Source organism: Streptomyces sp. NPDC039430, from assembly GCF_055639435.1.
In genome coordinates, this window is sequence record NZ_JBVKAK010000011.1 from 56,017 (window position 1) to 171,359 (window position 115,343).

The 115,343-nt window shown below is 71.3% G+C and carries 93 protein-coding genes; 47 read left to right on the forward strand and 46 right to left on the reverse strand.

Annotated elements, in window-relative coordinates:
- Positions 1-166 precede the first annotated feature (166 nt).
- The 7 genes from ACZ7LS_RS25945 to ACZ7LS_RS25975 form a co-directional block, all read right to left on the reverse strand.
- On the reverse strand, positions 167-952 hold the full coding sequence (locus ACZ7LS_RS25945) for an ABC transporter ATP-binding protein (protein ID WP_030355206.1): 786 nt from the start codon (positions 950-952) through the stop codon (positions 167-169).
- On the reverse strand, positions 945-1,874 hold the full coding sequence (locus ACZ7LS_RS25950) for an ABC transporter permease (protein ID WP_382527688.1): 930 nt from the start codon (positions 1,872-1,874) through the stop codon (positions 945-947). The genes ACZ7LS_RS25945 and ACZ7LS_RS25950 overlap by 8 nt, the downstream gene beginning before the upstream one ends.
- A 118-nt stretch (positions 1,875-1,992) precedes the next feature.
- Complete coding sequence (locus ACZ7LS_RS25955; protein ID WP_382527795.1) at positions 1,993-2,865, reverse strand: glycosyltransferase family 2 protein; 873 nt, start codon at positions 2,863-2,865, stop codon at positions 1,993-1,995.
- Positions 2,866-2,870: 5 nt separating this feature from the next.
- Positions 2,871-3,650 (reverse strand): CDP-alcohol phosphatidyltransferase family protein, encoded by a 780-nt coding sequence (locus ACZ7LS_RS25960; protein WP_382527691.1) that lies wholly within the window; start codon positions 3,648-3,650, stop codon positions 2,871-2,873.
- Entirely contained in the window at positions 3,628-4,689 is a 1,062-nt protein-coding gene (locus ACZ7LS_RS25965) for an iron-containing alcohol dehydrogenase family protein (protein WP_382527693.1), read from the reverse strand. The genes ACZ7LS_RS25960 and ACZ7LS_RS25965 overlap by 23 nt, the downstream gene beginning before the upstream one ends.
- A complete protein-coding gene (locus ACZ7LS_RS25970; protein WP_382527696.1) occupies positions 4,677-5,426 on the reverse strand; it encodes a phosphocholine cytidylyltransferase family protein in 750 nt (249 codons plus the stop codon). The genes ACZ7LS_RS25965 and ACZ7LS_RS25970 overlap by 13 nt, the downstream gene beginning before the upstream one ends.
- Entirely contained in the window at positions 5,423-7,333 is a 1,911-nt protein-coding gene (locus ACZ7LS_RS25975; protein WP_382970554.1) for a DUF5941 domain-containing protein, read from the reverse strand. Before ACZ7LS_RS25975 ends, ACZ7LS_RS25970 begins: the two co-directional genes overlap by 4 nt.
- A gap of 358 nt (positions 7,334-7,691) precedes the next feature.
- Between ACZ7LS_RS25975 and galE the strand changes: the two genes are divergently transcribed.
- From galE to idi, 3 genes are all read left to right on the forward strand, one after another.
- On the forward strand, positions 7,692-8,675 hold the full coding sequence (gene galE / locus ACZ7LS_RS25980; RefSeq protein ID WP_385134656.1) for a UDP-glucose 4-epimerase GalE: 984 nt from the start codon (positions 7,692-7,694) through the stop codon (positions 8,673-8,675).
- A gap of 141 nt (positions 8,676-8,816) precedes the next feature.
- Positions 8,817-9,755, forward strand: a complete 939-nt coding sequence (locus tag ACZ7LS_RS25985) for a cation diffusion facilitator family transporter (RefSeq protein WP_382527701.1) — start codon at positions 8,817-8,819, stop codon at positions 9,753-9,755.
- A 100-nt stretch (positions 9,756-9,855) separates the two neighbouring features.
- Positions 9,856-10,449 carry an isopentenyl-diphosphate Delta-isomerase gene (gene idi / locus ACZ7LS_RS25990; RefSeq protein WP_382527704.1) on the forward strand — a complete coding sequence of 198 codons (594 nt, stop codon included), beginning with the start codon at positions 9,856-9,858 and terminating at the stop codon, positions 10,447-10,449.
- Here idi and ACZ7LS_RS25995 read toward each other — a convergent pair.
- Entirely contained in the window at positions 10,424-10,930 is a 507-nt protein-coding gene (locus ACZ7LS_RS25995; protein WP_382527707.1) for an ATP-binding protein, read from the reverse strand. The two genes, idi and ACZ7LS_RS25995, sit on opposite strands and share 26 nt — an antisense overlap.
- Positions 10,931-11,149: 219 nt before the next feature.
- Here ACZ7LS_RS25995 and ACZ7LS_RS26000 point away from each other — a divergent pair, with 219 nt between their 5' ends.
- Entirely contained in the window at positions 11,150-11,929 is a 780-nt protein-coding gene (locus ACZ7LS_RS26000) for an enoyl-CoA hydratase/isomerase family protein (RefSeq protein WP_382527710.1), read from the forward strand.
- Here the strand turns inward: ACZ7LS_RS26000 and ACZ7LS_RS26005 are convergent.
- Together ACZ7LS_RS26005 and ACZ7LS_RS26010 are read right to left on the reverse strand one after the other, a co-directional pair.
- The gene (locus tag ACZ7LS_RS26005) at positions 11,916-12,551 is read right to left on the reverse strand and encodes a DJ-1/PfpI family protein (RefSeq protein ID WP_382527712.1); all 636 of its coding nucleotides are present in this window, start codon (positions 12,549-12,551) and stop codon (positions 11,916-11,918) included. The genes ACZ7LS_RS26000 and ACZ7LS_RS26005 overlap by 14 nt on opposite strands.
- Positions 12,552-12,609: 58 nt before the next feature.
- Positions 12,610-13,590 (reverse strand): GlxA family transcriptional regulator, encoded by a 981-nt coding sequence (locus ACZ7LS_RS26010; protein ID WP_382670799.1) that lies wholly within the window; start codon positions 13,588-13,590, stop codon positions 12,610-12,612.
- Positions 13,591-13,732: 142 nt separating this feature from the next.
- Between ACZ7LS_RS26010 and ACZ7LS_RS26015 the strand changes: the two genes are divergently transcribed.
- From ACZ7LS_RS26015 to ACZ7LS_RS26025, 3 genes are all read left to right on the forward strand, one after another.
- Positions 13,733-14,596, forward strand: coding sequence for an SCO6745 family protein (locus tag ACZ7LS_RS26015; RefSeq protein ID WP_382527718.1), 864 nt, complete (start codon positions 13,733-13,735; stop codon positions 14,594-14,596).
- 223 nt (positions 14,597-14,819) lie between these two features.
- Complete coding sequence (locus tag ACZ7LS_RS26020; protein WP_275670243.1) at positions 14,820-14,933, forward strand: LPFR motif small protein; 114 nt, start codon at positions 14,820-14,822, stop codon at positions 14,931-14,933.
- Between the two features lie 220 nt (positions 14,934-15,153).
- On the forward strand, positions 15,154-17,532 hold the full coding sequence (locus ACZ7LS_RS26025) for a Tex family protein (RefSeq protein WP_385134653.1): 2,379 nt from the start codon (positions 15,154-15,156) through the stop codon (positions 17,530-17,532).
- 131 nt (positions 17,533-17,663) lie between these two features.
- Here the strand turns inward: ACZ7LS_RS26025 and ACZ7LS_RS26030 are convergent, their stop codons facing one another.
- Positions 17,664-19,301 (reverse strand): ABC-F family ATP-binding cassette domain-containing protein, encoded by a 1,638-nt coding sequence (locus ACZ7LS_RS26030; protein ID WP_385134651.1) that lies wholly within the window; start codon positions 19,299-19,301, stop codon positions 17,664-17,666.
- A 205-nt stretch (positions 19,302-19,506) separates the two neighbouring features.
- Between ACZ7LS_RS26030 and ACZ7LS_RS26035 the strand changes: the two genes are divergently transcribed.
- Positions 19,507-20,475 (forward strand): FAD-dependent oxidoreductase, encoded by a 969-nt coding sequence (locus tag ACZ7LS_RS26035; protein WP_382527726.1) that lies wholly within the window; start codon positions 19,507-19,509, stop codon positions 20,473-20,475.
- Positions 20,476-20,503: 28 nt separating this feature from the next.
- On the opposite strand, the gene ACZ7LS_RS26040 is transcribed toward ACZ7LS_RS26035, so the two are convergent.
- Positions 20,504-21,826 carry a M14 family metallopeptidase gene (locus tag ACZ7LS_RS26040; protein ID WP_385134649.1) on the reverse strand — a complete coding sequence of 441 codons (1,323 nt, stop codon included), beginning with the start codon at positions 21,824-21,826 and terminating at the stop codon, positions 20,504-20,506.
- Positions 21,826-23,904, reverse strand: a complete 2,079-nt coding sequence (locus ACZ7LS_RS26045; RefSeq protein WP_385134647.1) for a Xaa-Pro dipeptidyl-peptidase — start codon at positions 23,902-23,904, stop codon at positions 21,826-21,828. Before ACZ7LS_RS26045 ends, ACZ7LS_RS26040 begins: the two co-directional genes overlap by 1 nt.
- A 228-nt stretch (positions 23,905-24,132) precedes the next feature.
- On the opposite strand from ACZ7LS_RS26045, the gene ACZ7LS_RS26050 reads away from it, so the two are divergent.
- Positions 24,133-25,173: a LacI family DNA-binding transcriptional regulator gene (locus ACZ7LS_RS26050; protein ID WP_382670811.1), complete on the forward strand. Its 1,041-nt coding sequence runs from the start codon at positions 24,133-24,135 to the stop codon at positions 25,171-25,173.
- Positions 25,174-25,305: 132 nt separating this feature from the next.
- Here ACZ7LS_RS26050 and ACZ7LS_RS26055 read toward each other — a convergent pair whose 3' ends face one another.
- Complete coding sequence (locus tag ACZ7LS_RS26055) at positions 25,306-27,561, reverse strand: glycosyl hydrolase (protein ID WP_385134645.1); 2,256 nt, start codon at positions 27,559-27,561, stop codon at positions 25,306-25,308.
- 266 nt (positions 27,562-27,827) lie between these two features.
- On the opposite strand from ACZ7LS_RS26055, the gene ACZ7LS_RS26060 reads away from it, so the two are divergent.
- The 5 genes from ACZ7LS_RS26060 to ACZ7LS_RS26080 all read left to right on the forward strand — a co-directional run bounded on the left by ACZ7LS_RS26060 (position 27,828) and on the right by ACZ7LS_RS26080 (position 33,699).
- A complete protein-coding gene (locus tag ACZ7LS_RS26060; RefSeq protein WP_382527739.1) occupies positions 27,828-29,132 on the forward strand; it encodes an ABC transporter substrate-binding protein in 1,305 nt (434 codons plus the stop codon).
- A 145-nt stretch (positions 29,133-29,277) separates the two neighbouring features.
- On the forward strand, positions 29,278-30,246 hold the full coding sequence (locus tag ACZ7LS_RS26065) for a carbohydrate ABC transporter permease (RefSeq protein WP_382527742.1): 969 nt from the start codon (positions 29,278-29,280) through the stop codon (positions 30,244-30,246).
- Entirely contained in the window at positions 30,243-31,148 is a 906-nt protein-coding gene (locus tag ACZ7LS_RS26070; RefSeq protein WP_129772377.1) for a carbohydrate ABC transporter permease, read from the forward strand. The genes ACZ7LS_RS26065 and ACZ7LS_RS26070 overlap by 4 nt, the downstream gene beginning before the upstream one ends.
- Positions 31,149-31,347: 199 nt before the next feature.
- Entirely contained in the window at positions 31,348-32,745 is a 1,398-nt protein-coding gene (locus ACZ7LS_RS26075) for a GH1 family beta-glucosidase (RefSeq protein ID WP_382527745.1), read from the forward strand.
- A gap of 225 nt (positions 32,746-32,970) precedes the next feature.
- Entirely contained in the window at positions 32,971-33,699 is a 729-nt protein-coding gene (locus ACZ7LS_RS26080; RefSeq protein ID WP_382970480.1) for a MerR family transcriptional regulator, read from the forward strand.
- A 137-nt stretch (positions 33,700-33,836) separates the two neighbouring features.
- Here the strand turns inward: ACZ7LS_RS26080 and ACZ7LS_RS26085 are convergent, their stop codons facing one another.
- From ACZ7LS_RS26085 to ACZ7LS_RS26095, 3 genes are all read right to left on the reverse strand, one after another.
- Positions 33,837-36,041, reverse strand: a complete 2,205-nt coding sequence (locus ACZ7LS_RS26085) for a 3-hydroxyacyl-CoA dehydrogenase NAD-binding domain-containing protein (RefSeq protein WP_385341634.1) — start codon at positions 36,039-36,041, stop codon at positions 33,837-33,839.
- A gap of 151 nt (positions 36,042-36,192) precedes the next feature.
- Positions 36,193-37,407, reverse strand: coding sequence for an acetyl-CoA C-acetyltransferase (locus tag ACZ7LS_RS26090; protein ID WP_382527752.1), 1,215 nt, complete (start codon positions 37,405-37,407; stop codon positions 36,193-36,195).
- A gap of 111 nt (positions 37,408-37,518) precedes the next feature.
- Positions 37,519-38,673: a CaiB/BaiF CoA transferase family protein gene (locus ACZ7LS_RS26095; RefSeq protein ID WP_385134638.1), complete on the reverse strand. Its 1,155-nt coding sequence runs from the start codon at positions 38,671-38,673 to the stop codon at positions 37,519-37,521.
- A gap of 266 nt (positions 38,674-38,939) precedes the next feature.
- Between ACZ7LS_RS26095 and ACZ7LS_RS26100 the strand changes: the two genes are divergently transcribed.
- Complete coding sequence (locus ACZ7LS_RS26100) at positions 38,940-40,142, forward strand: saccharopine dehydrogenase family protein (protein ID WP_382527757.1); 1,203 nt, start codon at positions 38,940-38,942, stop codon at positions 40,140-40,142.
- Between the two features lie 53 nt (positions 40,143-40,195).
- Here the strand turns inward: ACZ7LS_RS26100 and ACZ7LS_RS26105 are convergent, their stop codons facing one another.
- The gene (locus ACZ7LS_RS26105; protein WP_382527759.1) at positions 40,196-40,876 is read right to left on the reverse strand and encodes an endonuclease V; all 681 of its coding nucleotides are present in this window, start codon (positions 40,874-40,876) and stop codon (positions 40,196-40,198) included.
- Between the two features lie 111 nt (positions 40,877-40,987).
- Positions 40,988-42,208 (reverse strand): WD40/YVTN/BNR-like repeat-containing protein, encoded by a 1,221-nt coding sequence (locus ACZ7LS_RS26110; protein ID WP_385134701.1) that lies wholly within the window; start codon positions 42,206-42,208, stop codon positions 40,988-40,990.
- Positions 42,209-42,472: 264 nt separating this feature from the next.
- Here ACZ7LS_RS26110 and ssgD point away from each other — a divergent pair, with 264 nt between their 5' ends.
- The 3 genes from ssgD (at position 42,473) to ACZ7LS_RS26125 (ending at position 46,720) form a co-directional block, all read left to right on the forward strand.
- Complete coding sequence (gene ssgD / locus ACZ7LS_RS26115) at positions 42,473-42,889, forward strand: spore wall synthesis regulator SsgD (protein WP_382527762.1); 417 nt, start codon at positions 42,473-42,475, stop codon at positions 42,887-42,889.
- A gap of 122 nt (positions 42,890-43,011) precedes the next feature.
- Positions 43,012-45,285 (forward strand): ATP-binding cassette domain-containing protein, encoded by a 2,274-nt coding sequence (locus ACZ7LS_RS26120; RefSeq protein ID WP_385134636.1) that lies wholly within the window; start codon positions 43,012-43,014, stop codon positions 45,283-45,285.
- Between the two features lie 460 nt (positions 45,286-45,745).
- Positions 45,746-46,720 (forward strand): acyl-ACP desaturase, encoded by a 975-nt coding sequence (locus tag ACZ7LS_RS26125; RefSeq protein WP_382527768.1) that lies wholly within the window; start codon positions 45,746-45,748, stop codon positions 46,718-46,720.
- 118 nt (positions 46,721-46,838) lie between these two features.
- On the opposite strand, the gene ACZ7LS_RS26130 is transcribed toward ACZ7LS_RS26125, so the two are convergent.
- Entirely contained in the window at positions 46,839-47,129 is a 291-nt protein-coding gene (locus ACZ7LS_RS26130) for a WhiB family transcriptional regulator (RefSeq protein WP_382527770.1), read from the reverse strand.
- Between the two features lie 111 nt (positions 47,130-47,240).
- Positions 47,241-48,038, reverse strand: a complete 798-nt coding sequence (locus tag ACZ7LS_RS26135; RefSeq protein WP_382527773.1) for a VOC family protein — start codon at positions 48,036-48,038, stop codon at positions 47,241-47,243.
- Positions 48,039-48,317: 279 nt separating this feature from the next.
- Between ACZ7LS_RS26135 and ACZ7LS_RS26140 the strand changes: the two genes are divergently transcribed.
- Positions 48,318-50,537, forward strand: a complete 2,220-nt coding sequence (locus tag ACZ7LS_RS26140) for a DEAD/DEAH box helicase (RefSeq protein WP_382670836.1) — start codon at positions 48,318-48,320, stop codon at positions 50,535-50,537.
- A gap of 1,072 nt (positions 50,538-51,609) precedes the next feature.
- Here the strand turns inward: ACZ7LS_RS26140 and ACZ7LS_RS26145 are convergent.
- The gene (locus ACZ7LS_RS26145; protein ID WP_382526027.1) at positions 51,610-52,632 is read right to left on the reverse strand and encodes a multicopper oxidase domain-containing protein; all 1,023 of its coding nucleotides are present in this window, start codon (positions 52,630-52,632) and stop codon (positions 51,610-51,612) included.
- 203 nt (positions 52,633-52,835) lie between these two features.
- Here ACZ7LS_RS26145 and ACZ7LS_RS26150 point away from each other — a divergent pair, with 203 nt between their 5' ends.
- The gene (locus tag ACZ7LS_RS26150; RefSeq protein WP_382526012.1) at positions 52,836-55,316 is read left to right on the forward strand and encodes a ThuA domain-containing protein; all 2,481 of its coding nucleotides are present in this window, start codon (positions 52,836-52,838) and stop codon (positions 55,314-55,316) included.
- On the forward strand, positions 55,313-57,541 hold the full coding sequence (locus ACZ7LS_RS26155) for an OmpL47-type beta-barrel domain-containing protein (RefSeq protein ID WP_382670839.1): 2,229 nt from the start codon (positions 55,313-55,315) through the stop codon (positions 57,539-57,541). The genes ACZ7LS_RS26150 and ACZ7LS_RS26155 overlap by 4 nt, the downstream gene beginning before the upstream one ends.
- 60 nt (positions 57,542-57,601) lie before the next feature.
- Here the strand turns inward: ACZ7LS_RS26155 and ligD are convergent, their stop codons facing one another.
- Positions 57,602-58,615 (reverse strand): non-homologous end-joining DNA ligase, encoded by a 1,014-nt coding sequence (gene ligD, locus ACZ7LS_RS26160; protein ID WP_382526009.1) that lies wholly within the window; start codon positions 58,613-58,615, stop codon positions 57,602-57,604.
- Between the two features lie 74 nt (positions 58,616-58,689).
- Here ligD and ACZ7LS_RS26165 point away from each other — a divergent pair, with 74 nt between their 5' ends.
- From ACZ7LS_RS26165 to ACZ7LS_RS26185, 5 genes are all read left to right on the forward strand, one after another.
- Positions 58,690-59,760, forward strand: coding sequence for an ATP-dependent DNA ligase (locus ACZ7LS_RS26165; RefSeq protein ID WP_385134071.1), 1,071 nt, complete (start codon positions 58,690-58,692; stop codon positions 59,758-59,760).
- Between the two features lie 102 nt (positions 59,761-59,862).
- A complete protein-coding gene (locus ACZ7LS_RS26170) occupies positions 59,863-61,005 on the forward strand; it encodes an NAD-dependent epimerase/dehydratase family protein (protein WP_385134075.1) in 1,143 nt (380 codons plus the stop codon).
- A 92-nt stretch (positions 61,006-61,097) separates the two neighbouring features.
- Positions 61,098-61,841 carry a glycosyltransferase family 2 protein gene (locus ACZ7LS_RS26175; protein WP_382874310.1) on the forward strand — a complete coding sequence of 248 codons (744 nt, stop codon included), beginning with the start codon at positions 61,098-61,100 and terminating at the stop codon, positions 61,839-61,841.
- Positions 61,838-62,470: a TIGR04282 family arsenosugar biosynthesis glycosyltransferase gene (locus ACZ7LS_RS26180; protein WP_382526001.1), complete on the forward strand. Its 633-nt coding sequence runs from the start codon at positions 61,838-61,840 to the stop codon at positions 62,468-62,470. The genes ACZ7LS_RS26175 and ACZ7LS_RS26180 overlap by 4 nt, the downstream gene beginning before the upstream one ends.
- Positions 62,467-63,255: a class I SAM-dependent methyltransferase gene (locus tag ACZ7LS_RS26185; protein ID WP_382874315.1), complete on the forward strand. Its 789-nt coding sequence runs from the start codon at positions 62,467-62,469 to the stop codon at positions 63,253-63,255. The genes ACZ7LS_RS26180 and ACZ7LS_RS26185 overlap by 4 nt, the downstream gene beginning before the upstream one ends.
- A 78-nt stretch (positions 63,256-63,333) precedes the next feature.
- On the opposite strand, the gene ACZ7LS_RS26190 is transcribed toward ACZ7LS_RS26185, so the two are convergent.
- On the reverse strand, positions 63,334-63,786 hold the full coding sequence (locus ACZ7LS_RS26190) for a YchJ family protein (RefSeq protein WP_382874317.1): 453 nt from the start codon (positions 63,784-63,786) through the stop codon (positions 63,334-63,336).
- A 109-nt stretch (positions 63,787-63,895) separates the two neighbouring features.
- Positions 63,896-64,666, reverse strand: a complete 771-nt coding sequence (locus tag ACZ7LS_RS26195) for an IclR family transcriptional regulator (RefSeq protein WP_382525996.1) — start codon at positions 64,664-64,666, stop codon at positions 63,896-63,898.
- Between the two features lie 164 nt (positions 64,667-64,830).
- On the opposite strand from ACZ7LS_RS26195, the gene ACZ7LS_RS26200 reads away from it, so the two are divergent.
- The 6 genes from ACZ7LS_RS26200 (at position 64,831) to mmsB (ending at position 72,083) form a co-directional block, all read left to right on the forward strand.
- On the forward strand, positions 64,831-65,994 hold the full coding sequence (locus ACZ7LS_RS26200; protein WP_382670860.1) for a mandelate racemase/muconate lactonizing enzyme family protein: 1,164 nt from the start codon (positions 64,831-64,833) through the stop codon (positions 65,992-65,994).
- The gene (locus tag ACZ7LS_RS26205; RefSeq protein WP_385134081.1) at positions 65,991-67,049 is read left to right on the forward strand and encodes a zinc-dependent alcohol dehydrogenase; all 1,059 of its coding nucleotides are present in this window, start codon (positions 65,991-65,993) and stop codon (positions 67,047-67,049) included. The genes ACZ7LS_RS26200 and ACZ7LS_RS26205 overlap by 4 nt, the downstream gene beginning before the upstream one ends.
- Positions 67,050-67,096: 47 nt before the next feature.
- Positions 67,097-68,074 (forward strand): hypothetical protein, encoded by a 978-nt coding sequence (locus tag ACZ7LS_RS26210; RefSeq protein ID WP_385134084.1) that lies wholly within the window; start codon positions 67,097-67,099, stop codon positions 68,072-68,074.
- A 90-nt stretch (positions 68,075-68,164) separates the two neighbouring features.
- Positions 68,165-69,271, forward strand: a complete 1,107-nt coding sequence (gene chvE, locus ACZ7LS_RS26215; protein WP_382525989.1) for a multiple monosaccharide ABC transporter substrate-binding protein — start codon at positions 68,165-68,167, stop codon at positions 69,269-69,271.
- Entirely contained in the window at positions 69,268-70,827 is a 1,560-nt protein-coding gene (gene mmsA / locus ACZ7LS_RS26220; protein ID WP_385134087.1) for a multiple monosaccharide ABC transporter ATP-binding protein, read from the forward strand. Before chvE ends, mmsA begins: the two co-directional genes overlap by 4 nt.
- Positions 70,828-70,832: 5 nt before the next feature.
- Complete coding sequence (gene mmsB / locus ACZ7LS_RS26225) at positions 70,833-72,083, forward strand: multiple monosaccharide ABC transporter permease (RefSeq protein ID WP_382670870.1); 1,251 nt, start codon at positions 70,833-70,835, stop codon at positions 72,081-72,083.
- A gap of 87 nt (positions 72,084-72,170) precedes the next feature.
- Here mmsB and ACZ7LS_RS26230 read toward each other — a convergent pair whose 3' ends face one another.
- The 3 genes from ACZ7LS_RS26230 to ACZ7LS_RS26240 form a co-directional block, all read right to left on the reverse strand.
- Positions 72,171-72,971: an SAM-dependent methyltransferase gene (locus ACZ7LS_RS26230; RefSeq protein ID WP_382525985.1), complete on the reverse strand. Its 801-nt coding sequence runs from the start codon at positions 72,969-72,971 to the stop codon at positions 72,171-72,173.
- Positions 72,972-73,096: 125 nt separating this feature from the next.
- Positions 73,097-73,333 carry a DUF397 domain-containing protein gene (locus ACZ7LS_RS26235; protein ID WP_030350290.1) on the reverse strand — a complete coding sequence of 79 codons (237 nt, stop codon included), beginning with the start codon at positions 73,331-73,333 and terminating at the stop codon, positions 73,097-73,099.
- Positions 73,334-74,197 (reverse strand): helix-turn-helix domain-containing protein, encoded by an 864-nt coding sequence (locus ACZ7LS_RS26240; RefSeq protein ID WP_382525982.1) that lies wholly within the window; start codon positions 74,195-74,197, stop codon positions 73,334-73,336.
- Between the two features lie 208 nt (positions 74,198-74,405).
- Here ACZ7LS_RS26240 and ACZ7LS_RS26245 point away from each other — a divergent pair, with 208 nt between their 5' ends.
- From ACZ7LS_RS26245 to ACZ7LS_RS26255, 3 genes are all read left to right on the forward strand, one after another.
- Positions 74,406-74,879 carry an ATP-binding protein gene (locus ACZ7LS_RS26245; RefSeq protein ID WP_382525980.1) on the forward strand — a complete coding sequence of 158 codons (474 nt, stop codon included), beginning with the start codon at positions 74,406-74,408 and terminating at the stop codon, positions 74,877-74,879.
- On the forward strand, positions 74,873-75,304 hold the full coding sequence (locus tag ACZ7LS_RS26250; protein ID WP_382525979.1) for a hypothetical protein: 432 nt from the start codon (positions 74,873-74,875) through the stop codon (positions 75,302-75,304). The genes ACZ7LS_RS26245 and ACZ7LS_RS26250 overlap by 7 nt, the downstream gene beginning before the upstream one ends.
- Positions 75,305-75,479: 175 nt before the next feature.
- On the forward strand, positions 75,480-76,727 hold the full coding sequence (locus ACZ7LS_RS26255) for an ROK family transcriptional regulator (protein WP_382877051.1): 1,248 nt from the start codon (positions 75,480-75,482) through the stop codon (positions 76,725-76,727).
- Positions 76,728-76,863: 136 nt separating this feature from the next.
- On the opposite strand, the gene xylA is transcribed toward ACZ7LS_RS26255, so the two are convergent.
- Positions 76,864-78,033 (reverse strand): xylose isomerase, encoded by a 1,170-nt coding sequence (xylA, locus tag ACZ7LS_RS26260; RefSeq protein WP_382525977.1) that lies wholly within the window; start codon positions 78,031-78,033, stop codon positions 76,864-76,866.
- 201 nt (positions 78,034-78,234) lie between these two features.
- On the opposite strand from xylA, the gene xylB reads away from it, so the two are divergent.
- A complete protein-coding gene (gene xylB, locus ACZ7LS_RS26265) occupies positions 78,235-79,710 on the forward strand; it encodes a xylulokinase (RefSeq protein ID WP_385134092.1) in 1,476 nt (491 codons plus the stop codon).
- A 94-nt stretch (positions 79,711-79,804) separates the two neighbouring features.
- On the opposite strand, the gene ACZ7LS_RS26270 is transcribed toward xylB, so the two are convergent.
- From ACZ7LS_RS26270 to ACZ7LS_RS26290, 5 genes are all read right to left on the reverse strand, one after another.
- Positions 79,805-80,719 (reverse strand): LysR family transcriptional regulator, encoded by a 915-nt coding sequence (locus ACZ7LS_RS26270; protein ID WP_382525973.1) that lies wholly within the window; start codon positions 80,717-80,719, stop codon positions 79,805-79,807.
- Between the two features lie 71 nt (positions 80,720-80,790).
- Entirely contained in the window at positions 80,791-81,990 is a 1,200-nt protein-coding gene (locus tag ACZ7LS_RS26275) for a glycine C-acetyltransferase (RefSeq protein ID WP_385134097.1), read from the reverse strand.
- A gap of 96 nt (positions 81,991-82,086) precedes the next feature.
- On the reverse strand, positions 82,087-83,121 hold the full coding sequence (tdh, locus tag ACZ7LS_RS26280) for an L-threonine 3-dehydrogenase (RefSeq protein ID WP_382525969.1): 1,035 nt from the start codon (positions 83,119-83,121) through the stop codon (positions 82,087-82,089).
- Positions 83,122-83,413: 292 nt separating this feature from the next.
- The gene (locus tag ACZ7LS_RS26285) at positions 83,414-84,529 is read right to left on the reverse strand and encodes a DMT family protein (protein ID WP_385134100.1); all 1,116 of its coding nucleotides are present in this window, start codon (positions 84,527-84,529) and stop codon (positions 83,414-83,416) included.
- Positions 84,526-85,359 (reverse strand): phosphatase PAP2 family protein, encoded by an 834-nt coding sequence (locus tag ACZ7LS_RS26290; RefSeq protein ID WP_382876319.1) that lies wholly within the window; start codon positions 85,357-85,359, stop codon positions 84,526-84,528. Before ACZ7LS_RS26290 ends, ACZ7LS_RS26285 begins: the two co-directional genes overlap by 4 nt.
- A 192-nt stretch (positions 85,360-85,551) precedes the next feature.
- Here ACZ7LS_RS26290 and ACZ7LS_RS26295 point away from each other — a divergent pair, with 192 nt between their 5' ends.
- Both ACZ7LS_RS26295 and ACZ7LS_RS26300 read left to right on the forward strand, forming a co-directional pair.
- Positions 85,552-86,160 carry a TetR/AcrR family transcriptional regulator gene (locus ACZ7LS_RS26295; RefSeq protein ID WP_382525965.1) on the forward strand — a complete coding sequence of 203 codons (609 nt, stop codon included), beginning with the start codon at positions 85,552-85,554 and terminating at the stop codon, positions 86,158-86,160.
- Positions 86,161-86,693: 533 nt separating this feature from the next.
- Positions 86,694-87,776 (forward strand): terpene synthase family protein, encoded by a 1,083-nt coding sequence (locus tag ACZ7LS_RS26300; RefSeq protein WP_382525963.1) that lies wholly within the window; start codon positions 86,694-86,696, stop codon positions 87,774-87,776.
- Positions 87,777-87,857: 81 nt separating this feature from the next.
- Here ACZ7LS_RS26300 and ACZ7LS_RS26305 read toward each other — a convergent pair whose 3' ends face one another.
- From ACZ7LS_RS26305 to ACZ7LS_RS26325, 5 genes are all read right to left on the reverse strand, one after another.
- Positions 87,858-89,543 carry a cytochrome P450 gene (locus tag ACZ7LS_RS26305; RefSeq protein ID WP_385134104.1) on the reverse strand — a complete coding sequence of 562 codons (1,686 nt, stop codon included), beginning with the start codon at positions 89,541-89,543 and terminating at the stop codon, positions 87,858-87,860.
- A 115-nt stretch (positions 89,544-89,658) separates the two neighbouring features.
- The gene (locus ACZ7LS_RS26310) at positions 89,659-90,273 is read right to left on the reverse strand and encodes a GTP-binding protein (protein ID WP_382525960.1); all 615 of its coding nucleotides are present in this window, start codon (positions 90,271-90,273) and stop codon (positions 89,659-89,661) included.
- Complete coding sequence (locus tag ACZ7LS_RS26315) at positions 90,254-90,628, reverse strand: DUF742 domain-containing protein (RefSeq protein WP_382525958.1); 375 nt, start codon at positions 90,626-90,628, stop codon at positions 90,254-90,256. Before ACZ7LS_RS26315 ends, ACZ7LS_RS26310 begins: the two co-directional genes overlap by 20 nt.
- On the reverse strand, positions 90,625-91,032 hold the full coding sequence (locus ACZ7LS_RS26320; protein WP_382525956.1) for a roadblock/LC7 domain-containing protein: 408 nt from the start codon (positions 91,030-91,032) through the stop codon (positions 90,625-90,627). Before ACZ7LS_RS26320 ends, ACZ7LS_RS26315 begins: the two co-directional genes overlap by 4 nt.
- The gene (locus ACZ7LS_RS26325; protein ID WP_385134108.1) at positions 91,029-92,801 is read right to left on the reverse strand and encodes a sensor histidine kinase; all 1,773 of its coding nucleotides are present in this window, start codon (positions 92,799-92,801) and stop codon (positions 91,029-91,031) included. Before ACZ7LS_RS26325 ends, ACZ7LS_RS26320 begins: the two co-directional genes overlap by 4 nt.
- Before the next feature lie 808 nt (positions 92,802-93,609).
- Here ACZ7LS_RS26325 and ACZ7LS_RS26330 point away from each other — a divergent pair.
- Complete coding sequence (locus tag ACZ7LS_RS26330) at positions 93,610-95,172, forward strand: hypothetical protein (RefSeq protein ID WP_385134111.1); 1,563 nt, start codon at positions 93,610-93,612, stop codon at positions 95,170-95,172.
- Here ACZ7LS_RS26330 and ACZ7LS_RS26335 read toward each other — a convergent pair.
- A complete protein-coding gene (locus ACZ7LS_RS26335) occupies positions 95,153-97,321 on the reverse strand; it encodes a tetratricopeptide repeat protein (protein ID WP_385134114.1) in 2,169 nt (722 codons plus the stop codon). The genes ACZ7LS_RS26330 and ACZ7LS_RS26335 overlap by 20 nt on opposite strands.
- 329 nt (positions 97,322-97,650) lie before the next feature.
- Here ACZ7LS_RS26335 and ACZ7LS_RS26340 point away from each other — a divergent pair, with 329 nt between their 5' ends.
- The 3 genes from ACZ7LS_RS26340 to ACZ7LS_RS26350 all read left to right on the forward strand — a co-directional run bounded on the left by ACZ7LS_RS26340 (position 97,651) and on the right by ACZ7LS_RS26350 (position 100,776).
- On the forward strand, positions 97,651-98,634 hold the full coding sequence (locus tag ACZ7LS_RS26340; protein WP_382881378.1) for a helix-turn-helix transcriptional regulator: 984 nt from the start codon (positions 97,651-97,653) through the stop codon (positions 98,632-98,634).
- The gene (locus tag ACZ7LS_RS26345) at positions 98,631-99,239 is read left to right on the forward strand and encodes a dihydrofolate reductase family protein (RefSeq protein ID WP_385134118.1); all 609 of its coding nucleotides are present in this window, start codon (positions 98,631-98,633) and stop codon (positions 99,237-99,239) included. Before ACZ7LS_RS26340 ends, ACZ7LS_RS26345 begins: the two co-directional genes overlap by 4 nt.
- A gap of 103 nt (positions 99,240-99,342) precedes the next feature.
- On the forward strand, positions 99,343-100,776 hold the full coding sequence (locus ACZ7LS_RS26350; protein WP_385134121.1) for a D-alanyl-D-alanine carboxypeptidase family protein: 1,434 nt from the start codon (positions 99,343-99,345) through the stop codon (positions 100,774-100,776).
- Between the two features lie 69 nt (positions 100,777-100,845).
- Here the strand turns inward: ACZ7LS_RS26350 and ACZ7LS_RS26355 are convergent, their stop codons facing one another.
- Complete coding sequence (locus ACZ7LS_RS26355; protein WP_385134211.1) at positions 100,846-101,733, reverse strand: pentapeptide repeat-containing protein; 888 nt, start codon at positions 101,731-101,733, stop codon at positions 100,846-100,848.
- Positions 101,734-101,968: 235 nt separating this feature from the next.
- On the opposite strand from ACZ7LS_RS26355, the gene ACZ7LS_RS26360 reads away from it, so the two are divergent.
- The 5 genes from ACZ7LS_RS26360 (at position 101,969) to ACZ7LS_RS26380 (ending at position 108,301) form a co-directional block, all read left to right on the forward strand.
- Positions 101,969-103,261: an ABC transporter substrate-binding protein gene (locus tag ACZ7LS_RS26360; RefSeq protein ID WP_382525944.1), complete on the forward strand. Its 1,293-nt coding sequence runs from the start codon at positions 101,969-101,971 to the stop codon at positions 103,259-103,261.
- Between the two features lie 39 nt (positions 103,262-103,300).
- Positions 103,301-104,227, forward strand: coding sequence for a carbohydrate ABC transporter permease (locus tag ACZ7LS_RS26365; RefSeq protein WP_382525942.1), 927 nt, complete (start codon positions 103,301-103,303; stop codon positions 104,225-104,227).
- A gap of 85 nt (positions 104,228-104,312) precedes the next feature.
- Positions 104,313-105,140, forward strand: a complete 828-nt coding sequence (locus ACZ7LS_RS26370; RefSeq protein WP_382874599.1) for a carbohydrate ABC transporter permease — start codon at positions 104,313-104,315, stop codon at positions 105,138-105,140.
- A 140-nt stretch (positions 105,141-105,280) separates the two neighbouring features.
- Complete coding sequence (locus ACZ7LS_RS26375; RefSeq protein ID WP_382673340.1) at positions 105,281-106,288, forward strand: LacI family DNA-binding transcriptional regulator; 1,008 nt, start codon at positions 105,281-105,283, stop codon at positions 106,286-106,288.
- Between the two features lie 60 nt (positions 106,289-106,348).
- Positions 106,349-108,301 (forward strand): cellulase family glycosylhydrolase, encoded by a 1,953-nt coding sequence (locus ACZ7LS_RS26380; RefSeq protein WP_385134126.1) that lies wholly within the window; start codon positions 106,349-106,351, stop codon positions 108,299-108,301.
- 109 nt (positions 108,302-108,410) lie between these two features.
- Here ACZ7LS_RS26380 and ACZ7LS_RS26385 read toward each other — a convergent pair whose 3' ends face one another.
- The 5 genes from ACZ7LS_RS26385 to ACZ7LS_RS26405 form a co-directional block, all read right to left on the reverse strand.
- On the reverse strand, positions 108,411-111,098 hold the full coding sequence (locus ACZ7LS_RS26385) for an ATP-binding protein (protein WP_385134129.1): 2,688 nt from the start codon (positions 111,096-111,098) through the stop codon (positions 108,411-108,413).
- A gap of 169 nt (positions 111,099-111,267) precedes the next feature.
- Positions 111,268-112,347 carry a HesA/MoeB/ThiF family protein gene (locus ACZ7LS_RS26390; RefSeq protein WP_385134132.1) on the reverse strand — a complete coding sequence of 360 codons (1,080 nt, stop codon included), beginning with the start codon at positions 112,345-112,347 and terminating at the stop codon, positions 111,268-111,270.
- A 77-nt stretch (positions 112,348-112,424) separates the two neighbouring features.
- Positions 112,425-113,777, reverse strand: a complete 1,353-nt coding sequence (locus ACZ7LS_RS26395; RefSeq protein WP_385134135.1) for a M14 family zinc carboxypeptidase — start codon at positions 113,775-113,777, stop codon at positions 112,425-112,427.
- Between the two features lie 10 nt (positions 113,778-113,787).
- Positions 113,788-113,952, reverse strand: coding sequence for a hypothetical protein (locus tag ACZ7LS_RS26400; protein WP_382525931.1), 165 nt, complete (start codon positions 113,950-113,952; stop codon positions 113,788-113,790).
- Positions 113,953-114,070: 118 nt separating this feature from the next.
- Positions 114,071-115,042 carry an aldo/keto reductase gene (locus tag ACZ7LS_RS26405; RefSeq protein ID WP_382526019.1) on the reverse strand — a complete coding sequence of 324 codons (972 nt, stop codon included), beginning with the start codon at positions 115,040-115,042 and terminating at the stop codon, positions 114,071-114,073.
- Between the last annotated feature and the right edge of the window lie 301 nt (positions 115,043-115,343).

The window sequence follows — 115,343 nt, forward strand, 5'->3', positions numbered from 1 at the left end:
ACAGCCAGGAGGAACACGTCGGGGTGTGACGCGCATACTAGAACGCCGCAATACACGCCAACCTTCCCCCGGCCCACCGGACTTGACCGATCCTTGATGTCTGCCCCACCAGGAGGCCCCCGCCGGGGCGATCCGGCGGGGGCCTGTCCGGTCATGGAAGACCGGGCTACTTGCCGGTCTCCTTCTCGTACGCCTTGATGACCTCGTCGGTCGGACCGTCCATCAGGAGCTCGCCCTTCTCCAGCCAGAGCACCCGGTCGCAGGTGTCCCTGATCGACTTGTTGCTGTGGCTGACGAGGAAGACCGTACCGGCCTCCTTGCGCAGCTCGCGGATCCGCTGCTCGGAGCGGATCTGGAACTTGCGGTCGCCGGTGGCCAGCGCCTCGTCGATCATCAGGACGTCGTGGTCCTTGGCGGCGGCGATGGAGAACCGCAGCCTGGCGGCCATGCCGGAGGAGTAGGTCCGCATGGGGAGGGTGATGAAGTCGCCCTTCTCGTTGATGCCGGAGAAGTCGACGATGCCCTGGTAGCGCTCCCGGATCTGCTCGCGGGTCATGCCCATGGCCAGTCCGCCGAGGATGACATTGCGCTCACCGGTCAGGTCGTTCATCAGAGCCGCGTTGACCCCCAGCAGCGACGGCTGGCCGTCGGTGTAGACCTTGCCGCTCTCGGCCGGCAGCAGACCGGCGATCGCGCGCAGCAGGGTCGACTTGCCGGAACCGTTGGTGCCGATCAGCCCGATGGCCTCGCCGCGGTACGCGGTGAAGGTGACCCCCCGGACGGCATGGACCTTGCGGACGCCCCGCGACTCCCCCTTGTCGCGGCGGAGTATGCGGCTCAGCGCGGCGGTGGCGCTGCCCTTGCCGCCGCCACCGCCGTTGACGCGGTACACGATGTGCACGTCGTCGGCGATGACCGTGGGGATACGCCCCTGCGTGTTGTCCTCAGCCACGGCCGTAGCGCTCCTCAGCCTTCCAGAAGTAGACGAAGCCGACGACGCCCAGGAGCACGGACCACACCAGCGCGACCAGCCAGACGTGCGCGGGGAGGTTCGACGAGCCGTAGCCGTCGATCAGCGCGAACCTGACCAGGTCCATGTAGATGGCGGCCGGGTTGTACTGGAGTACGTCGGCGATCCAGGCCGGCTTGTCCCTGAGCATCACCGGGATCGAGAACATCACGCCCGAGGCGTACATCCAGGTACGCATCACGAACGGCATCAGCTGGGCGAGGTCGGGGGTCTTGCTGCCCAGCCTCGCCATGATCAGCGCGAGCCCGGTGTTGAAGACGAACTGGAGCGCCAGCGCGGGCACGACCAGCAGCCAGCTCAGGGTCGGGTAGCTGCCGAAGGCCACCGCGACGACGACCAGCACGATCATCGAGAAGAGAAGCTGCTGGAGCTGCTGGAGGGAGAAGGAGACCGGCAGCGAGGCCCGGGGGAAGTGCAGGGCCCGGACGAGCCCCAGATTGCCGGAGATGGCGCGGACGCCGGCCATCACGGAGCTCTGGGTGAAGGTGAAGACGAAGACCCCGGTGACCAGGAAGGGCACGAAGACATCCTGGGGGATGTCCTTCTTGGTCCCCAGGATGAGGCCGAAGATCAAGTAGTAGACAAAGGCGTTCAGCAGGGGGGTCGCCACCTGCCAGAGCTGGCCCAGCTTCGCCTGGCTGTACTGGGCCGTGAGCTTCGCCTGGGAGAAGGCCAGGATGAAATGACGCCGGCCCCACAGCTGCCGGATGTAGTCGCGCAGCCCTGGCCGGGCACCGCTCACCGACAGACCGTACTTGGCGGCGAGATCCGCCGCGGACAGACCGTCGTCGGGCGACGGGGGGGCGCTCACAGCGATCGCACCCTCTTGGGTTGTGTCACTCACAAGTTGAAACTTTCGTGTTCAAGATGCGCAGCCGGTCGGGCGCGGGCGCGGACGGGCCCGGCCCCGGGGGGGCAAGAGGCAGGCGGCCTCTTGTCCGATGCTCTCAGAACCGAGCTTGTCAGATGACAGGCGGTCGGCCCAGCCGGGTCAGCCGCCATACCGTACGCCACTTCATGGGACGGCGCGGCCCGCACGGGGTCACCCAGCCCTCCCGGAACCCGCCGAACCACGCCTTCAGCGCGGACAGGGAAGGGCGCCGGACCAGGGTGAGCAGCACCCATACTCCCAGGTAGAGCGGGACGACGACGGCCGGAAGATTGCGACGGGCCAGCCAGACCCGGTTGCGGGCCACCATGCGGTGGTAGACCGCGTGCCGGGACGGCGGCATGGTCGGATGGTTCAGCACCATGTCGGCGCGGTAGTCGATCATCCACCCCGCGTCGAGCGCCCGCCAGGCGAGATCGGTCTCCTCGTGGGCGTAGAAGAACCCGCCCGGCAGCGCGCCGACCTCGGCGAGGACCTTCGTCCGCACGGCACTGGCACCGCCGAGGAAGGTCGTCACCCGGGAGGACCGCAACGGGTCCGAGGCGCGCAGCCGCGGGACGTGGCGGCGCTGGGTGAGACCGGTCTCCGGGTCCGTGATCCGGAAGCTGACGATCCCGAGCACGGGATCGACCGCGAAGGCCCCGCGGATCAGCTCGGCGGTGTCGGTGTGGGGCAGCAGACCGTCGTCGTCCAGGAAGAGCAGGGCGTCCACGTCGGAGCCGGCGGCCCCGAACGCCTCGATCCCGACATTGCGGCCGCCGGGGATACCGAGGTTCTCGGGCAGCTCGACCGTCCGTACGCCGTCGGGGACGGCGCCCACGGGGGCGCCGTTCCCGACCACGACGATCTCGACCGGGTCGCCGTTCTGGCGCAGGACGGAGTCGATCAGCGCACGCAGTTCGCCGGGGCGGTCACCCATCGTGATGATCACCGCGCCGAGCCGCATGTCGCTCACCTCAGCCTGCTGGACGCCAGGATGGAGACCAGGTGCAGCACGGTCTGGACGACGGCGATCCCGGCCAGGACCGCGATCCCGAGGCGGCTGAAGAACAGATCGCCCCTGACCGAGTCCAGGATCGCCAGGAGGAGGATCAGCAGGGACGCCTCGATCCCGAGGATGAGCCGGTGGAACTTCAGCGCCCCGGCGGCCCTGCGGGCCAGCGCCATACCGGACGAGCGCGGCTCGGAGGCCGTCTCCTTGACCGGAGCCAGCCCCTGCTGATGACGGGCGACGCCGACCAGGTCGGTCTCGGCCTTGACCATGATCGCGCCGAGGGCGGCGAGCGTACCGAGGAAGGCCCACAGCCAGTCGATCCGTCCGGTGCCCCACAGGTCGGCGCCGCGCAGCCCGAAGCCGAGCAGAACGGCGGCGTCGCACAGATAGGCGGCGACCCGGTCCAGATACACCCCGGTCATCGAGTACTGCTTCTTCCAGCGCGCGATCTCGCCGTCGACGCAGTCCAGCAGCAGATAGAGCTGGACCGCCAGCACACCGAGCACCGCGCCCGTGATCCCCGGCACCAGGAGGGCGGGGGCGGCGAGGGCGCCGGCGACGGTCATCACGTACGTCAGCTGGTTGGGCGTGACCCGCGTGTTCACCAGGTACCGGTCGACGCGCAGCGAGATCTCCCGCATGTACAGGCGCCCGGCCCAGTGCTCACCGCTGCGCCGGTCCTTGACACCCGCTGGGTGTACGACCGGGCGGAGTTCAGCTACTGATGGTCTTGGCATAGTCGGCGTACGCGTCCCTGATCTGGTCGGTGGACAGGTCGAGGTGTTCGAGGATGGTGAAGCGGCCCGGACGGGTCTGCGGCGCGTAGGCGACGGCCCGCACGAACTCCTCCACGGTGAAGCCGATCTCCTCGGGCAGCACGGGCAGCCCGTGCCGGTGCAGGACCTCGGTGAACAGATGTGACTCCTCATGGGCGCCGCGCAGATGCATGGCGAAGGCGGCGCCGATGCCGACCTGTTCGCCGTGGAGCGCGGCGCGCTTGGGGTAGAGCAGGTCGAAGGCGTGGCTGATCTCGTGACAGGCGCCGGACGAGGGGCGGGTGTCCCCGCTGATCGACATGGCGATACCGGTGAGTACCAGCGCCTCCGCCAGGACGGTCAGGAACTCGTCGTCGCCGGCCCCGCCGGGGTGGCGCAGCACGGCCTCACCCGCCGTACGGGCCATCGCGGCGGCCAGTCCGTCCACCTGCTCGCCGTTGATCCGGTGCGACAGCTCCCAGTCCGCGATGGCCGAGAGGTTCGAGAGGGCGTCGCCGATGCCGGAGCGCACGAAGCGGACCGGCGCGTCCCTGATCACGTCGAGATCGATGACGACGGCGATGGGGGTGGGGACGCCGTACGAGCCGCGGCCGTTGTCGTTGTCGAGCGTCGCGACCGGTGAACACAGGCCGTCGTGCGAGAGGTTGGTGGCGACCGCCACCATCGGCAGGCCCACCCGTGCCGCCGCGTACTTCGTCACATCGATGATCTTGCCGCCTCCGACGCCGACCACGGCGTCGTACCGCTTGCCCTTGATGCCGTCCGCGAGCCTGACCGCCGAGTCGATCGTGCCGTCCTCGACGGAGAACCAGTCCGCGCCCGGCAGGTCCGGTGCGAGCCGCTCGCGCAGCAGCTGTCCCGAGCCGCCGCTTATGGCCACGGCGAGCCGGCCCGCGCTGGAGATCCGCTGGTCGGCCAGGAGGCCGGCGAGATCGTCCAGTGCGCCGGGCCTGATGTCCACGACGACCGGGGACGGAATGAGCCGGGTCAGTACTGGCACGCGATCTCACGGCCCTTCGCCAGGTCGTCGTGGTTGTCGATCTCGACCCAGGGGATGTCGCCGATGGGCGCCACGTCGAGGGTGAAGCCCCGGTTCACCAGCTCCTGGTAGCCGTCCTCGTAGTAGAGGTCGGGGTCGCGCTCGAAGGTGGTCCTGAGGGCGTCGGCGAGATCCGCGGCGGCCTCGGGCTCGATCAGCGTGACCCCGATGTACTCGCCGGTGGCGGTGGCCGGGTCCATCAGCTTGGTGATCCGGCGTACGCCCTTGGCACCGTCCGTGATGACCTTCATCTCCTCGTCGGCCAGCCGCTTGACCGTGTCGAGGGCGAGGATGATCCTGCGGTCGCCACCGCGGGCCGCGAGGAGGGTCTTCTCGACGGAGACCGGGTGCACGGTGTCGCCGTTGGCGAGGATCACGCCCCGTGCCAGTACGTCACGCGCGCACCAGAGGGAGTAGGCGTTGTTCCACTCCTCGGCCTTGTCGTTGTCGACGAGCGTGAGCTTCAGCCCGTACGTCCTCTCCAGGGCGGCCTTGCGTTCGTACACGGCCTCCTTGCGGTAGCCGACGACGATCGCGGCCTCGGTGAGGCCGACCTCGGCGAAGTTGCCGAGCGTCAGGTCGAGGACCGTGGTGGTCCCCTCCCCCGCCGGGTCCACCGGCACGAGCGCCTTCGGCAGCGTGTCGGTGTAGGGGCGCAGACGCCTTCCGGCACCGGCGGCGAGTACGAGGCCGATCATGCGGCTTCTCCTTCGTCATGTACGGCGGGGGCTCCGGAGGACATCCAGAACCGGATGGACTCCGTGAGCGCGACCAGCGCCACGGCGGCGGCGAGCACCGTCAGTTCCAGCGGGAAGTCGAACGCGCGCGTGGAGAAGGCGGCGGCCAGGATGACCAGCAGGGTGCGGCCCTCGTGCCCGCCGAGTGCCCGCACGAGGCGGCGGGGCGGGGCGCCGGCGCCGCCGCGGATGCGGTACACCGTGTCGTAGTGATGGTAGGCGACCGCCGCCACCAGCCCGAAGGCCGCGGGCAGCGCGCCTGGCGCGTCGGCGCGGGCGGCGAGGACCAGGACGGTGGTGTACTCGGCCGCCCGGAAGACCGGGGGGATGAGCCAGTCGAGGGCGCCGCCCATCCGGCGGGCGACGGCGATGCCCGAGGTCAGGACGTACACCAGGGCACCGAGGATGAGCACCGGGTCGAAGGCCGCGTAGCCCGGCGAGGGGCTCTTCAGCGGCGCGAACGCCGCCGTGGCGACGACCACGGCGCCACCGGCCAGCGCGATCAGGAACGGCAGCACACCGGGCAGCGCGCGGGCCGGGCGTCGCAGCACCCGTGCGACGAGTTCGGCGAGCGGTCCCGAGTCGGCGAGGTCCGCGAGGGCTCCGGCGGCCCGGTCGGTACGGGTGGCCCTGCGGGTCACCGAGCGCAGGACCCGGCCGGCCGTGGTGTAGCAGGCGGCGAAGGCGCAGCCGATGAGCAGCGCGTAGAAGACGATCCGGGGCGTGGTGACGGCCGTCAGGACGGCGATCATCGCCCAGCGCTCGCCGATCGGCAGCACGATCATCCGGCGTACCCAGACCGTCCAGCCGACGCTGTCGAGCCTGCTGGACAGGGCGGCGGTGGGGGTGCCCACGACGGCCTTGCCCCCGCTGCTCGCGGCCGTCGCGTCGACGTTCGCCTCGTTGAAGGAGAAGTCGACGACATGGCGGCAGGTCTGGAGGACCATCGCGCCGAGGGCGAGCGCCCATACGTCGTCACCGCTCCGCGCGGCACCGAGCGCCAGACCCGCGTAGTAGGCGTACTCCTTGGCGCGGTCGAACGTCGCGTCCAGCCAGGCGCCCATCGTGGAGTACTGGAGCGAGTAGCGGGCGAGCTGCCCGTCGGTGCAGTCCAGGACGAAGGAGAAGAGCAGCAGCACGCCGGCGGCGACATAGCCGCCCCGGGTGCCGGTGGCCGCGCAGGCCGCCGCGATCAGCGCGGTGATCAGCGACGCGGTGGTGACCTGGTTGGGGGTCAGGCCGCGGCGGGCACACCAGCGGGCGAGGTAGCGGGAGTACGGGCTGATGCAGAACGTGGTGAAGAAGCCGTCGCGGGCCTTCACGGCGGAGCGCAGCCGGACGGCCTCGTCGTCCACCGCGGCGACGGCGGCCTCGGCCCGCTCCCGGGCGGCGGCGTCGGCCGGTACGGCGGCGACGAGCGAGCCGAGTTCGGGGCGGGTGACGGTGGTGCCCCCGGCGTCGAGGGCGGTGGCGACCCGGTCGGCGAGCGGTTCACACGGAGCCACGGCGGTGGTGGCCGCCCGCTGGGGCTCCGCCGCGCCGCCGAGCGGCTGGGCGCCGGCCTCGCCCCCGTCCAGGGACGTCATGGCGCGCAGCAGCGCGGCACGGGCGCCGGGCTGGGCGGTCAGCGCGCCGGGCACGGCGGCGGCCGGGAAGCGGGGATCGGTCAGGGCCAGCCGCAGGGCGTGGACATGGCCGACGAAACGGGAGTCGACCAGGGCGACCCGCTCGGTCGCGGGGGCGGCGGCCAGCAGGCCCCGGGCCTCTTCCGCGCCCGGCGCGGTACGTACGTCGAAACCCAGCGACCGCAGATCGCCTTCGAGCGACGATCCGGGTACCGGGGGACCGGTGAGGATGGCGGTCGACAGACGAACTCACTCCTTGGCGCTGACAGGGCTGGGTGCGCGGCGAACGCCCCGGGATTCGGGCTGCGGCACGTCGGCAGAGGCTATCGGATGAACGGAAGACCTAGTTCACCGGCCGTTTACGCCCCGGTCGCCATGATCTGGGCCGGATACAGCCCGCGTGGAGATCATCATCGTCGATCGGCGGCCCGCCCGACAAACCGTGGGTGCCGGGGGCGGGGCCATGACGTGAACACGACCTGAGCGGGTGCGTCGGAGCGTTGCGTCCAGGGCCTGTCTGCAAAGTCCCGCCTGCCTGCAAAGTCCCGCCTGCCCGGCGGGCGAACGGCACTGCTTTGAGGACAGGCCCTAGGGTGACGGCATGACGTGGCTGATCACAGGTGGAGCGGGATATATCGGGGCGCACGTGGCGCGGTCCATGACCGCGGCGGGTGAGCGGGTGGTCGTGCTCGACAATCTGTCGACCGGCGTCGCCGACCGGCTGCCCGCACAGATCCCGCTCGTGCGGGGCTCCGTGCTGGACCGGGGGCTCGTCGACCGTACGCTCGCCGGGCACGGGATCACCGGAGTCGTGCATCTGGCGGCGAAGAAGCAGGTCGGGGAGTCCGTCGAGCAGCCGCTGACGTACTACCGGGAGAATCTGCACGGGCTCACGGTGCTGCTGGAGGCCGTGGTGGCGGCGCGGGTGCGGCGGTTCCTCTTCTCCTCCTCGGCGGCCGTGTACGGCGTGCCGGATGTGGAGTTGATCACGGAGCGGACGCCCACCGTGCCGATCAACCCGTACGGTGAGACGAAGCTCGCGGGCGAGTGGCTGGTGCGGGCGACCGGGCGGGCCCACTCCATCGCCACCGGCTGTCTGCGCTACTTCAACGTGGCGGGCGCCGCGCGGCCCGAGCTCGCGGACACCGGAGTGTTCAACATCATCCCGATGTTCTTCGACCGGATCAGCCGGGGCGAGGCGCCGCGGATCTTCGGCGCGGACTATCCGACGCCGGACGGCACCTGCATCCGGGATTACATCCATGTCGCCGATCTCGCCGAGGCGCACCTCGCGGCGGCCCGGTGGCTGGCCGGCCAGGAGGGCCCCCGGGATCTCACGGTGAACATCGGCCGCGGCGAAGGGGTCTCGGTCCGGGAACTGGCCGATCTGGTGGCGGAGGTCACCGGTGACCGTACGGAGCCGGTGACCGAGGCGCGCCGGCCAGGCGACGCGGCGCGGGCCGTCGCGGCGGTCGGGCTGATCGCCGACGAGCTGGGCTGGACGGCGAGCCGCGATGTGCGCGAGATGGTCGAGTCGGCCTGGCAGGGCTGGCGACTGCACCGTCCCGCTGCCTCGGTCGGGTGACCGTGCCGCGCTCTGACCTGCGGTCATTTCCGCAGGTCAGAGCATATGACAACGGTGTTCAGTGCCGTGTTGCCGGATACCCCCCACCCGTAGTTCACTGACCTCGTCGGGAGTTTCGCCGGACGGCTGGGAGGCGTCTTCATGGGGGCAGGACACAACCACGGGCACACGCACGGAGGACCACCGGCGGGCACCGCGACCGCCGCGTACCGGGGCCGGCTGCGGATCGCTCTGTCGATCACCCTGTCCGTGATGGTGGTGGAGATCATCGGCGGTATCGCCTCCGACTCCCTGGCCCTGTTCGCGGACGCGGCACACATGGCGACGGACGCCGTGGGCCTCGGGATGGCGCTGCTCGCCATCCACTTCGCGGCCCGGCCCGCCGACGAGACGCGCACCTTCGGTTTCGCGCGGGCGGAGATCCTCGCCGCGCTGGCCAACTGTCTGCTGCTGCTCGGGGTCGGCGGCTTCCTGCTGTACGAGGCGATCGAGCGCTTCATCGTGCCGCCCGAGACCAAGGGCGGCCTCACGATCATCTTCGCCCTGGTGGGCATGGCCGCCAACATGGTCTCCCTCTCGCTGCTGATGCGGGGGCAGAAGGAGAGCCTCAATGTGCGCGGCGCGTATCTGGAGGTCCTGGCGGACACCCTGGGGTCGCTCGCGGTGCTGGTCTCGGCCGTGGTCATCCTGACCACGGGCTGGCAGACGGCCGACCCGATCGCGGGTCTGCTGATCGGACTCATGATCGTTCCGCGCACGGTGAAGCTGCTGCGGGAGACGCTGAACGTCCTGCTGGAAGCGGCGCCCAAGAACGTGGACATGAATGAGGTACGCGCACACATGCTCGCCTTGCCGGGAGTGGCGGACGTACACGATCTCCATGTCTGGACGATCACTTCCGGGATGCCGGTGCTCTCCGCGCATGTGGTGGTGGACCAGGACGCGCTGGACGCGGTGGGCCACGAGAAGATACTCCATGACCTGCAGGGATGCCTGGGACATCACTTCGACGTCGAGCACTGCACCTTCCAGCTGGAGCCCCGCGGTCACGCGGAGCACGAGGCGAAGCTCTGTCACTGACACCTCCGGGGGCGAACGGACATGCCCACGCCCCCGAAGTGCGGGCACGGGGCTTTTGTGCGGCAGACTTGGGCCCCGAGGCCCGATGCGAAGGATGGTTATGCCGACCACACCAGTCACTGCGGCGAACAGCACGTCGAACGACTCACAAGAAACGATCATGCTGGAGCTGGTCGACGAACACGGCAACACCATCGGCACCGCCGAGAAGCTCTCCGCCCATCAGGCGCCGGGCAGACTGCACCGGGCGTTCTCGGTCTTCCTCTTCGACGAGCGGGGCCGGCTGCTGATCCAGCGCCGCGCGCTCGGCAAGTACCACTCCCCCGGTGTCTGGTCGAACACCTGCTGCGGGCATCCGTACCCGGGCGAGGCGCCGTTCGCCGCCGCCGCCCGCCGTACCCACGAGGAGCTGGGCATCTCGCCCTCGCTGCTCGCCGAGGCGGGGACCGTGCGCTACAACCACCCCGACCCGGCTTCGGGGCTGGTCGAGCAGGAGTACAACCATCTTTTCGTCGGGCTCGCGCAGTCCGCGCCTCGGCCGGACCCCGAGGAGGTCGGCGAGACGGTGTTCGTCACCCCGGCGGAGCTGATGGCACGGCACGGCGAGGCGGTGTTCTCGGCGTGGTTCATGACCGTCCTGGACGCGGCGCGCCCGGCCATCAGAGAGCTCACCGGGCCTGCCGGGGGCTGGTGACACTTCCCCGCGGCGGCTCCTCGGGCGCGGCCGGCGCCGGGAAGGGCAGCACCGCCCAGACGATCTTCCCGCCGCCGGCGGTGTGTTCCACGCCGCAGTTCCCGCCGGCCTCCCGCGCGGTCTCCTGTACGAGCAGCAGCCCGCGCCCGCCTGTGCGGGCGTGATCCGTCTCCAGGGCCGTGGGCCGGTAGGGATGGTTGTCCTCGACCGACACCCGGATCCACGGCCCGCCGATGGCGACCTCCACGGCGATCTCCGGCGAGAGCAGGGCCGCGTGCTGTACGGCGTTGGTGACCAGCTCGGAGACGATGAGCAGCACCCCCTGGACGACCCCGTCCCTGATCGGTACGCGCTGACGTCTCAGCAGGTCACGTACGGCGTGTCTGGCCTGAGGCACGGAGACGTCGACGGCGGGTGCGGTGAACCGCCAGACCCCCTCGTACGACAGCGGCCGGACCGGAACACTTCCGCGGCTCTCCATCGTGCGGCACCCACCCTTGCCTCGAACGGCGTCGTCCATCGGTACCGAGTGTTGGGACCGGGACCGTCCGCACCGGAGTACTGAACAGAAGTCAGCCGGAATTGGCGCGTCGCGACCGCATTGGAACGACATGAGTAGAGATGCGATCATCTCTGCTCGCCTTCTGGCGATTTCGGAGCGGTTGCCGGTGCCATGGAGAGCGGGGATAGCATCCGGCGCATGGAGCCCCAACTGCTGCACACCGTCGCCGACGGCATCGCGACCGTGGTGATCCACCACCCCGCCAAGCGCAACGCGATGACCGCGCGGATGTGGCGCGAGCTACCACCGCTGCTCGGGGTGCTGGCGGACGACCCCGCCGTACAGGTGCTGGTACTGACCGGTGAGGGCACGAGCTTCTGCGCGGGCGCCGACATCTCCTCGCTGCGCGAGCCCGGCCAGGATCCGCGGGCGCTGTCGGTGGCCGCGGAAGAGGCACTGGCCGCCTTCCCCAAGCCGACGCTCGCGGCCGTACGCGGCCACTGCGTGGGCGGCGGCTGTCAGCTTGCCGTGGCCTGCGATCTGCGGTTCGCCGAGGAGGGGGCGCGGTTCGGGGTCACTCCGGCGCGGCTCGGGATCGTCTACGCGGAGTCGTCCACCCGTCGGCTGATCTCACTGGTGGGTCCTGCCACGGCCAAATACCTGCTGTTTTCGGCCGAGTTGATCGAGGCGGAACGGGCGCTGCGCACCGGACTCGTCGACGAGGTGCTGCCCGAGGGCGAGTTGGGCAAGCGGGTGGCGGAGTTCGCGCGGGTGCTGGTCTCACGGTCGCGGCTGACCCAGGCGGCGGCCAAGGAGTTCGCCTCGGGCCGCACGGACCGCGCGGCGTACTGGACGGCGCAGGCACACGGCAGCGGCGACACCGCGGAGGGGGTCGCCGCTTTCCTGGAGCGCCGCGAGCCGCGCTTCGGCTGGACTCACGAATCCGCCGGCGCGGGCGAACCCGTCACCGAAGGATGAAACGGCTCCCGTCCCGCATCTCCGCGACCAGATCGGCGGGCGCCTTGTCGGCCGAGCCCGCGTCGTAGGGCGGCTGCGGGTCGTACTCCGTCAGCAGCTGGACAGTCTGGGCGAACCGGTCGCCTGCGAGCCGTCCCGCGAGGGTGAGGCCCATGTCGATCCCCGCGGAGACACCGGCGGCCGTGATGTATTTGCCGTCGGTGACGACCCGTTCACCGGTGGGCTCGGCTCCGTACGTACGCAGGGTCTCCACGGCCAGCCAGTGGGACGTGGCCCGGCGTCCCCGCAGCAACCCGGCGGCGGCGAGCAGCAGGGAGCCGGTGCAGACGGAGGTGGTCCAGGTGGTGGCGGTGTCGGCCGCGCGCAGCCAGCCGAGGAGCGTCTCGTTCTCCATCTGCCTCTCCTGGCCCGGCCCGCCGGGCACCACCAGGACGTCCGGCGCGGGGACCTCGGCGAGCGTCTTCGCGGCGACGAGCGAGAGCGCCCCGGAGTCGTCGGCCACGGGCCCGGTCTTCTCGGCGACGAAGAACGTCTCGAAGCCGGGGGTGTGACAGAGCATCTGGTAGGGGCCGACGGCGTCGAGCGCGGTGAAGCCTTCGAAGAGGACGATCGCGATCTTCATAACGGGCCTTTCTCTGGGGTCGCCGAGAAGCTGCTTCTCGGGGTGGCCGGTCAGCCGGTCAATGGGCGGCGGGGGCGAGGGCCGGGCCCGGACGGAAGCGGCGGCGGTAGTCGGCGGGCGCCGTGCCGAGGACCCGGATGAAGGCGCGGCGCATGGCCTCGGGCGTGCCGTAGCCGCACACACGGGAGATCTCCTCGATGCCGTCGGCGCTGTCCTCCAGCAGCCTTCTGGCGTGTTCGACCCGTACCCGCTCCACATAGCGGCCCGGGGTCATGCCGGTCTCCGCACGGAAGGCGCGTGCGAAGTGGCGCGGCGAGAGGCTGGCCCGCGCCGCCAGTGCCTCGACCGAGAGATCGCCGCCGGGGTGGTCGCTGATCCAGCTCTGTACGTCGCGCAGCGGCTCGCGCTGGGCGGTCTGAGCGGCGAGCTGGGCACTGAACTGCGCCTGATTGCCGGGGCGGCGCAGGAAGACCACGAGATGGCGGGCCACCGTGAGCGCCGCCTCGCGGCCGAGGTCCTCCTCGACGAGGGCGAGGGCGAGATCGATCCCCGAAGTGACACCGGCGGACGTGGCGATCCGCCCGTCCCGTACGAAGATCGGGTCCGGGTCGACCTGGACGGCGGGGTAGTGCCTGGCGAGCAGACCGGCCGCGCTCCAATGGGTGGTGGCGCGGCGGCCGTCGAGCACGCCCGCCGCGGCGAGCAGCAGGGCCCCGGTACAGATCGAGACGAGCCGCCCGGCGCCGGGGGCGCGCTCGCGCAGCCAGGCGACCAGCCGCGGGTCCGGGCGGCGCGTGCCGTTTCCGCCGGGCACGACCAGCGTGTGCGGGTCGGGGGCCTCGGTGAGCGCGAGGTCGGGGACGAGCGTCAGCCCGCTGGAGGTGCGTACGGGCGCGCCGTCCAGTGAGGCCGTGCGGATCCGGTACGCGCCGCGGTCGCCGGTGGCGAGCCCGGCTCCGTTGAACACCTCGACGGGGCCGGTCACGTCAAGGCTCTGCACCTCGTCGAAGAGGACGACGAGTACGGATCGTTCGGTCATGGTCCTCATCCTTGGTCCGCCGCGTGACGGCCGCAATGACGAATGCCCCTCTCTTCCTGCCATCGCGGGCCCTCTCCCGTCCGGCCGCCACCCGTCCGGCCCCCGCCTTCCAGGCGTACCGACCAGTCGGTAACGTATGGACATGACCTCTCTGCCCGAGCGTGCCGCGCGGCGCTGTCACGCCGTTGTCAATCCGTTCCACTCGGTCCTCTACTTCTCTCCCGACCTGGGCCGCGAGTTCGCGCGCGCCGGTCTGGACGACGCGCGGGCCGCCTACTTCGTGGCCCGCGCCGCGCCCCTGGGGCGGGTCGGCGCCGGGACCGTCACCGCGGCCTTCTACAACTTCCGGCATGACCTCGTCGCCCGGCACATCCCGCGCGCCTGGGACTCCGTCTCCCCCGGGGACGCGCTCGACGCGCGGCTGCGGGCGGTCGACTCGCTGCTGCGCCGGCTGCTGGGAGAGGAGGCCCTGGCCTCGAAGGAGCTGGCCGAGGCGGCGGAGCTGGCGCTGCGGGCCACCGAGGCGTGCACGCGTCCCGCGCGTCCGCTGTATGCCGCCAACGCCGATCTGCCGGTGCCCGACGCGCCGCATCTGGCGTACTGGCACGCGGCCACACTGCTGCGGGAGTACCGCGGTGACGGTCATCTGGCCGCTCTGCTGAGCGCCGGGCTCGATCCGCTGGAGGCGCTCGCCAGCCATACGGCCGGCGGCCGGGGCATGTCACAGAAGTGGGTCCTGGCCAGCCGGGGCTGGAGCCAGGAGGAGTGGGACGCGGCCGAGGAGCGGCTGCGCGGGCGGGGACTGCTGGACGCGGACGGTGAGCTGACCGCGGCGGGTACGGACCTGCGCAAGGCCCTGGAGCACGAGACCGACCGGCTGGACCGGGCGCCGTACGAACATCTGGGGGCGGCGGGCGTGGCCCGCCTCACCGAGCTGGGCGGGGCTCTCGCGGCGGCGGCGCAGGCGGCCGGCGCGTTTCCCCCGGACCTCATCGGAAAGCGCTAGTCCCTCATCGGAAAGCGCTGGGGGCCGCGCCGCGGCGGGAACAGGCGGCCGGTGTTTACCGGCGCCCCGAACGGACACTCGCTTAGACAGGTGGTAGGCCGTGGTTCACCCCGTTCGAGGGTGCTCACAGCGCGTGCCCCGTACGCAGGCAGAGGCCCGTACGCCGTATGCGCGAAGCGCCCGACGCGGCCGACGACTCGACAGCCACCTGAAGGAGGCCCCCGTGTTCCGTGCCATCGCCGATGTCCTTCGTGCCATCGGCTCCACGATCGCTTCCGTGGTGACGCTTCCCTTCCGTGCGCTCGCCCGTCTCTTCGGCGGCGCCGCACACGGATGAGGGTCTCCCGCCACGGGCCCGATCGGTTCCCCGGCCCGGTCCCCCCTTCCTTTCGGGACCGGGCCGAGGGCTGCCGTACGGCCGTCGTGCGCTGCCGTACGGCCGTCGTGCGCTGCCGTACGGCTCCCCGTACCGGCTCGTCACCGCCGGTCGTGCCCGCTGATGTCGGTGCCACCTGCCACAATGCAGACGGCGGACCACTGAACAGCGGAGCGTGATCGTGACGACGTCCATCGAAGGCAGGATCGCCGGGGAACTCGGCGTACGGGAGCGGCAGGTGAAGGCGGCCGTCGAGTTGCTCGACGGCGGGTCGACCGTGCCGTTCATCGCGCGCTATCGCAAAGAAGCGACCGAGATGCTCGACGACGCGCAGCTGCGCACGCTTGAGGAGCGGCTGCGGTATCTGCGCGAACTGGAAGAGCGGCGGGGGGCGATCCTGGAGTCCGTACGCGAGCAGGGCAAGCTCGACGACGCCCTGGAGGCGCGGATCCGGGCGGCCGACACCAAGGCGCGGCTGGAGGACATCTACCTGCCGTTCAAGCCCAAGCGGCGTACGAAGGCGCAGATCGCCCGGGAGGCCGGTCTGGAGCCGCTCGCCGAGGGGCTGTTGAGCGATCCCTCGGTGGAACCGCTCGCCGCGGCCACCGCGTTCGTGGACGCGGACAAGGGGGTCGCCGACCCGGCGGCCGCGCTGGACGGCGCCCGTTCCATCCTCACGGAGCGGTTCTCCGAGGACGCCGATCTCATCGGTGAGCTGCGTGAACGGATGTGGACCCGGGGCCGGCTCGTGGCGAAGGTGCGGGACGGCAAGGAGGAGGCCGGCGCCAAGTTCGCCGACTACTTCGACTTCGCCGAGGGCTTCTCCCAGCTGCCCTCGCACCGCGTGCTCGCGATGCTCCGTGGTGAGAAGGAGGATGTCCTCGATCTCGTCCTGGAGCCCGAGGAGCCGTCGGAGCAGCCGGGCCCGAGCATGTACGAGAACATGGTCGCGCGCCGCTTCGGCGTCGCCGACCGCGGCCGTCCCGCCGACAAGTGGCTCGCCGACACGGTGCGCTGGGCGTGGCGCACCCGCATCCTGGTGCATCTGGGGATCGACCTCCGGCTCCGGCTGCGGACCGCCGCCGAGGACGAGGCGGTACGGGTGTTCGCCGCCAACCTCCGTGATCTGCTGCTGGCGGCCCCGGCCGGCACCCGCGCCACGCTCGGGCTCGACCCCGGGTTCCGTACGGGCGTGAAGGTGGCCGTGGTCGACGCGACCGGCAAGGTCGTCGCCATCGACACGATCTACCCCCATGTGCCCGCGAACAAGTGGGACGAGTCGCTCGCGAAGCTGGCCCGGCTGGCGAAGGAGCACTCCGTCGATCTGGTCGCCATCGGCAATGGCACGGCGTCCCGGGAGACCGACAAGCTCGCCGGTGAGCTGATCGCCAAGCACCCCGAGCTCAAGCTCACGAAGGTGATGGTCTCGGAGGCGGGCGCCTCCGTGTACTCCGCCTCCGCGTTCGCCTCGCAGGAGCTGCCCGATCTGGATGTGTCGATCCGCGGCGCGGTCTCCATCGCGCGCCGGCTCCAGGACCCGCTGGCCGAGCTGGTGAAGATCGATCCCAAGTCGATCGGTGTCGGCCAGTACCAGCACGATCTGTCCGAGGTGAAGCTGTCCCGCTCGCTGGACGCGGTCGTCGAGGACTGTGTGAACGGGGTCGGCGTCGACGTCAACACCGCTTCCGCGCCGCTGCTCTCGCGCGTGTCGGGCATCGGGGCGGGACTCGCCGAGAACATCGTGGCCCACCGTGACGCGAACGGGCCGTTCCGTTCGCGGCGCGCGCTCAAGGATGTGGCGCGGCTCGGTCCGAAGGCGTACGAGCAGTGCGCGGGCTTCCTCCGTATCCGCGGCGGTGACGACCCGCTGGACGCGTCGAGCGTGCACCCCGAGGCGTATCCGGTGGTGCGGTCGATGGTGAAGAGGACGGGCAGTGAGGTCGCCGCGCTGATCGGGAACGCGTCGGTGCTGCGCACGCTGCGGCCCGACGATTTCGTGAACGAGTCCTTCGGGCTGCCGACCGTCACCGACATCCTGCGCGAGCTGGAGAAGCCGGGGCGGGACCCGAGGCCGGCGTTCAAGACGGCCACGTTCAAGGACGGCGTCGAGAAGCTCGGCGATCTGGCGTCCGGGATGGTGCTGGAGGGGGTCGTGACAAACGTCGCCGCGTTCGGCGCGTTCGTCGACATCGGGGTGCACCAGGACGGACTGGTCCATGTCTCCGCCATGTCCAGGAACTTCGTGAAGGACCCGCGGGAGGTGGTGAAGCCGGGTGATGTCGTCAAGGTGAAGGTGATGGACGTCGACATCCCCCGTAAGCGGATCTCCCTGACGCTGCGGCTGGACGACGAGGCGCAGCCGGCCAAGCAGGACCGGGACCGGGAGCGGTCCGGGGGCGGCGGCGGGCGGCCTCCGCAGCAGCGGCAAGGCGGGCGCGGTGGCCGGGGCGGCGGTGGCGGACGTCAGGCGACGGCCCCGCCGCCGGCGAACAGCGCGATGGCGGACGCCCTGCGACGGGCGGGTCTGACGGATCCGAACGGCGGCGGCAAGCGACGCTGAGGCGCTCCGGGCGCGACGGTGCTGGTGCGCGGGGGTACGGGTTGATGCGGGGGGGGGCGGGGGGCTCCGGGCCAGACAGGAGCCCCGGCCCTCGTGCCTCCCGCGCCGCTCTCGGATCCCTTGCGCCGCCCTCAGATCTCGGTGACCTTGCCGTCCGCCACATCGAGACGGCGGGTCGTATGGACCGCGTTCAGCATCCTGCGGTCATGGGTGACCAGCAGCAGCGTCCCGTCATAGGAGTCGAGCGCCGACTCCAGCTGTTCGATGGCCGGCAGGTCGAGATGGTTGGTCGGCTCGTCCAGGACCAGGAGGTTGACGCCCCGGCCCTGGAGGAGCGCGAGCGCGGAACGGGTGCGTTCGCCCGGCGAGAGCGTGGTCGCGGGGCGCAGGAGATGGCCGGACTTGAGGCCGAACTTCGCGAGCAGCGTGCGGATGTCGGCCGGTTCTGTGGCGGGGACCGCCGTACGGAAGGCGTCCAGCAGGGTCTCGGGGCCGTGGAAGAGGGCGCGTGCCTGGTCCACCTCACCGACGACCACGCCCGAGCCGAGGGTGGCATGTCCCGCGTCCAGGGGAAGGCGGCCCAGCAGGGCGGCCAGGAGCGTGGACTTGCCGCTTCCGTTGGCCCCGGTGATGGCGACCCGGTCGGCCCGGTCGATCTGGAGCGTCACCGGCCCGAAATGGAAGTCGCCGCGCGCCACTTCGGCCGCGCGAAGCGTCGCCACCACGGCCCCCGACCGGTCCGCCGCGGCGATCTCCATCCGCAGTTCCCACTCCTTGCGGGGCTCCTCGACCACATCGAGGCGTTCGATCAGCCGCTGTGTCTGGCGCGCCTTGGCCGCCTGCTGCTCGCTGGATTCGGTACGGAACTTCCGGCCGATCTTGTCGTTGTCGCTCGCTTTGCGCCGGGCGTTCCTGACGCCCTTCTCCATCCAGGCGCGCTGGGTGTGGGCCCGCGCCTCCAAGGCGGACCTCCTGTCCGCGTACTCCTCGAACTCCTCACGGGCATGGCGCCGTGCGGTCTCGCGCTCCTCCAGATACGCCTCGTAGCCACCCCCGAAGAGTGTGATCTTCTGCTGGGCGAGGTCGAGTTCGAGCACCTTGGTCACCGTCCGTACCAGGAACTCGCGGTCATGGCTGACGACGACGGTGCCGGCGCGCAGCCCCGAGACGAAGCTCTCCAGACGGTCGAGGCCGTCGAGATCGAGGTCGTTGGTCGGCTCGTCGAGCAGGAAGACGTCGTACCGCGAGAGCAGCAGGGAGGCCAGGCCCGCGCGGGCGGCCTGGCCGCCGGAGAGGGTGGTCATGGGCTGGTCGAGGCCGACGGTCAGGCCGAGTGAGGCGGCGACCTCCTCCGCCCGTTCGTCGAGGTCGGCGCCGCCGAGGGCGAGCCAGCGCTCCAGGCCGGCCGCGTAGGCGTCATCGGCGCCCGGCGCGCCGTCGACCAGCGCCTGCGTCGCCTCGTCCAGGGCGGTCTGCGCCGCGGTGACGCCGGTACGGCGGCCCAGGAAGGCCCGTACGGTCTCCCCAGGGCGCCGCTCGGGCTCCTGGGGGAGGTGGCCGACGGCGGCGGTGGGCGGGGACAGCCTCAGCTGTCCTTCCTCGGGGGTGTCCATCCCGGCGAGCAGCCGGAGGAGAGTGGACTTCCCGGCGCCGTTGGCACCCACGAGTCCGATCACATCGCCGGGCGCGACGACCAGATCGAGCCCGGAGAAGAGTGAGCGGTCGCCGTGTCCCGCGGCGAGGTCCTTGGCTACGAGCGTGGCAGTCATCAGACCGGTGATTCTAGGCCCTGATCCACCACCCGGCGCCGTCCGCCCGGAGGGCGGGGCTCGCGGCATCGGGTGCGTGCGCGCCGGCAACGCGGCGCGTGTGCGGGCCGGGTGTCGCGGGCCGGGTGTCGCGGGCCGGGTGTCGCGGGCGGGGGGAGACCGCGCGGACACGCCCTGGCGGGGCGGATTCCGGTACGGTCCGGGCATGAGCGGCACTGACACTGAAGTGATCGTGGTGGGCGGCGGAGTCATAGGTCTGACGACGGCGGTGGTCCTCGCGGAAGGCGGCCACCGCGTCGCGCTGTGGACCCGCGATCCAGTGGCGCGGACCACCTCGGCGGTGGCGGGAGCGCTGGTCTGGCCCTATCGCATCGAGCCCGCGCGCCAGGTCGGCGCCTGGCTGGAGGAGTCGCTGCGCCACTACGTACAGCTCGCGCGGACCCCGGACAGGACCGGGGTGCGTATCGTCGCGGGGCTGATGACGGACACCCCGCTGGCGGGACTGGGCAGTTGGGCCTCCCGGGTGCCCGAGCTGCGCGAGGCCCGTACGGACGAGCTGCCCGGCGGTGTGGCCCAGGGGCTGCGGGCCGCGGTCCCGCTGATCGACATGCCGGTGTATCTGCGCTATCTGAAGACGCGGCTGCGTACGGCGGGCGGCACCGTCGAGCGGCGGTCGGTCACGGGCTTCGCCGAGCCGGCGGCCGAGTCGTCCGCCGTGATCGACTGCACCGGGCTCGGTGCCAGGGAGCTGGCGGGGGACGCCTCGCTGTATCCGGTGCGCGGTCAGGTGGTGATCGTGGAGAACCCGGGGATCGACGAGTGGTTCGTGGCGGCCGGCGCGGGCTCCTCCGCGATGACGTATCTGATGCCTCAGCCGTACGGGGTCCTGCTCGGCGGCACGGCGAGCGATCACTCCTGGGATCTGAGTCCCGACCCGGCCGAGGCCGAGGCGATCGTGGCGCGCTGCGCCCGGATCCGGCCCGAACTGGCCGGGGCGCGGGTGCTGGAGCACCGGGTGGGGCTGCGGCCCGCCCGCCCCCGCGTCCGGCTGGAGGCCGAGCGACTGCCCGGGGGCGGGCGCGTGGTGCACAACTACGGGCACGGCGGCGCGGGAGTCACCGTGGCCTGGGGCTGCGCGGTGGCCGCCGCCGGGCTGGCGGTGGCCACCGCGTAGAGCGAGCCGGACGAACCGGAACGAGCGGTCAGCAGGCGGCGGGGGTCGCGGCCGTCAGGTGGTATTCCGCCCGCTCGTCGAGGAGCAGCGGCACCAGATTCCGCTGCGACTGGCGGAGCGGTACGAACGCGCCCTTGCCGAGCGGTACGGACACCACACCGTGCAGGGCGAGTTCGTCCTTGACGTCCGCGTACTGGGCCGCGTCGAGGCGGTAGCCGCACGGCGGGTCCTGGAGGATCTTCTCGGGGGCCGCGGGTTCGTTGTCGGCGCCGCCGAGATAGACCGGGCCGCGGTCCTTGAGCCCGGCGAGCCTGGCGGTGGCCGTGGCGGTCACGATCCGTGCCCTTCGCTCGTCGGTGAAGGTGAACAGGCCCTTCAGCGAGTCGAGTTGGCTGGTCACGCGGCGGCGGTTGTTGAGTGCCTCGTCGGCCTTCTCGGCGTCGGTGAGGGGATCGACCCGGCTCTCGATCAGCAGGCCGATCGCGTGCTTGACCCCCGAGGCGTTGCGCAGGATGCGTTCCTGGCCGTCGCCGGCGGTCTGCCTGATGGGGTCGCCGGTCGCCGGGTCGGTCCAGATGCCGTAGGTGCCGATGGAGTGGCCGGCCGCGCGCGCGGCTGGGCGTACGTACCGCTCCGACAGCGTCCGCGCCTCGTCGTGCACCCGCGCGTCGGTGTTGAGGTTGCGTGGCCAGAGGTCGAACAGATCCTCGTCGTAGTACGGCGGGGTGGCGCCGTACTCGTGCAGGTCGTAGATGATGTCCGGCTGCCGGTCGCGGATGACGGCGGCCATCGCGCGGCCCTCGGCCGTCTTCAGCGCGATGTGGTCGCGGTTGATGTCGACGCCGTCGGAGTTGCCGCGGGTATCGGCGGCCCTGCCGTCCGGGTTGGCGGTCGGGACGACGAGCACGCTCGTACGGGCCAGGAAGCGCTGCGTGGCGCGGTCCTCGGCGTAGGCGAGGTCGCGGACGGTGGTCAGACACGCCTCACGGCCCGACGGCTCGTCGCCGTGCTGGCTGCACACCAGCAGCACGGTGGCGGGCGCGCGCCGGGCGCCCAGCTCGACGAGCTGGAGCGGCCGGCCCTGCTTGGTGGTGCCGATGGTCGTCAGAGCGGCGCGGTCGCTGCCGCGGTCGACGGCGGACAGGAACCGCTGCTCCTGCGCCTGGCTGGTCCAGTTCGCGCCCGCGCTGGTCTCGAATTCCGTACGCGGCGGGGCATCGGCGCCGTAACCGGAGGCGGACTCACCGGACGTGGCCTGACCGGGGGTGGCCTGGGCGGGGAGCGCCGCGATCGGCAGTACGAGGGCCGCGGCGGTCACCGCCAGGACGAAAGTGCGCAGACGGGGTGTCATCAGGTGCGGTCTCCCGGGATCGGAGGTGTCCGGCGCGGCTCGGCCACGCCGTTCGGACGGGACTCTCGGGGCGCGCTGTGCGGCGGGACGGGGCCGGTCGTGGCGCGGGTGAAGGCCTCGGCGCCGCCGACGAGCGGCAGCTTCGCGGACGTTCGGGCGAGATCGAGGGTGAGGGTCGGGGTGGTGGACGGCGGGTCGATCAGGCCCTGGTCCGTGCCGGCGATGATCAGGGCGAGCCGGTGGCCGGCGGGTACGACATGGTCGCTCGCGGCGAGCTGGACGGTGAGGGTGTACGGCTTGCCGGGGGTGAGCGGACGGCCGTGGCCGGCCGAGGCGTAGGTGCCGAGATCGGCCCAGCCCCGGCTGAAGACGGTGTGGTCGACGTCCGCCGTCCTGGCCTCGGTCTCCCGGTAGCAGGAGCTGTCGGCGGTGGTGCTCGGGCCCCAGCAGGTGCGTGCGGAGAGGGTGGTGATGCCCTCGCCCGCGTGCCCGTAGTCACGGATGGTGTCGGGGCCGAGGTCGACGAGGACCGCGGAGAGATGGGCGGTCGAGGTGGACGGGGTGGCGGTGACGGTCACCGTGGAGGAGCCGGAGAGCCGCAGATCGCGGCTGAGCGGCCGGGTGACGAAGCCGGACTTGGCGGAGGTGGACCGGTCGATGTCCGCGGCCCAGTCGGACTCGCTCAGGCGCGGATCGTCCGTGAAGGTCTCGGTCGTGCCGGGCCGGGCGGGGGTACGGCCGAGCGTGCCGACGCCGGGGACCTCGCCCGTGGCGGGCCGCACGGTGGTGGCGTCGGTGGCGCGCGGCGGCCACACCGTGTCGGTGGTCCAGCGGTCGGGGGCGCGCTCGATGTCCGCCATGGGCTCGCGGTCGACGCCGTTGTCGTAACCGAGCAGATAGTGGTCGAACCAGCGGTGCAGGGTGTCGACCCATGCGGTACGGCGGAAGTCGAACGGGTCGACATGGCCGGTCTGGGAGAGCCAGATCTTGCGCTCGACGCCCGCGTCGGCGAGCGCGTCCCACCACTGGCCGAGGTGCTTGGTGCGGACGTTGAGGTCCTGCATGCCGTGTACGGCGAAGACGCTGGCCCTGACTTTGCCGGCGTTCCGTACGTAGTCGCGCTCGCTCCACAGCCGGGTCCAGTCACCGGTGCGCGGCGCCTCGTCGGTCAGCCGCTGCTGAACGGCCTGGCAGCGGTCGCGGGCCTCGGGGCTCTCCACATAGTCGGAGAGCCATTCGGGCCCCGAGTCGTAGAGGGGGGCGCCCTGGGCGAAGTAGTAGTCGTACCAGGAGCTGATCGCGGCGATCGGGACGATGGTCCTGAGCCCCTTGACTCCGGTGGCGGCGACGCCGTTGGCGATGGTGCCGTCGTAGCTCTTGCCGATCATGCCGGTGGCGCCGGTGGTCCAGGAGGCCCGGACGGGGTCGCTGCCGGTACGGCTGCCGTACGCGCGGGCGCGGCCGTTCAGCCAGTCGACGACGGCCTTGGCTGACAGGACGTCGGAGCGGCCGCCGACGTCGGCGCAGCCGTCGGAGCGGTTGGTGCCGGTCAGGTCGACGGCGACGAAGGCGTAGCCGCGCGGCACGAAGTAGTTGTCGTAGTGCAGCGGGAAGCCGGCGGGGTCGCCGTTCGCGTCGTACGTCTTCTTCTGGCTCTCGTTGCCGCGTCCGCAGCAGGAGTAGTACGGGGAGGCGTCCATGATCACGGGAATCTTCCGGCCCGACCGCGCGGCCTCGCGGGGCCGTACGACATCGACGGCGACGCGGTCGGTGCTGCCGTTCGCGTCCCCGTCGATCCCGGTGTCCACCCAGACGGACTCCCGGATGGCGTTCTCGTAGGAGTAGACGGGCTCGCTCCGGCGGGGCGGCCCGGCCGTCGCCGTCGGCAGCGAGCTCTGTGCGTCCTGAACCGTCCGTGTTTCCTGAGCCGCTGGTGCGCCTTGCGTTGCTCGTGCTCCCTGTGCCGCTTGTGCTCCTTGCGCTCCTGTCGGGGTGAGCAAGACCCCCAGCAGCGCCGCGGAGCCTGCCGCGACCAGCGTTCTGCGTGACCAGCGGGCGCCCCGCGCACGGATCTCCATGGGGCGGAAGGTACCCCCGTCAACTCGCGTGCAAAAGAGGGCAGTCGCTGGCGGCGGCCCTCCCGCGCCGCCGCCGAGCTGCTCCGCCGCCGCGCCGCGCCGCCCTTCCCGGGTGGCGCGGCGCGCCGCTTCCCCCTGCTGGGGCGGCATGGAAGCGCTCTCAGGAATTCGCCGGGAGCGGCTAGGCTGGAAGTCGTCCTGTCCGTTGTACGACGAGGAGCGCACGTCTTGACCGAGCCGTTCCCTGGGGCCCGCCCCACTCTGGAAGCCGTCGCGGCGCTGGCCGGTGTCTCCCGGGCCACGGCCTCCCGGGTCGTCAACGGCGGGGCGGGGGTGCGACAGCCGCTGGTCGAGAAGGTGCGACGAGCGGTCGAGGAGCTGGGCTACGTACCGAACCACGCGGCCCGCACGCTGGTCACCCGGCGTACCGGCGCCGTCGCCGTGATCATCGCCGAGCCGGAGATCCGGATCTTCTCCGACCCGTTCTTCTCGCAGCAGATCCGCGGTATCAGCAAGGAACTGACCGCGCACGACTACCAGTTGGTGCTGCTGCTGCTCGAAGGCCCCGGTGACTACGACCGCATCGCCCGCTATCTGGCAGGCGGCCATGTCGACGGCGCGCTCGCCTTCTCCCTGCACACCGACGACCCGATCCCGGAGATCACCCGGCGGGCCGGGATGCCGACGGTCTACGGTGGCCGGCCGGGCTGGACGAAGGCGCCGGACCACCGGGCCGTGCCGTATGTGGACGCCGACAACCGCGGTGGCGCCCGGGAGGCCGTGCGGTATCTGCGGGACCTCGGGCGGCGGCGGATCGCGCATATCGCGGGGCCGCGCGACCAGACCTCGGCCACCGACCGGCTGGACGGCTACCGCGATGTGCTGCTGGACGAGGATCCCGCGCTGATCGCCGAGGGGGCGTTCACCGAGGAGAGCGGGGCGCGGGCGATGGTCACGCTGCTGGAGCGGTGTCCCGGTCTGGACGCGGTGTTCGCCGCCAACGATCTGATGGCCTCGGGCGCGCTGCGGGTGCTCAAGGAGCGCGGGATCGCGGTGCCGGACGAGGTGGCGCTGGTGGGGTTCGACGACATGGACTCGGTCGCCGGGGTCACCGACCCGCCGCTGACCACCGTCCAGCAGGACATCGAGGGGCAGGGCCGGCTGATGGCGCGGCTGCTGCTGCGCGGGCTCGACCGTGAGCGCGAGGGCGAGGAGGCCCCGGCGTCGGTGATCACCCCGACCACGCTGGTACGGCGGGCCTCGGCCTGAGCCGGGCCCGCCGTCCCGCGTCCGCCCGCGCGCTACCGGGCGGTCCGGCGACCTGGGCCTGTCCGGCCGGTCTTCGCGGGCCCGCGACGCCTGGCATCGCGGGCTGATCCACGAGGATCGACCGGACAGCACCTACTTCGTCGCTGTCGAGCGGGCCGGTACGTCGAGCGTCGTACCGTCCGAGAAGGTGACGGTCCGCGCCGTCGACTCGAAGTTGTGCGCCGCGTAGGTGCGTACGCCGCCCTTGCTGAAGACGGCCGACGACGGGACGGACCCGGTCACCGTCGCGTCGGGGGCGCCGAGCGCGTCGAGCGTGGCGATCCAGTGGTAGGTGTGCGCCTTGGACTCACCCGCCTCGGGGGTGTATCCCGCGTTGCCCGCGTCCCACTTGGCCTTGGCGCCCGCCGGATCGGCGAGGGCCTCGAACTCCCAGAGGATGTCGCGCCATTCGACGGCCGGACCGCCGTTCTCCCGTACCAGCTCGGCGAGATTGCGCCGGATCGCCGCCTTCTCCCGGCCCAGGTGCAGTGAACCGCCGGTCACGGGCAGGACGTTGATGCCGTGGATCTCCTCGGGGTTGGCGGTCCACCAGGTGGAGTACGCGGCGCCGCTGCCCCACACCATGCCGGCCGTGTCATGGCCGAAGGAGGACGGGAAGACCTCCTCGTCGGCGTCGAACCAGTACTGGGCGATCGCCTCGGACTCGGTGGCCAGCAAGTAGCTTCCCAGATCGCGCAGTCCGGCGTCGCCGGTCGCGGAGCCCCACAGGACGAGCGCGGCGCTGAGGTTGGTGGACTCCGACGACGACTCCTGGTTGTTGCCCGCGGCGAACCCCTGGTGCCCGGAGGCCCAGCTGTGGCCCGCGTACACGTCGAAGCCGCGCAGGAAGGGGAAGGCGGTGTCGGTGCGGCTGGGGTTGGCGGCGTCACGGATCAGCGTCTTCACCATGCCGCCCCAGGCGGAGTCGGCGGCCCACCCCTGGTCGTACTGGGCGACGATCGCCGCCGCGTACACGTAGTAGCTGTAGTGGAAGTGGTGGTCGTTGAGTTCCGTGTCACTGCCGTAGGACGCCGGGTAGCCGATCAGCGTCTTCCAGTCCTTGTCGTACGAGAACTCACTCGCGCCGCCCGCAGTGAACCACTCCTGCAGCCGGCCCTTGAGCAGTCCGAGGAGCTTGTCGCGGGTCGCGCTCTCACCGATCTGGTCGGCCATGGGCACCAGTTGGGCGAGTTTGCCCAGTGCCTTTCCGGTCCAGTACGTGTCGGTGGCGCCCGAGAACGGATCGGCCGCGCCCGCCACCTCGTCCAGATAGCCCTTGAGCCGCGCCTGGTCGACGGCGCTCGACCTGGGCAGCGCGGGCAGCACCCCGGAGGACGCCTGGGAGGTGGTGAAGGAGGCGGACTCGCGGACCTTCATCGTGCCGCGCGGTGAGACATAGGTGTACGGGGTCAGCGCGTCGGTGGTGTTCAGCCACTGGTGCCGGTAGAGGGCCTGGAGGGTGCCGGTCTCGGTGCCCTCCTGCGGCTCGGTGGTGAGGCTGTAGGTCGCCTTGACCGTGCCGCCCCCGGTGCTCCAGCTCACCTTCGAGCCGGTGACGAAGCTGTACGCGTACTTCTTGTACGTGGCGAGCGCGTCGGTGGACGGGAGGACCGCCAGCGAGAAGTAGTCGGCGCCGCCCAGCCCGGCCGTCACGGTGGACCCGGAAACGGTCCAGTCGCTGCCGGACGGGGCGAACAGGGCGTAGTGGTGGCCCGCGACGGTGATGCCGAGGACGTTGCCGTCGTCGGCGAAGACAGCGGGCGCGGCGGCGGTGGTGATCCGCGCGTCGCCGCCCGAGCCCTTGGCGTAGACGAAGGGCAGACCGTGGCCGATGGTGGCCCGCAGGGTGCGGGCGCCGTCGGACCAGTACGGTGTCACGGTCCAGTCCGACCAGGCATCGGCCTTGGTGTCGGGCGAGTTGAGCCCGGTCAGGCCGAGAGTGAGATCGGCCTTGTGGGCGTATTCGTACTGGCGGCCCTCGCCGACGATCGCCGGGGTGGTCGGATAGCCGACCTCCAGACCGCCCGCCGTCGCCTGATAGGTGAGGGGGTGGCCGTACATGGGGGTGGAGTACGGGTTGTCGCCGTACCGCTGGAAGGCCAGCGAGGACCACCAGTCGTTGGTGGGCAGCGGCCGGGCGCGTGCGGCCTCGGTCACCTTCGGGGTGACGGGAGTGCCGGTGTTGGTGGTGGGGCCGGATGTGCCGGCGGGCCGGCTGTCCGAGTAACTGCCTGAGCCGACGGGCACGTTGGCGGCCAGCGCCGGGGACGCGGCGGGGCCGAGGCCGATGGCGGCCAGGGCGGTGGCCAGAATCAGCGCCGAGGCGGGTCTGGCGCGGGAGACGGACATGGACGGCACCTCGAAGACATGGGGGGCAAGGGCGTCCGAGAGCGCTCTCAGATGGCAGGAAACGTAAAACTCCTGAAACAGAAGTGTCAATACGTCTGGCACGTACGGCAGTTCACGGTGAGCCTGGAACGGACCGGCAGCCGTTATGTGTTCGAGTCTTGACGAAGGGTGGCAGGCCGGGGCACGCTCCAAGCCATCTCTTGAGAGCGCTCTCAACTGCCTCTCGCGGGTACTCCGTTGTATTCCGAAGCCAAGGGAGGCTTCCCATGCCCAACGCCCGAGCCGCCAGGCGTGCCGCAGTCCGTCTCGGTGCGGTCGTGCTCTCCGGGGCACTGCTCGCCGCGTGCGGATCCGGTTCCTCGGGGGGAACCTCCGACAGCGCGGGGGGCAAGGTCACGCTGACGGTCGACCTCTTCGGATCGTTCGGCTACAAGGAGGCGGGACTCTACGCGGAGTACCAGAAACTCCACCCGGACATCACGATCAAGCAGAGCGACACCGAGGACGAGGCCGACTACTGGAAGTCGCTCCAGACCCGGCTGGCCGGCGGGGGCGGGCTCGGCGACGTCCAGGGCGTCGAGGTGGGCCGGATCGCCTCGGTCACCCAGCAGCAGTCCGACAAGTTCGAAGACTTGAAGCAGTACGGCGCGGACAAGCTGAAGGACCAGTTCGCCGAAGCCAAGTGGTCCGCCGCCACGACGGAGGACGGCCGGATCCTGGGCCTCGGCACGGACGTCGGGCCCGAGGCGATGTGCTACCGCACGGATCTGTTCAAGCAGGCGGGGCTGCCGACGGACCGTGACGAGCTGAGCCGGAAGTGGTCCACCTGGGACGGCTATCTCGCCCTCGGCGAGGAGTACAAGAAGAAGGCGCCCGCGAAGGGTGCCTGGATCGACAGCGTCGGCAGCCTCTTCTCGATCATGATCGGCCAGGAGAAGGAGCGGTACTACGACGCCTCCGGCAAGCTGATCTACGCGAACAACCCGGCCGTGAAGACCGCCTGGGACACCTCGGTGCAGGCGGCGGAGTCCGGGCTGAGCGCCAAGCTCGACCAGTGGTCGCCGCAGTGGAACCAGGCGTTCGCGGCCGGCTCGTTCGCCACCATTCCGTGCCCCGCCTGGATGCTCAGCTACATCAAGGGCCAGGCCGGGGACGCCGGTTCGGGCAAGTGGGACATCGCCAAGCTGCCCGGCGGCGCGGGCAACTGGGGCGGCTCGTATCTCTCCGTCCCGCGCGCCGCCAAGCACAAGAAGGAGGCGTACGAGCTGATCGAGTGGCTGACCGCACCCGAACAGCAGGCCAAGCTCTTCCAGAAGCAGGGGCTCTTCCCGTCCGCCACGGGCGCCATCGAGAAAATCTCGGGCGCCAAGGACCCGTACTTCTCGGACGCGCCGATCGGCCAGATCTTCGGTGACGCGGCCAAGTCCTCCCCCGTGCAGGTCCTCGGGGTCCATGACGCCAATGTCAACCAGCAGATCACCAACGCGCTGAGCGAGGTGGAGCGCAAGGGCACCTCGTCCGACAAGGCGTGGTCCACCGCGAAGAAGGGCGTCGACAACGTCATCGGCTGACGGCCGCCCCGTCGTCGGCTGACCACCGGGTCAGCCGAAGCGGTCGCCGGGGGCGGGTTCCGGGCGGATTCCACATCTCGTCCCCGCCCAGTACCCGCCCCCGGTCCCGTCCTTCCCCCTCGCCCACGCTTCCGAAGGCCGTTCCATGACCCTCACCGCCACCGCGAAGGCCGCGTCACCGCCGCCGCCCGGACCACCCGCCGCCCGGGTGTCCGCCGCGCGCCGCGCCTGGCGCGCTTTCTCGCCGTACGCCTATATCGCCCCGTTCTTCACGCTGTTCGCGGCCTTCGGGCTGTTCCCGCTGATCTACACCGCGTTCGTCTCGCTCTACCGGGTGGAGCTCCAGACGCCCGGCGACATGGAGTGGCGCGGGTTCGGCAACTACACCGCGCTGTTCACCGACGAGTTCTTCTGGACCTCGCTGCGCAACACCTTCACCATCGGGGTGCTGTCGACCGTCCCGCAGCTGGCGATGGCCCTCGGCCTGGCCCATCTGCTCAACTACAAGCTGCGCGGCCGGACGTTCATCCGTACGGCGATCCTGCTGCCGTACGCCACCTCGGTCGCCGCCGCGACCCTGGTCTTCGCCCAGCTCTTCGGCCGTGACTTCGGTCTGATCAACTACGTACTGGGGCTGGTCGGTTTCGACCCGGTCGACTGGCAGACCGGTACGGTCGCCTCGCAGATCGCCGTCTCGTCGATCGTCATCTGGCGCTGGACCGGCTACAACGCGCTGATCTATCTGGCCGGAATGCAGTCCATCCCCAGCGAGCTGTACGAGGCGGCAGAGGTCGACGGGGCCTCGCGCTGGCGGCAGTTCATCCATGTCACGCTGCCGGGGCTGCGCCCCACGATCGTCTTCACCGTCGTCGTCTCGACGATCGGCGCGACCCAGCTGTTCGGTGAGCCGCTGCTCTTCGAGGGGTCCATCTCGGGCGGTATCTCGCACCAGTACCAGACCCTCGGCCTCTATATGTACGAACAGGGCTGGGGCTTCTTCCATCTGGGCCGGGCCGCCGCGATCGCCTGGGTGATGTTCGTCCTGATCCTGCTGCTGGTCGGCGTCAACGCCCTGATCGCCCGCCGCCGTTCCCGTAAGGAGGCCGGCCGATGACCGCGCTCGCCGCACCGCCCACCCCGCCGCCGGGGACCGAGGACCGCCCGCGGCGCTCCGTACGACGCGGCGGCCGGGCCGGGCGCACGATGCACGGGGGCAGGCTCTCGTACGCGATCCTGGCCGTCGCGCTGCTCATCTCGGTGTTCCCGTTCTACTGGACCATCGTCGCCGCCAGCCGCTCCAACGCCGAGCTGGCGAAGGTACCGCCGAGCCTGCTGCCGGGGCCGAACCTCATCCGCAACTTCGAGGCGGTGCTGGCCGAGGCCGATATCGGCAAGGCACTCCTCAACTCCTTCATCGTGTCCGGCTCGATCACCGTGGGCACGGTGCTGTGCTGCACCCTCGCGGGGTTCGCCTTCGCCAAGCTGCGTTTCCGCGGCCGGGGGGCGCTGCTCGCCGTGACCGTGGGCACGATGATGATCCCGCCGCAGCTCGGCGTGATCCCGCTGTTCATGCTGATCGCCGAACTCCAGTGGGTGAACCAGCTCCAGGCCGTCATCCTGCCCGGACTCGTCTCCGCCTTCGGGGTGTTCTTCATGCGGCAGTATCTGGTGCAGTCGCTGCCCGACGAGCTGATCGAGGCCGCCCGGGTGGACGGCGCCTCCACGGCGCGGATCTTCTGGTCGATCGTGGTGCCCATCGCCCGGCCCGGGATGGCCGTGCTCGGGATGCTGACCTTCATGGCCGCCTGGAACGACTTCTTCTGGCCGATCATCGCGCTCTCCTCACAGAATCCGACCGTGCAGGTGGCGCTGCGCCAGCTCGGCGGCGGTTATGTCCACGACCAGTCCGTGATCATGGCGGGCACTCTGCTCGGCACGCTGCCCGTGCTCCTGGTCTTCGGTCTGCTGGGCCGGCAGATCGTCGGCGGCATCATGCAGGGCGCCGTCAAGGGGTGATGCCCCGCCCACCGCGCGTCCCCCCACCCGGCAGGCGCTCCACCGCCGGTCACGCACGCCCGCCGGTCACGCACGCCCGTCCGTCGCACACGCCCGTCCGTCGCGCACCCGCCCCCTGTCGCGCACCCGCCGCCGCGCCGTACGAATCCGCCGCCGCCTCCCCCACCGTTCTGTCTCATCTCACGGGAGTTCCTTCCATATGACCGCTGTCGACGCACGTCCCGAGACCACCGCGGAGCTGCGCTTCCCCCGCGGCTTCCGCTGGGGGACGGCCACCGCCGCGTACCAGATCGAGGGGGCCGCCGCCGAGGACGGCCGTACCCCGTCCATCTGGGACACCTTCAGCCGCGCTCCCGGCCGGGTCCGCAACGGCGACACCGGCGACATCGCCGCCGACCACTACCACCGGATGGACGAGGACGTCGCGCTGCTGAAGGAGCTGGGGGTCACGGACTACCGCTTCTCGGTGGCCTGGCCGCGCGTCCAGCCGACCGGCCGCGGCCCGGCCGTACAGCGCGGTCTGGACTTCTACCGGCGGCTGGTGGACGCGCTGCTGGCGGCGGGGATCCGGCCGGTCGCGACGCTCTACCACTGGGATCTGCCCCAGGAGCTGGAGGACGCGGGCGGCTGGCCGCAGCGCGACACGGCGCCGCGGTTCGCGGAGTACGCGAGGATCGTCGCCGAGGCGCTCGGCGACCGGGTGGCCACCTGGACCACCCTCAACGAGCCGTGGTGCGCGGCGTTCCTGGGGTACGCCTCCGGTGTCCACGCCCCGGGGCGTACGGACCCGGTCGCCGCGCTGCGCGCCGCCCACCACTTCAATCTCGCCCACGGTCTTGCCACCCGCGCGCTGCGCGACGCGCTGCCGAGGAAGGCCGAGATCTCGCTGACCCTCAATCTGCACGCGGCCCGCCCGCTGACGGACTCGGCGGCCGACCTCGACGCGGTGCGCAGGATCGATGCCGTCGGGAACCGGATCTTCCTCGATCCGGTGTTCCACGGGCGGCTGCCCGCCGATCTGGTCGAGGACACGGCCTCGCTGACGGACTGGTCGTTCGTCCGGGACGGCGATCTCGCGACCGCCGCCACGCCCATCGACTCGCTGGGGATCAACTACTACTCCCCCACGGTCGTCGCGGCCGGCTCCTGCGACACCCCGTCACCGTGGCCCGGCGCGGAGAAGCATGTGCGGTTCGTACCGGCGCCGGGGCCGCGTACCGCGATGGACTGGCCGGTCGACGCGGACGGACTGTACGAACTGCTGACGCGGCTGCGGGACGAGCTGCCGGCCGTCCCGCTGATGGTCACCGAGAACGGCGCGGCGTACGACGACTACGCGGATCCGTCCGGCGCGGTGCACGACCCCGAGCGGGTGGCCTATCTGCGGGCCCATCTCCACGCCGTCCACCGCGCGATCGAGGACGGCGCGAAGGTGCGCGGCTATTTCCTCTGGTCGCTGCTGGACAACTTCGAGTGGGCGTACGGCTACAGCAAGCGGTTCGGCATCGTCCATGTGGACTTCGCGACCCAGCGCCGCACGGTGAAGGACAGCGCGGGCTGGTACGCGGGGGTCATCGGCCGGGGCGGTCTGGACTGAGCCGCGGCCGTACGATCCGGCCCTGACCGATGTCCGCCGGGGCGCCACCTCGGGCACGGCGCCCGGGGTGGCGCGCGCGAGGCGGCGCGTCCGGGGTGGCCGCCCGGGGTGACCGCTGTTTTCACCGCGCTGGTGGTTTCACCGCGCTGGTGGCACAGCAATACTGTTGCACCGAGTCGACCTGTTGGTCTGTCGGCCCACAGCAGCGGAAGGCGAGGCGCGGAGATGGCCACTGGGAGCGAGGAGCCGACGCTCACCGTCGACGAGCTGGCGGCCCGTGCCGGGGTCACCGTACGCACCGTCCGCTTCTACAGCACCCGTGGGCTGCTGCCGCCGCCGGTGATCGGTCCGCGCCGGGTCGGGCATTACGGCCAGGACCATCTGTCCCGGCTGGCCCTGATCGAGGAGCTTCAGCATCTCGGCATGACGCTCGCCGCGATCGAACGGTATCTGGAGCGGCTGCCGGCCGGTCTGAGCGCGCAGGAGCTGGCCATCCACCGGGCGCTGCTGGCCTCCTGGGCGCCCGACTCCACCGAGGACGCGACCCGGGCCGAGCTGGAGCGCCGGGCCGGACGCGCGCTGTCCGAGGAGGACATCGACCGGCTCGCCGCGATGGGCGCCCTGGCGCGCGCCGACGGCCCGGACGGCTACCGGCTCGACCTCGGGCTGCTGCGGCTCGGCGTCGAGCTGCTGGACGTGCCGATCCCGCAGGAGACGATCCTCGCGGCCCGCACGGTCCTGCTGGAGCACACGCGCGAGGCGGCGTACGAGCTGACGCGGCTGTTCCGGGACGAGGTGTGGACTCCATACCGGGACCAGGGGGCCGGCCCCGGGCATGTCGCGGCGATGAAGTCGCTCTCGGCGCATATGCGGCCGCTGGTGATGCAGGCTCTGGTGACGGCGTTCCAGCGGTCGCTGAAGGAGGAGCTGCGGGCCGCGTTCCAGGCGGAGTGACGATCCTCCTCTGCCTCGAACGCGGCCCGCGTCCCTCAGGCGCGGTCGCCGCTCAGGCGTGCTCGCCGCTCAGGCGTGCTCGCCGCTCAGGCGCGGTCGCCGCTCAGGCACGGTCGCCGCTCAGGCACGGTCGCCGCTCAGGCGTGCTCGCCGAATGTCTCGCCCCGCTCCGCCTTCTCGACCAGCAGCGCGGGCGGCTCGAACCGGCCGCCGTACCGCTCCGCCAGCTCCCGGGCGCGCGCCACGAAGCCGGGCAGGCCGCCCTCGTACCCGTTGATGTACTGGAGCACCCCGCCCGTCCAGGCCGGGAAGCCGATGCCCATGATCGAGCCGATATTGGCGTCCGCGACCGAGGTCAGGACGTTCTCCTCCAGACAGCGGACGGAGTCCAGCGCCTCGGAGAAGAGCATCCGTTCCGTCATGTCGAGGAACGGGACCTCCGTGCCGGCCTCACCCTCCGGTGTGCCGAAGTGCTCGCGCAGGCCGGGCCAGAGGCGGGTCCGCCTGCCGTCCTCGCCGTACTCGTAGAAACCCGCGCCCCCGCTGCGTCCCGGCCGGCCGAACTCGTCGACCATGCGGTCGATGACCACGTCCGCCGGGTGCGCGGTCCAGGTGCCTCCGGCCTCCTCGGCCGCGCGCCTCGCCTCGTCCCGGATCTTCCTGGGCAGGGTGAGCGTCAACTCGTCCATCAGGGACAGGACCTTGGCGGGGTAGCCCGCCTGCGCGGCGGCCTGTTCGACCGAGGCGGGCTCGACGCCCTCGCCGACCAGCGCGACCCCCTCGTTGATGAACTGCCCGATCACCCGCGAGGTGAAGAAGCCGCGCGAGTCGTTGACCACGATCGGGGTCTTCCTGATCGCGCGTACGAGATCGAACGCGCGGGCCAGTGCCTCGTCCCCGGTCCGCTCCCCCTTGATGATCTCCACGAGCGGCATCTTGTCGACCGGTGAGAAGAAGTGCAGCCCGATGAAGTCGGCGGGCCGGGAGACGCCCTCGGCGAGCACCGTGATGGGCAGGGTGGAGGTGTTGGAGCAGAGCAGCGCGTCGGGCTCGACGATCTCCTGGATCTCCTGGAACACCTTGTGCTTGAGCGCGGTGTCCTCGAAGACCGCCTCGATCACCGTGTCGCATCCGGCGAGGTCGGCGGGGTCGGCGGTCGGGGTGATCCGGGCGAGCAGCGCGTCCCGCTCGGCCTCGGTCGTACGGCCCCGGGAGAGCGCCTTGGCGAGCAGTTTCGCGGAGTACGCCTTCCCCTTGGCCGCGGCCTCCTCCGAGACGTCCTTCAGTACGACGTCGAATCCGGCGCGCGCGCAGGAGTACGCGATGCCCGCGCCCATCATCCCGGCGCCGAGGACCGCGACCTTGCGGATCTCGCGCGGTGCGACGCCCTGGGGGCGGCCCGCGCCCGAGTTGACGGCCTGGAGGTCGAAGAAGAACGCCTGGATCATGTTCTTGGCGGTCTGGCCGGTGACCAGTTCGGTGAAGTAGCGCGCCTCGATGGTCTGCGCGGTCTCGAAGTCGACCTGGGAACCCTCGACGGCCGCGGCGAGGATATTGCGCGGCGCCGGGTACGGGGCGCCCGCCGTCTGCTTCTTCAGGTTGGCGGGGAACGCGGGCAGATTGGCGGCGAAGCGGGGGCTGGAGGGCGTACCGCCGGGGATCTTGTAGCCCTTGACGTCCCACGGCTGGGACGACTCGGGGTGGGCGTCGATGAAGGCGCGGGCGCGCGCGAGCATGTCGTCCGCGCTGGTGGCGACCTCATCGACCAGCCCGTTCTCCAAGGCGCGCGCCGGGGAGTACTGGGTGCCCTGGAGCAGCACCTTGAGCAGCGCGTCCGCGACGCCCATCAGCCGTACGGTACGGGTGACCCCGCCGCCCGCCGGCAGCAGCCCGAGCGTCACCTCGGGCAGCCCGATCTTGGAGCCGGGCGCGTCCAGGGCGATCCGGTGGTGGCAGGCGAGGGCGATCTCGTAACCGCCGCCCAGGGCCGCGCCGTTGAGGGCGGCGACGACGGGCTTGCCGAGGGTCTCGATACGGCGCAGGGCACGTTTCATGGCCATGCTGCTCTCGAAGATCCCCGCGGCGTCGGCCGGGCCGAGCTTGATCATGTCCTTGAGGTCGCCGCCCGCGAAGAAGGTCTTCTTCGCGGAGGTGACGATGATGCCGCGGATGCTGTCCTTCTCGGCCTCCACACGGTCGGCGATCGCCGCGATGGACTGCCGGAACGCCTGATTCATGGTGTTGGCGGACTGGACGGGGTCGTCGAGGACGAGGGTGACGACACCGGTCCCGTCCTGCTCCCAGCGAATCGCCGGGGAGGCCGGGGTGGTGGACTCGCTCATGCTGCTGCTCCGTATCGGGGAATCCGGGCGGGGGGCCAGAAAGGGCGGGGGTCCGGGAGGGCCGGGGTTCAGGGGGCCAGGGCGGGGATCCGGGAGGGACGGGTGGGTCCAGGAGAGGCCCGGGGGTCAGGAGAGGCGGGAGTGCGGGCCGTCAGAGACGTTCCACGACGGTGGCGACGCCCATGCCGCCGCCGACGCAGAGCGTGACGAGGCCGAACCGCTTGTCCTGACGCTCCAGTTCGTCGACGAGCGTGCCGAGGATCATCGCGCCGGTGGCTCCCAGCGGATGGCCGAGCGCGATGGCGCCGCCGTTGACATTGACCTTGTCGAGCGGGAGGCCCATCTCCCCGGCGAAGCGCAGTACGACCGCCGCGAAGGCTTCGTTGATCTCGACGAGATCGATGTCGTCGATGGTCAGTCCGGCCTTGGCGAGTGCCTTGCGGCTGGCGGGGGCGGGGCCGGTGAGCATGATCGTCGGCTCGGAGCCTGAGACGGCCGCGGAGACAATCCGGGCGCGGGGCGTGAGTCCGTAGCGCTCGCCGGTCTCCCGGGAGCCGATGGCGACCAGGGCCGCGCCGTCCACGATGCCGGACGAGTTGCCCGCGTGGTGGACGTGGTCGATCTTCTCGACCCAGTGGTACTTCTGGAGGACGACGGCGTCGAAGCCGCCCCGGTCGCCGATCCCGGCGAACGAGGGCTTCAGCGCGGCGAGCGAGTCGGCGGTGGTGCCGGGGCGCATGTGCTCGTCGCGGTCGAGGACGGTGAGCCCGTTGCGGTCAAGGACCGGCACGACCGAGCGGTCGAAACGGCCCTCCTTCCACGCGATGGCCGCCCGTTCCTGGGACAGCGCGGCGAACTCGTCGACATCGCGCCTGCTGAAGCCGCCGAGGGTGGCGATCAGGTCGGCGCCGATGCCCTGCGGGGCGAAGCCCGTCGCGAAGCTGGTCATCGGGTCCATGGCCCAGGCGCCGCCGTCGGAGCCCATCGGCACGCGCGACATCGACTCGACGCCGCCCGCGAGGATCAGATCCTCCCAGCCGGAGCGGATCTTGGCGGCGGCCAGGTTGACGGCCTCCAGACCGGAGGCGCAGAAGCGGTTCTCCTGCACGCCGGCGACGGAGTCGGGCAGTCCGGCGGCGATGGCCGCGATCCGGGCGATGTCCGAGCCCTGGTCGCCGAGCGGGCTCACGACACCGAGCACGATGTCATCGATCGCCGCCGGGTCGAGTCCGGGGAGGCGGCGGCGCAGCTCATGGATCAGTCCGACGACGAGATCGATCGGCTTCGTGCCGTGCAGGGCGCCATTGGCCTTGCCGCGGCCGCGCGGGGTGCGGATCGCGTCGTAGACGAACGCTTCGGTACTCACGGCGACTGCCTTTCAGGATGAGGAGGAGAGCCGGGGAAAGGGGGGAACGGAACGATGCGGAGGTGCCGGTGTGCGGAGAACGGCCCGGCGGCGAGGATCCGGCGGTTCACCTCAGCTGCCCTCCTTGTCCCCCGTGGCGTTGTCACCCGTGGCGCGTACGGGCAGATCCCAGTCGCGCGCCACCTCGCCGGTGTGGGCGCCGGGCCGCGCGGGCGGGCGGCGCACCGACCCGGGAGTGGCGGAGAACCGCGGCGCGGGGGCGGGCTGGGTGAGTCCCGCGTGGTCGGTGAAGGTGCCGCGGGCCGCCAGCTGGGGGTGGGACGGGGCCTCGCGCAGGGAGAGCACCGGCGCGACACAGGCGTCCGAGCCCTCGAAGACCGCCGTCCACTCCTGACGCGTCTTCGTTCTGAACCGGGCGGCGACCGCCTCGCGCAGCTCGTCCCAGCGCCCGAAGTCCTTGCGCGGCGGCAGCTCTTCGGCGATGCCGAGCAGCTCCACGAACTCGTTGTAGAAGCGCTGTTCCAGCGCGCCGACCGCCATGTACTCGCCGTCGGCGGTCTCGTACGAACCGTAGAACGGACTGCCGCCGTCGAGCAGATTGGCGCCTCGCCGGTCCTGCCAGCCGCCCGCGCCCATCATGGCGTGGATCATGGTGGTGAGATGGGCGGTGCCGTCCACGATCGCCGCGTCCACCACCTGTCCGGCGCCGTCGGGCGTACGCGCGTGCTGGAGCGCCGCGAGGACCCCGATGACCAGATAGAGCGCGCCCCCCGCGTAGTCGCCGAGCAGATTCGCCGGCAGCGCGGGCGGCTCCCCCGCCGTGCCGATCATGGAGAGCGCGCCGGTGACGGCGATGTAGCCGATGTCGTGCCCGGCGCGCCCGGCGAGCGGGCCGTCCTGGCCCCAGCCCGTCATCCGCCCGTACACCAGCCGCGGATTGCGGTGCAGACACTCCTGGGGGCCGACGCCGAGGCGCTCGGCGACACCCGGCCGGTATCCCTCGATGAGTACGTCGGCGCGCTCGGCCAGATCGAGGACGCGGGCCACGCCGTCCTCGGTCTTGAGGTCGATCAGCACGGACCGCTTGTTGCGGTTGGTCAGGTCGTGCGCCGGATCGATGCCGAGGCCCGCACCGCCGGGACGGTCGACCCGTACGACATCGGCGCCGAGATCGGCGAGGGTCATCGCGGCGAACGGGCCGGGGCCGATACCGGCCAGTTCGACCACGCGTACGCCGGTCAGGGGACCGTTTCCTGCGGCTGTCATCCGACTCCCAGCCCTATGTGACACAACTGATGTAACAGCAGTGATGCTAAGAACGTGTTCCACTCCGCACAACCCTCCGGGCAGAGCAAGCGCTTAGTTCACTGTCGAGCCTATGCCGACCCGGACCGGTTCGCGATGAGCGTTCCCACTCACGCCCGTGAGATCTCACGCCAGGGGCAATCATCGCCGGGAGGGCCAACGGATCCCCGGGAGGGCACTAGCCTCGGCCACCGGCAGTGGAGCGGGACCGAACGGCGGAGGAGCCAATGGCCAGGAGGAACGGGACGGAGCGCCCGTACGACATCGTGCTGTTCGGAGCGACGGGCTTCGTGGGGACGCTGACCGCGGAGTATCTCGCGGCCCACGCGCCCGAGAACTGCCGCTGGGCCCTCGCCGGTCGCGATCTCACCCGGCTGGAGCGGCTGCGGGAACGGCTCACCGCGCTCAATCCGGCCTGCGCCGTGCTCCCCGTACTGCGGGCCGACTCGGCGGACCCCGACGCGCTGCGGACCCTCGCCGAGTCCGCCCGGGTCGTCGCCTCGACCGTCGGGCCGTATCTCTGGTACGGCGAGGGGCTCGTCGCGGCGTGCGCGGAGGCGGGGACGGACTACGCCGATCTGTGTGGCGAGGCCGAGTTCCTGGACCGGATGTATCTGCACTACGACGTCCGCGCCCGGGAGACCGGGGCGCGGCTCGTGCACGCCTGCGGCTTCGACGCCGTCCCGAGCGACCTGGGCGCGTACCTCACGGTCCAGCGACTGCCGGAGGACGTACCGCTGCGCGTGGACGCGTTCGTACGCTCCAACGCCCTGTTCTCCGGCGGAACACTCGCCTCCGCGATGACCGCCATGAGCCGCGGCCGACAGCTGCTGCACGCGGCGCGGGAGCGGCGGCTGTACGAACCGAGGCAGGTCGGCCGCCGCGTGCGCGGATCGCTCGGCGCACCGCACTTCAGCCGGGAGACCGGGTACTGGGCACTGCCACTGCCGACGATCGACGCACAGGTGGTGGCGCGCTCGGCGGCGGCGCTGCCGCGCTACGGCCCCGACTTCCGCTACCGGTACTTCGCCGGGGTGAAGACACTGCCGGTGGCGCTGGGCGGCAGCGCGGCGGCGGGAGCGGGCGTCGCCCTGGCCCAACTGCCCCCGGTCCGCAACTGGTTGACGCGGCGCTTCGCCTCGGGCACCGGCCCTGACCCCGAACGCAGGCGGGCGAGCGACTTCTCGCTGCGTCTGGTGGGCACGGGCGGCGGGCGGCGGGTCTTCACCGAGGTCTCGGGCGGCGACCCCGGCTATGACGAGTCGGCGAAGATGCTGGCCGAGTCGGCGCTCTCGCTCGCGCTGGACGAACTGCCCGACACCGCGGGCCAGGTGACCACGGCGGTGGCGATGGGGGACGCGCTGCTGGGGCGGCTGCGGGCGGCGGGGCTGGGGTTCAGGATCGTGGACGCGCGCACGCTGGACGAGTAGGTCCGGCCGGCTGAGCACCGGCCGAGCCCCGGCGGGGCGTCCGGCGATCCCCTTCAGTGGGCCGTCTCGCGCAGCGCGCGGCGGCAGAGCGCGTCGGCCCGCCGGGTGGACTCGGGAAGACGGTAGTCGGGCGACAGCCGCAGCGTGTGGGCGCAGGCGTTGTCGAGGCCGACGCGGTGGCCGACCGAGACGAACACCGGCTTGACGCCCTCCTGCGTGCGCAGCGCCCGGCCGACCTCCTCGCCGTCGTCGGCCAGCAGCGGCGAGGAGTCACCGCGCCGGCCGCCCGGCTGCTCGTACGAGAACGTGAACGGGTTCTTGGCCACGCCGATCACGGGGAGGCCGGTGAGCACCCCGAGATGCGCGGCGAGCCCGAAGCGCCGCGGGTGGGCCAGGCCGTAGCCGTCACAGACGACGAGACCGGGGTCCGAGGTGAGCGCTTCGAGCGCGGCCAGGACGGTGGGGATCTCCCGGAAGGCGAGCAGTCCCGGCACATACGGGAAGGCGACCGTGCCGACGGCGGTGGCCTCCTCGACGACGGCGAGGGTGGCGGCGTCGAGCACGACGGCCGCGGCGGCGACGACATCGCGCTCGTCGTCGTACGCCACGTCCACGCCCGTCACCAGCCCGGTACCGGGCGCCGGCCCCGGCTCGTCCCGTACGACCAGGCCGCGCAGCTCGTCCTGGATGGCGCGGGCCTCGGTCTCGTCCTCGGGTGTTCTGATCATCTTCATGGTGATCACACCCTAGTCAGACAGGCCCCCGGAAGGGGCCGGGTCCTCGTCGGACAGGCGCCCGGACGGGGCTCGATCCTCGTCGGACAGGCGCCCGGACGGGGCTCGGCCCTAGTCAGACAGGCGCCCCGAAGGGGCTCGGTCCCGCACGTCCAGCCGCGCGACGCGGCCCTGTTCGCCCGCGGCCCAGCAGCCGGCGTCCGGGGTGCAGTCGACGGTGTCGTACGAACCGATGTCGATGGTGCGCCAGTTACGGCCGCCGTCCGTCGTGAGGTCCGTCCCGGTCGGGCCGACGGCGAGTGCGGCCGAGCGGCTGTACGGCAGCCAGGCCACGCCCGAACGGTAGGCGGGCGGCGGGGTGTTGGCCTGGCGCCAGCTCCGTCCGCCGTCGCCGCTGACGGCAGCGGCCCGCGGGGACTGCTGGTCGGCGCGGTAGTCGCCACCGACGGCCAGACCATGCCGGCGGTCGCGGAAGGCGAGCCCGAAGACACCGCGCGCCGGATCGCCCCCGGGAAGCGTCGTGTCGGTCACGGTCCAGTGCACACCGCGGTCGGCGGAGTGCAGGACCCGCGCCGTGGCGCCGCCGCCGGTGGCCAGCCAGACGTCCCGTGGCCCCGAACTGACCAGGCACTGACCGCTGGCGGCGAAGCCCGCTTCGCCGGGCAGCGCGGCCGGCATGCCGTCACTGGGCAGCACCCGCCAGGTCGAGCCGCCGTCGCCGGTGGACAGGATGCGGTACTTGCCGTCGACCGGATCGCTCATCGCGAGGCCATGGCGGCTGTCGAAGAAGGTCACGCAGTCGTAGAACGCCCTGGGGTCGGTGTTGCGGAACGACTCCGTCCAGTGTGCCCCGCCGTCCTCCGTGCGGTAGATCCTGGACGCCTCGCCCTCGCCGATGGCCAGGGCGACGGCCCGCCGCCCGTCGAACGCCTCGATGTCACGGAATTCCAGCTCGCCCGCTCCGGCCGGGGAGACATCGCGCCAGCTGCGGCCTCCGTCGGCGGTGCGAAGCACCGTGCCCCCGGAGCCCGCGACCCAGGCGGCGCGGCGGCTCACGGCGGCGAGCCCGCGGAAGCGCGCGTCGCTGCCGGTGTCCGTGAGGTGCCAGCCGGGGGCTCCGGCGCCGGGCAGGCCGCGGTCGTCAGTCCCGTCAGTCCCGTCAATCCCGGCAGCCCGGTCCGCCCTGTCGGTGGCGGCACCCCTGTCCGGCCTGCCGGTTCCGGCGGCCCGGTCCGTTCCGTCCGCCGCCGCCTGTGCCGGTACGGCCAGCGCTGTGGCCAGTGCCGCCCCGCTCACCCCGGCCGCGAGCCACGCCCGCCACGTACGTCGCATCGTCCCCGCCATCCCCGCTGTTCCCGTCATCCCCGCCGTCCCCGTGTTCCCCATGGGTTTCATGGCGCTGGAAGCTAGCCCACCGGGAAGACCCCGTCCAGAGCGCGCCGGGCACGCACGTCCCCCGGCCGGAATCACCTCGCGGCCGGGACCGGCCACCGCACGGTGACACAGCTCACTCCCGTTTCGGAGCACGTATCGAGGCGCTCCACCGTCTTTCCCATAGAAGGAGACCTCATCCAGGTCCGGCGAAGGGGAGCAGACATGACGCTCGTCATTGAACAGGCCGTACAGGCCCGGCTGGTCGCGTCCGCCCCCCGGCTGGAGACCGTACCCGCGACCCTGCGCTACGACAGGGCGGACCCCTTCGCCGTACGGATGGCGTTCCCGCCCCTGGCGACGCTGGAGGGCACCGAGGTGACCTGGGAGTTCTCCCGTGAGCTGCTGGCGACGGGCATGACCGAGCCCGTCGGGTACGGCGACGTACGGGTGCGGCCCTTCGGGTACGGACGTACGGTGCTGGAGTTCCACGCTCCCGAGGGCACGGCGATGGTCCACCTCCGCACCGCGGAGCTGCGGCGCTTCCTGGAGCGCACACAGGATCTCGTCCCGGCGGGACACGAGCATCTCTATCTGGATCTGGACCACGACCTGACCGAGCTGCTGCGCGACGCCTGCTGAGCCCGCTCCCGCCCGCGCTGCCGCCGGCGACGCCCGGGGTGCCGCCGGCGATACCCGCGGTACCGCCGCTGGACGGAAAAAACCCGACAGAAGATGTCGGGATTCCCGGTTAGCGTCGGCGCATGCCTCAGAACATCACCATCACGGGTGCCCGTGAGAACAACCTCCGCGATGTGTCCCTCACCATCCCGAAGGGCAAGATCACCGTCTTCACCGGGGTATCGGGATCGGGCAAGTCCTCGATCGTCTTCGACACCGTCGCCGTGGAGTCGCAGCGCCAACTGAACGAGACTTTCAGCTCGTTCATCAGAAGTTTTCTGCCGAAGTACGAGCGCCCGCACGTCGACGGCATCGATGATCTCTCGGTGGCGGTCGTCGTCGACCAGAAGCCGATCGGCGGCAACGTCCGCTCCACGGTCGGCACGATGACGGACATCTACTCCGTGATCCGGGTGCTGTTCTCACGCCATGGCGTCCCGAGCGCGGGGGCGGCCACCGCGTACTCCTTCAACGACCCGTCGGGGATGTGCACGGTCTGTGACGGGGTGGGCAGAGTCGTCGCGCTCGACATCGACCGCGCGATCGACTGGTCCAAGTCGCTCGACGACGGCGCACTGCTGCTGCCGGGGCTCTCGGTGAACAGCTGGGAGTGGAGTCTGTACGCCGAGTCGGGCCGCTTCGACCGGACGAAGCCGCTCGCCGAGTACACCGACGAGGAGCGCGAACTACTGCTGCACGGCGGCGACTTCAAGGTCCGGATCGAAGTGAAGTCGGGCGCGGTCGACATGCGGTTCGAGGGGATCGTCACTCGCTTCACCCGGCTCTTCCTCAAGCGCGACACCGCCAATCTCTCCGAGAAGCGCAAGGAGGCGGCGGCCCGCTTCACCGTGGAACGGCGGTGCGAGGCGTGCGGCGGTGCGCGCCTCAACGAGGCCGCGCTCGCCTCCCGGATCGACGGGCTGAGCATCGCCGATCACACCCGGATGGAAGTCGCCGATCTGGTGGAGGTGCTGGGCCGGATAGACGACCCCGTGGCGACCCCGATCGCGGCCGCCGCCCGTGAGCGGCTGGAGCGGCTGGTCGGCATCGGGCTCGGCTACCTCAGTCTGGACCGGGAGACGACCACCCTGTCCGGCGGTGAGGGCCAGCGGCTCAAGATGGTGCGCCATCTGGGGAGTTCACTGACCGGCCTCACGTTCATCTTCGACGAGCCGAGCGTGGGACTGCATCCGCGCGATGTCGGCCGGCTGAACGATCTGCTGGTACGGCTGCGCGACAAGGGCAATACGGTGCTGGTGGTGGAGCACGATCCCGACGTGATGGCGATCGCGGACCATATCGTCGACATGGGACCGAAGGCCGGGACGGACGGCGGCCAGGTCGTCTACGAGGGCCCGGCGGACCTGCTCCGCCAGGCCGACACGCTCACCGGCCGCTGTCTGCGCCGCCGTACCCCCGTGAAGGAGTCGTTCCGCTCCCCCGCCGGCTGGCTTCCGGTGACCGGCGCGGCGCTGCACAACCTCAAGAGCATCGACGTACGGTTCCCGACCGGGGTGCTCACGGCGGTGACCGGGGTGGCGGGGTCCGGGAAATCGACCCTGATCTCCGAGGTGTTCACGACGGCGTATCCCGAGGCGATCGTCATCGACCAGGGCGCCATCGCCGCCTCGTCCCGCTCCACCCCCGCCTCGTACCTCGGCGTCATGGACACGATCCGCAAGATCTTCGCCAAGGAGAACCGGGTCTCGCCGGGGCTGTTCAGCTTCAACTCCTCCGGGGCGTGCGCGGAATGCTCGGGACGCGGGCTGATCTACACCGATCTCGCCTTCATGGACCCGGTCACCACGACCTGCCACGCGTGCGAGGGGCGGCGCTTCCACGACGAGGTGCTGCGGCACACGGTACGGGGCCGCTCCATCGTCGACGTACTGGACATGACGGCGGCGGTGGCCATGGAGTTCTTCGATGACACGGCGCTGCTGCGGAAGCTGCGCACGCTCAATGACGTCGGGCTGACCTATCTCACCCTCGGCCAGCCGCTCAGCTCGCTCTCCGGCGGCGAGCGCCAGCGCATCAAGCTGGCCACGCAACTGCACCGCACGGGCAGTGTGTACGTACTCGACGAGCCGACCACCGGGCTGCACATGGCGGACGTGGACACGCTGGTGGCGCTGCTGGACCGGCTGGTCGACGCCGGGAACTCGGTGATCTGCGTCGAACACAACATGGATGTCGTCAAACGTGCGGACTGGGTGATCGATCTCGGTCCCGACGGTGGCAAGCACGGCGGAGAGCTCGTCTTCGAGGGCACTCCGCGACAACTGCTCGAACATCCCAAGTCCTTCACGGCCGAGTATCTGCGCCGGGAGCTTGAGTTGGCCCCTCTGCCGGTCTGAGCGGGGAGATTCCCGGCCCGGTGGGCGGCGCGTCATGACGCGTGGGCCCGGATCCCGCACGGTCCGGGCCCAACGTCGCCCTCGTCGGCCGGGCGGCGGGGCGGGGGCGGGCGGTCCGGCGGTCCGGCGGTCCGGCGGTCTGCTGGTGCCGCTCGGCGGCGCAAGGCCGCCGACAGCCGCTGACGGGCCGCTGACGGCGCGGGCGCGCCGAGGAGCGCGCAACGGGTCCAGGTGGCTCGGTTATGGGCCCATACCGGTCGACATCAGCGAGAACGAGAAACTCGAAGGCGGCGTGACCTGTCTCTCTGTGCGCCTTCGCGACCTGCCTGACCTGCGCGCATGACCGGGCGCAGGGACGTTCGACGCGGCCGGGCTTGGCCTTCGGCTTACCGCGGCCTTAACCTACGGTGTCGTAACCTACGAACCCGTAGGTAAACCTCCCGTCCCCCCTGGAGTACCCGTGTCGATCACCTCTCCCCACCTCGGCAGTTCGGACGCGTGGACCGACGCCCGACTGCTGTACGCGCTGGAAGAGGTGGTGGAGAAGGAGCTCAACCGCCATCTCAAGGTCGCCAAGGACTGGATGCCGCACGAGTACGTGCCGTGGTCCGACGGCCGCAACTTCCCGGGCATCTTCGAGAACGGCGAAGCCTGGGACCCCGAGCAGTCGAAGGTCACCGACATAGGCAAGATCGCGCTCGTGGTCAATCTGCTGACCGAGGACAACCTCCCCAGCTACCACCACGAGATCGCCAGCCTCTTCGGCCGCGACGGAGCCTGGGGCACCTGGGTGCACCGCTGGACCGCGGAAGAGGGCCGGCACGGCATCGTGATGCGGGACTACCTGCTCACCTCGCGGGCCGTCGACCCGGACAAGCTGGAGCAGTTCCGGATGGCGCACATGTCGGAGGGCTTCGAGTCCGACAACCGCCACTCCATGCTGCACTCCGTCGCCTATGTCGCCTTCCAGGAGCTGGCGACCCGGGTCTCGCACCGCAACACCGGACACCAGTCGGGGGACCCGGTCTGTGACCGCATGCTGGCGCGGATCGCCACCGACGAGAACCTGCACATGGTCTTCTACCGGAATCTGCTGGGCGCGGCCTTCGAGATCGCCCCGGATCTGACCATGTGCTCCGTCCGGGATGTCGTCGTGAACTTCCGGATGCCCGGACACGGCATGCCCGGCTTCGAGCGCGCCGCCGCGCAGATGGCCATAGGCGAGATCTACAACATGCGGATCCACCACGACGATGTGCTCCAGCCGGTGCTGCGCTTCCTGAAGGTCCTGGACATCGACGGGCTCGGCCCGGAGGGGCTCAAGGCGCAGGAGGAGCTCGGCATGTACATGGGCGGTCTGAACAGCGAGGCGAGCAAGTTCGACGAGAAGCTCGCCGCGCGCAAGGCGCGGATGGCGGCGCGCGCCGCGAGCTGATCGGCCGGCCGGCCCCCGTGCGGGCTGGTCGTGTCGTCGCCGTCGCCGTGATGTTCGGCGGCGGCGACGATCCGCTCGGACGCGCTCACTTCACGCGCGCTTCGTTCACGCACGCGCTTCAGCTGCTGTGAAGGCCGGCCGCGTCACGGCGACGCAGATTCTGTCGCTCCTTCTCCGAGAGACCGCCCCACACGCCGAATCGCTCGTCATGGGCGAGTGCGTACTGGAGGCAGGCCACCCGTCCCTCACAGGCGCCGCAGAGCCGCTTGGCCTCGCGGGTGGAGGAGCCCGGGGCGGGGAAGAAGAATTCCGGCCCGGTCTGGGCACACAACGCGCTCTCCTGCCAGGAGAGTTCGTGCTCGCTGCGGTCGGTCGTGTCGGTCGTGCTGGTGGTGATGTTGATCGGCATGCCGGACAGATTGCCGGGCGGCGATAAACAGGTGATTGACGAACGGTCAACGTGGCCATCGGCCGGCGAAGGTCCGGCGCGGAAGCGGGTGCCTCTCCCCCCGCGCCGCCGTCAGCCGGTCTGGTCCACGCCCTGCATCAGCGCGAACCGTGTCCCGGAGGGATCGGCGAGCTTCGCGAACCGGCCGACGCCCTCGATGTCGGTCGGCGCCACCCGGACCGTGCCGCCCAACTCCCGCGCGGTTGTCACAGAAGCGTCGCAGTCCGTGACCGCAAAGTACAGGAGCCAGTGCGGCCCCGTGTCGGATTCCGCCGGGTCGGTGCCGGCCGGCACGAAGCCGCCGAACATCCCCTCGGGGCCCTGGCCTGCCGGGTTCACCATCCGGTAGCTGCTGTTTCCGTCCGGCATCGGCATGCTCTTGGTCTCCCAGCCGAAGACCGAGTTGTAGAAGCGGTACGCGGCCTCCTCGTCCGGTGTGTACAGCTCGCCCCAGCAGAGGCTGCCCGGCTCGTTGACGGCGTCCAGGCCCCTGTTCCTGGCCGGCTGCCAGACCGAGAAGCCCGCGCCCGACGGATCGGTGAAGACCGCCATCCTGCCGAGGTCCATCACGTCCATCGGCTCGAAGACGACGGAACCGCCGTTCCGCCGTACGGACTCGGCCGTGGCATCGGCGTCGGGCGTCTGGAAGTACAAGGACCAGGAAGGCGGTGCCTGACCGGGCTCCACGGGCATGGCACCGGCCGCTGTCCTGCCGTTCAGCTGGAACAGGCCGTAACCGCCCGTATGGGGGCCGGCGGAAACGAATTCCCAGCCGAATATGCCCCGGTAGAAGGCGGTCGCGCTGTCGAGATCGGGGGTGCCGAGGTCGATCCACACCGGGGAACCGGTGACAAACGGGGTGCTGACCATGGCGCGCTCCTTCATGGGATCCCAGAGCTCTCCCCTCCGAGTCTGCTCCCCGCGCGGTGCCGTCGCATGTGCGGCCGACGCGCGTGGGAGCATGTGAGCCGGTCGGGGTCCGGACCAGAGCGGGTCGGTCCGATGCCGGGAGTGGTGCCCCATACCGGATGTCCGGGGACGGGTGTCCGGGCGCCGGGTCCGGGTCCCGGAGCAGGCGTCTGGGAACAGGCGTCCGGGAACAGGCGTCCGGGAGCAGGTGTTGGCGTCGGGTGTCGAGTGGAGAGGCGTATGAGAGGTGCGGGGGCCGCGCCGGAACGCGCTCCGGTGGTGGCGGGACGAAGAGCCGCAGCCGTGCTCGACGCGGCGTTGTCGCTGCTGGACGGCGCACAGCGGCTGCTCGATGACCACGACCGCGCCGTCACCGCCATACGGGACGCCTACCGTCCGCTCCTGCGGGAGCTGACGGGCGCGGAACTCGCCGCCATCCCGGTCTCCCGGCTGAAGGACATCACCGCCGGCCGGTTACGGCTCGGCGCCCTCGAACAGGCCGGTTTGACGTCCGTGGGCGAGGTCTACGAGGCGGGCCGGCACGCCCTGCGCCAACTGCCCGGTGTCGGCGGGCACACCGCCGACCAGGCGGTGGCCGCCGCCACCCGGATCGCCGAGGCGGTCGGGGAGACCGTCTCCGTACGCATCGACATAAACCGCCCCGAGCCCCGCACCACCGCGCTGGTCACCGCCCTGCACCGGCTGGTCGAGGCGGGACCGGGGCTGCGACGCGCCCATGACTCCGCCGAGCGGCTCACCACGGAGCTGCGCGCCCTGCTGCCGGAGGCCGAACCCGCCCGGGGCCGGCTGCGTATGGCGCTCATGGGACGGGAACGGCGGGCACGGGCTCTCGGCGCGGTCGGCCGGATCCGGCAGCGGCTCGACGAGGCCGCGGAGGCGGACGTACCGCTGCTGCTCGCGCAGATCTCGGTGGACCTGCTGCGGGAGCCGGCCTCGGACGTCGAGTGCTGGGTCGACTTCGAGCTGCGCTCGGCCGAGTACTACAGCGTGCTCGCGGAGACCACGGGCAGCGCTCCCGACGCCGCCGCGGCCGAGGGCTTCATGCCGTCGGAGATCGCGGGGCGGGTACGGGCCCAGGAGCTGGACGACACCAGGCTGCGGGTGTCGCTGCGCGGCTACCAGTCGTTCGGGGCGCGCTTCGCGCTGAGCCAGCGCCGGGTGATCATCGGCGATGAGATGGGGCTCGGCAAGACGGTGCAGGCCATCGCCGCGCTCGCGCATCTCGCGGCGTGCGGCGGCACGCACTTCATGGTGGTGTGCCCCAGCAGCGTGCTGATCAACTGGACCCGGGAGATCCGCGCCCGGAGCACACTGCGTGCGGTCCCGGTGCACGGTCCGGAGCGACGGGAGGCGTTCACCGAGTGGCGCGAGCGGGGCGGTGTCGCCGTCACCACCTTCGACTCCCTGCATACGCTGCCCCTGGCCGGGGACGCGGTGCCGGAGGCCGGGGTGGCGGGGCCGCCGGCCCAGGAGCCGCGGATGGTGGTCGTCGACGAGGCCCACTATGTGAAGAACCCGGACACCCGCAGATCACGCGCGCTCTCCGGCTGGACGGCGCGGGCCGAACACGTCCTGTTCATGACGGGTACGCCGATGGAGAACCGGGTCGCGGAGTTCCGCAGCCTGGTCCAGCGTCTCCGGCCCGAACTGGCGCCGGACGTCGAGGGAATCGACGCGGTCGCGGGCTCGCACGCCTTCCGGCGCGCGGTCGCCCCCGCCTATCTGCGCCGCAACCAGCAGGACGTCCTCGCCGAACTGCCCGCGCTGGTCCAGGTCGACGAGTGGGAGGAGCTGAGCGCCGGGGATCTGGCGGCCTACCGGGAGGCCGTGACGTCCGCGCACTTCATGCGGATGCGCCGGGCCGCGTACGCCCGCCCGGAGACCTCGGCGAAACTCGGGCGTCTGCGGGAACTGGTGGCCGAGGCGGCGGGGAACGAACTGAAGGTCGTCGTCTTCTCGTACTTCCAGGAGGTGCTGGCCGCGGTCCGAGAGGCCCTGGGAGAAGGGGTGTTCGGCCCGCTCTCCGGCAGCGTACCGGCGGCACGCCGCCAGGGGATGGTCGACCGCTTCACCGCGGCCCCGGGCCACGCCGTGCTGCTGAGCCAGATCCAGGCGGGTGGGATCGGGCTCAACCTACAGGCCGCGTCGGTGGTCATCCTCTGCGAACCACAGGTCAAACCGACCCTGGAACACCAGGCGGTGGCCCGCGCCCACCGGATGGGCCAGGTCCGCCCGGTGCAGGTCCACCGGCTGCTCGCGGTGGACAGCGTGGACCAGCGCCTGCTGGACATCCTCGCGGACAAGAGCCGCCTGTTCGACGCGTACGCACGACGCAGCGACCTGGCGGACGCCACACCCGACGCGATCGACGTCTCGGACCGCGACCTCGCACGCAGGATCGTGGAGGAGGAGCAGATGCGGCTGGCGGAAGGTACGTGAACTGAGCGCGCCGTCGGTGCTCGGCGGGCTGGTGGGGGTGGGGGTGGGGGCGGGGTTTTCGGCTGGGGGTCAGGGCCGAGGGGTAACCGTGGTGGGCCGGGGGTGTGGTGTCGGGTGGGGGCCGCCCCTGAGGCTTCAGTTTCGCGGCTCCGGGTCGGGCGTCAAGGGCGCTCCTTCGTCGCGTCGGCTGCGCCGATTCCGCTTCGCTCCACCCTTGACACCCAACCCTCCACCGCAAGTGCAGCTTTGAAGGGGGCGGCCCGGGGGGAGGGGTCCCCGGGGAAGCACCCATGTTGCGGGGGTCCTTTCCCGGCTTACCGGTCGGTGGGCCCTGCGGGGCTGCGCGGCAGTGGAGTGGGGCGGCCCGGCACCGGCTCAGCGGGCTGGTGTGGGTGGGTGGTTGGGGCGCATGCCCCGCTGGTGAGGGCCCGTTGTCGGCTGCACCTGTAGCCCAAGGCGGACGAGACCCACAGCTTGCCCCCTATGCCCCAGTTTGGCGGGCCCTTTGGAGGGTCCTTGGGCCGGTGATGCGTCCTACGGCCACTTCACCTGGCACCACGGCACATCACGGCCCCTCAGAGAACCACTCACCGCCCCCTGAGTCACAGCCACCCCACCACCCACACATCGTCACCAGCGGGGCATGCGCCCCAACTACCCGCCCGCATCAGCTCGCTGAGCCGGGGCCGGGCCGCCCCACACCACTGCCGCGCAGCCCCGCAGGGCCCACCGAGCGGCGGTCGGCAACCGGACCCCCGCAACAAGGGAGCCTCCCCGGGGACCCCTCCCCCCGGGCCGCCCCCCCTCAAAGCTGCACTTGCGGTGCAGGGGCGGGAGTCAAGGGTGGAGCGCAGCGCAATCGGCGCAGCCGACGCGACAAAGGAGCGCCCTTGACGCCCGACCCGGAGCCGCGACACTGAAACCCAAGGGGCGGCCCCCATCCGCCATGATCCATTCCGGGTCACCACGGTTACCCCTCGGCCCTGACCCCCAGCCGAAAACCCCACCCCCACCAGCGGGGCGGGCATGAGGCAAGACGCCGGGCCAGGCCGCCCCACACCCCCCGTCACCCCTAATGCCCCGAGTGCTCCGCCCCCTTCGCGGCGTCGCCCGTACCCATCGGGTGGTCCGGGTGGTGCGGCTCGTAGCCCGGGATCGTGCCGTCCGGCTTTGCCACCAGGAACAGGCCGGCCATCCCCATGTCCGAGTGGCTCTGGACATGGCAGTGGTACATCCAGGCGCCCGCGCCCACCAGTTCGCCCGCGATGATCTGGAAGCCGAAGGAGTCCGCCGGGCCCGTGATCTTGTTGTCGATCACCCTGCTGGGGTCCTCCGGGCCGGTGAGCAGGCCCGTTCTGTTGTCCGCCCAGCGGTGACCGTGCATATGGAACGTGTGGTAGAACTCGCCGTGCGTGATCATGATGATCTCGACACGATCTCCCACCGTGGCCTCGAAGTTGGGGCTCTCCGCACCCGGCTTGTTGTTGATCGTCATGTCGTTGAAGACGATCGTGAACTGCTTGTCCGGGAGGATGTCACCCTTCCTGCGGACGATCACCGGCCCGTAGAGGCCCTTCCGGATGCCGCCCGTACCGTGGTCCGTGCCGACGACATGGTCGTGGTAGTGCCAGTACCCCGCGCTGCCCGGCCGGTAGGTGCCGTCCGCGCGCTTGCCGGGTGCGTGGGTGCGCCAGGTGTACGTACGCGTACCACCGGGCTCCACATGGCTCTTGGACATCCTGGTGCCGTCGCTGGCGATGTCGTAGTCCACGCCGTGGACATGGAGACTGGCCGCCACGTCCGTGGTGTTCTCGAACTCGATGTGGAGGGTGTCCCCCTCCGTGATCTCGATCAGCGGGCCCGGGATGCTCGCCTTGCCCTTCTCCAGGCCGTATCCCATCTGACCGTTCGGCAAGGTCTCGGCGTAGAGCTTGAGATGACGCACCTGACCGCCCGCAGGCGCGGTTCTGGGCGGAGTCACCGCCGCGGGGGCCGAGGTGGCCGCGGGGGCCGAGGCGACCGACAACGATGTCACCCCTGTCGCGGCGACCGCGCCTCCCGCCAGCAGGCGTCGATTGAAGCTCCGTCTATCCATGGCCATACCGAACTCCCCAGTGCCGTACGGATATTTACGGGGCACATGAGGCCCCGGGGACGGCCACACGGTAGACCAGGGATCTTCGTTTATCCACACTCAGGACAAAGTTGGTGGGATTGCGGTCGTACCTATTGGCGAACTGACGAAAGAGGTCTAGCTTCAGGCGCTGTTGCTGTGACCAAAGAGGGGTGGGTGAACACATGCAGCGCGCACCACGTCACCGGTCGAGATCCAGGCGCGGGATGGCCGCGGCCCTGGTGGCCGGCACCATGGCGGCGTCTCTGCTCGGCGGTACCGCCGCCACGGCCAAGCCGTACCCGGAGCCGCCGTCGACAACGTTGTCCCTTCCGTCGCCGCCCGGCGGCGAGAACGTCAAGGTCCTTGTCTTCCACGCCTCGGCCACCGAGGAGTCGCCGGTCGTCAACGCCGGTATCGAGGCGATCGAGGCGATCGGTCTCACCGGACCCGCGGCCGGACGCTTCAAGACCGAGGCCACGGACGACGGTTCGGTCTTCACGAACGCCAAGAGGCTCGGCAAGTTCAACGCGGTCGTCTTCCTCACGGGCGGCGGCGATGTGCTCGATCCCGAGCAGGAGGCGGGCCTCGAAGCCTATGTGGAGGCCGGTGGCGGCTTCCTCGGTATTCATGACGCGGCCCGTACGGAGCCGTACTCCGACTGGTTCACCGGGCTGATCGGAGCGCGTCCCGGGACCAGCCCCACCACCGTCCAGCGCGCGACGGTCGAGGTCGGCGACCGCGTCAACCCGGCCACCAAGAGTCTGCCGCTGGAGTGGAAGCGGCCGGACAAGTGGCTCAACTGGGCCACCAACCCGACCGGCAAGGTGCATACGGTCGCCCGCGTCAGGGAGGCCAGCTACAAGCCCGGCACGGGCGCCAACGGCACCGACCACCCGATCTCCTGGTGCCGTGACTACGACGGCGGCCGGTCCTTCTACACCGGCATGGGCGGCACGGCCGACTCGTACGCCGAAACCGACTTCCGCGCCCATCTGCGCGGCGCGCTCCAGTGGACCACCCGTATCTCCGCCGCCGACTGCAAGGCGACGATCGACTCCAACTACAAGGCGGAGCGCGTCACTCAGCCGAACCAGGCGGGCCAGCAGGACCAGATCGGCGAGCCGCACGGCATGGTCGTGGCGCCCGACGGCCGCGTGTTCTACATCGGCCGCGGCGGTGGCGACAACAGCGCCCCCGTGGTGACCAGCTGGGCCGACCCGAACATCGGCAAGGGTCTGGGCCAGATCCATGTCTATGACCCGAAGACGAAGAAGGTGACGCTCGCGGGCGCGCTGACGATCTTCGGCAACAAGGGCGGCGGCGACGAGCTGATCAAGGTCGAGGAGGGGCTGCTCGGTATCGAGCTGGACCCCGCCTTCGAGACCAACGGCTGGGTGTATCTGCACTACACCCCGCACTCCCAGCTCAACCGTGACACCCGGATGGCGGAACGCCGCGTCTCCCGCTTCACGCTGGACCTGGCGACCAACAAGCTGGATCTCGCCTCCGAGAAGGTCCTGCTGAAGTGGCCGGTGCAGGTGAACAGCTGCTGCCACTCCGGCGGCGGCATGGCCTGGGACTCCAAGGGCAACCTCTACATCGCGACCGGCGACAACAACTCGTCCGGATTCAGCGACGGTTACTCGGGCAACAACCCGCAGCCGAACTACAAGGGTGTCTCCTTCGCGGACGCGCGCCGCACCGCGGGCAACACCAACAACCTGAACGGCAAGATCCTCCGTATCCACCCGGAGGCGGACGGCACGTACACCCTGCCCGAGGGGAACCTCTTCACGGGCGAGGAGCAGGCCGAGGGCGGCGGCAAGACCCGCGGCGAGATCTATGTGATGGGCGTGCGCAACCCGGCACGTATCTCCATCGACAAGAAGACCGACACGCTGTACGCGGGCTGGGTCGGTCCTGACGCCGGTTCGCCGTCCACCGTCTGGGGCCCGGCGAAGTACGACACGTTCGCCGCGATCACCAAGGCGGGCAACCACGGCTGGCCGTTCTGCATGGGCAACAACCAGCCCTACCGGGACCGTAATCTGCCCGACCCGACCAAGCCGCTCGGCTGGTACAACTGTGCCGCGCCGAAGAACGAGTCGCCCAACAACGACGGTCTGGTGAACCTGCCTCCCGTCACGGGCAACACCATCTGGTACTCGCCCCAGGGCGGTGCCCCGGACTACCCGCGCGACGCCAACGGCGTACCCAGCTACAAGGCGGAGGAGGCCAAGTACCTCCTGCCGTGGCTCAAGGGCGGCGGTCAGGCCACCATGAACGGCCCGCTCTACCGGTACGACGCGCAGAGCGCCAGCACCGAGAAGTGGCCGGAGTACTGGGACGGCAAGTGGTTCGTGGGTGACTTCTACGACGCCGCGGACAGCCCGCGCCACGCGGTGGTGACGGACCCGAAGACCGTCGGCAAGGGCGGTCTGCCCGTGACCGCGGAGTCGCTGAAGAAGATCATTCCGGTCGGTCAGGGCGGTATCCGCAACCTGATGGACTGGAAGTTCGCCCCGGACGGCTCGCTCTATGTCCTGGACTACGGGCGGGGCTTCTTCACCTCGGACAACCAGTCCGCGCTGTGGCGCGTGACGTACAAGGGCGGCGCGGCGACACCGGCCGCCGACAACCTGGTCAGGAAGGCGGCGCAGTGAGACACCGATCTCTCCTGAGGCACCGGCCTCTACGCCTGTGGACGGCCCTGGTGGGCGCGTTCCTGATGGTGCTCGGGCTGACCTCGACGGCAGCGTACGGGCGTACCGACGACCGTACGGACGGCGGGAAGGCGGCCGCGGCCCAGGTGCTGACCTGGACGGCCGGCGACCCCATCGACAAGTACCTGTCCTTCCCGACCACCGCGCTGGCCGGGCCGACCACGATCGTCTTCGAGAACAGCGCGGCCACCGGCAACACCACCGGGATGCCGCACACGCTGACCTTCGATGTGTCGGATCCCGAGTACAACAACGACGTCCAGCTGAACATCCTGGCCAACCCCAGTGACGCCAACGGCGGCAAGTACACCGCCGAGGTCAACCTGACGCCGGGCAAGTACCGCTTCCACTGCTCCATCCCGGGGCACGGCCAGATGACCGGTGTGCTCACCGTGACCGAGGTCGGGCCCGGGGACACCACGGCTCCCGAGACCGCCGCCAAGGTGGAGGGGCAGCAGAACGGCGACGGCGCGTACGTCGGTTCCGCGACCGTCTCGGTGACGGCGACCGACTCGGGTTCCGGGGTGGCGACGACCGAGTACGCGGTCGGCGCCGACGGACCGTGGCAGCCGTACACCGCTCCGGTGGTGATCGACCAGGTCGGTGACCACACGATCAGGTACCGGGCCACCGACCAGTCGGGGAACGTGGCGGCGGAGAAGTCCGTCTCCTTCAAGGTCGTCGTCCCGCCGACCGATGACACGACCCCGCCGGAGACCTCGGCGACCGTGAGCGGCGAGAAGGACGAGGACGGCAACTATCTGACGATGGCCACGGTCACCGTCACCGCCTCGGACACCGGTTCCGGCGTCAACACCATCGAGTACGCGCTCGGGGACGGCGCCTGGCAGCGGTACACCGCTCCGGTGATGGTGCACGAGACCGGCACGCACAAGGTCCGCTACCGCGCGACCGACAAGGCGGGCAACGCGGCGGCCGAGAAGTCCGTCGACTTCACCGTCGTGGAGGCGCCGGCGCAGGACACCACCGCGCCGGTGACGGGCGCGGTCGTGACCGGTGACAAGAACTCCAACGGCGCGTTCATCACCAGCGCCAAGGCGACCGTCACCGCGACCGACTCCGAGTCCGGGGTGGACAAGGTCGAGTACTCCCTCGACGGCGGCCCGTACCTCGCGTACACGACGCCCGTGATCGTCGACCAGGTCGGCTACCACGTCCTCGCGTACCGGGCGACCGACAAGGCGGGCAACACCGCGCAGGCCAAGCAGGTGTCGTTCACCATCGCGCAGGGTGGCGGCGTTCCGGCGCCCAACTGCCCTGAGTTCGACGAGCGGTTGACGGTCATCGTCGGCGCGGTCGACACGGGTGTGCCGAACCGGCTGACCCGTAGCCGGTGCACGATCAACGAGCTGATCGAGGACGAGAAGGACTGGAGCTCGCAGGCGCTCTTCCTCAAGCACGTCGACTCGGTGCTCGACAAGCTGCTGGCCGACAACGTCATCGACCAGCGCGAGTTCAACAAGATCACCAAGGCCGCCAAGCAGTCCAAGATCGGTAAGCCCGGACAGACCGAGGGCTACCGCGATCTCTTCGACGGCACGGCGGCGTCCCTCGCCAAGTGGCAGCAGGTCGGCGGCGGCAAGTTCGCGCTCTCCGGCGACGGTGCGATCACCAGCAGCACCACGGTCGAGGGCATGGGCATGCTGTGGTTCCCGGAGCGCAAGTACGGCGACTTCTCGCTGAAGCTCCAGTTCCGCGACGACGCCCCGGGCAACGGCAACGCCAACGGCGGTGTCTTCGTCCGCTTCCCGAATGTCCATGACCACCCGGAGGAATCCCGGCCGGAGTGGGTCGCCATCAACTACGGCCACGAGATCCAGATCCTCGACAGGCCCGATGGCGACATGTACAAGACCGGCTCGGTCTACGGCTTCGACCGCGTGGGCCTGGGCGGCGCGGGAGTCACGCCGAAGGGCACCTGGAACGACTACGAGATCCGCGTGGTCGACCAGCACTTCACCATCCTGCGCAACGGTGTCGTGATCAATGAGTTCGACAACGTGGGCGGGCAGACCTTCTACCCGGAGCGCGGTGGGGACCCCGGCACGGACGGCCGGCGGTACGCCACCGGTTATGTCGGGCTCCAGGTCCACGGCACCACGGACGTGATCTCGTACCGCAACATCCGCATCCAGGAGCTGTAGGCCGCGGATCCAGCACCACGGCTGTGCCCCCTCTCCGGTGGAGAGGGGGCACAGCCGCGTCTACGGTTCGTCCTTCCTGGCCCGGCTCGGCTGGACCCGCTTCGGCTCCCCCGGCATCTTCGGGTAGTCCGGCGGGTACGGCATGTCCCCGAGGCCGTGGTCCCGTTCGTACCGGTCGGCCAGCTCCAGCAGCCCTTCCAGGCTGTGCGGCCGGTCGGCCATCTCGGCGTGCAGATCGCCCACTTCGGTGAAGCGCACCGGCATCGTCGCCAGATCGAAGTCCTGCGGGGCGACGTCGTCCAGCTCGTCCCAGCGCAGCGGCGCGGAGACCGGCGCGTGCGGTTTGGGACGTACGGAGTAGGCGGAGGCGATGGTGCGGTCGCGGGCGGTCTGGTTGTAGTCGACGAAGATCCGGCGGCCCCGCTCCTCCTTCCACCAGGCGGTGGTCACCCGGCCCGGCATCCGCCGTTCCAGTTCATGGCCGATGGTGATGGCGCACCGGCGTACCTCGGTGAAGGTCCAGCGCGGCTCGATCGGTACGAACACATGGAGGCCGCGTCCTCCGGAGGTCTTGGGCCAGCCCCGCAGCCCCTGTTCCGCCAGGAAATCGTGGAGTTCGTGGGCGGCCGCGACCGCGTCCTTGAAGTCCGTGCCGGGCTGCGGGTCGAGGTCGATGCGCAGCTCGTCGGGGTGGTCGGTGCGGCCCTTGCGCACCGGCCAGGGGTGGAAGGTGAGACAGCCGAGGTTCGCCGCCCAGAGGACGGCGCCGACCTCCGTCGGGCAGATCTCGTCGGCCGACCGGCCGCTGGGGAAGTCGATACGGGCGGTGGGGATCCAGTCGGGCAGGTTCTTGGGCGCGCGCTTCTGGAAGAAGGACTCGCCGCCGACTCCTTCGGGGAAGCGTTCCAGGGTGGTGGGCCGGTCGCGCAGGGCGCGCAGGATGCCGGGCCCCACGGCGAGGAAGTAGCGCGCGACGTCCAGCTTGGTGAAACCGCGCTCGGGAAAGTAGATCTTGTCCGGGCTGGACAGCCGTACGGCCCTGCCGCCCGCTTCCAGCTCCACCGCTGCACCCATGTGCGCCACGGTAGGCCGGGCCCGCGCGGAGCGCATATCGGGCGGAGGCCGCTGTTCCCGAGCACAATCGGGGCATGGATCTGCCGGTGATGCCTCCCGTGAAACCGATGCTCGCCAAGTCCGTGGCGCGTATCCCGCCGGGGATGCAGTACGAGGCCAAGTGGGACGGCTTCCGGGCGATCGTCCACCGGGACGGCGACGAGGTGGTGATCGGCAGCCGGACGGGGAAGCCGCTGACGCGGTACTTCCCGGAGCTGGTCACTGCGCTGCGCGCCGAGCTGCCCGGACGCTGTGTGGTGGACGGCGAGATCGTGATCGTCCATGAGGACCGGCTGGACTTCGACCGGCTGACCGAACGCATCCATCCGGCCAAGTCCCGGGTGGACCTCCTCGCCGAGCGGACCCCGGCGAGTTTCGTGATCTTCGATGTGCTGGCCCTCGGGGACACCTCGCTGATCGCCATCGCCCAGGCGCGGCGCAGGGAGGCGCTGGAGGCCGCCTTCGCCGCGCTCCATCCGCCGGTGTATCTGGCGCCCGCCACGAGCGATATCGAGGTGGCCCGGGGGTGGTTCGAGCGGTACGAGGGCGCCGGTCTCGACGGGGTGATCGCCAAACCCCTCGATCTGCCGTACCGGCCCGACACCCGGTCCATGTACAAGATCAAGCACGAACGGACGGCGGATGTGGTCGTCGCCGGATACCGCCACCACAAGAGCGGTCCCGTGGTGGGCTCGCTGCTCCTGGGGCTGTACGACCCGGCGGGCGCGCTCCAGCATGTCGGGGTGTGCGCGGCGTTCCCGATGAAGCGCCGGGCGGAGCTGGTCGAGGAACTGGCGCCGCTGCGCATGGAGTCGGCGGAGGGCCATCCGTGGGCCGCGTGGGCGGAGGAGTCGGCGCATGAGAGCGCCCGGCTGCCGGGCGCGCCGAGCCGCTGGTCCGGTACGAAGGATCTGTCGTGGCTGCCGCTGCGGCCGGAGCGGGTGTGCGAGGTCGCGTACGACCATATGGAGGGCGACCGGTTCCGGCACACGGCGCAGTTCCGCCGCTGGCGGCCCGACCGTACGCCGGCGAGCTGTACGTACGCGCAGCTGGAGGAGCCCGTGCGGTACGACCTGGCGGAGGTGCTGCGGTCACCCGGCCACTGAGCGCCGGGGCACGGGTCCGTACGAGCGCCGCGATCTTACGGACCTGTGACGCCCCGGCGCGTGTCCGCGCGTGGCGGCCCGGCGCCGCATAGCGTCCCCGTCATGCGCGTACTCGTCACCGGAGGCGCGGGCTTCATCGGCTCGCACATCGTCTCCGCCCTCGGCTCCTTCGGCCATCGGCCCGTCGTCCTGGACGCCCTGCTGCCCTCGGCGCACCCCGTCCCACCACCGCGTCCCCCGGAGGCGGAGTGGATCCACGCCGACGTACGGGACGGGGCGGCCCTCGCCGACGCCCTGCGCGGTGTGGACGCGGTGTGCCACCAGGCCGCGATGGTCGGGCTCGGCAAGGACTTCGCGGACGCCCCCGCCTATGTGAGCTGCAACGATCTGGGCACGTCCGTACTGCTCGCGGCCATGGCGGAGGCGGGTGTCCTGGATCTGGTGCTGGCCGGGTCGATGGTCGTCTACGGCGAGGGCCGCTACGACTGCCCCCGGCACGGCCGGGTCGCGCCGGGCCCGCGGACCGTGGCGGACCTGGACGCCGGGCGCTTCGAGCCCGGCTGCCCGTCCTGCGGCGCGGAGTTGACGCCGGGGCTGATCGGCGAGGACGCGGCCACGGACCCGCGCAATGTGTACGCGGCGACGAAGCTGGCCCAGGAGCATCTGGCGGCGGCCTGGGCGCGGGCCACCGGCGGCCGGGCCGTCTCGCTGCGCTACCACAATGTGTACGGACCGGGGATGCCGCGCGACACCCCGTACGCGGGGGTCGCCTCGTTCTTCCGCTCCTCGCTCGCGCGGGGCGAGGCGCCGCGGGTCTTCGAGGACGGCGGGCAGCGCCGCGACTTCGTCCATGTCCGGGATGTGGCGTCGGCGAACGCGCTGGCACTGAGCGCCGTACGGGTCCGGGAGTCCGGCACGCTGAGCGCGTTCAACACGGGCAGCGGAGAGCCGCACACGGTCGGCGAGATGGCCGGGGCGCTGGCGGCGGCGCACGGCGGCCCGGAGCCGGTGGTCACCGGGGAGTACCGGCTGGGCGACGTCCGGCACATCACGGCGTCGTCGGAGCGGCTCAGGACGGAGCTGGGCTGGCGGCCGTCGGTCGGATTCGCGGAGGGCATGGCGGAGTTCGCCGCGGCGGGCCAGCGAGCGGTCGCGGTCCGCCGACCGCCGTGTACGTACGGCCCGGAGCGGCACGGCGCCCCGGGCCGGTCCCTCGACGACCCCGGCGCGGTCCGCGCGTTGTGACCCGAACGGCCCGGGGCCGGTCGCCGCCCCGAGGATGTCCGTGTTTCGTAAGGCCTCACATCCCTTTTGTCGGTTCCCGAATTCATACGGTGATGGACGTGACCCCCTCCGAACCCACGACGGTTGACGTCGTACTCCCCTGTCTCGACGAGGCCCTCGCCCTGCCCTGGGTGCTTGAGCACATGCCGGACGGCTGGCGCGCGATCGTCGTCGACAACGGCTCCTCCGACGGCTCGGCGGAGATCGCCGCCGGGCTGGGCGCGAGGGTGGTGCGTGAACCGCGGCGCGGCTTCGGAGCCGCCTGCCACGCCGGACTGCTCGCGGCCGAGGCGGAGTTCGTCTGCTTCTGCGACTGCGACGCCTCCCTCGACCCCGGACTGCTGCCCGCCTTCGTGGCGGAGATCGCGGCGGGCCGGGCCGATCTGGTGCTGGGCCGCCGCCGGCCGCGGACAGGCGGAGCCTGGCCCGCCCACGCGCGGGCCGGGAATCTGGCGCTGGCCCGGATGCTGCGCCGCAGAACCGGTCTACGGCTGCGGGACCTCGGCCCCCTGCGCGCGGCGCGCCGCGAGGCTCTGCTCGGCCTCGGCCTCACGGACCGGCGCAGCGGCTACCCGCTCCAGATGGTCGTACGAGCGGCCGACGCGGGCTGGCGGGTGGTGGAACGTGACGTGCCGTATCTGCCGCGCACCGGCAGGTCGAAGGTGACCGGCACCTGGCGCGGCACCTGGCAGGCCGTGCACGACATGCGCGGAGTGCTGGCGGAGCCACCGGCCGGGCGGGCGGGCGACGGTCCGCGCGCCGGGCGGGGCGGGACGAGCCGGACGGGTGTCCGATGACCACTCTCCTCGTGCTGGCGAAGGCGCCCGTGGCCGGGCGCGTCAAGACGCGGCTCACACCTCCCTTCCGGCCGGAGGAGGCGGCGCTGCTCGCGGAGGCGGCGCTGTGCGACACGCTCGCGGCGGTTCTGGCCGCGCCCGTACGACGGCGGTTGCTCGTCCTGGACGGTGTTCCGGGGGACTGGCTGCCGGCCGGGATCGAGGTCATACCGCAGTCGGGCGGCGGCCTGGACGAGCGGCTTGCCGCCGCCTTCGGACTCTGTACGGGGCCCGCCCTGCTCGTCGGGATGGACACCCCGCAGCTCACCCCGGAGCTGCTGGCCCCCGCGCTCGCGCCGGACGCGTGGCGGGGCTGTGACGCGTGGTTCGGGCCCGCGCTGGACGGCGGGTTCTGGGCGCTCGGTCTCGCCGCGCCGGATCCCGCGCTGTTGCTGGGCGTACCGATGTCCGTACCCGAGACCGGGGCCGTACAGCGCGCCCGGCTGCTGGAGGCGGGACTCGCCGTACGGGATCTGCCGCCGTTGCGCGATGTCGACACCGCGCGGGACGCCTCGCTGGTCGCGGCCGAGGCACCGGACAGCCGGTTCGCCGCGGCGCTCGGGCGGCTCGCCGGGGCCGGGGCGCGATGACCACCGCCGAGACCACCGCCCAGGCCCAGGCTCGGGCCCGCACCCAGGCCGCCGCCCCGGCGCCGCCCCGGTCGTCCGCGGCGGGCGCCCTGCGGCAGCGCCGTACGGCGCCCTGGCAGGCGGACCCGTACACCGACGCGCTGCGCACCGGCCGCGGCCCGCTCTTCCTGCGGCGCGCCGACGGCTGGCTGCTGCCGCTGGAGGTGGAGCGCTGGTGCGCGGAGCCCGACAGCGCGGATCTGACGGTGCTCGAACGCTGCCGGGGCAGCGTGCTCGACATCGGCTGCGGACCCGGCAGGCTCGTGGCGGCGCTGGCGTCCCGGGGCCGCCCTTCCCTGGGCATCGACATCAGCCCTGCGGCCGTGGCGCACGCCGTGCGCGCGGGCGGCAGCGCGCTGGTGCGGTCGGTGTTCGATCCGCTGCCGCGCGAGGGCGGCTGGCACACCGCGCTGCTCATGGACGGCAACATCGGTATCGGCGGGGACCCACTGGCGCTGCTCGCCCGGCTCGCGGGGGTGGTCGGCAGGGCCGGTTCACTGATCGTCGAGACGGCCGCTGCCGGGATGGACGCCGAGCTGGACGAGCGCGTGCGGGTACGGGTCGACAACGGCAACGGCGCCCCGGGCGAGGCGTTCTCGTGGGCCCGGGTGGGCTCCCGCGCGCTCATACGGCACGCCCGCGCGACGGGCTGGGCCCCGTCCGAGCAGTGGACGGCGGCGGGCCGCCGCTTCGTCACGCTGGAACGTCCTGACCACGGCGCCGCGCACGAGGCGCACACCCCGTAGAACCCGTTCCCGGCCGGCGCCCGGACGCACCGGGAGCGACACGCGCCGGGTATCCCCAGCGGTGGCCACCGCTCCGCCTCAGGCGTGATCCACGTACACCCAGGCGCCGTCGTGGCGCGCGAACCGGCTGCGCTCCTCCACGACATCCGGACCACCCGGCTGGGTGAAATGGGCCCGGAAGGTGACCGTGCCCGTGGTGTGGAACGGGCTGCCGTCGGTGGTGTCGAGGATCTCCAGGCCCGTCCATCGCGTCGCGGGATCGAGATCGACGGCCGGCGGGCGGGTCGCCGGGTCCCAGGAGCGGAGCAGATACGCCGCGTCGCGGACGGCGAAGGCGCTGTAGCGGGAGCGCATCAGCAGCTCGGCGGTGGGCGCGGTGGCGGGGCCGGCGTGGAAGCGTCCGCAGCACGCGCCGTAGGCGGCGTCCAGCCCGCAGGGGCAGGGCGAGTCGGCGGTGACGGCGGACCTGCCCGACCGGCTGGGGCGGGCGGGGCGAGCGGGACGGCTGGGGCGAGCGGGACGTCGGGCCATGTACTCATTCTCACCGCACGATCCCGTGCGCCTCACACAGGGCCGCCCCACAGGGGCTGGTCGCGCCGGCGCGTTCGCCCTTCCCCGTCACCGTCCGCTCACCGCCGGCTCATCGCCGCCCGCGGTGACCGAGCCGTGCCGAGAGCGCGCCCGCGCCCTTCACGGCGAGCCGGGCGAGCTCCTCCTCGCGCGCGTCGCTCCACCGGATCATCGGTACGGAGATGGACAGGGCCGCGACCACCCGGCCCGCGCTGTCCCGTACCGGCGCCGCCACACAGCTCACATCGGGGTTGGACTCGCGGTGCTCGACGGCGACGCCGCGCTCCCTGATCTCCGCCAGCTCCGCCCGCAGCACCTCAGGATCGGTGATGCTGGCGGGCGTCATCGCGGTGAACTCACGCCCGGCGATACGGTTCTCCAGCTCGGCGCCGGGCAGTGAGGCGAGCAGCATCTTGCCGACCGAGGTGCAGTGGGCGGGCAGCCGGCGGCCGGCCGCCGAGACCATCCTGACCGCGTGGGTGGAGTCCACCTTCGCGATGTAGATGACGTCGGTCTCCTCCAGGATCGCGACATGCACGGTCTCGTCGCACGTCTCGGCGATCTCGCGGGCGACATGCCCGCCCTCGGCGGCGAGATCGAGCTGTTCCGCGTATCTGCTGCCGAGTTGGTAGGAGCGCACACCGAGCCGGTAGCGGCCTGGCTGCCCCGGGACCGCCGCCAGATACGAGCGGGCCGCGAGCGTGGTGAGCAGTTCGTGCGCGGTGGTGCGCGGGAGTTGGAGTCTCCTGATGACATCGGGCGCGGAGAGCGTGCCGTCACCGTCCAGGAACAGTTCCAGTATGTCCAGGGCCCGCGTCACCGCGGGGACCAGCCGTCCCACGATCGCTCACCCACCCCTCTTGTTCGGTACTTCGGCCAGCGGCCGGAATCACGAACAAAGGCTAACCGTCGCCCGCCCCATTGACACCCTCGGAGTGCCTGAATAGCGTCACGCCACGATTTCGAACGAGTGACGAAATATCGAACAGACGAGGGGCAACTGCCGTGCGCATCACGGGAATCAGCACACACGTGGTCGGTACGCCGTGGCGTAACCTCACGTATGTCCTTGTTCGTACGGACGAAGGGCTCACCGGGGTCGGCGAAACCCGGATGCTCGGCAGGACGGACGCGCTGCTCGGCTATCTGCGCGAGGCCGAGGCCAACCACATCCAGGGCTCGGACCCGTTCGCCGTCGAGGATCTCGTACGGCGGATGAAGTACGGCGACTACGGGCGGGCCGGCGAGATCGTGATGTCGGGCATCGCCGTTGTGGAGATGGCCTGTTGGGACATCAAGGGCAAGGCGCTGGGCGTGCCGGTGTGGCAGTTGCTCGGTGGCAAGGTCACGGACCGGGTCAAGGCGTACGCCAATGGCTGGTACACCACGGAACGGACCCCCGAGGCGTACCACGAGGCGGCCGAGGCGGTGATCGCGCGCGGCTACCGGGCCCTGAAGATCGACCCGTTCGGCACCGGCCACTTCGAGCTGGACCGGGCGGCGTCGAACGAGGCGGTGGCGCTGATCGAGGCGGTGCGGGACGCGATCGGGCCCGACGCGGAGCTGATGCTGGAGATGCACGGCCGGTTCAGCCCGTCGACCGCCGTACGGCTGGCGCGCGAGCTGGCGCCGTACGCCCCGGCCTGGCTGGAGGAGCCGGTGCCGCCGGAGAACCTCAAGGCGCTGGCGAAGGTCGCGGGGAAGGTCGATCTGCCGATCGCGACCGGTGAACGGATCCATGACCGGATCGAGTTCCGCGAGCTGTTCGAGTCGCAGGCCGCCGACATCATCCAGCCGGACGTGGGGCACATCGGCGGCATCCTGGAGACCCGGAAGCTGGCCGCGACCGCCGAGACGCACTGCACACTGATCGCGCCGCACAATGTGGGCGGTTCGGTGCTGACCGCCGCGAGTCTGCAACTGGCCGCCTGCACACCGAACTTCAAGATCCTTGAGCACTTCAATGACTTCGCGGACGCGGAGATCAAGAAGGTCGTCACCGGCGCGCCGGAGGTCGATCCCGGGACAGGGTGTTTCGAGGTGTCGCACGCGCCGGGCCTCGGGGTCGAGTTCGATGTGGCGGCGGCGGCCGAATTCCCGCAGCAGCACGCGCGGTTCGACCTGTGGGCCGAGGGCTGGGAGAAGCGCGACCCGAAGGCGCCCCGGTGACCGGCGCGGCGGTGAGCGGTTGCGCGGGGACCGGCGCCGCGGCGACCGGCCGGGCGATCGTCGTCGACCGGCCCGGCGTCCACCGGCTGGTGAGCGGCCCCGTGCCCGTCCCCGGCCCCGGCGAGGTGCGGGTACGGGTGGCCGCCGCCGGGATCTGCATGAGCGACCGCGAGGTGTACGACGGCCATCGCGACGCGGCCTATGTGCGCTATCCGGTGACGCCCGGTCATGAGTGGTCGGGGACGGTCGACGCGGTGGGCGAGGGTGTCGACGCGCGGCTGACCGGCCGCGCGACGGTCGCCGAGGGGTTCCGGTACTGCGCGACCTGCGCGCGGTGCCGGGCCGGTGAGACCTCGCTGTGCGCCACCGGCTACGACGAGACGGGCTTCACCGTTCCCGGCGCGTTCGCCGACCATGTCGTGGTGCCCGCCCGGCTGTTGCATCCGCTCGCCGATGACACGGACCTGCGGGCAGCCGCCCTGCTGGAACCGGCCGCCGTCGTGGCCGCCGCGGTACGGTCCGGCCGCCCGGAGCCGGGTGAGCGGATCGCGGTCGTGGGCGCGGGCACGCTCGGGCTGCTCGCCGTACAGCTCCTCGCCGCCTCCTCCCCCGCCGAGCTGGCGGTGTTCGATCCGCGGACCGAACGGTCCCTGCCGGCGCGGGAGTTCGGCGCGACGCTGACCGGGACCCCCGAGGACGCCGAGGAGCTGGGCGGCCGGTACGACCTGGTGGTGGAGACCGCGGGGGCACCGTCCACAGCGGCCTCGTCCTGTCTGCTGCCCCGGCGCGGCGGCCGGGTGGTGCTCACCGGCATGTTCACCCCCGGCGCGACCGGGATCGACCCCGTACTGCTGACACTCCGTCAGCTGACGGTACGGGGTGTCTTCGGCGCGCCGTCCGCCGCCTGGGCCTTCGCCGTACGGGCGTTCACCGCCGGGCTGCTGGCCCCGGCTCCGCTGATCACCCACGAGTTCCCGCTGGAGCGGTACGGCGAGGCCGTGTCCCTGGTCGGCGGCGGCGCTCCCGGCACCGGGAAGGTGCTGCTGCGCCCCTGACCCGGATCCGTACGACAACGCGCACCACTGAACCGGAGGACTCGTCCGTGACCGACGTATCAGCCCCCGCTCCCCGCCGTCCCGGCGCCCCGGCGCTCGCCTCGCTCGGACTGGCCGCGCCCGAACCCCGCCCCGTGGACGCCTCCCCGCACGCCTTCCCCGACGGTGGCCGCTGGCGTACCGAGATCCCCTCGGTGGAGGGCCCCGAGAGTCTGGCGGAGGTCCTGAGGGAGTCGGCCCGTCTCGATGTGCCCATCCACCGCGTCAGCCAGGGCAGCGGCGTCTGGATGCTCTCCGACGCCGAGATCACCGAGATGGCCGGCGCCTGCGCGGCCCGCGACATCGAGCTGTGCCTGTTCACCGGGCCGCGTGGGACATGGGACACCGGCGGCTCGACCCGTACGGACTCCGGCGGCGCGGGACCGCGCGCCCGTGGCCATGACGCCCTGGCCGGCTGTGTCGAGGACGCCCTGCGCGCGACCGGACTCGGGGTGAGGTGTCTGCTCGTCGCGGACGAGGGCGTGCTGTGGACCCTGCACCGGCTGCGTGCCCGGGGCGTGCTGCCCGCCGACACCACGTTCAAGGTGTCGGCGCTGATCGGCCCGGTCAACCCGGCGTCGTACGCGGTGTTCGAGCGGCTGGGCGCCGACTCGATCAATATCCCCTCGGATGTGGCGCTCGCGCATGTCAGCGAGGTCCGCCGGGTGAGCCGCGCGCCGATGGACCTCTACATCGAGGCGCCCGACGACCTCGGCGGCTATGTGCGGATGTACGAGACGGCGGAGGTGATCCGGCGCGGCGCCCCTCTCTATCTCAAGTTCGGACTGTCGAAAGCGCCCGGAATCTATCCGTACGGCGCCCAGTTGCGGGACACCGCCCTCAGCAGCGCCCGTGAACGGGTGCGCCGTGGCCGGCTCGTCCTCGATCTGCTCATCCGGCACGGCGCCGACGGCGGGATGTCGCCGCTCGGCTCCCGGCTGCCCGGTCCGCTCAGCCGCTTCCCCCAGACCCCGGACCCGTCATGACCCCCACCACGTCATGCCCAGGGCCCCTCATGACCCCGGCCATGTCATGCCCAGGACCAGCCACGATCCCAGACAAGGACTGATGCCTCCATGCGCACTCGCCGAGCCGCACTCGCCGTCACCGCCGTATCGCTGGTCCTCTCGCTCGCCGCCTGCGGGCAGAGCGGTGAGGGCGGCAGCAAGGACGACACGAAGGACAGCGGGGGCTCCACCATCGGCATCGCGATGCCGACCAAGTCGTCCGAGCGCTGGATAGCCGACGGCGCGAACATGGTCGCCCAGTTCGAGAAGCTGGGTTACAAGACCAATCTCCAGTACGGCGAGGACAACGTTGCCCAGCAGGTCGCCCAGATCGAGAACATGATCACCAAGGGGGTGGACGTCCTGGTGATCGCCGCCATCGACGGCCGGGCCCTCAGCGATGTCCTCCAGCAGGCGGCCGACCGGGACATCGAGGTGATCTCGTACGACCGGCTGATCCTCGGCACGGAGAACGTCGACTACTACGCGTCCTTCGACAACGAGAAGGTCGGCGTCCTCCAGGCCACGTATCTCCTCGACAAGCTGGGTCTGCGGGACGGCGGCGAGAAGGGCCCGTTCACCATCGAGCTGTTCGCCGGATCGCCGGACGACAACAACACCCGGTACTTCTTCGACGGCGCGTGGAAGACCCTCAAGCCGTTCATCGACAGGAAGCAGCTCGTCGTACGGAGCGGCCAGACCAGGCTGGACCAGGTCACCACCCTGCGCTGGGACGGTGGCACCGCGCAGAAGCGGATGGACGACCTGCTGACCGGGGCGTACGGCTCGCAGCGGGTGGACGCGGTGCTCTCGCCGTACGACGGCATCTCCATCGGCATCCTGTCGGCGCTCAAGTCGGACGGTTACGGTACGGCCGCCCAGCCGTATCCGCTGGTCACCGGGCAGGACGCGGAGGTCGCCTCGATCAAGTCGATCATCGCGGGCCAGCAGACGCAGACCGTCTACAAGGACACCCGCGCGCTCGCCGAACAGGCCGTGCGGATGGCGGACGCCGTACTCCACGACAAGAAGCCGGAGGTCAATGACGAGAAGACCTACGACAACGAGGTGAAGGTCGTCCCGGCGTATCTGCTGGACCCGGTCAGCGTCGACAAGTCCAACTACCGGGCGGAGCTGGTCGATTCCGGTTACATCAAGGCGAGTGACCTGACATGAGCGCCCACACCGGCGGGCCGGCTCCGGTCCTGGAGATGCGCTCCATCGTGAAGACCTTCCCGGGGGTCAGGGCGCTCTCCGGTGTCAGCCTCACGGTCGCCCGGGGCGAGGTGCACGCCGTCTGCGGAGAGAACGGCGCGGGCAAGTCGACGCTCATGAAGGTGCTCAGCGGGGTGCATCCGCACGGCAGTTACGAGGGCGAGATCCTCTTCGAGGGCTCTCCCTGCGCCTTCCGGGACATCAGGGCCAGTGAGGACCGGGGCATTGTGATCATCCATCAGGAACTGGCCCTGATCCCCTACTTGTCGATCGCGGAGAACATCTTCCTCGGCAACGAGCACGCCACCCGTGGCTTCATCAGCTGGCACGACACCCTCGGGCACGCGGCTTCGCTGCTCAGGCGGGTGGGTCTGGACGAGCGCCCGCAGACCCGGGTCGCCGATATCGGGGTCGGCAAGCAGCAGCTCGTGGAGATCGCGAAAGCGCTCGCGAAGAAGGTGAGGCTGCTGATCCTGGACGAGCCGACCGCCGCGCTCAACGACGGCGACAGCGCCCGGCTCCTGCGGCTGATAAGGGAGTTGAAGGAGCAGGGCATCACCTCGATCATCATCTCGCACAAGCTGAACGAGATAGCCGAGGTGGCCGACTCCGTCACGATCCTGCGGGACGGCCGGACCATCGAGACCCTCGATGTGTGGGCCGGATCGACCACCGAGGACCGGATCATCCGGGGCATGGTCGGCCGCGATCTCGACCACCGCTTCCCCGAACGCACCCCCTACGAGGGCGATCCGGGCGCCCACCCCGCGCTGGAGGTACGCGACTGGACGGTGCACCACCCGATCGACCAGCAGCGCAAGGTCGTCGACGGCGTCTCGGTCCAGGTCCGCAGAGGCGAGATCGTCGGGATCGCGGGGCTGATGGGCGCGGGCCGCACCGAACTGGCGATGAGCGTCTTCGGCCGCTCGTACGGCCGGAACATCAGCGGGACCGTACTCAAGGACGGCCGCGAGATCGGTACGCGGACGGTGCCGGAGGCCGTCGCGCACGGCATCGCGTACGTCACCGAGGACCGCAAGCGGTACGGGCTCAACCTCATCGACACCATCGGCCGCAACATCACCCTGAGCGCCCTGTCGAAGGTCGCCAGCCGCGGGGTGGTCGACGAGCACGAGGAGACACGGGTCGCCGAGTCGTACCGCACGAGCATGAACATCAAGGCGCCGACGGTCTTCGAACAGGTCGGCAGGCTGTCGGGCGGCAACCAGCAGAAGGTCGTCCTCGGCAAATGGATCTTCGCGGGACCCGAGGTGCTGATCCTCGACGAACCCACGCGCGGCATCGACGTCGGCGCGAAGTACGAGATCTACACCGTCATCGACCGGCTCGCCGCCGAGGGCAAGGCCGTCATCTTCATCTCCTCCGAACTCCCCGAACTGCTCGGCATGTGCGACCGCGTCTACACGATGGCGGCGGGCCGGCTGACCGGTGAGATCCCACGGGCGGAAGCGACCCAGGAAGTCCTGATGCGTCACATGACCAAGAACACGAGGTAGTCGACATGGGTCCGGTCACCACCGATGCGCCGAAGGGCGACACACCGAAGGAATCCCCACCGTCGCCCCCGTCCGGGCGGAGCGGTACGGGGGCACTCCTGCTGGACGCCGCGCGCCGCAATATGCGGCAGTACGGGATGCTGATCGCGCTCGGCCTGATCGTCGTCCTGTTCGAGATCTGGACCGACGGCGTCCTGCTCAAGCCGAACAACGTCACCAATCTGGTGCTCCAGAACAGCTACATCCTGGTCCTCGCCATCGGGATGATGATCGTCATCATCGCGGGCCATATCGATCTCTCGGTCGGCTCGCTGGCCGCGTTCGTCTCCGCGGCCTGCGCGGTGATGATGGTCGAGCACGACATCCCCTGGGTGCTCGCGCTGGTCCTCGGGCTGCTCATCGGGGCGGTCGCCGGGGCCTGGCAGGGGTTCTGGATCGCGTACGTCGGCATTCCGTCGTTCATCGTGACACTCGCCGGGATGCTGCTGTTCCGCGGCGGTACGCAGATCTTCCTGGGGTCGCGCTCGCTCGGCCCGTTCCCCGAGGGCTTCCAGAAGATCTCGACCGGCTATCTCCCCGAGATCGGCCCGGCCACCAACTACCACAATCTGACGCTGCTGATGGGGCTGGCGCTGCTGGCGTTCGCGCTGTTCCAGGAGTTCAGGGACCGGCGCCGGCAGCGGGCGTACGACCTGGAGGTGCTCCCCCGCAATCTCTTCCTCGTCAAGTGCGTGGCGCTCGCCGCCGCCGTACTCGCCTTCACGATGACGCTGGCCAGCTACCGCGGGGTGCCGGTCGTCCTGCTGCTGCTCGCGGCGCTGCTGATCGGCTTCGGCTTTGTGATGCGCAACGCCGTCGTCGGCCGTCATGTGTACGCGCTCGGCGGCAATCAGGCCGCGGCGAAGCTGTCCGGCGTCAAGGACAAGCGGGTCACGTTCCTCGTCTTCGTGAATATGGGCGTACTGGCCGCGCTGGCCGGCATCGTCTACGCGGCCCGCCTCAACGCGGGGGTGCCCCAGGCCGGGATCAACTTCGAACTGGAGGCCATCGCCGCCGCGTTCATCGGCGGCGCGTCGATGAGCGGTGGTGTCGGCACGGTCCTCGGCGCGATCATCGGCGGGCTGGTGCTCGGCGTGCTCAACAACGGCATGTCGCTCGTGGGCATCGGCACGGACTACCAACAGGTCATCAAGGGGCTGGTGCTGCTCGCGGCGGTCGGCTTCGACGTCTGGAACAAGCGCCGCGTGGGCGCCTGAGACACACCACGCGCGGAGCACTCGAAACGTACGCGCGGCGCCGCAGCACACCTGAATAGTGCTGCGACGCCGCGCCCCCGCTACCGGTTACAGCTTGCGTGCCACCGCCGCGTACCCCGGGATCGGCTCGTTGCCGGGAACCGGTACGACCTCCCCCAGCCCGGGGCGCCAGTCGGCGGCCAGTGAGACCCCGGGCTCGACCAGGTCGAGCCCCGTGAAGAACGCGGCGAACTCGTCCCGCGAGCGGAGGGCCAGGGTCAGACCGCGCTGCCGGTACAGCGCACGGGCCTGGTCCGAGCTCTCCCGGTCGAAATCGCCGGTGGCGTGCGAGATGACGAGATAGCTGCCGGACGGCAGCGGTTCGAGCAGCCGGCGCACCAGCTCGTACGCGCCGTCCTCGTCCGAGACGAAGTGGAGCAGCGCGATGAGGGAGAGCGCGACCGGCCGGTCGAGGTCCAGGATCGTGCCCGCGGCCGCGACGATGCTCTCCGGATCGCGCACATCGGCCTGGACGTACTCGGTGACGCCCTCCGGAGTGCTGCGCAGCAGCGCCTCGGCGTGCCGGAGGACGATCGGGTCGTTGTCCGTGTAGACGATCCGGGAGTCGGGGGCGACCTCCTGGGCTATCTGGTGGAGATTGGGTTCGGTGGGGATGCCCGTACCGATGTCGAGGAACTGGCGCACCCCGCCTTCGGCGCAGAGCCAGCGGGTGGCGCGGTGCATGAACGCCCGGTTGACCCGGGCCATTTCGGGACCCCTCGCGTCCAGTGTGAGAAGCTGCTTCGCCATCTCCTCGTCCACCGGGTAATTGTCCTTGCCGCCGAGGAACCAGTCGTACACCCGGGCCGGATGCGGCTTGGTGGTGTCGATCGGGTCATGCCCGGTCATGTGCGCTCCATGAGTCTCAGGTCAATGAGTCGATGAGTCGAGATGTGGAGATGTGGAGATGTGGAGAAAGCAAAGCGGGGGTGGAGCGGGTTCGGCCGAGTGGGATCGGCTGATGGAGATGGGGATCAGGTGAGCAGGAAGTCCGCCTGGCCCGACTTGGCACCCTGGATGAAGGCGGCGATCTCATTGGTGGTGTAGATCAGTGCGGGGCCGTCAGGGTCGGCGGACTGGCGCACGGCGACTCTGCCGTCGGCCAGCTTCATGGCCTCGATGCAGTTGCCGCCGTTGCCACCACTCCACGGCTTGTGCCAGCCTTCGGCGCCGAGGTCGGCGGCGGGCATGCCGTTGTATATGGGATCCATTCACAGCTCCTTGCGGACATCCTTGAGGATCTCCTTCGTGCGTTGTGCAGTTGCGGCCTGGGCCGCCATCCGGTCCATGACCTCCAGGTGGGTGGCCACTTCGGGACGAGCATCGAGATAGACGGCACCGGTGAGGTACTCGCTGTAGACCATGTCGGGCAGCTCCGGTACGGCGAAACGGAAGATCACGAACGGCCCGTAGGTACCCGGGTGGTGTCCGGTCGAGAATTCCGCGATCTGGAGGGTCACATTGGGCAGCGTGGCCGCTTCGAGCAGCCGGTCGATCTGTTCCCGCATGATCTCCGGGCTGTCCCCCACCGGGCGGCGCAGCACCGTCTCATCCATGATCACCCAGAATTTGGGCGCGTCCACCCGGGTCAGGAGTGACTGGCGTTCCATCCGGAGCGCCACATGGCGCTCGATGTCCTCCGGCCGCGCCTGCCCCACGGCGCCTGCGTTCATGACGGCGCGCGCGTAGCCCTCGGTCTGGAGCAGCCCGGGGACGAAGTGCGGTTCGTACGCCCTGAGCAGCGCGGCGGACCCCTCCAGGCTGACATACATGCTGAACCAGTCAGGCAGGATGTCGTGGAACCGCTGCCACCAGCCCGGCTTGTTGGCTTCCTCGGTGAGTTCGACGAACGCGTCGGCCTCGTCCTCGGGGATCCCGTAGGCCCTGAGCAGCACCTGTACATAGGGGATCTTGAGCGCGACCTCGGCCGTCTCCATGCGGCGTATCGTCGCCGGCGCCACGCGGAGAAGCTTGGCGGCCTCCTCGCGCTTCAGTCCGGCACGCTCACGCAGATCCTGCAGTCGTCTGCCCAGTACGACCTGTCCCACGGTCGGGGCGGACCGCGGCTCACTCACTTCTGGGTCCTCCCCACGCACGGTTGACAGCAGTCTGCCATGTCTCTTCCACGAAGAACACGGCACTCTGAAAAATTCAGAGTGCTACTTGCCAAGTGTCCTCGGCGGGTGGAGAGTGGATCGGTGAACCAGTTCACGCGGTTGTCGCGCTCTGCCACGGGAGAGGTCTTGCGCGCGAAAGCTGCTCCCCCACCGTTAGGAATCGGTCGTGGCACCTGGTAACGCGCTCACCCCCCAGCTCATAGCCCTGTGCCCTGGCAACGTTGTCCGTCGTTACGGGTTCCAATTGCCGTCTCACGCCGAGTCGGTCTGCCGCGCGAGACAGCTGACGCGCGACCGCCTCGACACCTGGGAGGTGGACGAGGAGACCCGCGAGACCGTGGTGCTCGTCGTGTCCGAGCTGGTCACCAACGCGGTGGTGCACGCCGCCGGTGACCACGTCATCTGCGAGATCCGGCAGACCAACGGAAAGCTGCGGATCGCGGTGGAGGACCAGGGGTACGGGCCGACCGGGCCGCAGCTGCACCACGCCGAGGAAGGCGAGAGCCAGGGCGAGGGCGGCCGCGGACTGTTTCTCGTCGATTCCATATGCAGCGGCTGGGGAGCCCACGACACCTCGGGATACGGACCCGGGCGCGTCGTCTGGGCGGAACTGTCACACGGAGCGGAGCAGTCATGCTGAAGACCACGCTGCAGCGCCTTTCGCGCGGCCTGCGCACCGAGTCATCTCCCGGACACGTACAGCTGCCACTCCCGCCGACCCTGCCCGCCTCGCTGGGGTGTGACGCCGTGGGCATCCCGGCGGAGCACGGCTTCCGGCTGATGGCGCGGCTGCCGAGGAAGGGCTGTATCTTCGCCGACACCGAGCGGTGGTGGTGGATCGTCCCGGCGGGCTCGGACCTCGATCTGACCTGGCCGTCCCCGGCCCGCTATGTCGCGGGGACGAGCGTGCCCGCGACGCACCCCCGGCTGATCCACTGGCCGGAGGACCCCACGCCGTACACGCCTCCGATCCCCTTCTACCTCATGGTCTGCCAGCTGACCGGCACCGCCCCGTCCTGGGAGCCGGACGGCACGGCGGGGACGGTACCGGCACAGCGGGGCTAGCCCCTGCCGTCACAGCCCTCTCGTCACAGCGCTCTCGTCACAGCCCCTGTCATCCCAGCCCCTGTCATCACGGTCGTCGTCACGGTCGCTGTCGTCACGGTCCCGCCTGCCCGGCCGGCCGGCTTGGTGCTCCGGTCCCGCGATCGCGGGCCGATCACATAGGCTCGTGGTCGAGATGAACAACAACCACACTTCCCTCGGCCCGAAGGCCGACAAAGAGACCGTGCGGCGGCACAATCTGAGCCTTGTGCTGCGCGCGGTACGGGACGAGGGCGAGGCGACCCGGGCCGGTGTCGCGGCGCGGGTGGGCCTGACGAGGGCGGCCGTGTCGTCCCTGGTCGAGCAGTTGCTGGACAGCGGTTTCCTCTCCGAGTCCGGCAAGACGTTCAGCGGTCAGGCCGGGCGCCCCGGCACCGTGCTGAAGGTGACGCGCACAGGGCCCGCGGGGATCGGCGTCGAGATCAATATCGACTATGTGTCGGTGTGCGTGGTCGACCTGTCCGGCACCGACCGGGTCCGGCTGACCGAACACCTCGACAACCGCGGTTCCCGGCCCTCCGATGTACTGACCCGCTGCGCCCGGATCGCCGCCCGCACCCTGGAGTCCGCCGCCGAGCAGGATCTGCTGCCGGTCGGGGTCCAACTCGCCCTGCCGGGGCTGGTGTCGGGCGGTAGGGTCCGACAGGCCCCGAACCTCGGCTGGAACCTCGTCCCCTCCGACGAGTTGTTCGCCTCCGCGCTGGCCGAGCTGCGGCCCGATCTGCCCCCGCTGCCGGTGAGTTCGGAGAACGAGGCCAACCTCGCGGCACTGGCGGAGCTGTGGTTCGGCGAACTCGGCCCGCTCCGTACCTTCCTCTATCTGACCGGCGAGATCGGCGTCGGCGGCGCCCTGGTGCTCAACGGCGAACTGCTGCGCGGGGCCCATGGGTTCGCCGGCGAGATCGGCCATGTGGTCGTCGATCCGGAGGGGCCGCTGTGCCGCTGCGGGTCCCGGGGCTGCCTGGAGCAGTACGCGGGCCAGTCCGCGCTGCTGCGGGCGGCGGGGATCGACGAGAACGCGGGGGTGCCGGGCGTGGCCGAGCTGGGGCTGCGGGCGGACGCGGGCGACCCCCAGGCCATCGCCGCCGTGGAGCGGGCCGGGCAGACGCTGGGCCGGGTGCTGTCGGGTGCGGTGAACCTCTTCGATCCGGACGCGGTCGTCCTCGGCGGGATCTACCGCGAGCTGATGCCCTGGCTCTCACCGGCCGCGGACCAGGAGCTGACCGCCCGGGTGGTCTCGGGCCTGTGGGAGAGCGACAGCGGGCGGCTGCGCGGGTCCTCCTCGGCGGGGGACGCGGCGCGCGGCGCGGCGGCCCTGGTCGTCCAGGCGGTACTGGCCGATCCGGTGGCGTACGTACACCGCGAGACGCGCGGGACGGGCTGACGTACGACAGATACGACACGTACGACACCGCCGGCAACGCGCGCGGGAAGGGCTTGCGTCAGCCCGTCCCGCGCGCGTTCGCCGTGGCGCCGAGTGGCTCCCGGCGGCTCCTGGTCGCCGCCGGTCGCTCCCGCGCTCAGCGCACGCCGAGGAGGTGGTCCATGGCGAGCTGGTCGAGGTGCTCGAACGCCATGCCGCGCGCGGCGGCGGCGTCCACGTCGAACTCCTCGTAGGCACCGCGGTCGGCCAGCAGCGCGGTCACGCCCTCGGGCGCGGTGGGCTGCGCCAGCTCGTCCACGCGGGACGCGCGCAGCGCCTCCTGGACGAGCGGGTCGGCGCGGAAGGACGCGGCACGCTCCTTGAGGATCAGATAGTTGCGCATGCAGCCGGCGGCGGAGGCCCACACCCCGTCGATGTCCTCGGTGCGCGGCGGCTTGAAGTCGAAGTGCCGCGCGCCCTCCCAGCCCGCGTTCTCCAGCAGGTCGACCAGCCAGAAGGCGGCGCGCAGGTCACCGGCGCCGAACCGCAGGTCCTGGTCGTAGCGGGTGCCGTGCTGGCCGTTGAGGTCGATGTGGAAGAGCTTGCCCGACCACAGCGCCTGGGCGATGGCGTGCGGGAAGTTGAGCCCGGCCATCTGCTCGTGGCCGACCTCGGGGTTGACGCCGAACAGGTCGGGGCGCTCCAGGCGGTCGATGAACGCCAGGGCGTGGCCGACGGTGGGCAGCAGGATGTCTCCGCGCGGCTCGTTGGGCTTGGGCTCGATGGCGAACTTGAGGTCGTAGCCCTGCTCGACGACATACTCCCCGAGCAGGTCGAAGGCCTCCTTCATCCGGTCGAGGGCGAGGCGGATGTCCTTGGCTCCGCCCGACTCGGCGCCTTCACGGCCGCCCCAGGCGACGAAGGTCCTGGCGCCCAGTTCGGCCGCGAGGTCGACATTGCGGAGCACCTTGCGCAGCGCGTAGCGGCGGATGTCGCGGTCGTTCGCGGTGAAGCCACCCTCCTTGAAGACGGGGTGGGTGAAGAGGTTGGTGGTGACCATCTCGACCGTGATACCGGTCTCCTCGGTCGCCTGCCTGAACCGCTTGATGTGCGCTTCGCGCTCCGCCTCCGTCGAGCCGAACGGAATGAGGTCGTCGTCGTGGAAGGTCACACCCCACGAGCCGAGCTCCGCGAGTCGGTGAACCGATTCGACGGGATCCAGCGCCGGGCGGGTCTCGTCGCCGAACGGGTCCTTGCCCTGCCAGCCCACCGTCCAGAGGCCGAAACTGAACTTGTCCTCGGGGGTGGGGGTGAAGCGTTCCGTCATGACTCTGGCCGCCTTCGATACCTCAGGTCCGGCACGTGCCGACCTTATTTGTTTCCTGACATGACTAATAATGCACGGGGATGGGGGTGTGCAAAAGACCCCACACGCCAACGGACACAGGATGATGATCGTCGGCACGGTTCCCGTGTGCCACACCATCGCGTAATTTGTTTCATCGACGTTCAATCTGGAGGTACGCCCATGTCCCGGAACCCGGTCGTCATCGGCGTGGACAGCTCCACCCAGTCCACGAAGGCGGCTTTCACGGACGCCACCACAGGACGGCTGCTCGCCGTGGGCCGCGCGCCGCACCGGGTGACCGGTGAGGGCGGCGCCCGGGAGACGGACCCGGAGGTGTGGTGGAACGCACTGCGCGAGGCGGTCGCCGCCGGTCTCAAGGAATCCGGGGTGGACGCCTCGGACGTGACCGGCATAGCCGTCGCCGGTCAGCAGCACGGTCTGGTGGTGCTCGACCGCACCGGCCGGCCGCTGCGCCCCGCGCTGCTCTGGAACGACACCCGCTCCGCCCCGCAGGCCGCCGCGCTCACCGAGACGCTGGGCGGCCCCGACGCCTGGACGGCGCGCACGGGCTCCGTACCGGTGGCCTCGATGACCGCCTCCAAGTGGCAGTGGCTGCGGGAGAACGACCCCGCCATCGCCGAGGCCACCGCGGCCATCCGGCTCCCGCACGACTTTCTCACCGAGCGGCTCTCGGGCACCGCGGCGACCGACGCCGGTGACGCCTCGGGCACCTGCTGGTACTCCACCGCCACCGGGGAGTACGACCCCGAACTGCTGGCGCTCCTCGGTCTCGACGCCGATCTGCTGCCCACGGTCGCCACGACCGGCGCCGCGCGCGTCGGCTCGCTCACGGCCGGCTCCGCGGCGGAACTGGGCCTGCCCGCGGGCATCGCCGTGGCCGCCGGCACCGGCGACAACATGAGCGCGGCCGTCGGGCTCGGCTTCGGCGGCGCCGGGCTGCTGGACCACCCGGTGCTCAGCCTCGGCACGTCGGGAACGGTCTTCGCGGCCACCCGCACCCGCCCCGGCTCCCCCGCCCTCGCCGGATTCGCGGCGGCGGACGGTACGTATCTGCCGCTGGCCTGCACGCTCAACTGCACGCTCGCCGTCGACAAGGTGGCCTCGCTGCTCCGGCTCGACCGGGAGGACGCGGTGCCGGGCGGCGAAGCCGTACTGCTCCCCTATCTGGACGGCGAACGCACCCCCGATCTGCCCGCCGCCTCGGGCCTGCTGACCGGGCTGCGCCATGACACCACCCCGCAGCAGCTGCTGGGCGCCGCCTACGAGGGCGCGGCCGTCACCGTACTGCGCGCGCTGGACGAGGTGCTGCGCGCCTGCGGCCTCGACCCCGCGGCCCCCGAGGTGGCGGGCCGCCCGCTGCGCCTGGTCGGCGGCGGTGCGCAGGGCCGGATGTGGGTGGATACGGTCCGCCGGCTCTCCGGCCGCCGGGTGATCGTCCCGACGAGCGGCGAACTGGTCGCGCTGGGCGCCGCCGCGCTGGCCGCGGGCGCGGCGACGGGCGAGGACGCGGTGGCGATCGCGACCTCCTGGCGGACCGGAGACGGGCCCGAACTGCCCCCGGTGGAACGGGACGTGGAGACCTGGGAGCGCGTGGGATCGGTCCTGGACAGGGCGGCGCCGAGCCTGCTGAGCTGACCTGCTGAGCTGGGCCGGTACGCGCCCGGGTCGTCGGTTCCGCCGCCGCCACCGGTCCGCCGCCGGTCGTCGTCGGCCCGGCCGCTGGCCGCCGTCAGTCCGTCGTCAGGCCGGCCGCCGCCCGTGCCAGCGCGTCGAGCACCGGGCGGATCAGCGGGTGCGCCTCCGCGCCCCGGCGTACGGCGGCGAAGACCCTGCGGGTCGCGGCCGGGCCCGCCACGGGGCGTACGACCGTGCCCTTCAGCTCCATGCCGCGCAGCGCGGAGCGCGGGACGAGCGCCACTCCCGCGCCCGCGCCCGCGAGGGCGACGACCGCGCGGAAGTCGTCGGAGGAGTGCGCCAGCCGCGGCTGGAAGCCGGCCAGTTCGCAGGCGAGCTGGATCACGTCGTGGCAGGGGTTGCCGGGGTACGGGCCGATCCAGTCGCTGTCGGCCAGGTCGGCGAGCACGACCTCGGCGCCGAGGCCGAGCGGATGCGCGGCCGGCAGGACGGCGTCGAACGGCTCCGCGTACAACGGCACCCGCCACAGCCGCAGATCGTCCTCGCGCGGGGCGCCCCGGTACTCGACCGCGACCGCCAGATCGGCCTCGCCGTCGAGCACCATCGGCAGGCTCTCGTCACCCTCGGCGTCCCGTACGCGTACCCGTATGTCGGGGTGCGGTCCGCCGAGCAGCTGAAGGGCCGGGGCCAGCACTTCCGCGATGCCCGTGGCGAAGGCGGCGACCGTGACCTCGCCCGACGTCCCGCCCGCGTACGCCGCCAGCTCCGCCTCGGCGCGCTCCAGCTGGGCGAGGACGGCGTGCGCGTGGGTGAGCAGGATCTCCCCGGCGGCGGTCAGCCGTACGCCCCGGCCGCTGCGGGTCAGCAGCGCGTGCCCGGTCTCGTGCTCCAGCGCGGCGAGCTGCTGGGAGACGGCCGAGGGGGTGAGATAGAGCGCGGCGGCCGCGGCGGTCACCGTACGGTGGTCCGCCACGGCCCGCAGGACGCGCAGCCGCCGGGGGTCGATCACCCGGCCCATTTTGCCAGGTCTGCCCGGAACTCCACCCCCACCGGCATCGGCCGCCCCACCCGCATCGGCGCTCAGCCCTCCCGCTTCATCGCCTCGCGCGCGTCGACGAACGCAGCGACCGCCCGCTCCACATCGTCCGTGGAGTGCGCGGCGGACAGCTGGACCCGGATCCGCGCCCGGCCCATGGGGACGACGGGGTACGAGAAGCCGATCACGTAGACCCCGCGCTCCAAGAGCAGTTCGGCCATCCGGCCCGCCTCGGCGGCGTCGCCGATCATGACGGGAGCGATCGCGTGGTCACCGGGCAGGATCTCGAACCCCGCCGCCGTCATCTCCGCGCGGAAGAGAGCGGTGTTGGCGTTCAGCCGGTCCCGCAGCTCGCCCGCGCTCTCCAGCAGATCGAGGACCTTGATCGACGCGGCGGCGATGACCGGCGCGAGGGAGTTGGAGAAGAGGTACGGGCGCGAGCGCTGGCGCAGCAGCGCGACGATCTCGGCGCGGGCCGCGACATAGCCGCCGGAGGCGCCGCCGAGCGCCTTGCCGAGCGTGCCGGTGATGATGTCGACCCGGTCCATGACGCCGTGCAGCTCGGGGGTGCCCCGGCCGCCGGTGCCCACGAAGCCGACGGCGTGCGAGTCGTCGACCATGACCATCGCGTCGTACCGGTCGGCGAGATCACAGATCTCGGCCAGCGGGGCGACGTACCCGTCCATCGAGAACACGCCGTCCGTGACGATCAGCCGGCGACGGGCGTCCTGGGACTCCTTGAGCCGGGTCTCCAGCTCGCCGAGGTCGCGGTTGGCGTACCGGAGACGGCGGGCCTTCGATAGCCGGATGCCGTCGATGATGCTGGCGTGGTTGAGGGCGTCGGAGATGACCGCGTCCTCCGGGCCGAGGAGCGTCTCGAAGACCCCGCCGTTGGCGTCGAAACAGGAGGAGTAGAGGACCGTGTCCTCCTGGCCGAGGAACGCCGAGAGCCGCTGCTCCAGCTCCTTGTGGATCTCCTGGGTGCCGCAGATGAAGCGTACGGACGCCATGCCGTAGCCCCAGCGGTCGAGCGCGTCCTTGGCGGCGGCGACGACCTCGGGGTGGTCGGCGAGTCCGAGGTAGTTGTTGGCGCAGAAGTTGAGGACATCACCGGGGGCGCCGCCCGCGGTGACGGCGACCGAGGCGCTCTGCGGTGTCGAGATCACACGCTCGGGCTTGAAGAGACCCGCGTCGCGGATCTCGTCGAGGGTGGCGGAGAGGTCGTCCCGGACGGACGCGTACATGAAGGGCTCCTTCTTCTGGGGCTCTGGGGCTCGGGGGCTCTGGGCTCAGGGGCTCTGGGCTCAGGGGGTCGGTTCGCCGCGGGGCCAGGGGGGCGGTCAGGCGCTCCAGTCGAGAATGATCTTGCCGCTGCGTGCGGAGGACGCTTCGTCGAACGCCGCGTCGAAGTCCGTGTATCCATAGCTGCCGGTGATGACGGGCGTGAGGTCGAGCCCGCCTTCGAGCAGGACGGTCATCGCGTACCAGGTCTCGAACATCTCGCGTCCGTAGATGCCCTTGACCGTGATCATCGAGGTGACGATCTTCGACCAGTCGACGGCGAACTCCTCGGCGGGCAGCCCGAGCATGGCGATCCGGCCGCCGTGCGTCATGTTGTCGACCATGTCGCGCATGGCCTCGGGGCGTCCCGACATCTCCAGACCGATGTCGAAGCCTTCCTTGAGGCCGAGCTGCCGCTGTGCGTCGGCGATGCCGACATCGGCGGGCGAGACATCGAGGGCGAGGGTGGCACCGGCCTTGCGGGCGAGTTCGAGGCGGTGCGGGCTGACGTCGGTGATCACGACATTGCGCGCACCGGCGTGCCGGGCGACGGCCGCGGCCATGATGCCGATGGGGCCCGCGCCGGTGATCAGCACGTCCTCACCGACGAGGGGGAAGGAGAGCGCGGTGTGGACGGCGTTGCCGAACGGGTCGAAGATCGCGGCGACATCGAGATCCACCTCGGCGCGGTGCACCCAGACGTTCGCGGCGGGCAGGGAGACGTACTCCGCGAAGGCGCCGTCGCGGCCCACGCCGAGCCCGACGGTGCTGCGGCAGAGGTGCCTGCGGCCGGCGAGACAGTTACGGCACTTGCCGCAGACGAGATGACCCTCCCCGCTGACCAGATCGCCGACGGCGACGTCCTGGACGGCCGCGCCGACGGCGGCCACCTCGCCGACGAACTCGTGGCCGAGGACGCGGGGTGTGGTGACGGCCTGCCGGGCCCAGCCGTCCCAGGAACGGATGTGCAGGTCGGTGCCGCAGATGCCGGTACGGAGCACCTTGATCAGTACGTCGCCGTCCCCGTACTCCGGCTCGGGCACGTCCATGAGCCACAGCCCCGGCTCGGCCTTCTGTTTGACAAGTGCCTTCATGGGGCGGCTCCCGGGGGTGGTGGTGCGTGGTGCAGGGCGCTGAACGGTGATCACTGTTCGGTGGTCGGGCACCAATCTGCCGAGTGGTGATCGTTCAGTCCATCGAGGATTTCTTAAGCGGCCCAACAGCGGAGCTTCACGCGCCGCGGCGCGCCGGGAAGACGACCGGCCTGGCGGGGGCGGGAGGGGCCCTCTCCTGCCGCCCCGCCATCTGTCGGAGCCGGCGGGGCTGTCTGGGCCGGGCGGACATCCGTACGTGCCGGACGGCCATCCGTACGTACGGCCCCCGCCGCTATCGGTATGTGCAGTCCCCGCGACGGCGCGCACGCCGGCGGTCCCGGAGCGCCCGCCCCGACCTCAGGGGGTGCGGTCGCCAGGGCGGCCGCACGGCGAGCGCGCCGGGCGTCGGGGCACCCCGCGCGGGTACGCCCGTGCCGGGCCATCCGTCCCCGGCGGCCGGCTCCACGGCGTGACCGCCGGGCTCGGGAAGCACCGGCGATACGGCGACGGGGGCGGCGGTCCGCTGTCCTGGCACCAGCCCCGCGGGCGTCACCGTCATCGGCGCCGTCATCGCGGGCGCGGTCACCGGCGCCCGGGTCAGCAGCACCACGCCCCGCGCGGCGACCACCGCGCCGATGAGCGCCGCCGTCACGCCCGGGACGCCGCCCTGGAGGCGCTCGCCCAGCAGAGTCAGACCGATGACGGCCGCCGCGACCGGGTTGGCCAGGGTCAGGACGGCGAGCGGCGCTCCGAGTCCGGCGCGGTAGGCGCGCTGCGACAGCAGCAGACCGCCGGACGCGAAGGCCGCGACCACCAGTGCCACGGCCGCCACCTGCCACACCGGCAGCGCGTCCGCGTCACGCGCGGTGGCGGCGACCGTGACCGTCTGTGTGAGGGCCGAGGCGACGCCCGAGGTGATGCCGGAGGCCGCCGCGTGCCGGAGGCCCGAGCCGGCTCCCGGCCGGGTCAGCAGGGCGACCAGCGCCATCGCCACGCCCGCGACACCGAGCGCCTGCGGCAGGCTGAGCGTCTCGTCGGGCGAGCTGCCGGCCGCCGTGAGCAGGATGGCGGCGAGGCCGACCAGCGTGAAGGCCGTGCCGCGCCATTCGCCCCGGCTGACCTGCCGCCCGGCACGACGGGCCCCCAGGGGCACGGCGGCGACGAGGGTGAGGGCGCCCAGCGGCTGGACGACCGTGAGCGGTCCGTAGGTGAGCGCCACGACATGCAGCAGCGCGCCGGTCGCGTTCAGCCCGACCGCCCACCACCAGGCGCCGCGGGTCAGCAGGGTGAACAGTCCGGTGTCGGGTGCCGTACGCGCCGCGAGCCGCTCCTGCGCCACCGCCGCGGAGGCGTACGCGACGGCCGAGACCAGCGACAGCGCCACGGCCACGGCCGTCGCCCCGTTCATCGGCCGGCCCCTGAGGTGACGACGGGTGCGGCGGGAGCGACGGGGGACACCGGTGGGAGCTGTGCGGCGGCGGAGCGTGCGACCAGCGAGCCGCGCCGCGGGGACCGGGGGCGTGGCGCCCTGATGACCGTCACAGTGCCGGTGAGCAGGGCGACGGCCACGAGGGCGTCGAGCCAGTAGTGGTTGGCGGTGCCTATGACCACGAGCAGCGTCAGCAGCGGATGCAGCAGCCAGAGCCACCGCCACCGTGACCGCGTGGCGGCGATGAGGCCCACGGCCACCATCAGGGCCCAGCCGACGTGCAGCGACGGCATCGCCGCGAACTGGTTCGCCAGCGCGTCCGTGCCGGGGCTCTCGCCGTACACCGTCGGCCCGTACACCTGGCCGGTGTCCACCAGACCGGACGCCGCGAGCAGCCGCGGCGGCGCGAGGGGCATCAGCAGGTGGAGCGCGAGCGCGGCCCCGGTCAGTACGGACAGGACGCGCCTGGCCCACAGGTAGTGGCCGGGGCGGCGCCAGTAGAGCCAGCCGAGGAAGAGCACCGTCGCCGGGAAGTGCACCGTCGCGTAGTACGTGTTCGCCAGGTGGACGAGCGTCCCGCTGTCCAGCAGCACGCCCTGTACGGAGCCCTCGCCCGGCAGATGGAGCGCGCGCTCCCAGTCCCAGACGCGGTCGGCGTTCCGGAACGCCTCGCCGGTCCGGCCGGTGGCGGCCTGCCTGCCGAGTTTGTAGACGAGGAAGAGTCCGGCGACGAGCAACAGCTCACGTACGAGGGGCGGTCGGGCGGAAGCTTCCGGCTTCCGTGCGGCGGGCCCGGTGCGGGTGCGTATCACCCGACCCCCTTACCTGGACAACACGGCGCGACAGGACGTCGTGGTGGTGCGGCGGCGCGGTCTGGACCGCGCCCTATCGATACGCCAGTGTACCGATACGGATTCGTATCGGTACACTGGCGTATCGGTACACTGACGTATCGCCGCCGGAGCCGCACCGGGGCCGGGCGGCGGAGACGGGGAGAGACGATGACATCGCCGCGCCGCTCCAAGATCACGCCGGAACGGGAGCTGGAACTCTACGAAGCCGCCCTGGAGCTGCTCAGAGAGAGCGGCTACGAGGCGCTGACCATGGAGGGCGTGGCCGCCCGTTCCCGCTGCGGCAAGTCCACGCTCTACCGTCAGTGGGGCACGAAACCTCAGCTGGTCGCGGCGGCGCTGCGCGGCACCCGCTGCGTCAAGCTCGTGGACGTCGACACGGGCAGCCTCGTCGGAGACCTGCGGGCGGCGGCCCGTGCGGCGGTGGCGGGCGCGGGCCGCGACACCGCGCTGATGCACGCGCTCAGCCACGCGGCCTTCCAGAACCCGGAGCTGCTGCGCGCCCTGCGCGAGAACATCATCGAACCGGAAGTCGCGGCGATCGACGCCATGGTCGAACGCGCCGTGGCACGCGGCGAGATCGCGGCCGACAACCCCGCGGCGGAGTTCGTGGCCGCCCAGCTGATGGGCGTCATGCGCGCGCGGCCGATGGTGGAGGGCCGGCAGGCCGACGAGGCGTATCTGCACCGCTTCCTGGAGGCCGCGGTCTTTCCCGCGCTCGGCCTGCGGGACACCTCGCGAGTCACCTCGCACCCCTGACCGGTGGGCCGTCGTCCGAGCGGATGACGACGACTCACCGGCGCCGCACCGTGGGGACGGGAGCGGCGCACTCCATGCCTGTGGGCCCCTCTCCGGGGGCCCACAGGCACGCCGGGAGAGGCGGAGTCCGGTCTCGTACATTCGTCTCGTGCGTCACCGCTCAATGACGTAGTGGCAACGATCAGAATGGCGACGGCATCTGGGAGGAGCCGTATACGAGCCGTGACGAACACCATCGGCCGACGGCGGGCGCCGGGAGCCCCGGGGGACCACGGTGTGCGGTGGCGCAGTGGTATGAACCACCGGTGCACGGCGCGCGTGCGGCCCGTTTCGGAGCCTCCGGTGCTTGAGCACGATTGCTTCGAATCTCGACCGGTACCGATCGAGTCAGTTCACAATCAGTCAATTTCGGCCAGCGGCACGCCAGTTACACAGTAGTTGACGATCCGACATGGACAGATACGCTCCACCCGAACGGCATCGCCCCGTATCCGCGCACCGTATTGCGCCCTTGCCGCATCAGGAGGCCGATCATGACCTGTGTCTCGGAACAGCGCTTGGTCCAACAGCTTCCGGCTGTGCCGTTCTACTGCCCCGTACCGCCCGCAAGACACCCGTCCGTCGAGGTCCTCAACGACCAGACCGTGCGATGGATGCTTCAACAGCGGCTCGACAGCGACGAGCATCAGCTCAAACGCCTGGCCGTCTGCGACTTCGGCGGTCTCGCCGCGTCGACCATGCCCTACGGAGCGCTCGAACCGCTCACCCTGATGGCCAAATTCCACGCCGTGCTCTTCTCGCTCGACGACGGCGTGTGCGACGAGTCCGAGGCCACCGCCGATCTGCTGGCCCAGGAGACCTCGCGCATCATGCGCGCCGTGGAGGCACCGACCGCGCGGGCGCTCGGCGACTCACCGCACACCGCCGCGCTGCGCAGGCTGCGGCTGGAACTGGAGCAGTACGCGTCTCCGCGCCAGGTACGCCGGTTGACGGAGGCCATGCGCGTCTACACCTCGGGGCTGGTGTGGGAGGCGTCCTGGCGCCGCAACCCGGGCCTTCCCTCGCTCGACGACTACATCACGCTGTGGATGCGGGCCATCGGGATGGCGCCCTCCACCGCGATGATCGAGGTGGTCGGCGGCTTCTCCGTGGCGGACGAGGACATGCAGGACCCCCGTGTTCGCGCGCTCACGGAGATCACCTGGACGCTGGTCAGCTGGGACAACGACCTCTACTCCCGCAACAAGGAACTGCTGCGGGCCGACGACAATCTGAATCTGATCGATGTCCTCTGCCAGGAGCAGCACTGCGACCCGCGTCGCGCACTCGTACGGGTGGTGGCGATGCGGGACCGCGTGATGGTGCTGTTCGACCGGCTGGCCCAGCAGGTGCTCAGGGAGGCGGACGACGGTCTGCGCCGCTATGTGCGGGGGCTCGGCCAGTTCGTCCGGGGGCATCTCGACTGGGCGTCGGTCTGCCCCCGTTACTCCGTGCCGTCGGGGCCACGGGCGACCCCCGGCGGATGGTGGAAGCAGCAGCCCGCCGACACCAGCCTGGAGCCGCTTCCGATCCCGACGATCGCCTGGTGGTGGGACCAGCTCGAACCGGCGCACTGACCGGTGGCGCACTGACCGGTGGCGCACTGACCGGTGGCGCACTGACCGGCCGAGGCAGCGTCCCGCCCCGCCGATGCCCCGTCAGTGGCCGCGCCACCAGCGCGCCACCGCCCGCCAGGCCCGCTTCGGGGCGCTGCCCGCGCGCTGTTCCCGCCGCTGCTCCGGAACCGGCCCCGTCGCCTCCGGGATCGCCCCCGCCCCCGTTCCGCCGGTCCCGGCCTCCGCGGATGACGGGACCCCGGATGACAGGACCGCTGACGACGGGACCGGCGTTGAGGGGAGCGCCGTTGACGGGACCGGCGCTGACGGGATCACGCCCTCGGCCGGGGGCCGCGCCGCCTCGGGGCGGGGCGAATCCACCCGCCACCGCGGTCGCGGTACGGCGGCCGACGCGCTCGGCGGCCCGGTGATGTCCTGCGGCGGACGCGGTGCGAAGGCCACCGGAAGCTCCAGCAGCTGACGGGACATCAGCGCCCCCTCGTACCGCAGTTCATGCTCCTCCACGGCGAGCTGGACATCGGGCAGCCGCAGCAGCAGCGCGTCGATCCCGGTGTCGGCGATCGCCCGCCCGATGTCCTGGCCAGGACACTCGTGCGGGCCGCCGCTGAAGGCGAGATGGGCGCGGTTGCCCTGCATGGAGGCGTTGAGATCGGGCCGTACCACGGGGTCCACATTGGCCGCCGCGATCCCGACCACCAGCGCGTCCCCCGCCCTGATGCGCTGTCCGCCGAGTTCGGTGTCACCGACCGCCCAGCGGCCGAAGATCGTGGTGAAGGGCGGCTCGTCCCAGAGCGTCTGCTCGACCGCCTCCGGCAGGGTCATATGACCGCCGCTCAGCTGCGCCCGGAACCGCGGATCGGTGAGGACCATGCGCAGCACATGGGCGATGAGGTTCGCGGTGGTCTCGTACGCCGCGATGAGCACCAGCCGCAGATGCTGGCCGACCTCGTCGTCGGTGAGTCCGGCCGGGTGTTCGGTGAGCCAGGTCGCGAAGTCCTCCTCGGGCGCGATACGGCGCCGCTTCACCAGCCTGGTCAGTGTGGCCATCACATACGCGTTGCTCTCGTTGGCGGTCTCGGTGCCCTTGATCATGTCGCGCGCGGCCTGCACGAGGCGCTCGCTGTACTCCTCGGGCATCCCCAGGATCTGCGTCATCACCATCATCGGCAGATGCTCGGCGAACCTGCTGACCAGATCCGCCCTGCCGTCCCGGCAGAACTCGTTGACCAGCCGGTTGCTGTAGCGGTTGATATAGCGCCGGACGCCCCGGTGGTCGATCCGCGCGATCGAGTCGGTGACCGCGCCGCGCAGCCGCTCGTGATCCGCGCCGTCGGCGAAGACGCAGATGGGCTGCCAGGTGAAGACGGGCGCGAGGGGATGGTCGGGGGGCGCGGTGCCGTCCTGCAGCGCGCGCCAGCGCCGGGAGTCCCGGGAGAACTGCGACGGCGTACGCGTCATATGCAGATTGTCACCGTGCCCGAGCACGAGCCAGGCGGGGACGTCGCCGTGGAGCAGCACGGGCGCGACGGAACCGTGTTCGGCGCGCAGCTTCTCGTACAGACCCATGGGGTCGTTCTCGGCCTCGGGTCCGTACAGCCGCCGCAGCCCACCGGCGGCGAGACCGTCCAGTGTGGGCCCTATGGTGTCCTGACCGCCGCTCCGGCCGGGGGAGTTCAGCTCGCCGGCGGTCATGCCGTGGGCCGGGCAGCCGGGGGGCGGCGCCATGGGGCCGTCGGGCCCGGGTCGGTGCGAATAAGGGGTGGTCACGGTCGCTCCAGGGGTCAGGCCGGAAGGTGTACGTGCGCGGGTACGGGTACGGGTACGGGTACGGGTGAGCTTGCGTGTACGGGGATGGCGCGTGCCGCTCGGACGGTCGGTCACGTCAGGCGGACGGCAGCGCCAGCGAGTGCAGGTAGTGCATCAGCGTCAGCAGCACATCGCGGCTCGACTCCCGCAGCCGTGCGTCGCAGTCGACCATCGGGACCTCGTCGGGCAGGTCCAGGGCCTTCCGCAGCGCCTCGACGGGGTGGTGCGGCGCGTCCGGGAAGGTGTTGACGGCGACGACGAACGGTACGCCGCGCTCCTCCAGCCGTCCGATCACATCGAAGCTGACTTCGAGGCGGCGGGTGTCGACGAGCACCACGGCTCCCAGGGCGCCCTCGAAGAGGCCGTTCCACAGGAACCAGAAGCGCTCCTGGCCGGGGGTGCCGAAGAGATAGAGCACCAGTTGTTCGGTGATGCTGATCCGGCCGAAGTCCATGGCGACGGTCGTGGCGGTCTTGGTCTCCACACCGGAGTTGTCGTCCACCCCCACCCCGGCCTGGGTCATGGTCTCTTCGGTGGTGAGCGGACGGATCTCGCTGACCGAGCCCACCATCGTCGTCTTTCCGACCCCGAATCCGCCCACGATCACGACCTTCACCGCGGAGGTGGCCGTGGTGGGCAGGACGTCCTCGCTCCTGGGACCCGTGATCGTGTCAGAGTTTCTGAAGTCCATGCATCACCGCTTCGAGAAGGGACCGGTCGGGAAGCGCGGCGCGGACGATGGGTGCGCGCGATTCGACCAGCTCGGTCGCGAGGAGTTCGGTCAGCAGCGCGGTCACCACGCTGAAGGGGAGGCTGAGATAGGCGGAGATCTCGGCCACGGACAGTGGTGCCCGGCAGAGCCGGAGAATGGCGGCCTGTTCCGGCTGCACCGTCGGCGCGGGGTCGTCGCGTGCCACGATCATGGTGACCAGGTCGAGCGGCGCCCGTTCGGCGCCGTCGGGGCCGCCGGTGATCACGTACAGCCGTTCCGGGTCCCCCACATCCGCCTCGGGGCGCCGGCGTTCTCGTCTGGGAGGCGTGGTCATCCGGCCTGCCCGTCATGGCGCGGCGGACTCGTCAGATGCGCTCCGATGCGGACCACCATGTCCCGCATCCTGGCCCCCACCAGCCCCGCGTCCACCGTGTCGTCGGCGAGGACGGCGAGATACGCGCCCGCCCCGGCCTCCATCAGATAGAAGAAGCCGCCCCCGACCTCGATGACGACGAGCCTCATCCGGCCGTCGCTGGAGGGGATTTCGGCGGCGACGGCCGCGGCCAGACTCTGCAGTCCGGCGCAGGCGGCGGCCAGCCGGTCGGCGACATCCGGGTCACCGCCGTGCCGGGCGATCCGGAGCCCGTCCGCGGAGAGCACCACGATCTGCTGGATCTGCGGTACTCCGTCGGCCAGTTCCTTGAGCATCCAGTCCATGTTCGCCCGCTGCTGGATCACTTCAGATCTCCCTTGCCCCACATGTCGTCGGATTCGCCCTGGTCACCGGGGTGGCCCGGCGCCTCCCCCGCCCCGGCCGACGGCTCACGCGGAGTGCCGTTGACCGCCTTGGTGAACGCTTCGAGCCAGATGCCGGGACCGGGCTTCTTCTCCGGCGTACCGCCGTCGCGCTGTGTGCCGTCCGGCGCGCCACCCGGGGCGTCACCGCGCCCGCCGTCGTACCCGCCGCCGCTCCCGTACCCGTTGCCTCCGTACCCGTTGCCCGCGGTCTCCCTGCTCCCGTTCCCGCTGCTCCCGTACCCGTTGCCTCTGCCGTTGGCCTGGCCACTGCCCTGGGGCCGGGCGTCGCCCCGGCCTTCGCTCCGGCCGGTGTTCTGGAGGCCGAGGTTGTGGGAGCCGAGCGGGGCGCGGCCACGGCTGCGCCGCTGCGGCAGCCCGTTCTCCGTCCACTCCGTCACCACGGGAATGTCGTCCTCCATGGGTCCCGCCACCGGCACCGACGGCTGTGGCCCGGTGGCCGGCCGCGGCACCCGGTTCGCGGGCCGCAGTACGTCCGTCGTGGGCAGTCCCGCACCACTGCCGCGGGGCAGCGCCGAGGCGCCGATGCCATGGGCGATACCGGGTGCGGGTCCGGTGGTGACGACATCACGCGGCACGATGAGGACGGCCCGGACGCCGCCGTACGCCGACTGCCGCAGCGAGACCTGGAGGTTGTACATCTGGCAGAGGCGGCCGACCACGGCCATACCGAGCCGGGGTGTCTCGCCGAGGTCGTTGAGGTCGATACCGGCCTGGGCCTGCGCGAGCATGGTCTCGGCCCGTGCCCGTGCCTCCTCGCTGAGGCTGACGCCGCCGTCCTCGATCTCGATCGCGATCCCGGTCTGCACCTCGACCGCGGTGACATGGACGCGGGTCTGCGGCGGCGAGTAGCGGGTGGCGTTGTCGAGGAGTTCGGCGCACGCGTGGATGAGCGGCTCCACGGCCGTGCCGATGATGGCGACCTTGGCGATGGAGTGCAGATCGACGCGCTGGTACTCCAGGATCCGGGACATCGCGCCGCGCAACACGCTGAACAGCGGTACGGGCTTGGGCCATTGGCGTCCCGGGCGGGCCTTGCCCAGCACGGCGATACTGTCCGCGAGCCGGCCGATCAGCGCGGTGCCGTGGTCGATGCGCAGCAGGTCGTCGAAGACCTCGGGGTTGCGGCCGTGCGCCTCTTCCATCTCCCGCAGTTCGCTGGCCTGCTGGTGCACGATGGACTGGACGCGGCGCGCGATGTTCACGAAGGAGCGCTGCGCGGACTCGCGCATGGCTTCCTCGTCGTCCACGATCTGCAGTACGGAACGGAGCAGGGACCGCTGCGCGGTGGGCAGTTCGCGGTAGCGCTCGTCCCCGTCCACCACGGCGCGGATCACTTCCGCGGGCGATTCGCCCTGCCGCATCCGGTGGATCGTGGCCGGCATCAGCTCTTTGCCGAGCCGTACGGTCTCCTCGTCGTGCTGGGCGAGACGCCGTTCCAGCTGTGCGAGGCGGTACGTGTAGTGCTCGTGCAGCGTACTGACGGTTCTGGCGCGCCGGGACAGTTCCCCCGCGCACCAGGTGACGACGATGGTCGCGACCGCGCCGTATACCACGAGCGGTATCCGGGCGGCGTCGGGAACGAGGACCACCGCGCCCGCTGTGGCCGCCACGATCAGGACGGCGGGGAGGAGGAGCGCGCGGACGGCGGGGGATGCTTGATCACTCGGGGGTGCTTCAACACGAACCATGTAAGCCCTCTGGCGGTCGATTCAGATCAGATCATTCAAACGATCAGGGCACAAAGGGAACAAGTGCCTGATTACGTATCAACTCGGCGCGCTCCGCGAGAGCTTAGCCCGATGAAATCGGCGCATCGGCATATTCACCCAACCTCGTGCGCGGGCAATGCCGTTGGGCATAGACTCGCGCGTTTGCACGCTACGCTTCCATGACCGCACGAAGAGTAACGGCTTCGCGGCATGACAATGGCCCTGATATCGGGTTTTTATCGGGTGATCACGCTCGTACGCCAGACGTGCGCGGGGAGACCGAGCCTGGTACGGCTCCCCGGGCCGGACCGGAGAATCGCCAACGATCTTCACTCTTCCGGGGGTGAGGGATCCGCGGCCACACGCCGTCCGCCGGGTGGCTATCGTGGCGGGTCGGAAGTGGCCGGTGGGGACACGGTGGAACGGGGAGGACGAACGGTGGGCGAGGGTCGGGCCGGCTGGATCCGGGTGCCGGTGGGGGCCGACTCGGCGCGGTGGGCGACCCGGGGGCGCTGCAAACTCGTGCTGTTCATCGTGCACAACGTGACCTCGGCGACGCGGCTGCTGGACGTCCTGCCGCTGTTCCGTGACGATCTGCGGGTGCAGCTGCTCGCCACCTGGACCGGTTCGTCGCCGTTCCGGGCCGGGGTGGCCGAGCTGCTCGCGGAGACCGGCGTACCCGTACTGCCGTGGGAGCAGGCGCTCGAACTCCCGGTGGATCTGGCGGTCTCGGCCAGCTTCGGCGGTCAACTTCACGCGCTGTCAGAGAAGTTGACCGTACTCTCGCATGGCGTTGGCTACAATAAGAGACTGGCAACACCGGACACCGGACACCGGACACCGGACACCGGACACCGGATGCCCTTCGCCCGAAGCGGAGCGCCGTACGCCAGGCGCCGGGGCACCGCCCGTCTTCGGGCTCTCCCCCGACTGGCTGCTCGCCGACGGCTCCCCCGTCGCCGACACACTGGTCCTCTCCCACCCCGAACAGCTGGAGCGGCTGCGCGCCGCGTGCCCGGAGGCGGTGCCCACCGCCCTGCTCGCCGGGGACCCGTGTTTCGACCGGATACTGGCGGCCCGCCCCTATCGCGAGCGCTTCCGCCGGGCCCTCGACGTACGGCCGGGACAGCGGCTCGTCCTGCTGAACTCGACCTGGAACCCCGACTCCCTCTTCGGGGACGGCGGCGAGGACATACTGCCGTCGCTGCTGCCGCGGCTCACCGCCGAACTGCCCGCCGACGAGTACCGGCCGGCCGCCGTACTGCACCCCAATATCTGGCACGGTCACGGGTCCGGCCAGATCCGCGTCTGGCTGGACCGGGCCCGGCGGGGCGGGCTGGCGCTGGTGGATCCGCTGGAGGGATGGCGCCAGGCGCTCATCGCGGCCGATGTGGTCATCGGGGACGGCGGCTCGGTCAGCTACTACGCGGCGGCTCTCGGCATCCCCGTACTGATGGGCGCGGCATCAGCGGACGGACTCGACGCGCGGTCGCCGGTCGCCGCGTTCGTACGGCAGGCCCCCCGGCTCGCGCCGTACGCCCCGCTGCGGGCCCAGCTGGACGCGCTGCTCGACGGAGCGGAACAGCGGCGGCCGGGGACACCCCCCGGTCCCGCCGAGCTGGTCTCCTCGGCTCCGGGCGAGGCGGCGACACTGCTGCGCCGTCACTTCTACCGGCGCATCGGTATCCCCGAGCCCGGGGACCCCGCTCTGCTGGACCCGCTGCCGCTCCCCCCGTACGAGCGGGTGACGCGGACGGCGCCCATGCGGGTGGTGACCCGGCTGCTGGAGACCGGTGAGATCGAGGTGAGCCGGTACGCGGACCCCCGGTCGGAGCCGGCGGGTGACGGGGACGCGCATACGGCCGTGCACGAGGACACCCTGGACCCCGACAGACGCGCGCTCGCCGATGTGATCTTCCGGTACGGCACGGGGGACGATCCTCGGTACGGCACCCCGGAGGAGTGGACGGCGGAGGTACTGGCCCGCCATCCCTACTGCGAGCTGACGGCGCTGGTCACCGATCCGGGCAGTTGTACGGTCCGCGCGCGGAGCGGCACACTGCTACGGCTCTCCGGCGCGCCCGCCGCCGCCGACCCCGCCGCGTATGTCTCCGCGCTGTACGCGTGGCTGGCCGCGGGCAAGGTGTGGGAGGAGCTGGTCGCGGGCGGGATGACCGTACGCACCGGCGGGAGCGGCTCGCACCATGTCTCGGTCACACCGCTCACACCGCTCCCGCCGGGCGGTCCGGCTCATGTGGGCGGTCCGGCCCATCCGGGCAGTCCGGGCAGTCCGGGCAGTCCGGGCAGTCCGGGCGGTTCGGGATCCCCTCTCACTCCCCCGCCGCGTTGAGGCAGCGCTCGCGCAGCGCCCGCAGATGCGCGAGATGGTAGGCGGCCTTCTCGGCGTCGAGCGCAGCAGCCGCCTCGTCGATCAGCGGCAGCGCACCGCGCGGATCCCCTTCGGCGAGACAGGTCTCGGCGAGGTCGGTGAGAGTCCTCGCGGTGTTGTACGGCTCCTGGGCGACGTCGCGGAAGAACACCAGCGCCACGGCGAGCCGCTCATGGGCCTCGGCGTAGCTGCCGAGCCCGCGCAGCGCCCGGCCCCGGTGCCGGTCCAACAGGGCACGGGCGCGGGGCAGATCACGCTCGCCCTCGTCCCCTGCCCCGATGCCGTCGAGGATCGCCGCCGCCTCGTCGAAGCGGTCGTACGCCTCCTGGAAACGCCACTGGCGCAGCCGCAGCAGACCCAGCGACTCGACGCAGGACGCGTGTCCGCGCAGATGCCCGGACCGCTCCTCGGCCCGTGCGGCGGCGGTCAGCTCGGGCTCGGCCTCCTCGTACCGCCGTAGCTCCATCAGGTCCAGGGCCAGCAGCAGATGCGTCCGTCCGGCCATCCGGGACACGGGGTCATGGGCATCGGCGACACGCGCGCCCGCCCGCAGTGCGGGGAGCAGTTCGTCGTGGTATCCCGCCTTCAGCTGGAGCGGCCAGAGGGCCTGGCACAGCTGGTAGACGGCTTCCGGCCGGCCGAATTCCTCGGCCGCGTGGACCGCTTGGACCAGATTGCCCAGCTCGGCCACCAGCGCGGAAAGCGCCTCGCCCTCGTTGCCGTACGGGCTCGGGTCGCGCGCCAGCTCCTCGTAGAGCGGGCCGACGCCCCAGCCTCCCGGCAGGGCGGCGAGCCTGGCCCGTACGGCGAAGCGCAGATACCAGTCCACCGTGCGCTGCACCGCCGCGGAGTACGCCGGGATGCCGTCCACGCGGACGGCGGTCTCCTCGGCATGGCCGCGGACCACGGGGCGGTAGCGACAGCGGTCGGCGTCCACGGACTCCAGCAGCCCTCGGTCGACGAGTTCGCCGAGGATACGCGCCGCTTCGGCCTCCGGCAGGGAGACGGTGGCCGCGACGGCGGCCGGGCCGAACGCGGGCCACTCGCGCAGCGACATCAGCCGGTAGACCTTGGCGGCGGCGGGCACCAGCTCGCGGTACAGGCCCTCGACCGCGGCACGGACAGGGCCGTTGTCGGACACGGTGGGCGCCTCCTCCCGCCGGTTCGGTCCGGGGTCCTGGCCGAGCAGCCGGTGCGGCTCGGCCAGCTGCGGAGCCGCCGCCCGCAGCGCGTACGGCGAACCGGCACACCGCTCCAGCACCCGCGGCAGTACGGCGCGGGCCGCCGCCACCGTCTCCCGGTCCGTGAGGTCGGTGAGCAGCCGGCGCGCGTCCTTGTCGGAGAGCGGTCCGACGGGGATCGGCAGCGCGTCCAGCCCGCGCAGCGGCCTCGGCGCGACCACGACCGTGAACACGTCGGGCGCGGCCGTGAGCAGGGGCCTGACCTGCGCCGCCGACTGGGCGTGGTCCAGCACGACGAGCAGACGCCGGCTCGCGACGGCGCGCCGGAAGCACTCACGCCGGTCCGCCACGTCCGGCGGGATGTCGTCCCGTGCCATCCCGAGCTGGACGAGCAGGCTCCGCAGGACCGTGGACGCGTCCAGCGCGGTGCTCGCGGAGGCGCCGCGCAGGTCGGCGTACAGCTGTCCGCCGGGGAAGAGGCGCCCCGCCTCCCGGCACCCCCAGTGGATGGCGAGAGCGCTGGTGCCGATGCCTTCGGGGCCATGGATCAGCGCGACGCGCGGCCGTCCGTCCGCCGTGCGCACGGCCTCGCGCGCCAGGAGCTTCATCGCTTCCTGACGGTCCGTGAAGAACCGTATGGAGGGAGGCAGCGTCGGCACCGCGTCGGCCGTCCCCGGGCCGGGAGCGGTACGGGCGAACGCCTCCCAGGCGCGGGCGAGCGCGGGATCGGTCCGTACCACCTCGTGGATCCGCTCGGCCACGGCCGTCAGCTCGGCCGGGCCCGCGGGCGCCGTCACCTCCTGGCCGACGATGCGCCGCACCAGACCGCCGGCCGACTCCCAGGCCCACTTCCCGGCCTCATTGGCCATTCCCGCGCCCACGGCGCTCAGCACCGCGGCGATCGCCGCCAGTGACATGGGCTCCAGCATGCCCGCTCCCCCACTCCCCGTCTCCGATCCCCGGGCCGGATCCCCGGGCCCGGTCCCGGCTCCCCGGCGAGGCGCCGGCGGAGGCCGCGCGCCACGTTCCGGATCAACCGTAATAGCGATCACGGCGGTACGGGTGCGGTTGGCGACTACTCGCAACCTCTGTTGCCGAAGGGGACGTTCGGGGAAGAGGCGACGGGCCGGCCGGATGTCGCGCGAGGGGCGTCGGGGCCCCGTGCGCCAGGGGTTCCGGAGGGGGTGCCGGGGGCGCTCCGGACGGGGATTTCAGGCGATATCAGGCGGTTGCCGCCGTACGCGCTGATACTGACCCCATGACCCGACACGGAGAGCTGGGCACAGCCCTGCACCGCTGGCGTGACCGGATCGCTCCGGCCGAGGCCGGGCTGCCCGCGGACGAGCCCGGCCGGGCGGCCGGGCTGCGGCATGAGGAGCTGGCCCAGCTGACCGGTCTGTCCGTGGACTATCTCGTCCGGCTGGAAGAGGGGCGGGCGACCTCCCCGTCCGTTCAGGTCCTCGCCTCGCTGGCCCGCGCCCTGCGGCTCTCGGACGACGAGCGCAGACACCTCTTCCTGCTCGCCGGGCAGTCACCACCCGCCCTCGGCCGGGTCTCGGACCACATCCCGCCCAGTGTGCGACGGCTGCTCGGACGGCTCCCGGGGACCCCGCTCGGGGTCCATGACGCCGCCTGGAACCTGATCACCTGGAACCCGCTCTGGGCCGCGCTGCTCGGGGATCCGGCGGCGGCCCCTGGGCGGGGCCGCAACGCCGCCTGGCTGCACTTCACGGGCCAGCCCAGCCGGATCAGCCACACCGTGGAGCAGGAGGCGCGGTTCGAGGCGGCTCTCGTCGCCGACCTCCGGTCCGCGACGGTCCACTACCCCACCGACGTACGGCTGCGCTTCCTCATCGGGGAGCTGCGGCGGGTCAGCAACCGGTTCGCGGTGCTGTGGAACTCCCGTATCGCCGACTCCCACGACACCGGTACCAGGACCATCCATCACCCGGATGTCGGACCGGTGACCGTGGACTGCGACACCCTCACCGTCCCGGGGTGCGATCTCCGTATCGCCGCGTACTCCGCGGCCCCGGGCACGGACGCGGCCGACAAGCTCAGGCTGCTCGATGTGATCGGCACGGAGATGACCGGGATGACCGGGCTGACGGACATGAGCGACATGGCGCGGGGGCCCGCCCCGGCCACGGCCGCCGCCCCCGCCACGAACGCCGTTGTCGACGACCACGACCCCGGTACCGGGCACGGCCCCGCCGCCGCGCCGGAGCCCGCCGACCGATGAGCGCGAACACGGTCTGCACCGGCGCCGGCATGTCGCTGGACGGCTATATCGCGGGCCCGGAGGAGACGGGCTTCGACAAGCTGTTCACGTGGTACAGCAACGGCACGGTGCGCGTGCCGACCGCCCGTGACGACCTCACCTTCACCATGTCCCCGGTGAGCGTGGAGGCGTGGCGCGGCACGGTCGAACGCACCGGCGCGCTGGTCGTCGGCCGGCGTCTGTTCGATCTCACCTCGGGCTGGGAGGGGAATCACCCGATCGGGTGCCCGGTGGTGGTGCTCACGCACCGCGTGCCGGAGGACTGGCCGTACGAGGACGCGCCCTTCACCTTCGTCACGGACGGTATCGAGAGCGCCGTGGAACGGGCCAGGGAACTCGCGGGGCCCGGCAGGGCGGTCACCGTCAACGGCGGCACGATCGCGCGGCAGTGCCTGGACGCGCGGCTGCTCGACGAGGTGTGGATCGATCTCGTACCGGTGCTGCTCGGCGCCGGGACGCCGTTCTTCGACGAGCTGAAGAACGTACCGGTGGAGCTGGAGGGACCGCTGTCGATGTCCCAGGGCATCGGCGTCACTCATTTGCGCTATCGGGTCCGCTATCCATGACGGACGCGCGTCCGCCGAAACCCGGAACCCCCGACCGGACAGGGATACATCCGGTCGGCTCACGTGAGGGGCGCGGGACGCGGTCCGTTCCTACCGTGGCGGAATGATCAACAGATCCGTGACGCGCTCCGCGCTCTCCGGCACGGTGGCTCTCGCCGCCACCGGCCTGCTGGTCCTTCTGCCGCCGTCCCCGCCGGCCGCCGCGGACTCCCGCAGCGATCCGGCCGTACGGGCTCCGGGCCTGCCCCGCGTCCCCGTGGTCGCCGGCTCCCCCGGCGGCCATGGCTCAGCCGGATCTCCCGGACCTCATGGCTCCCCTGGCTCCCCTGGCTCCTCCGGTTCCCCCGGATCGCATGGAGCCCCCCGATCCGTCTCCGCCGCCCACGGACCGGCCGCCGGCGCTCATGGCCCCGCGAGCGCCCCGGGTGCCGATATCGACCGGGCTCTGCTGTACCGGCCGGGTACGCACGCGCGGCCCCGGGCCGGTGCCCCCGCTCCGCCGGAGCTGTCGGCGCTGTCCTGGCTGGTCGCGGATGCCCGTACGGGCGAGGTCCTCGCCGCGCGCGACGCACACCTCAAACTGCCTCCGGCCTCCACGCTGAAGACGCTCTTCGCCCTCACCGCGCTGCCGCGTCTGGCCGAACACTCCCGGCACACCGTCAAAGAGGAGGAGCTGGACGACATCGGCCCCGGCAGCAGCACGGTGGGCATCGTCGGCGGCGAGTCGTACGAAGTGGCCGATCTGTGGCGGGGCGTGTTCCTCAGCTCCGGCAACGACGCGGTGCGCGCGCTCTCCGCGATGAACGGCGGCTGGGACTCGACGGTCGCTCAGATGCGCAAGAAGGCCAAGCAACTGGGCGCGCTGGACACCCACGTCGTGTCCCCGGACGGTTATGACGCGCCAGGTCAGGTGTCGTCGGCGTACGACCTGTCGGTCTTCGCCCGTGCGGGCCTGGCGTCACCGGAGTTCGTACGGTACAGCTCGACCGTCGACGCCGAGTTCCCCGGCGAAGGCGGCATCGTCAACACCAACCGGCTGCTGAGCGGCGAGGACGGGGTCGAGCCCTATCCGGGGCTGATCGGTGTCAAGAACGGCTTCACCTCCGACGCCGGCTACACCCTGATCGCGGCGGCCAAGCGCGGCGGGCGCACGCTGGTGGCGACCGTGATGAACCCGCAGTGGGGCGGCGTCCACGCGGTCTACGAGGAGGCCAGGGAGCTGCTGGACTGGGGCTTCGCCGCCGGGAAGCGGGCCGTCCCGGTGGGCACCCTCAAGCCGCCTCCGCCGCCCGTCCCGCCGATGCCCCCGGCCCCGCCGACGCCGGCGGGTCCCGGGTCGAGCCCGATGGCGAAGGTGGCGGGGGCGGCGCCGGGCGCCCGGTCGGTGACCGTCGCGCGGGCGGAGGACGACGGTTCCGGGTCCGGCTATCTGGTGCCCGCGGTCTTCGTTAGCTCGGCCTGTCTCGCGGCCGTCGGGCTCTTCGTCGTACGGCGCTCGGGCCGGCGGCGGCCGGAGGAGGAAGAGATCATCCGCTGAGCCCGGCACCCCGCCGCCGCGGAGCCGGACACCTGCCGATGCGTCCGCCACCCACCCGCTGAAGGGCGCCTACCAGTGAGCGGGGCGCGTGAGAGACGGCGGGAGTCTGGTCGCCGCGTCTCCCTTCGCCGCGTTGACCTGGGTCTGGACGAGGAAGACGGCGCCGGTCAGATCGGCGCCCCGCAGATCCGCGTCCCTCAGGTCGGCCCCGATCAGATCGGCCAGGCGCAGATCGGCCCCCCGCAGATCGGCGGCGATCAGATACGCCCCGCGCAGGTCGGCGCCGCGCAGATCGGCGCCTTTGAGCTTGGCGCCGAAGAGGTCGGCTCCCCTGCGGTTCTTCCGCTTGCCCCGGACCTGGGCCCGTACCAGCTCACTCGTGCGCAGCAGGAGGGTGTTGACGGCCGCGCGTCGCTCCGCCACGTCCAGGGCGAGCAGGGCCTCGGGAGCGCTCCGGGTCAGGCGCTCGGTCTCGTCCAGTGCGCGGCGGATCTCGCGGTGGAGCGTACGGGCGGGTTCGAGCGCCAGCGCCTCGTCGAGGTACCACAGCAGTTCCTGGAGCTGCCGCATCACGGGAAGCGCGGCGAACATCCGCTCCGCGCTCTCGGGGGCCTGCCGCCAGTCCCGTCCGCCGAAGGTGAGCTGCGAGACCTTCTGGCCCGCGCCGAAGCAGTCGTAGACCGTGCACCCCTGGAAGCCGCGTTCCCTCAGGGTGCTGTGCACGCCGCAGCGGAAGTCCGTCCGCAGGTGGCGGCAGGGCTCCCCGGCGGCCTTGTCGACCGGGAAGTCCGCCGAGACCGAGAAGGTCAGCGCGACGCAGCAGAGCCCGAAGCAGTTCGCGCAGTCGGCCCGCAGATCGAGGCCGGAGGGCCCGGGGCCGTGAGTCCCCTCGCGGCGGGAGCCGTTGTCCCCCTCGCGGCGGGAGCCGTTGTCCCCGTCACGGCGAGGGGTGTGCATCCCCTCGCGGAGGGCGGCGTTCAGGGGGTCGGGCTGCGCTGACAAGGGTTCCGGTCTCCTGTACCTGCTGGGCGGCGGTCGCCCGACGGAGCGTACCTGCCGGCGCCGACGCAGCATGTGCAACGGGGGGTTGACCGCCTCCTGTCCTCGGTCTAGATTCCTCGCACCTCGCAGGTGTATCGATAAACCACCTGGCCGGGTTCCCACTCAGCACTCCCGTAGGAGGCCCCGCGCCGTGCGCTCCCCGCTGAACCGCCGCGGTTTCATAGCCGCCGGCGCCGCCCTCGCCGCGGGCGCCGCCGTGCCCGCGCTGTCCGGGTGCGCCGCACTGGCGGCGGCCGATTTCGACCCCGGCACCCTGGTCATCCACAGCCAGCTCGGCGGCACCGCCCCCGGCTCCGCCACCTTCCGGGCCGTGCTCGACACCTTCCGCCGGGAGAATCCGCGGATCGCGGTCAAGAGCCTGGTCAACGGCGATGAGCTCGGGCAGGTGTACGAGACGTCGCGGCTGGCGAAGAAGGAGGCCGACGTCGTCATGGTCAATCTCTACGACAAGACGGTGGCCTGGACCGAGCTGGGCGCGACCGTCCCGGTCGGCGGCTATCTCGACGCGTGGGGGCTGCGCGACCGCGTCATCCCCGGCGCGCTCAAGGAGTGGACCGACCCCGAGGGGCGGCTGCGCGCCCTTCCGTACATCAGCAGCAACTGGCCCGTCGCCTTCAACACCTCGCTGCTGCGGGCCGCCGGCGTCGACACGATCCCCACCACCGGTGACGAACTGATCGCGGCGGCCGGGAAACTGCGCGCGAAGGGCACCGCCCCCGTCACCATCGGCGGCAACGACTGGACGGGGCAGAAGCTCCTCGCCCAGATCATCCAGACGTTCCTCACTCCCGAGCAGGCCCGCGCGCTCTACTCCACGGGCGACTTCAGCGGTCTCCCGCAGGCGCGCGACGGTGTCGCGTACTTCGTCGAGCTGCGCGACGCGGGGGTGTTCACGGACAAGGCGCAGGGGCTGACCACGGACTCGATGACGACCCAGTTCAACACGGAGGCCGCCGCCATGGAGTCGGCGATGTCCTCGGCGCTGGCCCGGGTCCCCGGAAAGGTCGCCGCGCGTACGGAGGTCGGCGGCTGGCCGCTGGCTCCGGGCGCCGCGCATGCGAAGCCGACGATCCTGCGGACGTACACCGTCTCCGGGTTCTGGATCAGTCCGAACGGTACGAAGAAGATCGAGAACGTGGAGAAGTTCGTCCGCTTCATGTACCGCCCCGATGTGATCTCGCGGTTCGTCTCCGAGGGCGGTCGCGACATGGCCGTGAGGACCGACACCCTCAGCGACAACTTCCCCTTGGTCGCCAAGGCGCAGCGGCTCGGCGACAGCGTCAGCCAGGTGGTGCTGCCGGATCTGTACGTGCCTCCCTCTGCCGTGCAGCCGCTGATCCAGGCGACCAGCACCGCGTTCACCCCGGGCACCAGCGCCCGCCGCATCCTCGCTCTGCTCGACGGTGCGTACCGCCATGCCTGAGCAGGTCCGACGCCTCACGGGAGTGACCAAGTGACAACGATGTCCGTCAGGTCTGCCACCGGGCAGGACGCACCGGCCCAACCGGGCGCGGGACAGCGGAAGCGGCAGCGCGGGCCGCGCACCACGATCCTCGCCCTGCCCGCCCTCGCCTGGTATCTGATCTTCATGGTCGGCCCGATGGCCGCCATCTTCGTGATCGCGGCCATGAACTGGCCGGGGATGCTCCAGCCCGTCTCGTTCGCGGGGCTCGACAACTTCCGTACGGTGCTGGCCGATCCGGTCTTCTGGCAGGCGGTACGGAACACCGCCGTCCAGCTCGCGATCGCCCTGCCCGTCATGATCGTCTGCGCGTACATGCTGGGCTACTACGTGGCGCAGAAGCCCCCGGGGCACCGGGTGATCCGCTATCTGCTGTTCGTACCGGGGCTGATCTCGACCCCGGCCAAGGCGATGGTCTTCTACGCCGCGCTCTCCCCGGACGGGCTGCTCAACGGCGCGCTCCAGTCCGTCGGCCTCGGCTCGCTCACCGACGCCTGGCTCGCCAACTCCGGTACGGCGCTGTTCTGTCTGATCGCGCTCGACATCTGGGCCGGTATCGGCTTCACCGCCGTGCTGTTCGCGGCGCGGCTCGACAGCGTTCCCGATGAGCTGGGCGAGGCCGCGCAGCTGGACGGCGCGGGGCACTGGCGCACCATGTGGCGTGTCCACTTCCCGGTCATCAGGGACTACGTGGGGGTGGTGACGATGCTCCAGTTCCTCTGGACGCTCTTCGGCTCGGCGCAGCAGGTGCTGCTGCTCACCCAGGGCGGGCCGGCCAACTCCTCGACCACGCTGTCGTTCCTCGTGTACCAGAAGGCGTTCATCGAAACGGATCTGGGCTACAGCCAGGCCATCGGTGTGGTCCTCTTCCTGGTCGGGCTGGTGGGACTGCTGTCCATCCGCCGCACCTTCCGCCAGACGTACTGATGTGTGACGTACTGACGCGCCGACGCACCAAGTGCGCTGACGCCGTGCACACAGCCACCGATCGGAGCTGTTTCCCGTGTCCACCATGAAGTTCAGGAAGTCCTGGCTGCCCGCGCACATCCTGGTGTGGACGTACGCGGTACTGCTGGCCGTCCCGCTCTACTACTTCCTCGCCTCGGCCTTCAAGTCGAACGAGCGGATCTTCGCGAGCCCCCTCTCGCCGCCGTCCTCGTTCGGGCTCGGCAACTTCCGTACGGCCTTCGAGAGCGCCGAGCTGGGGCCCGCCATCGTCAACTCGGCGCTGGTGACGGTGTTCTCGCTGGTCCTGACCCTGGGGCTGGCGATACCCGCCGCGTTCGCGCTGGCCCGTTCGACGGGCCGGCTGGCGTCCGCGATGGAGAAGGTGTTCTCGCTCGGTTTCCTGATCCCGACCTTCGCCGCGCTCTTCCCCACCTTCCTGCTCTCGGCGGCCACCGGCCTCTTCCACACCCGCGCGTTCATGGTGCTGTTCCTGCCGGCGACCGCGATGCCGCTGTCGGTGGTGATCCTGGTGCAGTTCATGCGGACCATCCCGCGCGAGATGGAGGAGGCGGCGCGGATGGACGGTGCCTCGACGTTCGCCGTACTGCGGCACATCTACACACCGATGTGCGTGCCCGGCATCGCCACCGTGCTGCTGCTGAACTTCCTCAGCTTCTGGAACGAGTACCTCTACTCGCTGATCATCATCGGGCCTGACCCCGAGCTGCGCACTGTGCAGGTCGCGTTGCCGACGCTGAAGTCCCAGATCGGCACCGACTACGGTGTACTGACGGCCGGGACGATCCTCACGCTCGTACCCGTCTGGATCGTGTACACCATTCTCCAGAAGAGGATGCAGCAGGCACTGATCAGCGGCGCGGTGAAGATGTGAGCGGAAACAACGGCGGGACCGACTGCGGGACCGACGGCGAAAGCAACGGCGACAACAGCGGCGGCAGCGGCGGCAGCGGCGGCAGCGGCGACGCGAGCAGGCACGGCCCCGGCAGGAACACCAGGCCCACCATCAAGGACGTGGCGGCCGAGGCGGGCGTCTCGGCGACCGCCGTGTCCAAGGTCTTCAACAACACGGGCCGGATATCGGAGCCGACGCGCCTGCGTATCGTCGAGGCGGCGGCGCGGCTCGGCTGGTCGCCGAGCGCCACGGCGACCGCGCTGCGCAGGTCCCGTACCCGTACGGTCGCGATGGTCGTCCGCCGCCCCACCGATGTCCTCGGCGCGGATCCGCACTTCTCCGAGCTGATCACCGGTCTGGAGAGCGAGCTGTCGCCGCGCGGCTACGGCCTGCTGCTGCACATGGCCGGCGGGGTGGCGGAGGAGACGGCGCTGTACGAACGGCTGGCGGCGGAGGGACGTGTCGACGGCGCGGTCCTCACCGACCACAGGACGGACGACCCCCGTCCCCCGCTGCTGCGCCGACTGGGGCTGCCTGCCGTACTGCTGGGCACACCGCACCACAAGCTGCCGGTACGGAACATCACACTCGGGGACCAGGAGGCGGGCGTCACCGAGGCCGTACGGCATCTGGTGGACCTCGGCCACCGGCGTATCGCGTATGTCGCGGGCCCGGCCGAGCTGGTGCACACCGGCTTCCGCCTGCGGGTCTTCGAGCGGGAACTCGCGGCGGCGGGGCTCGCCCCGGCGGCCGTGCTGCACACGGACTTCACCGAGGCCGCGGCCGGCACCGCCACCAAACAGCTGCTGGCCCTCCCCGCCCGGCCGACCGCGATCATGTACGCCAATGACTCGATGGCGGTGTGCGGTATCGGCGCGGCCCAGCGCGCCGGGCTCGCCGTACCGGACGATCTCTCGGTCGTCGGCTACGACAATCTGCCGCTCGGGCACTGGCTGCATCCCCGGCTGACCACCGTCGACCAGCGGGTACGGGACGTCGGCGCCGCCGCGGCGCGGGCACTGCTCGCGGAGTGCGGCGAGGCCGTCGGCACCCCGCCGCTCACCGGCCGCCCCCGGCTGGTGGTCCGCGAGTCGACAGGGCCGGGCCCCGGCCGGGACAGGGCCTGACCGCCGCCGGTGATCCCGGCTCCCCAGGAAACACCGAACCACCCCCGTCACGGAGAACACATGCAACGCCACAGCGCCCACCTCACCCACGACGCTCGCGTCCTGCCCTGGGTCGGCGCCAATTTCTGGTCCCGCACCGGCGGTCCGCTGATGTGGCGCGACTACGACGGCGCGGTCGTACGCGAAGAGCTCGCCGTGCTGCGCGACCACGGGCTCTCCATGAGCCGTTCGTTCTTCTACTGGCCGGACTTCCACCCGGAGCCGCACCGGATCGACGAGGAACTGTGCGACCGTTTCCGGGACTTCCTGGACGCCCACGGCGAGCTGTCGATGGGCACCGTCCCGACGTTCATCGTGGGCCATATGTCCGGGGAGAACTGGGATCCGGTCTGGCGCGGCGACCGCGATCTGTACGAGGACGTGTGGATGGTCGGCCGGCAGGCCTGGTTCGTGAGCGAGATGACCCGGCGCTTCAAGGACCACCCCGCGGTGACCGGCTGGCTGATCACCAACGAGATGCCGGGGTACGGGCGGATCCACCAGGTCGATCCGCCGTCCTCGCACGTGGTGACGGCCTGGGCGCAGTTCATGTGCCAGGCCGTCCGGGCGGCCGGGGGCACCCAGCCGGTGTCGCTCGGCGACGGTGCCTGGGGTCTGGAGGTGACCGGCCGTGACAACGGCTTCTCGCTGCGCGAGACGGCGGAGTACGTGGACTTCGTCGGCCCGCATGTCTACCGCTCCGACACCGACCTGCCGCGCCAGCATTACCGGGCGGCCTTCGAATGCGAACTGGCCGCCGTCACCGGACAGCCCGTGATCCTGGAGGAGTTCGGCCTCTCCACCGACACCGTCTCCGCTCGCAACGCGGGCGTCTACTACCGGCAGACCCTGCACAACTCGCTGCTCGGCGGCGCGACCGGGTGGATCGCCTGGAACAACACCGACTACGACCATCTCTGGGACCGGTCCCCGTACGACCACCACCCCTTCGAGATGCACTTCGGCATCACGGACAGCACCGGGCGCCCGAAGGAGCCGCTGCGTGAACTGGCCGCCTTCACCGACGTGTTGCGGCGGGTGGACTTCGGGCACTGCCGGCGTACGGACGCGCCCACCGCGCTCGTCGTGCCCGCCTTCCTGGAGCGCGGCTACCCGTACAGCAGGCCCGCCGACCGGCCGCTGATCTTCGGCGCGCTGCACCAGGGGTACGTGGCGGCGCGCGGCGCGGATCTGCCGGTCGCGTTCGCCCGGGAGGCGGATGGTCTGCCCATGGACGGCCTGCTGTATCTGCTGCCGTCGACGCGCCAGCTGACCACCCGCACCCGGCGCGACCTGGAGCGGCGGGCGCGGGACGGCGCGACGGTCTATCTGTCCTTCTGCTCGGGCGAGCATCCGGGCACGCGCGGGCCGTGGTTCCACGATCTGGACGGGCTGTTCGGGGTGGAGCTCCAGCTCTCGTACGGTGTCGCCGAGCCGATCGGGGACGACACCCTGGAGATGACGTTCCAGGAGGACTTCGGGACGATCGCGGCCGGGGAGACACTGCGCTTCGCGGTGGCGGGCAACGAGGACAGCCGCGCCTATCTGCCGGTGGTGCCCGCCGGGGCCCGGGTGGTGGCGACCGACGCCCACGGCCGGCCCGCGCTGCTGCGCCACCGGCTCGGCGCGGGCGAGACCGTGCTGTCGACCTATCCGCTGGAGCACATGGCGGCGCGTACGGCCCGGGTCAATCCGGAGCGTACGCACCGGCTGTACGAGGCGCTCGCCGAAGTGGCGGGCGTACGGCGGCCGGTGACGGTCGGCACACCGCTGGTGGGCGCGGATGTGCTGGTGCACGAGGACGGCAGGCGCTTCGTCTGGCTGGTGAGCCAGTCCGAGCGGGAGCTGACGGTGTGTCCGGAGACCGGTGACGCGACGCTGCACGATCTGGTCTCCGGCGAACGGCTGGAGTCGGTGGAGATCGGCCCGTACGGCGTACGGGTGCTGGAACTGCGTCCGCGCGCCGCGTACTGACCGGACGGGCCCTACGGCGGTTGCGTCACAAGGCCCGCGCCCCCGGGCCCGCCGTCCGTCAGCGGGTCCGGGACCCGGCGAGGCTCCGGACGCCGGCGGGCCGGCCGGGTCAGCGCGGCGCCGGGCGGGCGTCCATCGCCCGGCGCGCCCGGTCCGCCAGACCGTCCGCGCCACAGCTCTCGGCCAGTTCGAGCCCGCAGGCCAGCTCGGCGGGGAACCCGGCGGCGATGCCGTACTCCACCCGGGCGACGGCGAGTTCGTACGCGGAGGGTGACGTTTCCAGGTGGGCGACGGCCTGCGCCAGCAGCTCGACCTTCTCCGCGCCCTCCTTCAGGGACGCGGCGCAGCACAGCGCGACCCCGATGGCGGTGTGCGTGCCGAAGCGTTCCGCCCGGTCCCTGGCGTACGAGGCGAGGTGGGCCGCGCGGCGCGGATCGTCGTCGGCGACCGCACGCGCGAGGTCGCACGCCCAGGGAGCCATGACGATGTTGTGACGGCCACGCGCGGTCAACGCCACGCCGGCCGCTTCGAGTTCGACGACGGCTTCCTTCGTACGGCCGAGGGCGAGCAGCAGCCGGCCCCGTACGCTCGGTGCGTCGGGGATGACGATCGAGGAGGAGTACGGCGGGGCGAACGCGTGGCGCTCGGCCGCCTCCAGGGCCTTGTCGACATGGCCGCGTGCGAGCAGGGTGTCGATCAGCATGCACGCCGCGTCCCAGTGCATCGGCAGACCGTTGCCGACCCGGTCGGCCAGCCGCAGGCTCTCGCGCAGATACGTCTCGGCGTCCGCGAGCCGGCCGCGCCGGCGGTGGCCGTAGCCGACGAGTGCGTGGGCGAAGGCCAGATGGCCACCGCTCCAGCCGGAGATCTCGAAGGCCCGCAGTCCTTCCTGGAACAGGCTCTCCGCGCGGTCGAGCCGGTCGGCGAACGCGTACGAGAGACCGAGCAGCGCCGGTGGTTCGAAGCCCCATGCCGTGTCGGTCCAGCCGACTCCGGGCGGCAACCGGCCGTCGAGCAGGGCCTGGTCGGCGATCTGGACGTTCTCCTCGGCGCTCTCGCCCCTGGCCGTACCGTCGAACGCGCGCAGCATCAGCAGGACCCGTTCGGTGTTGTCACGTCCGGTGAGCCCGCCAGCCAGCCGGGCGAGCCGACGGGAGCGCTCGGGGCCGTTCTCCTCGATGGCCTGCACGCCCTCCCACAGGAAGTGGGCACCCTGGAGCCGCATTCTGGCGGGTCCCTCTTCGGTGCGCGCGACCTCGGTGGCCACCACATGCGCGGCGTCACCGGTCTGGTTGTTGTGTGTCAGCGCCTGGGCGAGCCGGAACACCACATCCACCCGCAGGGCTTCGTCCAGCAGCGGGGTGTCGAGCGCGGCGCGCAGATGTCCGACCGTGGTGGCCGGTGAGGTGAGCAGCGTGGCGCAGCCCAGCTCGTACAGCACCAGAGGCCGGATGGACTCCAACGGCGGCTCCATCAGGGCGCGTTCGAGGCAGCGGCGGGCGGCGTCCGGCGCTCCCACCGCGAGGTGTTCCGCGGCGGCCTCGCGCAGCTGCTCGACGAGTTCGGGGTCGCCGTCCGGATGCACTTCGAGGAGGTGGGGCGCGGCCGCCGCCGATCCCCGGCCGCTGCGGGAGACGGCCCAGGCGGCGAGTCCGTGCATCGCGGTGCGCACACCCGGCGGGATCGCCCGGTAGACGGCGCCCGCGATCAGCGGGTGGACGAACTCCAATGGGTCCGTGCCCACGAGGATGCGGGCGGACCGCAGCCGTTCCGCGCACTCGGTGGCTTCTTCCTGGCTCATGCCCGACAGGGAGATCGCCAGATCGAGTGAGATGTCGGTGCCCAGGATGGCGGCGGCCCAGGCGAACCGGGTGGTGGCCGTGCCCAGTTCCTCCAGCCGGGCGATCAGACCGGTGCCGCGTGCCGAGGCGCCGAGAGCGCGCAGTTCGCCGGCGGACTCCTCGACGGGTTCGAGTTCGCTGTCCCGCACTTTGGCGAGCAGTTCGACGGTCTCGTACGCGTTGCCGCCGGTCACCGCCCAGACCTCACGGCAGAACGGGTCGTCCGCGTGCTCGCCGAGGGCGGCGCGGGCCAGTTCGGCCGTGGCGTCGGAGGTCAGCTCGCTCAGTGTGACCAGCAGCCGCGCGGCCGCTCCGATCTTCTGGAGAAACCATTCGGTCTCGCCGATGGCCTCCTCGGTGCGGTACGCGACGACGATGAGGACGGGCAGCGGGAGGGCGGGGCGCTCGGCGAAGGAGGTGAGCCAGGCGAGGGTCTCCAGGTCGGCCCACTGCGCGTCGTCCACGAGGAGGACGAGCGGTCCGTGGATGGCGGCGAGCCGCTCGACCAGGGCGTCGAGGCCGTCCCTGACGCCCTGCGGGTCGGCGTGCTGTTCGCCCGGTGGCGCTATGCCGAGGGCCGGGCCGACGATCTCGTACCGGTCACCGAGCAACTCCCGTGCGTCCATGGGATCGCCTGCCGGCCCTGACGCCGCGCCGGACGCCGGCGCGGTATCCGTCAACGCGGGCTGGAGCAACTGCCGTACGACGTGGAAGGGCACGGACGTGACGGTCTCGCCGCCGCGCGCTGACCACACCGCACAGCGTCCGGTGGCGAGCCGGCGCACCTCCGAGAGCAGGGCCGTCTTACCGAGCCCGGCGGCTCCCCGGTAGACGAGAAGCCCACCGGAGCGCCTGCTTCCGCACAGTGCGTCCACGGCGTTGGCCGCCGCGGCGAGTTCGGGTTCACGCTCCAGCAGCGGGAGGGTGACCGTGTCATCCGGCCGGTACACCGGCATCCCTCGCTTTCTCGAACAGTGCGCAGGTCAAGTGTTGAGGGTAGCCCCGGAGCGCCCCGAGTGGACCCGAATCAACACGAATTCGGCCGTTCGACTGCGCGACGGCGGTTCAAGGGGTAACGAGACTCCCCGGCGGACGACACGCTTCCGCGCGGGGCGGGTACGGGCCTCAGGCCGGGCGTCGCGCCGTGTGCGGCGTACCGCAGGCCGGGCAGTCCGGTCTGCGGTCGTAGCGTTCCTCCAACGGTTCGGACAGCGCCATCAGATTGAGGCCGAAGCGGAAGCCCGGTTCCATCTCCGGTACGCCCGTGAGCAGCGCGATCGCCGCGTGGACGAGGAGATGGCCGGAGAGGCCCGCGGTCACGGCGTTGACGGGGTTCCACTCCATCCGGGGCGAGGCGGCCTCCTCGTCCTGTCCCGCGGCGAGACGCAGATCGCGGCGGGCGACCTCGCCCGCGCGGTGGCACTCCCAGCACGCTCCCCGGCCGGGCGTGTGGACGCCGACGGTGACGAGCGGTCCGCGGTAGCCGGCGTCGAGCCAGGGGATTCCGGCGGCCAGACAGACGCGGTTGGCCCAGCGGCGGATCTCCGGCGGCCGGTCGGCGCAGAGCAGCAGCAGATCGTAGCCCGGCGCGAGCAGCGTGGCGATGTCGTCGGGACCGCGGACCGCGCGGTGTTCCGTGGTCAGCGCCACCCGCGAGTTGACCGCCCGCAGCGCCGCGTCGGCCGCGGTGGCCTTGGACCGGCCGATGTCGCTCTCGTGGTACAGGGGCTGCCGGTTGAGATTGGACAGCTCCACGACATCGCCGTCCACGCAGTGCATCCGGCCCACGCCCGACGCGACCAGGCCCTGGGCGGCGAAGCCTCCGGTGCCGCCGAGGCCGAGCAGCAGGACACGGGCCGAGCGCAGCCGGGCCTGTAACTCCCAGGCGGTCGCGTGCGGTTTCAGATCCATCCACCGCAGGAGCGTCACGCCCCGGCTGTACCGGACGCGGTCCTCGTCGGTGAGGGTGTCGGGCGGCTCCGCCTCGGCGTCCTCCAGGAACCCGGCCTCGTACAGCTCGGCGATCGCCTGGACGACCTCGCCCCGTCCGACGGCCGGGTGCCGGACGAGCACCTCGTCGACCGACTCGGCCTGGCCGCGGGTCCCGTCGAGCGCCTCGGTCAGTGTCCAGATCCAGCCGTCGGGGTCGGCGACCTCGGCCCCGATCCCGTACACCACGCTCCCGATGCGTACGTTCCCGTCCACGGTGCGGTAGGCACGGTGTTCGGGTTTGACCCGGGGGCGCCGTAAGCCGGACACCGGCGGTGGCGGCCGGTCCGGTTTCACGCGCGTACCGCCCTCGGCTCCCTGGACCGGGCGGCCAGCTCGGAGGCGGCCAGCACGATTCTGAACTGATGCTCCACCTGGTCATGGACCGGGATCCAGCGGGCGCGGCAGTCCGCTTCGAACGCGTCGCAGCGCCGTGTGAGGAACACGTCCAGGGCAGCGCGTACCCCGGCCGCGTCCGGATCGCCGGCGCCGGCCGCGCCGCCCGTGGTGCCGGTGCCCCGACCGGGCTCCGTGCCGTGACCGGCGGCGAGCATCTGGTGCAGCATCCCCGCCGTGCGGACCACGAGCCGCCGGGCGGCTATCCGGAGTGCCATGATCCGTGCCCGGTTCAGCGGCGGCAGTCCGCCCGTCTCGCGCAGGGCCGCCTCCGGCGCCCATTCGTCGGCCAGCCCGCCGCAGATGGCGAGGTACTCCTCGACCGGTGCGAGCAGCGGTCCCACCGAGGCGGGCAGCCCCGGCCGCACCCGCTCCAGCAGGCCGGCGAGGAACAACGCGTCCTGCCTGAGCGTCCGGCTGATGGTCTCCAGAGCGCCGGGCGGGTCGGGGTGGGCCGAGGTGTCACCGACCTCCTCGACCCCCCACATCGGCGCTTCGACGACCGCCGTGACGGTGCCGTACGCGTAGGGATGGAACCAGGTGGAGGTGGCGGTGGCGGCGGGCAGCGAGTGGAACTGATCCGTTTCCTGGGGCCGCGGCATGTCGTAGACGCCCGGCCCCGGGCTCGGCCAGAAGAAGGCGTCGTACGGTCCCAGCTCCACCGGTATCCGCAGGTCGGCGGCGGAGCGGCCGAGCCGTTCCGGGAGGCCCGGCAGCCGGCGGGTCAGCTGGACGAAGCTGCCGCCCACGTCCACACCGTGCAGCGAGCACTGGAGGTAGGGCCGCAGCTCGTCCTGGAGGTCGAGCAGGGCCCGGGTCTCCGGCATCGGTTCCGCGCCGGGCTCCGTGGGCAGCCACTCGGGCTGTTCCGCGAAGCCGGGCCGGAAGAAGTGGCGGTAGTGCTGGGCGAAGGTCATCGGGCCCTTGAGCCATCGCTCGTTGCGGCGGGCCCCGTCGGGATCGAGACAGAGAACGAAGTGCCAGGTCGTGTCCATGGCCCGGCCCGGCCGCTCGGGCCGGGCGAGATACCGGGCCAGTCGCAGGGCCGTCATGCCGCCCACCGGTTCATTGGCATGCGGCCCCGCGACCACCAGCGCGTGCCTGCTCCCCCGCCCTATGGACAGCAGCCGTATCGGCTCCCCGGCCCGTGAATAGCCGATGCGCCGCAGGACGGCGCGGTCCGGGTGCGCCGCGGCCAGGCCCCGGGCGCGAGAGGTCAGTTCGTCGACGGTGAGATAGCGACCCGGCACAGCGGCCCGTTCAGGAACCGGTCGAGTTGCTGTCGCCCGTGGTCTCTCTCCGGTCGAGACGTCGGATCTTGATGGTGGTCGGCTTGGGACGTGATGTGCTGTCGCTCTTGGCCATTTTCCCCATGGACCGCTCCTTCGACACCACGGCGCCCAACTCCCCGTCGAGCGCCCTCATGTGATGGTCCGTCACCGATTGGGAGCACGTCAACACCTGGGATGACGTGGAATGTGATATGCGGATACCCGCCGGAACAACCCGTCCGGCGGATATCTCACTGTCCGTCAGCGGGCGGTCAGGCAGATTCGCCGGAGTTCGTCAACAGGGCCTCGATCGCGGCCAGTTCCGGTTCATCGAGCGCGGCGGCGGTCAGCACTTCGAGGTTCTGGTCCAGCTGCCGCACACTGCTGGCGCCGATGAGGACGGAGGTGACGCGCGCATCGCGCAGCACCCAGGTGAGCGCCAGCTGTGCCAGGGTCTGTCCCCGCTCGCCCGCGAGCTTGTCGAGCGCGTGCAGCAAGGTCAGCTTCCGCTCGCTGAGCGCGTCCCGCTTCAGGAAGTGGCCCACGGCCATCCGCGAGTCGGCGGGCACGCCGTTGAGGTAACGGTCCGTCAACTGTCCCTGGGCCAGCGGGGAGAAGGCGATCACTCCGGCGCCCACCCCGGCGGAGGCGGCGATCAGGCCGTTGTGTTCGATGCCGCGGTCCAGGAGGTTGTACGGGTGCTGGTTGATCAGCAGCGGGGTGCCGAGGTCCCGGAGTATCCCGGCGGCCCGCTCCATCTGCTCGGGCGGGTAGTTGGACAGCCCGGCGTACAGCGCCTTGCCCTGCCGTACGGCCGAGTCCAGCGCTCCCATCGTCTCGTCGAGCGGGGTGTCGGGGTCGAACCGGTGGGAGTAGAAGAGGTCGACATGGTCGACGCGCATCCGCGTCAGTGACTGGTCCAGGCTCGCCAGCAGATGCTTGCGCGAGCCGAACTCGCCGTACGGCCCCGGCCACATGTCGTAGCCGGCCTTGGTGGAGAGGAACAGCTCGTCGCGGTAGGGGCGGAAGTCCTGCGCGTAGAGCGTGCCGAAGTTCTCCTCGGCGCTGCCGTAGGGCGGGCCGTAGTTGTTGGCGAGGTCGAAATGGGTGACGCCCCGGTCGAAGGCGCGGCGCAGCACGGCACGCTGGTTCTCCAGTGGTGCGGTGCCGCCGAAGTTGTGCCACAGGCCGAGGGAGACCTGCGGCAGCCGTACCCCGCTGTGACCGCACCGCGTGAAGCGCATGCCCTCGTAGCGGTCGGCGGCGGCGAGATGGGGAGGCTGCTTCAACGAACTCTCCTGCTTTCGTGTACACGGCGAAGGTCGAGGTCACGGCGTGGCCGAGGTCAGGACATGTCGCGGTCACGACGTGTCCCCATGGTCGCGCAGCCCGGAGCGGCGGGGTTCGGCCGGGTCTCGTTTCCGGCGTTCCGGCGCTGTCCGCCGCGATGCCGTCACACACGGTGGCGGCATCGGTGACCCCCCGGGCCGGGAGGGAGAGCCGACGGAACCAACCCTTCCGGGCAGGCCACCCGGTGGATACCAT

Excerpts from the sequence above, each read along its gene's own strand:
- chvE (WP_382525989.1), top strand. The coding sequence starts at position 68,165 with ATGCGCACTCGCCGAGCCGCACTCGCCGTCACCGCCGTATCGCTGGTC.
- ACZ7LS_RS26275 (WP_385134097.1), bottom strand. The coding sequence starts at position 81,990 with ATGTACGCGTCCGTCCGGGACGACCTCTCCGCCACCCTCGACGAGATC.
- ACZ7LS_RS26040 (WP_385134649.1), bottom strand. The coding sequence starts at position 21,826 with ATGACACCCCGTCTGCGCACTTTCGTCCTGGCGGTGACCGCCGCGGCC.
- ACZ7LS_RS26325 (WP_385134108.1), bottom strand. The coding sequence starts at position 92,801 with ATGGTTCGTGTTGAAGCACCCCCGAGTGATCAAGCATCCCCCGCCGTC.
- ACZ7LS_RS26380 (WP_385134126.1), top strand. The coding sequence starts at position 106,349 with ATGCAACGCCACAGCGCCCACCTCACCCACGACGCTCGCGTCCTGCCC.
- ACZ7LS_RS25955 (WP_382527795.1), bottom strand. The coding sequence starts at position 2,865 with ATGCGGCTCGGCGCGGTGATCATCACGATGGGTGACCGCCCCGGCGAA.
- ACZ7LS_RS26405 (WP_382526019.1), bottom strand. The coding sequence starts at position 115,042 with ATGCGCTTCACGCGGTGCGGTCACAGCGGGGTACGGCTGCCGCAGGTC.
- ACZ7LS_RS26030 (WP_385134651.1), bottom strand. The coding sequence starts at position 19,301 with ATGACTGCCACGCTCGTAGCCAAGGACCTCGCCGCGGGACACGGCGAC.
- ACZ7LS_RS26300 (WP_382525963.1), top strand. The coding sequence starts at position 86,694 with ATGACCTGTGTCTCGGAACAGCGCTTGGTCCAACAGCTTCCGGCTGTG.
- ssgD (WP_382527762.1), top strand. The coding sequence starts at position 42,473 with ATGACGCTCGTCATTGAACAGGCCGTACAGGCCCGGCTGGTCGCGTCC.
- ACZ7LS_RS26345 (WP_385134118.1), top strand. The coding sequence starts at position 98,631 with ATGAGCGCGAACACGGTCTGCACCGGCGCCGGCATGTCGCTGGACGGC.
- ACZ7LS_RS26070 (WP_129772377.1), top strand. The coding sequence starts at position 30,243 with ATGACCGCGCTCGCCGCACCGCCCACCCCGCCGCCGGGGACCGAGGAC.
- ACZ7LS_RS25995 (WP_382527707.1), bottom strand. The coding sequence starts at position 10,930 with ATGGAGAGCCGCGGAAGTGTTCCGGTCCGGCCGCTGTCGTACGAGGGG.
- ACZ7LS_RS26075 (WP_382527745.1), top strand. The coding sequence starts at position 31,348 with ATGACCGCTGTCGACGCACGTCCCGAGACCACCGCGGAGCTGCGCTTC.
- ACZ7LS_RS26000 (WP_382527710.1), top strand. The coding sequence starts at position 11,150 with ATGGAGCCCCAACTGCTGCACACCGTCGCCGACGGCATCGCGACCGTG.
- ACZ7LS_RS26250 (WP_382525979.1), top strand. The coding sequence starts at position 74,873 with ATGCTGAAGACCACGCTGCAGCGCCTTTCGCGCGGCCTGCGCACCGAG.
- ACZ7LS_RS26310 (WP_382525960.1), bottom strand. The coding sequence starts at position 90,273 with ATGGACTTCAGAAACTCTGACACGATCACGGGTCCCAGGAGCGAGGAC.
- ACZ7LS_RS26005 (WP_382527712.1), bottom strand. The coding sequence starts at position 12,551 with ATGAAGATCGCGATCGTCCTCTTCGAAGGCTTCACCGCGCTCGACGCC.
- ACZ7LS_RS26105 (WP_382527759.1), bottom strand. The coding sequence starts at position 40,876 with ATGAAGATGATCAGAACACCCGAGGACGAGACCGAGGCCCGCGCCATC.
- mmsB (WP_382670870.1), top strand. The coding sequence starts at position 70,833 with ATGGGTCCGGTCACCACCGATGCGCCGAAGGGCGACACACCGAAGGAA.
- ACZ7LS_RS26370 (WP_382874599.1), top strand. The coding sequence starts at position 104,313 with ATGAAGTTCAGGAAGTCCTGGCTGCCCGCGCACATCCTGGTGTGGACG.
- ACZ7LS_RS26385 (WP_385134129.1), bottom strand. The coding sequence starts at position 111,098 with ATGCCGGTGTACCGGCCGGATGACACGGTCACCCTCCCGCTGCTGGAG.
- ACZ7LS_RS26315 (WP_382525958.1), bottom strand. The coding sequence starts at position 90,628 with ATGACCACGCCTCCCAGACGAGAACGCCGGCGCCCCGAGGCGGATGTG.
- ACZ7LS_RS26255 (WP_382877051.1), top strand. The coding sequence starts at position 75,480 with ATGAACAACAACCACACTTCCCTCGGCCCGAAGGCCGACAAAGAGACC.
- ACZ7LS_RS26135 (WP_382527773.1), bottom strand. The coding sequence starts at position 48,038 with ATGGTCAGCACCCCGTTTGTCACCGGTTCCCCGGTGTGGATCGACCTC.
- ACZ7LS_RS26230 (WP_382525985.1), bottom strand. The coding sequence starts at position 72,971 with ATGACCGGGCATGACCCGATCGACACCACCAAGCCGCATCCGGCCCGG.
- xylB (WP_385134092.1), top strand. The coding sequence starts at position 78,235 with ATGTCCCGGAACCCGGTCGTCATCGGCGTGGACAGCTCCACCCAGTCC.
- ACZ7LS_RS26060 (WP_382527739.1), top strand. The coding sequence starts at position 27,828 with ATGCCCAACGCCCGAGCCGCCAGGCGTGCCGCAGTCCGTCTCGGTGCG.
- ACZ7LS_RS26010 (WP_382670799.1), bottom strand. The coding sequence starts at position 13,590 with ATGACCGAACGATCCGTACTCGTCGTCCTCTTCGACGAGGTGCAGAGC.
- ACZ7LS_RS26335 (WP_385134114.1), bottom strand. The coding sequence starts at position 97,321 with ATGCTGGAGCCCATGTCACTGGCGGCGATCGCCGCGGTGCTGAGCGCC.
- ACZ7LS_RS26190 (WP_382874317.1), bottom strand. The coding sequence starts at position 63,786 with ATGGCCCGACGTCCCGCTCGCCCCAGCCGTCCCGCTCGCCCCGCCCGC.
- ACZ7LS_RS26175 (WP_382874310.1), top strand. The coding sequence starts at position 61,098 with ATGGACGTGACCCCCTCCGAACCCACGACGGTTGACGTCGTACTCCCC.
- ACZ7LS_RS26130 (WP_382527770.1), bottom strand. The coding sequence starts at position 47,129 with ATGCCGATCAACATCACCACCAGCACGACCGACACGACCGACCGCAGC.
- ACZ7LS_RS26085 (WP_385341634.1), bottom strand. The coding sequence starts at position 36,041 with ATGAGCGAGTCCACCACCCCGGCCTCCCCGGCGATTCGCTGGGAGCAG.
- ACZ7LS_RS25960 (WP_382527691.1), bottom strand. The coding sequence starts at position 3,650 with ATGCCAAGACCATCAGTAGCTGAACTCCGCCCGGTCGTACACCCAGCG.
- ACZ7LS_RS26110 (WP_385134701.1), bottom strand. The coding sequence starts at position 42,208 with ATGCGACGTACGTGGCGGGCGTGGCTCGCGGCCGGGGTGAGCGGGGCG.
- ACZ7LS_RS26015 (WP_382527718.1), top strand. The coding sequence starts at position 13,733 with ATGACCTCTCTGCCCGAGCGTGCCGCGCGGCGCTGTCACGCCGTTGTC.
- ligD (WP_382526009.1), bottom strand. The coding sequence starts at position 58,615 with ATGGGTGCAGCGGTGGAGCTGGAAGCGGGCGGCAGGGCCGTACGGCTG.
- ACZ7LS_RS26035 (WP_382527726.1), top strand. The coding sequence starts at position 19,507 with ATGAGCGGCACTGACACTGAAGTGATCGTGGTGGGCGGCGGAGTCATA.
- idi (WP_382527704.1), top strand. The coding sequence starts at position 9,856 with ATGCCGACCACACCAGTCACTGCGGCGAACAGCACGTCGAACGACTCA.
- ACZ7LS_RS26235 (WP_030350290.1), bottom strand. The coding sequence starts at position 73,333 with ATGGATCCCATATACAACGGCATGCCCGCCGCCGACCTCGGCGCCGAA.
- galE (WP_385134656.1), top strand. The coding sequence starts at position 7,692 with ATGACGTGGCTGATCACAGGTGGAGCGGGATATATCGGGGCGCACGTG.
- ACZ7LS_RS26340 (WP_382881378.1), top strand. The coding sequence starts at position 97,651 with ATGACCCGACACGGAGAGCTGGGCACAGCCCTGCACCGCTGGCGTGAC.
- ACZ7LS_RS25985 (WP_382527701.1), top strand. The coding sequence starts at position 8,817 with ATGGGGGCAGGACACAACCACGGGCACACGCACGGAGGACCACCGGCG.
- ACZ7LS_RS26165 (WP_385134071.1), top strand. The coding sequence starts at position 58,690 with ATGGATCTGCCGGTGATGCCTCCCGTGAAACCGATGCTCGCCAAGTCC.
- ACZ7LS_RS26185 (WP_382874315.1), top strand. The coding sequence starts at position 62,467 with ATGACCACCGCCGAGACCACCGCCCAGGCCCAGGCTCGGGCCCGCACC.
- ACZ7LS_RS26400 (WP_382525931.1), bottom strand. The coding sequence starts at position 113,952 with ATGAGGGCGCTCGACGGGGAGTTGGGCGCCGTGGTGTCGAAGGAGCGG.
- ACZ7LS_RS26045 (WP_385134647.1), bottom strand. The coding sequence starts at position 23,904 with ATGGAGATCCGTGCGCGGGGCGCCCGCTGGTCACGCAGAACGCTGGTC.
- mmsA (WP_385134087.1), top strand. The coding sequence starts at position 69,268 with ATGAGCGCCCACACCGGCGGGCCGGCTCCGGTCCTGGAGATGCGCTCC.
- tdh (WP_382525969.1), bottom strand. The coding sequence starts at position 83,121 with ATGAAGGCACTTGTCAAACAGAAGGCCGAGCCGGGGCTGTGGCTCATG.
- ACZ7LS_RS26080 (WP_382970480.1), top strand. The coding sequence starts at position 32,971 with ATGGCCACTGGGAGCGAGGAGCCGACGCTCACCGTCGACGAGCTGGCG.
- ACZ7LS_RS26330 (WP_385134111.1), top strand. The coding sequence starts at position 93,610 with ATGGCGTTGGCTACAATAAGAGACTGGCAACACCGGACACCGGACACC.
- ACZ7LS_RS26365 (WP_382525942.1), top strand. The coding sequence starts at position 103,301 with ATGTCCGTCAGGTCTGCCACCGGGCAGGACGCACCGGCCCAACCGGGC.
- ACZ7LS_RS26355 (WP_385134211.1), bottom strand. The coding sequence starts at position 101,733 with ATGCACACCCCTCGCCGTGACGGGGACAACGGCTCCCGCCGCGAGGGG.
- ACZ7LS_RS25970 (WP_382527696.1), bottom strand. The coding sequence starts at position 5,426 with ATGATCGGCCTCGTACTCGCCGCCGGTGCCGGAAGGCGTCTGCGCCCC.
- ACZ7LS_RS26120 (WP_385134636.1), top strand. The coding sequence starts at position 43,012 with ATGCCTCAGAACATCACCATCACGGGTGCCCGTGAGAACAACCTCCGC.
- ACZ7LS_RS26100 (WP_382527757.1), top strand. The coding sequence starts at position 38,940 with ATGGCCAGGAGGAACGGGACGGAGCGCCCGTACGACATCGTGCTGTTC.
- ACZ7LS_RS26285 (WP_385134100.1), bottom strand. The coding sequence starts at position 84,529 with ATGAACGGGGCGACGGCCGTGGCCGTGGCGCTGTCGCTGGTCTCGGCC.
- xylA (WP_382525977.1), bottom strand. The coding sequence starts at position 78,033 with ATGACGGAACGCTTCACCCCCACCCCCGAGGACAAGTTCAGTTTCGGC.
- ACZ7LS_RS26295 (WP_382525965.1), top strand. The coding sequence starts at position 85,552 with ATGACATCGCCGCGCCGCTCCAAGATCACGCCGGAACGGGAGCTGGAA.
- ACZ7LS_RS26150 (WP_382526012.1), top strand. The coding sequence starts at position 52,836 with ATGCAGCGCGCACCACGTCACCGGTCGAGATCCAGGCGCGGGATGGCC.
- ACZ7LS_RS26170 (WP_385134075.1), top strand. The coding sequence starts at position 59,863 with ATGCGCGTACTCGTCACCGGAGGCGCGGGCTTCATCGGCTCGCACATC.
- ACZ7LS_RS26055 (WP_385134645.1), bottom strand. The coding sequence starts at position 27,561 with ATGTCCGTCTCCCGCGCCAGACCCGCCTCGGCGCTGATTCTGGCCACC.
- ACZ7LS_RS26140 (WP_382670836.1), top strand. The coding sequence starts at position 48,318 with ATGAGAGGTGCGGGGGCCGCGCCGGAACGCGCTCCGGTGGTGGCGGGA.
- ACZ7LS_RS26350 (WP_385134121.1), top strand. The coding sequence starts at position 99,343 with ATGATCAACAGATCCGTGACGCGCTCCGCGCTCTCCGGCACGGTGGCT.
- ACZ7LS_RS26065 (WP_382527742.1), top strand. The coding sequence starts at position 29,278 with ATGACCCTCACCGCCACCGCGAAGGCCGCGTCACCGCCGCCGCCCGGA.
- ACZ7LS_RS26180 (WP_382526001.1), top strand. The coding sequence starts at position 61,838 with ATGACCACTCTCCTCGTGCTGGCGAAGGCGCCCGTGGCCGGGCGCGTC.
- ACZ7LS_RS26145 (WP_382526027.1), bottom strand. The coding sequence starts at position 52,632 with ATGGATAGACGGAGCTTCAATCGACGCCTGCTGGCGGGAGGCGCGGTC.
- ACZ7LS_RS26095 (WP_385134638.1), bottom strand. The coding sequence starts at position 38,673 with ATGACAGCCGCAGGAAACGGTCCCCTGACCGGCGTACGCGTGGTCGAA.